Raw genomic sequence first — 115,343 nt, 5'->3', positions numbered from 1 at the left:
CAGGTTTCCATGTCCATTCTCACCACCAATAAATCTACCTTGCTCGCCGAAAGTAAAAGGGCAAATAAAAGGCAAATGTTCTAGTTCTTGGTTAATTTGTTCACAAACGCTATTCATGTCTTGCATTAAGTGCAACATGGGACCTGCGCAAAAGATATTTATCACTCCAATTTTTCGAGACTCTTCTAATTTTTGGTTAAAAGCGGCATTGACGACTTTTGCAGCGCGCGCAACGAGATGCTCACGACTTCCTTTCATTAATGTGAGCTCGTCACCCTCTTCTATTCGTGTAAACAACTCGATTCCACCATCTTGCGTCTCACGGATCGGATGGGATAACTTGTAATATGGGCGATCATAGAGGTGACCTGCGATCCGCCCTAATGGATAAGCACTCGAGTTTGTAAACAGCATATTATCTTTACCTACTTGGTTATCCTGGTGATTTGTCCACCTTCTATAAACATTGAGCGCAGGTTCGTTATCAATTTCAAGTAAGCATCTATTGTTGGTCTTGGTTGCAACACCTTTGATATTAGTTGGTGTATGTCCAGCGCTAAAAGCGATATCAACAGGTTGAGAGGAGTAAAAGAGAGTTAAGCTTAAACCTGAAGTTTGAGAGCCTTGGGCGGTTATCACAGACCATTTCCCAGCGATGTTATTATCAGCGGCCGAACCACCAATAATTGGAATTAGAGTTCCAAATCTTTCATCTATAGACGCAATGATTGATTCCTCTAGCCCTGGTGTAGCATGAAGTAGAATTAAGTTTGGTACTTCTCCTACACGGTTTGCGTTCTCAAGGGCCATATTCAAAGCCTTGGTGACGCTGTCACCTGAGTTGTGATTAGAAATACCAGTACCATAAGCATGAGGACCTGTATCATAAACAGCAAGTGCCGCAATTACTGGGCCTGTATGAAAGCCCTGATCTGTCATTACGGCTTGACATGAACTGGCGCCATGAAAAGGCACACCAGGAAAATGCGCAAGAAACGCTCCTCGAATCAACTCAAAATTGTATTCTTCCGTGTAGTAACACATCACGTAAGACAAGCTCTGTTGTGTCAATTCGGACCTGAGCGTTCTTATCGCTGAGTCTTCATCTTTAATATGAGTAAAAACTGATTGGCAATGCATACGATTTTATAATTGGATATCACTCTGCTGTTATACCATTCCAACCAATTTTCTCTAGGTAAGAAGGTGTTAATTTCATTAATAAGTTACGATTATCTCGTGATAGATCGTATTTATAATTGAACTACAACAATGTTTTCACCTTTTTTAAAGGTGATTTTTTTCGATTCAGGCATGATGTCCCATTCTACTGACTTATGCTTCTCGTTGAGATTGATAAAATTACCAGATTGATTTAGATCAATTTTTAGAGTGCTACTTTCTGTCGTTTCGAGCGAAATTCCCATTGAGTCACGATTAATCGTGATTATTTCTCCTTCAATTGTTACATCGCATCGTTCTTTTTGTGAACAGTCAACGCTATTAACACTCTCGTGTGTAAAGGTACGCCAGAAAAATGCGCCTATTAAAACACTGAGCATGATTAAGATTTGTGCAAGTCGCGCCTTTGTTAACTTTTGTGCAGGCATAATTACTAATATCCTTGTTACAAACTTCAAACTTTTTAAATAAAAAATGATTTCCAGAGGTCCAGTAAGGTTACTACCCTGTCATTGAATTGTTAATTCAAGTATAGTGTCACGCTGAAAATGCCACTTTTTATTAAAGTCAGCAATGGAAATAAGGTGATGATAACACTTGAATTCTAGAGTTTACTTGGGTGGTGTTACGACGCAAGTCGTGTTGGAAGTAAAAGTGTAGTTAATTAGAAATTGGAAGCATGCAAATGAGCCAAGTAAAGCAGCTTGAACAAAACTACAACTATACAGTCGTTCGCCAATTTACCCTTGTGACCATTTTATGGGGCATAGTTGGTATGGCTGTTGGTGTTTTGATTGCCGCTCAATTAGTTTGGCCACAGCTAAACTTTGATACGCCGTGGTTGACGTACAGTCGCTTACGTCCACTGCATACTAATGCGGTAATTTTTGCGTTTGGTACCAGTGCTCTGTTCGCAACGTCTTATTATGTTGTACAGCGCACATGTCAAACACGTCTTTTTGGTGGCCCACTCGTTGCCTTCACCTTTTGGGGTTGGCAAGCAATCATCCTGGCAGCAGCCATTACTTTGCCTCTCGGTTTAACATCGGGTAAAGAGTATGCTGAGCTAGAATGGCCTATTGATATCGCAATTGCGCTAGTATGGGTATCATATGCGGTGGTGTTCTTCGGCACACTAGTGAAGCGAAACACGTCACATATTTATGTGGCAAACTGGTTCTTCGGTGCCTTTATTATCACAGTAGCAGTACTTCACATCGTGAACAGCATGGCTATTCCTGTGTCACTTGGTAAATCTTACTCGATTTACTCGGGCGCAGTGGATGCGATGGTTCAGTGGTGGTATGGACACAATGCGGTAGGTTTCCTACTGACCGCTGGTTTCCTAGGTATGATGTACTACTTCGTTCCTAAACAAGCTGAACGTCCTGTTTATTCTTACCGTCTATCTATCGTTCACTTCTGGGCACTTATTTCTCTATATATTTGGGCAGGCCCTCACCACCTTCATTATACAGCGCTGCCAGACTGGACTCAGTCTCTAGGTATGGTTATGTCGCTGGTTCTATTTGCTCCTTCTTGGGGTGGTATGATCAACGGTATTATGACGTTATCTGGTGCATGGCATAAGCTTCGTTATGACCCTATCCTACGTTTCCTAATCGTTTCACTGTCGTTCTACGGTATGTCTACCTTTGAAGGCCCGATGATGTCGATTAAGACGGTTAACGCACTTTCTCACTACACAGACTGGACCATTGGTCACGTTCACTCTGGTGCGTTAGGTTGGGTTGCGATGGTCTCTATCGGCTCTGTATATCACTTGGTACCTCGCCTATTTGGCCAAGAGCGTATGTACTCTGTTGGTCTAGTTAATGTGCATTTCTGGCTAGCAACAATCGGTACCGTTCTTTACATCGTTGCGATGTGGATCTCTGGTGTAATGCAAGGTCTTATGTGGCGCGCGGTTAACTCTGACGGTACGCTAACTTACAGTTTTGTTGAATCTGTAGAAGCGTCTTATCCGTTCTACTTTGTACGTTTCCTAGGCGGATTTATCTTCCTATCTGGTATGTTCCTAATGGCATACAACACGTACAAAACGGTAAGTGCACCTAAAGAAAGCCTAAAAGCTATCCCACATCCGGCATAAGGAGATTTAAGAATGAGTAATAATTCTAATAATCGCCATGAAATCTTAGAACGTAATGTCGGTTTGTTGGCTATTTTTATCGTGTTTGCTATCAGTTGGGGTGCTCTTGTAGAGATCACTCCTCTGATTTTCCAAAAGCAAACGACTGAACCTGTAGAAAATCTGCGCGCTTACACTCCTTTGGAGATGGAAGGCCGTGATATCTACATCCGTGAAGGTTGTAACGTCTGTCACAGCCAGATGGTTCGTCCTTTCCGCTCAGAGACTGAACGTTACGGTCACTACTCTGTTGCTGGTGAGAGTGTTTGGGAACACCCATTCCTTTGGGGCTCTAAGCGTACAGGCCCGGATTTAGCTCGTGTTGGTGGTCGTTATTCTGACGAATGGCACCGTGTTCACCTGTTAGATCCTCGTGAGCTTGTACCTGAGTCAAACATGCCAGGTTTCCCGTGGCTAGCTGAAAACGTTTTAGACGGTAAGCTAACTCAGAAGAAACTTGAGCTATTTCGTGATCAGTTCGGCGTTCCATACACTGATGAAGAGATCGCGAATTCGGCTAAAGAAGTAGAAGGTAAAACAGAGATGGATGCAATCATCGCTTACCTTCAGTCTCTTGGTCATGCAATGAAGTAAGGGGATCATATGGATTTCGGTACAATTCATAGTATTTATACCGTTGTACTCTTCGCTAGTTTTATTGGCATCGTATGGTGGGCATTTAGTAAAAAGCGTAAAGCACGCTTTGAAGAAGATGCCAACTTGGTGTTTGCTGACGAAGAACAAAAGACCCCTAATAACCAAGGAGTGAAGAAGTAATGACTACATTCTGGAGTCTCTGGATTATCGTGATTACTGTCGGCACGCTAGTAGGCTGTGCGATTCTCCTGACTTGGTGCGCTAAAGATAAAATGGGCGTCGAGGAAGGGGAAGACATGGGCCACGAGTACGATGGTATTCGCGAGCTAAACAACCCTCTACCAAAGTGGTGGACTTACCTGTTTGTAAGCACATTTGTGTTCGCAGCAGTTTACCTTGCCCTATTCCCAGGTCTAGGTAGCTTCAAGGGCTTTTTAAACTGGCAGAGTTCGGCTCAAACCGTTCGCTCACTAGAAGAGTCAAAAGAAGCCATCGCTGCAGCACAAGAGAACAAGCAACTAAACCAATATGCAAAAGAACTGGATGATGCCGACGCTTACTTCGGCGAAGCATTCCGTAAACTTGCGCACAATGACAGTGGTCTACGCCCAATTCCTGAAATTGCGCAAGATCCTGAAGCATTAAAAGTTGGTCAGCGTTTGTTTTTGCAAAACTGTTCTCAATGCCATGGCTCTGATGCACGTGGTCAGAAAGGCTTCCCTAACCTGACTGATGATGCATGGCTATATGGTGGCGAGCCAGCAGCGATCGTTACAACCATCATGCACGGCCGTATTGGTCAAATGCCAGCATGGAAAGATGCCCTTGGTGAGCAAGGTGTTCAAGAAGTTGTAAGTTACACACTTAGTTTATCTGGTCGTAAAGTAAATGCTCGTGAAGCCGCGGCAGGTAAAGCACGCTTCGTAGTGTGTGCTGCTTGTCATGGTACCGATGGTAAGGGTAACCCTGCAGTCGGTGCGCCTGACCTTACAGACCAAGACTGGTTATTTGGTGACTCTCGTGCAGCTGTAACAGAAACCGTAATGAACGGACGCTCAGGCGTAATGCCTGCGTGGAAAGACATTTTGGGTGAAGATAAAGTTCAGCTCGTTGCCTCATATGTCTGGAGTTTAAGTAACTCAGAGAGTAAGTAACTGAGATATTACGTAACATAGCAATAACAGCCCCTTTCATAGGGGCTGTCTTTCCTTTAAATTTAACGCCTTACATTTTTTCATTTAGCTGTTGAGAACTTTTTTATGGTAAAGCCTTGGTATAAACAATTTTGGCCGTGGTTCCTAATCATCCTTCCTCTTACTGTCGTAGTTTGGACTGTGATTACTGTGGTCGTTTTCTCGAACAACTCTGTTTCTTTAGTCGCCGAGGATTACTATAAAAAAGGCAAAGGCATTAATATCGACATTAGTAAAATGAATGTCGCTCGTGACCTAGGTCTTAACGCTGAGATTTCCTCTGAAAATAACAATGTTGTGATTGTTTTCGCTAAAGGGAAGCTACCTCATTACCCTGCTCTAACGGCCACTTTCACTCATCGTACTCTTCCTGATCGTGACTTCACAAAGCTTGTAACAGCGGATGCATCTGGTAATTACCGACTAAAAGCTGAGGAATCTATTCAAGGACCATGGTTTGTTGAACTACAACCACACGACAAGCAATGGATGATCCAAGGTAAAGTTGAGTTTCCTGCCTCTTCAACACCGTTAATGAAGTAAGCATATGTGTAAATCCTGTTATCACTGCGGTGAAGATGTACCAGCCAACACGGATTTCAAAGTAGAAATATTGGGTGAAATTCGCGACATGTGTTGTCCGGGCTGCGAAACTGTGGCGCAGACTATTGTCGATAGTGGTCTTGTCTCATATTACCAATACCGCACTGCGCCTGCAGAAAAGGCAGATCTAGTACCAGAGCAACTCCAAGCTTTAATTCATTATGATAATCCGGATGTACAATCTGAATTCGTACGAAATCGCGAAAATGTTTCTGAAGTAACCCTTTCTTTGGAAGGCGTTTCATGTGCCGCTTGTGCGTGGTTAATCGAAAAGCAAGTTTCTAATACGGCCGGGTTGGTATCTATCCGTGTTAATACAACCACCAATCGAGCGTTACTAGCCTGGGATAAAACTCAGGTACGGTTAAGCGAGCTCCTTTCCGTTATACATAAACTTGGTTACAAAGCTGCACCTTTTGAAGCAGATAAGCAAGAAGCCTCTTACCATCGAATGATGAAGCAATATCTATATCGGCTAGGTATTGCAGGCTTAGCAACCATGCAGGTCATGATGCTCGCCGTTGCACTGTATCTCGAAGTCTTTGGTGATTTAGAGCCAGAGTTTAAAAGTTACTTTCGTTGGGTAAGTTTGATTTTTGCTACTCCTGTTTTGCTTTATTCCGCTCTTCCATTTTACTTAAACGCATGGCGCAGTATCAAAGGCCGAACCCTTGGTATGGATGTCCCGGTTTCTATCGCGTTGATCTTTGCCTATGTTGCAAGTTTAGTTGCAACAGTAACTGAACAAGGCGAAGTCTTCTTTGAATCTATCTCGATGTTTACCTTCTTTTTGTTAGTAGGTCGATTCTTAGAGATGCGCGCTCGTCGCAAAGCTGCTGCAGCGAGTGGTAACCTTCTTAAGTTGATTCCGGCAATTGCTACAACGCTGGACGGTGATCAGATACCCGTGAAGACGCTAAAAGTTGGCGATCGTATTCGCGTTCTACCTGGTGAACATATCCCCGCTGACGGTAAAGTTATTTCAGGCCGTATTCATATTGATGAATCCATGCTAACGGGTGAGTCAGTGCACGTTGTGAAACGAGAAGGTGATGTCGTCTATGCGGGAACGCTAAACGGAGACGAATCATTTGAACTCGAGGTAGTAAGCTCAAAGGCCGATTCAATGATTTCTAACATCGTGCGTTTACAAGATGAAGCTCAACACTCCAAACCTAAAATTGCGGAAATTGCAGACATTGTCGCCCGTTACTTTGTTGGTGTGATTCTTATTATCTCTGCTGGTACTTGGTTTTACTGGCATCAAACAAAACCAGATGATGCGTTTTGGATCATGCTGTCTGTGTTAGTCGCTACATGCCCATGTGCGCTATCTCTGGCTACTCCGACCGCTCTCACTTGTGCTACCTCTAGAATGGGTAATTTTGGCATTTTGCTTCGTAAAGGCCATGTGTTTGAGACACTATGTAAGATCAACCACTTAGTTGTAGATAAAACAGGCACTCTAACGAAAGGTGATATTGAGATCTGTGAAACAAAGGTACTTAGTGATCTCCCACAGAAAGATTGTCTATCACTAGCTGCAGCTTTAGAGGCTCATGCAAACCACCCTATCGCTCGTTCTTTTGCAACTTTCACCAATGATGACTTTATCGTGTCTGATGTGCAAAACGTGATTGGGTCAGGGATTGAAGGGATATGGAATGGCAAAATCGTTAAGATAGGTAGTGCTGCTTTTGTTCAAGGCAAAGAAAGTGATGAAAGCCAGGCGGTCTATCTGTCGGTTGATGGCAAGCATGTCGCTAGCTTTTACTACCGCGACCCTATCCGAAAAGAAAGCAAAGCCTTTATTCAACGTTTTGCTGACGCTGGAATTAAGACAACCCTGCTAACTGGTGATTCTCTCTCAAACGCCCAACCAGTGGCGAATGAAATTGGTATCGATCACATCGTCGCGTCAGCAAAGCCAGAAGATAAGCTTGCATACCTTAAGAGCTTGGACGAAAACAGTATCACTATGATGGTTGGTGATGGAATCAATGACGCGCCGACTCTCGCCGGAGCTCACCTTTCTGTCGCAATGGGCGGTGGTACAGATGTCGCTAAAGCTTCTGCAGATATGACGTTACTTGGGGATAATCTCGAAAAGCTACTAGAGGCACGTTTGCTTGCACTGCGTACAAGAAAGATTATTCGAGAAAACTTGGCTTGGTCTTTGGGTTACAACCTGTTAATTTTGCCTTTGGCGGTCGCAGGTTTAGTGGCTCCCTACATTGCAGTAGTTGGCATGTCTGCAAGCTCAATTATCGTTGTATCTAACTCTTTGCGCCTGCTCAAAGAGAAATAAGTAGAGAAAGCAAACATGGAAAGTCTTTATATATTGATTCCCATCGCTATCGTTCTCGTTTGTGTTGCTGTCGCCGTTTTTCTTTGGGCGGTAAGAAGCGATCAGTTTGAAGATCTTGAACGGCAAGGGCATAACATTCTTCTCGACGAAGAAGACCAATCTAATAGTGATAAAAAGTAGCGACCTTTATGACTCCTGATTTTATCGGTGCGTTGATGATCGGCTTAGTAGGAGCCGGTCATTGTATGGGTATGTGTGGTGGTATCGCGTCTCTGCTTACCATGGGCTCTTCTGCTAAAAATAAAACCACCCCTCTTATCCCCCTCTTCTACAACCTCGGACGATTGATCAGTTATACCTTAATAGGAGCATTAGTGGGTGGTGCTATATCAGGTTTATCTGAGCTTAGTGGGTTAACGCATTCTCTTGCTTGGTTAAGGCTGATTGCGGCGTTATTCATGATCCTGGTCGCGCTGTATATTGCTAAATGGTGGCAAGGCTTACTTTTAATAGAAAAGCTAGGGCAGTATATCTGGCGCTTTATCTCGCCGGCAGGGAAGAATCTGTTGCCACTAAAGCATCCTCTTCACGCGTTGCCATTTGGCTTTATTTGGGGTTGGTTACCATGTGGTTTAGTTTATTCAGCGCTTACTTGGTCGGCGGTTTCTGGTAGTGCGATGAACGGCGGCCTAATTATGCTTGCGTTTGGGCTCGGAACGCTACCTGCGATGCTTATTATTGGATACGGTGCCAATCATTTTCAGAAATTACAAAAATCATTAATATTTAGAAATATTTCAGCATTAATCCTTATTGGCTATGGTACGTATACCGCTGTAGGAGCCTTAGCGTTACTCGGTTTCAGATAACGTTAAACTCTATTGAGGTGACATTTTTGCTACCCTTTAGGATTAAGCGATGCTAAAATATTGATGTATATCAAATAGTGAAAGGTTGTTATGATTTCTGAAAAACCTGCAACAAAGCGTATCCAATCAGGCGGTTGCGCCATTCATTGCCAAGATTGTAGCATTAGTCAACTGTGTATCCCGTTCACTCTAAATGAGGCAGAACTTGACCAGCTTGACCAAATCATCGAACGTAAGAAGCCTATTCAAAAAGGACAAGAGCTTTTTAAGGCCGGTGATGAGCTAAAATCGCTATACGCTATCCGCTCTGGTACCATCAAGAGCTATACGATCACAGAGCAAGGTGATGAGCAAATCACAGCGTTTCACTTAGCTGGAGACTTAGTCGGTTTCGATGCTATCACTGGTGACTCCCACCCTAGCTTTGCTCAAGCACTCGAAACGTCGATGGTATGTGAAATCCCATACGAAATTTTAGACGATCTATCGGGTAAGATGCCTAAGCTTCGCCAGCAAATCATGCGTTTGATGAGTAACGAAATTAAAGGTGATCAGGAAATGATTTTGCTTCTTTCTAAAAAGAATGCAGAAGAGCGACTAGCTGCTTTCCTTTACAACCTATCAACGCGTTTTTCTCAGCGTGGCTTCAGCCCTAGAGAGTTTCGTTTAACTATGACTCGTGGTGATATTGGCAACTACCTTGGTCTTACAGTCGAAACGATTAGTCGTTTGTTAGGTCGTTTCCAGAAATCTGAGATCCTAAGCGTAAAAGGTAAATATATCACTATCTTAGACCACGATGCATTGATGGAACTTGCTGGTGTAACTAAAGAATAATACACCCTAATTATTGATGTAGCTCGAAAATGAGCTACATCATATTTCTCATAAATTCCTTTCGAAAGTCCTCAAAAAGTTCTCCAAACTAAGCTACAGTAAAAATGTACGGTGAGTATTCCAAAATACTGATTTAATTTACATTCAGTATCTGGTTTTGCAATAGAAGTGGGCTTAGTTATGAGTATATACAGTAAGATCCTTGTTGTAGCTGACATCAATAATGATGAGCAGCCCGCACTTGCAAGAGCTGTTCAATTAGCTCAGAAAAGTGTATCTAGAAGCCGAATCACTTTCTTTTTATCCATTTACGATTTCTCGTATGACATGACGTCAATGCTATCGGTGGATGAAAGAGATGCTATGCGTCGAGGTGTCATTCATCAGCGTGAGCAGTGGATGCGTAAAATTGCTCAACCATACCTAAACGATGGCTTCGACTTTGATGTTTGTGTTGTCTGGCACAACCGCCCTTATGAGGCGATTATTGCTGAAGTCTATGCAGGCAATCATGACCTAGTCATCAAAGGCACACGTAAGCATGATGTTTTAGAGTCTGTCATTTTCACACCGACAGATTGGCACTTGTTGCGAAAATGCCCTATTCCAGTGCTTCTTATTAAGAATGCTGCTTGGCCGGAACAAGCAAGTATCCTTGCCTCAGTACATGTGGGCTCAGAAACCCCGACTCATATTGATCTCAACGATACGATGGTCGAGCGATTAAAAGAAATCACCACTCGGCTTGAGGCCAAGCCATATCTTGTTAACGCCTACCCCGTTACACCGGCGAATATTACGATTGAACTTCCTGAATTTGACCCAACGACTTATACCGATGCAGTGCGAGGTCATCATTTAACGGCTATGAAAGCACTACGCCAAAAACATGGTCTTGATGAAGAACAAACGATAGTTGAGCAAGGTTTACCTGAAGATGTCATTCCGGCAGCTGCAGAGCGCTTGAACGCAGCAATGGTTATTTTAGGTACCACAGGGCGAACAGGGCTTTCGGCTGTCTTTATTGGTAATACAGCGGAGCACGTAATTGATAAAATAAATTGCGACGTGTTGGCTCTAAAACCAAAAGGCTATATTAGCCCTCTCGACCCAAATACAGCAACCTAATCTCTCCTTAGTATCGCTATGTATTGAGCACTTTCAAATAAGCGCTAATAAATCCCCCCAATACAGGGGGATTTTTGTTTGGGAACAGTTAAAGCGTTGGGTACAAAAAAGGAGGTCTAATTGACCTCCTTTTTTACGAGTTAGATGTTCGTAACATCGATGAACATCGATTCATCAATATTCGTCGAAGAAACGACAGCCTCATTAAATTCATACTCTTCGCGGTTACCTTCACGATCTAGCGGTAAGTTAACAAAGTCGAACAATTCGCGGTCTGCTAGTTGGCTTGGGCTTACGTTTTGAATTGATTTAAAAATTGCTTCCACACGCCCTGGCGTCTTCTTATCCCATTCAATCAACATTGCTTTTATAGATTGACGCTGAAGGTTCTCTTGAGAGCCACAAAGGTTACACGGAATTATTGGGAAATCCTTGTGCTCAGCGTATTTGATCAAATCTTTTTCACGACAGTAAGTCAATGGACGAATGACCACGTTACGACCATCATCAGAGCGTAGCTTTGGTGGCATCGCTTTAAGGCGAGAGCCGTGGAACATATTCAAGAACATTGTTTCGACGATGTCATCCATGTGATGACCTAGCGCAAGCTTAGTTGCACCAATCTTCTCTGCAAATGAATACAGCGTACCACGTCGCAGGCGTGAACACAGACCACAAGTGGTTTTGCCTTCTGGTACCTTCTCTTTTACGACGGAATACGTGTCCTTATCGACGATATAGTAAGGGATGTTCAGTGTTTCGAAATACTCTGGCAGAATGTGCTCAGGGAAGCCCGGTTGTTTTTGGTCTAGGTTTACCGCAACCACTTCAAATTTGATCGGTGCGGCTTTTTGAAGATTCAGCAGGATATCAAGCATCGCGAATGAATCTTTACCACCGCTAATACATGCCATTACAACATCGCCTTCTTCGATCATGTTGTAATCAGTAATGGCATTTCCAACATGTCTTCTTAGGCGTTTCTGAAGCTTGTTGAATTCTAGGGTTTCTTTTCTTGTATCTATTTGGTTCATTGCGGGCTCTCACATCGCCGATAAATCGACTAGGACTTCCTAACATGGGTTTCTTTGGGGCGTGGATTATACGAGCTTTTTACGCAGGATTAAATGCTTGTCTTATTGAGTCTTTAAGAAAAGAGTGTGAAAGATACTTTAGTTACGGTCAAAATTAAAAAAGAGCTGCGATTGCAGCCCTTTCTAAACGTTCAGTGTTCATTTCTTTGCGTTAGGTAGATAAGGTAACACTCGCATCGTCGGTTCTGGTAGTGTCATTGTGCCACCTTGCCCTATTTCACTTAGTGCGACTTGTATCTTGCCATTGACAATTGGCTTTTCGGTTCCGTTTGAGAAAATCACTTTATCATTCAGTTGATTTGCAAACTCCATCGTCACACCTTGAACTTCCGGTGTAAACCAACCCGCAAACATACCGCCTAAATCTTCCAGCATCGTCTGCATTTGAGGTAGAAGAGGCTTAAGTTGGTCGTAAGAAACGTTACCCTGTAATGGTTCTTTGGTCATCACGACAAGTGAGTAATCGCAACGTGTATCTTTTGGGGTATCGACAAAAACCAACGGATTTGCTGACTTTAAGTTTTTATCAACTGGTAAAGGCAACTCTTGTGAAGCAGGGATAACAAACTCTTCATAGTGCTCTTCTTTTTCCATCCAAGCTTTTTCTATCGTACAAATTTGCTTAGTTTTTGCGTCCACAAAAAAGACACCAACTTTCACATCGTCATGCCCTTCTTTATTGTTGTTTTTTAGTTGAGTGTATAACTTTGAGTACGTGAACATGTACTCTTGAGCTTGGGTTATCGGCGATGCAAGAATTAGCGCCGCACTTCCCAATAGACTTAGGCTTAACTTTTTCATTTTATCCGTTATTTTATTGCGTCCAGTAGGCGTTGTTATGACGAATCATAGCGCGAAGATCGTGTACATAGGCGATGCCACGTTCAGAATAGGCTAGTAACCCATGCGTTAACTCTGACGCCGTTGCGACCGTTAACAAGCCCTTGTTCTTTTCAGCCAGAGATGTTCTGATTTCACGCAGGTCTGCATACGCTGGGTTTCGATTAACGTTCATAAAGTAGCCATGAACAGACTGTTGTACAGAATCGAATTTTTCAACTTCATGAACTTTGTTAGCGCCACGTTGCGCTGGAACAATTCCACAGCCCTTTTTATAACACCATTGGCCGAACAAGTTGTTTGCTTGAGTAGCAAAACGAGAAGTGCCCCACGCAGATTCATTTGCCGCTTGAGTTAGAACCAAGGCTTCAGGTAAGACGTTCACTCGCACAAGCATCTCATCTAGCCACGTTTGATCAATCTTATCGTTACTCAAGGGCAACGAATACAGAGATGATAACCGCTGAGCATACTCTTGTTGTTCTTGCGTCACTTGTCCCACCTTTAAAGAGGTAAGAAAGGCCCGCTCATGACGAATTCGTTGATTCTCAAGAGCAATTTTAGGCCTTAAAAAATCAAAAAAAGCAGCTTTTTTCTCTTTCGTATCTTTTATTGAATTGAAGTCTGGGATATCACCGATGTATGGCAAGTGTGATAAATCGACATGCTTAATCTTGCCAGAGAGTACGTCAGGATTTTCCACATATTTAAACTGTTTCTCGTAGTGTAAATATGGGCCTATAGAAATGAAAGTGGCGGCTATACAGGTTGCCGCCACTCGTAAACTTATTGATTTCAAAGAATTAGGCATCAAACACCTGTGAGTTACCATCGTGATCATTATCGTTTTTCTGTGTTGTAACGATCTTAAGCTTAATTCCAAACATTTCGCGGTAGAGTATGCCTTTCAAATGGAAGAAGAATGGCAGCACAAAAATCAAGCCAATACCGTAGAACATTGCTGCAATAATAAACATTAACATCACGCCTAAGTAAAGCCCCGCGACCACAAAAATCTTCTTGTTGATTGCGCGAAGTGATAACAGCAACGCTTGCATTGGTGGCACCCTTTTCTCACAAATCAACAAAATAGAGTGACTAAATGCCAAGGAAAGATACAGCGACAGTAAAGGAAAAATCATACCAACCACACCTTGTAGCATTAAGCTCATGAGCGTTGCTAGAATAACAGGAATGGTGAACTGCAACCCCTTTCCAACATGGCGCAACTTAGTCTTCAGGCCAGCGACATGGCTCATAGCCATCAAGCTGATCCCCGCATAAATTGGTGCGCTAATCACCTCATAACTGAAATTCGCGACATAAATAGAAGACACAATATCGTTTGTGAACGACTCTGGGTTCTCAAATGCATCAAGAATAACGCTCAAATCGCCCAACTGCAGTTTTAATGCAATATAGAAAATACCTAACTGGACAAAAAGCAATACAATAATGGCAGGAGAAAATGATAAAAAGTGCTGGATGGTTGCTCGCCAAGCTTCGTTAAAAACCGCGCCAGCTTTAAGCTCGTAGTTGCCAGACAAAGCTCGCTCTACACTCCCCCCAAGATTGAAATCTTTCTCAAAATCGTCGTTCATAGTTTATCCAAGACTAACTTGTAAAATTTTGACTGGAATTCCAGTCAATTAATGTAATCGTCATTATAAAGAAATCTTTCCACATCTAACATCACAACTCACCTACAATCCTTGCAATCTCAACTGTATGGTTGATAATTAACCACTTTCAAGGTCATGAAATTGAAACAATTGTTGAACAAAGTTTAGTGCTATCAAACTGTGTCTAGATGCCAATTAATCTCATAAAAACAGTATGGTAAGGAATGATGGCTTTTTCCTGCAAAATTATTTCTGTTTCAAGATAAGAAAATGCTTTAATTTCACACTTTTGGTGATTATGATGCGCGCCTCAAAAGTGAATGGTTAGTGTCACATCAGCTGGGATAATCCCGGCTTGAACGTGGGGGAAATACAGACGTTGAACGCAAAACCGCAAGCAGGAAAGCCAGTTATTCGTTTATCTGGTATTAGTAAAAGTTTCGATGGTAAGGAAATCATCGGTAATTTAAATCTGGATGTTAATCATGGTGAATTTCTGACGATTCTCGGGCCTTCTGGTTGTGGTAAGACAACAGTTTTACGCATGATTGCAGGTTTTGAAACGGCAGATAACGGTCAAATTATTTTGGATGACCAGGATGTAACACAGGTTCCTGCAGAGCAAAGGCACGTCAACACGGTATTTCAAAGTTACGCATTGTTTCCACACATGACCGTATATGAGAATGTCGCTTTTGGTCTTCGTATGCAGAAAACGCCTACTGCGGACATTGAACCACGAGTAATGGAAGCGCTACGCATGGTGCGCCTAGAAAAAATGGCACAGCGTAAGCCTCATCAGCTTTCTGGTGGTCAGCAACAACGTATCGCCATTGCGCGTGCGGTTGTTAACAAACCAAAAGTACTGCTGCTAGATGAATCTCTATCTGCACTTGATTACAAACTGCGTAAGCAAATGCAAATCGAGCTTAAACAGCTTCAGCGTCAACTTGGTATTACCTTTATCTTCGTTACGCACGATCAGGAAGAAGCCCTATCGATGTCTGACCGCATTATTGTTATGCGCGACGGTGTTATCGAGCAGGATGGTTCTCCACGTGAGATTTACGAAGAGCCGAAGAACCTATTTGTTGCTCGCTTTATCGGTGAGATCAACGTATTCAACGCAACCATGCTAGAGCGTATCGACGAGAAACGTATCCGTGCAGAAATCGAAGGTGTCGAGTCTGTTGTTTACTACGATCAGGAAGCGCAAGCAGGTGAAAAACTGCAAGTACTACTTCGCCCAGAAGACTTACGTATCGAAGAGATCAAAGAGTCTGAAGAAAAAGGCATCGTAGGTCACGTAACAGAGCGTACCTATAAAGGTATGACGCTTGATTCCGTTATCCAATTGGATTCAGGCATGCGTGTAATGGTTAGCGAATTCTTTAACGAAGATGATCCTGATGTGGACCACTCACTTGGCCAGAAAGTCGCTATCACTTGGGTTGAGAGTTGGGAGGTAGTCCTCAATGATAAGCAAGAAGATTAATCTTCAAAACGCGATCATTACCTTAATCGTCGGTTGGTTAACACTTTTCGTGTTGGTACCAAATGTGATGATTATCGGTACGAGTTTCTTAACGCGTGATGAAGCAAACTTAATCGAAATGACATTTACTTTCGACAACTACTTACGTCTACTCGACCCCTTGTATGCGAAAGTGCTGATGCACTCGTTCTACATGGCGATTGTGGCGACGTTGTTGTGTTTAGTAATTGGTTACCCATTTGCTTACATCATAGCGAAAATGCCAGAGAAATGGCGCCCATTCATGTTGTTCTTAGTTATCGTACCTTTTTGGACAAACTCTCTTATCCGTACTTACGGCCTGAAGATTGTTCTGGGTACACAAGGTATTTTGAACAAATCATTAATGGCGATGGAAATCATCGATAAGCCATTACGTATTATGTACACCGAAACAGCAGTAATGATTGGTCTTGTGTACATCCTGCTTCCATTTATGATTCTGCCGCTTTACTCGGCAATCGAGAAGTTGGACAACACTTATATCGAGGCGGCGAAAGATCTTGGTGCGAACAAGTTCCAAACCATTACGAAAGTGATTCTACCTCTTACAATGCCTGGCATTATCGGTGGTTGTTTGTTGGTTCTGCTACCAGCACTAGGTATGTTCTACATCTCTGACCTTCTTGGTGGTGCGAAGAACCTACTGATTGGTAACGTTATTAAGAGCCAAGTATTGAACGCTCGTGACTGGCCATTTGGTGCTGCGACCAGTATCGCCCTCACCTTCGCAATGGCTGTGATGCTTTACGCTTACTACAGAGCAGGCAAACTATTGAATAAGAAAGTGGAGCTAGACTAATGGGACGCACAGTTAGATTTAGCTTTATGGCGCTGGTGTATGCATTTTTGTATCTGCCAATCATCGTCTTAATTGTTAACTCATTTAATGCCAACAAATTTGGTATGAAATGGGGTGGTTTCACCACGAAATGGTACGAAACCTTAGTAAATAACGACAGCCTAATGCAAGCTGCATGGCATTCATTGAACGTAGCGGTATTCTCAGCGACAGCAGCAACCATCATTGGTAGCTTAACGGCCGTTGCCCTATTCCGTTACTCGTTCAAAGGTAAAGGTGCGGTAAACGGCATGCTGTTTGTCGTGATGATGTCTCCAGATATTGTTATGGCGATTTCATTGCTTGCTCTGTTCCTAGTATTAGGCGCGCAGCTTGGCTTCTTTACTCTATTGATTGCTCACATCACCTTCTGTCTACCATTCGTTGTGGTAACAGTGTACAGCCGCTTAAATGGCTTTGATGTGAAAATGTTGGAAGCTGCAAAAGACCTTGGTGCAAGCGAATGGGTAATCTTGAAACAGATCATCCTTCCTCTTGCTAAACCAGCGGTTGCTGCAGGTTGGCTACTGAGCTTTACCCTGTCTTTGGACGATGTGATCATCAGCTCGTTTGTAACGGGTCCAACATACGAAATCTTACCATTGAAGATTTACTCCATGGTTAAGGTGGGCATTTCACCGGAAGTGAACGCCCTAGCAACGGTGATGTTGATTGTTTCTTTGGTCTTGGTAGTAATTTCTCAGTTGCTAGCAAGAGAAAAAGTGAAGTAGAATCCGCACCTGTTAACATCACGAAACAGAATGGTTACATGCCATTCTGTTTTTCTATCTATCGTCCAAAATTGGACAACGTTTGGTTTGGAGCTAACGTCAATGAAAAAATGGGCTACTCTATTAGCTGGTAGTGCATGTGCGCTTTCTCTGTTCTCTGGTACAGCGACAGCGGATGATAAAGAACTAGTATTTATGAACTGGGGTCCTTACATCAACAGTAATATCCTAGAGCAATTTACTAAAGAAACTGGCATCAAAGTGATCTACTCGACTTACGAGTCGAACGAAACTTTGTATGCAAAGCTAAAAACCCATAACCAAGGTTATGACCTAGTAGTACCTTCAACGTACTTCGTGGCGAAGATGCGTGACGAAGGCATGCTACAAAAGATCGATAAGACTAAGCTGAAAAACTTCGGCAACCTAGATAAAAACTACCTAGACAAGCCTTACGATCCAAGTAACGACTACTCTATCCCACACGTTGTTGCGATTACAGGCCTAGCGGTTAACGCAGATATGTACGATCCAAACGACTTCCAAAGCTGGGCTGACCTATGGAAGCCTGAGCTTGAAGGTCAAGTAATGTTGATGGACGACACTCGTGAAGTGTTCCATATCGCTCTGCGTAAACTTGGCTACTCAGGTAACTCAAAAGACCCTAAGCAAATCGATGAAGCGTACGCTGAGCTACAAAAGTTGATGCCTAACGTTTTAGTTTTCAACTCTGACAACCCTGGCGCACCTTACATGTCTGGTGAAGTGGGCGTTGGTATGCTTTGGAACGGTAGCGCCGCAGCGGCACAAAGTGAAGGCCTGAACCTTAAACTCGTTTTTCCTAAAGAAGGCGGTATCGGCTGGGTTGATAACTTCGCTATCTCTTCCGGTGCGAAGAACGTAGAAGCCGCTCACAAGATGATTGACTTCCTACTGCGCCCAGAAATCGCAGAGCAAATCTCTCGTGATACTGGCTACCTAACGGCGGTGGAAGAATCGAATGCTAAGTTTAAAGACGTTGCCCCACTGTTCCCTTCTCAAGAAGACCTTGACCGCGTTGAATGGCAAGATGCGGTTGGTGATCTAACCGTTAAGTACGAAGATTATTTCCTCAAGCTGAAAGCGGGACAATAATCTAGCTTGTGTAACAAGTCATCAACCATAGGAAAATAGGCAGCAATACGCTGCCTATTTTTGTCTTAGGCTGATATAATCGCGCGTTGCTAGGTTTATTTGTCTTGGTATCATAGATTTATCGTCTCATAACAAGGAGACAACGATATTCAAGCTAAATGAACATATTTGTGCTTACTGCGATTTGGCTCAACTCGATAACTCCAGCTAGTATTGACTTGTCCAATCGCGAAACAAAACGGAAAACAAATGAAAAGTAAATTCTACGCAAGCGCTCTATGTGCAGCGACGCTCATCGCTACCCCTGCAATGGCTGCTGATCAAGAACTGTATTTCTACAACTGGTCGGAATACATTCCAAACGAAGTTCTTGAAGACTTTACAAAAGAAACCGGAATCAAAGTTATTTACTCTACATACGAATCTAACGAGAGTATGTACGCAAAACTAAAAACTCAAGGTTCTGGTTACGACTTGGTAGTACCGTCTACCTATTTCGTCTCTAAAATGCGTAAAGAAGGCATGCTACAACAGATCGACAAAGAGAAATTATCTCATTTTGCCGATCTTGATACTAACTTCCTAAACAAACCGTTCGATCCGAACAACAACTACTCTATCCCATACATTTGGGGTGCGACCGGTATTGGTATCAATGCTGACATGCTAGACAAATCATCGGTTACTAAGTGGGATGATTTTTGGGATAGTAAGTGGGAAGGTCAACTAATGCTGATGGATGATTCTCGCGAAGTATTCCACATTGCATTGACTAAGCTTGGTTACTCACCAAACACGACTAACCCAGAAGAAATCAAAGCCGCTTACGAAGAACTGAAAAAGCTAATGCCAAACGTATTAGTATTTAACTCAGACTTTCCTGCAAACCCTTACCTTGCGGGTGAAGTTTCACTAGGCATGCTTTGGAACGGTTCTGCATACATGGCTCGTCAAGAAGGTGCGAACATCGACATCATCTGGCCAGAAAAAGGCACTATCTTCTGGATGGACAGCCTAGCAATTCCAGCTGGTGCGAAGAACGTTGACGCAGCTCATAAGATGATCGATTTCCTACTACGTCCTGAGAACGCAGCTAAGATTGCACTAGAGATTGGTTATCCTACGCCAGTTAAAACGGCACACGATCTGCTACCGAAAGAATTTGCTAATGATCCAAGCATCTTCCCACCACAAGAAGTGATGGACAGCGGTACTTGGCAAGATGAAGTTGGCGAAGCGAGCGTAATGTACGATGAGTACTTCCAAAAGCTAAAAGTGAACAACTAATTCGTTAGTTTTAAAGATATGAAAAAGCGGCTCATGAGCCGCTTTTTTGTTCTTAATGACAAGACAAAAACTCTTCCTGTTGAAGTTATTACGCTCTTTCTTTTCCTTCTAGAGCCAGTATCTCGTCAACTAATTTTGGAACCTCAACGCTTGCTTTTCCGTAGCGTTTTTCCTCAAATTCACTTTCTACCGCACTAGGTTCTAGGTTAATTTCAATGGTATGTGCGCCGTGCATTTTTGCATCATGAACAAAACCTGCTGCGGGATACACAACGCCAGAAGTCCCAATAGAAATAAACAAATCTGCTTCTTCTAATGACGCGTAGATATCACCCATTCGCAGTGGCATTTCACCAAACCAAACAATATGTGGTCGCATTTGTGAAGGGATCTGACAACAGTGACAAAGTTCGCCTGTCTTAATGTCCTCATTGTGCTCTACTACTTGGTTAGATTCACTACAGCGCGCCTTGAGCAACTCACCATGCATGTGAATCACATTCTGACTGCCGCCTCTTTCGTGAAGGTTGTCTATATTTTGAGTGATGACCGTCACTTTACCTTCTAACTCAGCCTCTAAACGACCTAATGCTTCATGCGCTGCATTAGGCTTTATCGCATTATCTTGAAGTTTCTTGCGGCGTTGGTTGTAAAAGTCTTGAACAAGGTCCGGATCGCGAGCAAACCCTTCAGGCGTTGCTACATCTTCGATACGGTGATTCTCCCATAGGCCATCTTGCGCACGAAATGTTTGAATACCAGATTCGGCCGAGATACCTGCACCAGTAAGTACTACAATATTTCTATAAGGGAAATTCATAACTCATCCTTGCTGTTTTTTCATTAGCTTAACACTGAAAGAATAGCAACAGTAGTAATATGGATTAGACCATAGTCGTAATGGTCACTATTAGAATTACAATTTAAGAGGAACAGCAATGAGACAAGTATCTCTAACGTTTACATTGCTTCTGACTTTGGCAGGCTGTCAACTTACCAATGTTGAAGGCGAAGTCGATGATGTAAAGGTAAGAGTCAGCACCAATGATGATGACCATCGAGGTAATGGTAATTTCTGTCCTCCGGGCCAAGCCAAGAAAGACAATTGCTAAAAGAGCGGCTTTATGCCGCTCCCATATTGGCCTCAATCCTCGTTGGTCGAAGATATTTTATGAATGGCTAGGTCAGCGCCATTGAATTCGTCTTCTTCTGAAAGCCTCAGTCCCATACTGGTATTAATCGCACCGTAGACTACAAGTGCACCAAGCGCTGCGATGGAAAGGCCCAAAAGCGTTCCTAGAAGCTGAACGATAATGCTCACGCCACCTAGCCCACCCAATGCGCTTTGACCAAAAATCCCAGCGGCAATACCACCCCAAGCGCCACATACACCGTGTAAAGGCCAGACACCTAGCACATCATCAATCTTGGTTTTGTTTTGTAGGTGGGTAAAAAGATAAACAAATAGCACGCCAGCAATCGCACCTGTCACTAAAGCACCGATAGGATGCATTAAGTCTGAGCCCGCACATACAGCAACCAAGCCAGCTAGTGGGCCGTTATGAATAAAGCCAGGGTCATTCTTACCAGCCAACAGTGACGCGACAATGCCCCCGACCATTGCCATCAATGAGTTCATAGCCACCAAGCCACTTATGCCTGACACAGTTTGAGCTGACATGACGTTGAAGCCAAACCACCCCACACATAAGACCCAAGCTCCCAAAGCCAAAAACGGAATATTCGAAGGTGCAAAGTTGGTGTGCTTTCCTGCTCGAACTCTGCCTTTTCTCATGCCCAAAAACACGACAGCAACAAGCGCTATCCAGCCGCCAACACCATGCACAACGACTGAACCTGCAAAATCGTGGAAGCCATAACCAAAGGTATTTTCAAACCAAGCTTGAACACCAAAGTTTCCGTTCCAGATCATTCCCTCAAATAACGGGTATACGATGCCGACAGTGAAAAATGTTGCGATAAGAATCGGATAAAAACGAGCTCGCTCTGCGATACCACCAGAAACAATAGCAGGAATCGCTGCAGCGAAGGTCAGCAAGAAAAAGAACTTCACCAACTCGTAACCATTACCTTGAGATAATGTCTCTGCATCAGCAAAGAAGGTGCCGCCATAAGCGACCCAGTATCCAATGAAAAAATACGCAATGGCGGAAATACCGAAATCGGCCAAGATTTTAACTAAAGCATTAACTTGGTTCTTTTGGCGCACGGTTCCTACTTCAAGAAAAGCAAAACCAGCATGCATCAAAAAGACCATGATTGCGCCAAGTAGTAAGAAAAGTGTGTCGGAACTTTGCGTGAGAGTTTGTACAGCGCCGTGTACCTGATTGGCAGTTACACTCATTATGATTGTCTCCGTTGATCTGTAGCGCACTTATCCTGTGCATCAAAGTTAGGCTCATCACCAATTTGGTGAACTTGATTTATAGAGCGTCTAACAGAGCAATTCTCATTCCATAATTTACATTTCTAACACTTACGATTTAATTTATTGTTTTGCATGAACTTTAATAAAATTACGTATTCTTAAAATGGCGCTTAACACGCTAATAAGTGCACCAATATGGTTTTAGTGCACCAACATAAAGCGCACCATATAACTCAACAAACAGCAAACTTTCTACGATAAACGTAAAAGCCACCTCATGAGAGGTGGCTTATATACTGAATGGCTAACTAAAGGAGTTTATCGAGTGATCTTCCCTGCTTTTACTTCTTCTAGCCAACGCCCCTCGACGAGATATAGCGGAAGCTAACTAAGCAGCAAGGTTTAAAATCTCTCTATAGGATATAGTACGTTATATTTAGGACTAGTACTTGCAATTCTGCAGCTCCCATACAACATCGCTTTAAAACTCTTCTATATCTGCCTCGTCGATCCTACCTTTTTTGAGTGTCTTTAAAGCTTTTTCTGAAACTACAAGTCTATAGTCTTCAGCTATCCAAAAATCATCCTTTTCCACACTACCTACTACCTTCAACCAATAGAATTTAGGCAATTGTATTCCTGGATATAGTTCGCCAAATTGCTCAGATGTTGATATCTCCACATCACTCAGTTTGTAACCTGTTAAATTTGCTGATCCAATTTCTTTTGCTAATGACTCGGTAACAATGTAGCACGGAAACGTCGCCAGTAAATCATCTCCCAACCAACCATCAAATTGATAGTGTAACTTAAACACTTTAGGTGGATGAGTTGATGTATCAAGTAAAGAATGCCTTCCCAATCCACCACTAACCTCAGGTTCAATATAAAAATACATGTGCTCCTCCGGACTAATTATCTAATAGGTGGGTTGAATTGTGCACCAAACATATCATCAATTTCTGTCGCCTTATCAAGTAACTGTTGCTTATTCGGGTTAGGGTTCTGCCGATAAAACTTGTCCCACTCTTTCCTGATCTTACTCAAATGAAGTTTAGAGTTTACTTCTTTTGGTATCCCACGCAAATTTTCAAGAGAGTGCATTTCGGATTCCTTTATTATCCCTGGGTATCGCTCACGAACTTGTTGCTCGACTGCATGATGAACAACCACTTTTCCTTCCGTTAAAGGGTTGGCTTCAAAGAACGTTTTTCTATAATTTATAGTTGTAGACTCACCAAATTTAGCTGATTCGTATTGGCCAAAAACATAAGTCACTCTAGATTCTTTGCGCGGGTGTAAAAGAACAAACTCCTCAATCCCAACAACATACTGCACTTCGTGTCTGCTGCCATCTGAGTGATTAATATGACGATAAAAAGTAATCTCGTTCTTCTCGCAATCAATATGGTCTAAATCGTATTCATATCGAATATTGTTTTTACCATTGGGTTTTCGGATTTTGACTTGCGAGCGAACGCCACCTTCTCCGACAGATGACTCTTTTGCTGCTTCTAAAATCTGATCGCAAACCTCTTGGGGAACATCGCTTTGCGCCTGATACTCAGTCAGCATTTGCTGTAAGCGTTTTAGCCCTTCTTCACAAAGGAAACCTGTTGGGTCAATCCACTGGATAGGATTGACTGCATATTGGTAATGGTTAATGCCACCAGCAATAGATATCGGGTCTTGTTGGATAAAACGTCCTAGCTTAGGGTCGTAATACCGAGCGAGGTTGTAGTGTAAGTTGGTTTCTTGATCGAAATACTGTCCTTGAAAACGCAATGGATTTACTACTTTTTCAATATGTACATGAGCAAAGCCGTGAGCATCGTAGCTGGCACTCCATACAACATTCCCCTCGTAATCGATCAGTCGCTCTGGTTTACCAACTTGATCGCACTGGTACCAATAAATAACGTCATTTTCTAGGAGTGCCACTGGCGTGTAGGTTTCGGGTTGATATAGGTACCAGCGGAAAGCACCTGAAGAGCGTTCACCAATTAAACGTTCCCCTTCCCACAAGAACTCCGTAACGCCTTGTTGTGTAATTTTCTTCGTCCTGCGCCCTAATGCATCATATTCATATTGACTGATGCCATCGTCGGTGTGAACTTCACTGAGCTGATTTAACGCATCAAATACGCGAGTCTGAACATGTCCTTGCCCCTCACGTTTTGTCTGGTTTCCTTGCGCGTCATATTTGAACCGGACATCATCGTGCACTTCAATACGATCAGCGAATACCTCTGAAGATGGCAAAGTAGGATTGCCAAAACTATCGTATTCAAATTTAGTCACATCTCCGGAAGCATTGACTCGTTTCAGTTGCCCTAAGGCATCGTACTGATAGTGTGTTGCTCCTGCCGTATTATCAATGATTGATGAAATACGGTTTTGCGCATTGTAAACGTACTTTTTCTCTCTATCAGGCCAATGTTGTTCGACCAAACGACCAACACCATCATAAATGATGCGCTCATTAAAATGTGCCGTTTCAATTTGGGAAACTCGTCCCATTTCATCGTAATGAAATTTGATTTGAGGTAAATCTAGGTTTCCAAACCGAATCGCTGAAAAACGCCCATATCGATCGTAAGAGAAGTTCAGCTCCGTATTATCTGGCAGTACCTGAGATACGCGTTGGCCAACTCTGTTAAACTCCTGCGCTATCTCAAACTGGCCTTGAATGCGCTTTGTTAAATGCCCAAATGAAGAGTATTGGTATTGCAATGTTTGATGGCGATTGGATGCGAAAGTAAGTCGACCACCAAGCGTATAATTGAAGTGGTTCTCTACAATACTGCTACCATTTCCTGCTTTGACGTGCTTGAGATAACCCGCAGCGTCATAGCGATACAGCACAGTCCTATCGGCGACTTGCTTACGATGGATCCGCCCCATATCGTCATAATCAAATTGGCTTTGTAGATTATCAAACCCAACAGTTCCTGACAGCTGGCCTTCATCGTCATACAGGAATTCGAACTCTAAGCCGTCACTCCGAACTAATTTAGTCAGGTTACGTTGTTGATCGTATTCGTAAGAAATATGGCTGCCATCGGGAAAGATGACTGCTTCTTGTTGCGCGAGTGCTCCCCATTGATACGAGGTAATGCCTGCTGGCGTTCGAATCTGAGCAACACGGCTGTGCTCATCGTAAGAATATTCTTCGCTATAACCGACTTTGTCTTCGTCGTTAAAATAACGAACTGATGTACGCCTGCCAAATTGATCATAAGCGAGTTGAGCAATACACCCATCGGGATAAGCAACGCCATTCACTAAATCTTCTTCATTGTAGCTATAACGAAGTAATGTACCGTCTATTTCATTCGCGATAAGTCTTTGTTGTTCATCCCACCACCATTGACTTTTCTTACCATCTTCAGACTCTTTTTTGACGACTTGCCCGTGTTTATCGTAATCATATTCCGTGACACAGCCAAACTGGTCGGTATCCCAAACTCTTTGACCGAGGCTATTGTAGTAAGCCTTCTCGATATCCCCATCTGGCGAAACCGTTTTAACTAACTTACCTAAGCCGTCATAGCCATATTGAATTTCTTTGCCAGAGGAATGAAACTTAGAAACCAATTGACCATGCTGATTATATTGATAATTGACCGTTGACTGATCAGGATAGATAGCTTGTGCTTTTCTTCCTAATTCATCATATTGCCATCGCCAAGTTTTACCTGTGGGGCTTATTTTCTCGAGTAAGTTACCCTGCTCGTCATGCAAGAAAGACCATTGATGATCTAACGAGTCAGAATAAGAAGAGTGATTTCCCTGATAATGGAAGCGATAGTCATAAATTCCTGCGTCCCCAACGTTCCTGATGCATTTCGCGTTAGCACCTTCGCCATCCCATTCAAAATAATGAGTAAAGCCAGTTGGTCGTACACGCTTAACAATTAAATGGCCGCGGTATTGATACTGTTCCTTTAAGCCTAAATGATTAGTTGCACTGACCAAATCATCGTGCTCATCATAGGTATAAGTTGTCAGAACTTTTTGGGACTTTGCATTAAGCAGTTCTACAAGGCGTCCTTGCTTATCATATTGACATTCAAGAACCGGACGCTTGTTATATGCGATCTCGATCAATCGATGGTTTCGAGAATACTGCAATTGAAACGTTGAAAACGTGCCATTTCTAACTTGTTTAACAAGCCAGCGATCATCTTTTTGCTCAAACCGATATTGATGCCCATTAGCGAGCGTTACAATCCGAGTTGTTGAGCTCAGGAAATAACAGCTCGCACCAGCGTATATTTGATAACTTGTTGCTCCAATATCTACTGGCTCAAATTCTGTGATATCGGCCTTATCGTCAACAAACTCCCAAGCGATAACATTGTCTTTCTCGTTCGTCTTTTCGCGTAATTCAAACTGAAATGCATGTCGCCAACCAAAGCCCATTCCATGATTTACATCCGACTGCGAAGAGCGGTAAGTACGCTGCCAAGTAGTACCTTGTTGTAGCTCGATATCATAGAGTTCGAGAATTTCTTCACCCGTCACAAGTGATACAGGATCACCGGCTTTCTCATGTTTTTCGCTGCTTTGTTGCTGAGGCTTGGCGGATGCGGCACTTCTGCCACTCTTTTTATTCGACTTCCCCTTTCCCTTCGATGGTTTTGCATTGACGGTATTTTGAGTCGGTGGAGGCGTAACCGCCGACGAGAGTGCGTAGTTTTCGCCGGTAGGTACAATTCGAGCGACATGCAAGTCACCGTTCACCAAAGCATTGGCAAACGTTGAATTATAGTGTTGGGAAGTAAGCTCACCGTCAGGTATGTTTGGCTTGAATTGACCAATCGCATAGAACAAATCCTCGACATAGCGAAGGTCAAGCTCACCAAAGCTCTCAAGAAACTCTATTGCCTCTTGTTTGGTCACGAATGTTTTAGGTTCGCCGCTAGTAAGTAACTGACCAGAGAAGTGATAACTTTCGCCAAAGCGATTCGTGATAGGAATGACGAATTGAGGGATCATAGCCGTAACGTGTTTGTCCTTTTCTTACCTTGCCGCATCATTTAATGCTCGTTTCGCTCTTTTTATTTGTGAGAGCAAGATGCCTTAATCAAACATCCTCCGATAGAGATTCCTCTGTATGCGTAGACTGAATGTATTGATGGCAATTTTCACGTATGCAACTCTTTGAATTTCTGAGCGCAGCGTACTTTAACGGGACGATGAATCCTGAGTAAATGAACAATAGCGTGAGTGAGACTAATGTCTCATCGTGACGCGATTTTTTTACATGTTTCTTACTTAACTATGATTTTCTGCCCAGTTACGTAAATTCACTCAATAAGTTGCATCAAGTATCACCACTGCGACTCAACGCTTCATATTTGAGACAAAACAGCAACAAAAAAACCGCCTATTACGGCGGTTTTGCTTAAAGAATACTGATTAAAGGTTTGGACCTGTCGATGGTCTGTGTGGTTGGTTATTGAGCAGTTGCTGCATCCCTTGAAACATTCGCATAAACCACACCAAGATGGCTAATGCAGCAAACACCATCCCTACCCAAGGAATAAAGTAAGCGATGGTTTCAAGCAAAGTACTATGCAACCAATAATCACTCACGCCAACGAGTACACCGTTAGAAGTCGCGACGGTGACGATCAACACAACAAAAAACGTCAGGTAGAGAAAGAAGGTGCGAATTAAACCGTAGTAATGAGAAATCACTACGTCGCTGTCTTCTCCCTTATCTAATCGGTAACCCGCATAGATAATTGCGATAACGCCTGAGATCAGAAACGTAAACGGGGTCAGACAGCTCAGGATGTACGCAACCCAAATCCCGTTATGAGGTTTGTTCATTCGCTTTCGCTCCTTTTACTTCCGTTTGTGCCGTATCTGTTTCACCCATCGCTTCTTTGGACTTCACTTCCTCATACCAAAGATCGTGATGCTCTTTCGCCCATGTTTCATCAACTTCACCTGTCACCATGCCTTCTAGCGCACCTTCCATTCCGAATAGACCAATATAGATGTGGAAGATAAAGCCACAGATTAGAATCAGCGCCGAAATCGCATGAACTAAGTTAGAAAGCTCCATGTCACGGCGAGTTTGGCCAAAGATAGGAAAGTCCAGAACTAAGCCACTCACTGCCGCGATAGCACCAAAGAAGATTAACAACCAATAGATTGCCTTCTCACCACCGTTTGAGAAACCAGCTGACGGATGTGTGCCTTTGTGTTTACCAACCATGCCGCCCATTTTCATAAACCAACGAACATCTGTCATGTTTGGAATCGACTTGCGCCACCATTTAAAGAGCACGAGCATCAGTAAAATGAAGAACAATGGTCCCATGTAATTGTGGTACTGCTTCGCCAACATGACGATAAAGCCCCAGAACTCAGTAGGAACGTACGGTTTTAAGAAGTGCTTACCGTAAACCAGCATCAAACCACTGAATGCCAGCGTTAAGAATGTAAACGCCATACTCCAGTGAAGCGCGCGGTCTAAACGAGACCAACGCTTCATTTTTTTACCAGTACGCGGCTTGCTAAGCATCAAAGGACCAACGAATACGTAAGCCATGATTACCATTGCAATACTGCCGAAAATCGCGACAGCACCAGCAGGAGACATCCATTTTTCTTTTAGAATGTACCAAGTCTCACCAGGTTTACTGATCAATACGCCATGTTCTGGCGATTGAGACGTGGTGTAGCCTTCTTGCCCCTCTCTGACTTCGCGCCAATAGTCTGCCCCGGCGAGTTGCGTGATCTCCTGTTGAATAACTTTAGAAGATTGTCCCTCTGCTGAAGCAGGCATTGCAAAAGTCAGCAGCAATGCCGTCATCATTGACAACATTGCTAGAGATGCACGTTTAAGCGTGTTTAACATGTGCCTCTCCTTACTTAGCTTTTCGTCGCATCGTAAGAAAGATCGTTTCCGTCTGTCCAACCTGCGTTTTTCGCGCCGCGTTCTACCACACGTTGACGGAAAATGTCAGAGACTTTCTCTGCGTCACCCGCAAGCAGCGCTTTGGTTGAACAAAGCGATGCACACATCGGTAACTTGCCTTCTGCGATACGGTTCGCACCGTACTTTTGGCGTTCTTCCTCAGAGCCAGGCTCTGTTTCTGGGCCGCCCGCGCAGAAAGTACATTTATCCATTTTGCCACGTTCACCAAACGCCTCTTGTTTAGGAAATTGAGGTGCGCCAAACGGACAAGCAAACAAACAGTAACCACAACCGATACACAGATCTTTATTGTGAAGAACGATGCCGTCTTCAGTATGTTCGAAACAATCAGCTGGACAAACTGCCATACAAGGCGCATCGGTACAGTGCATACAAGCAACAGAGATAGAGTTTTCACCAGCTTCACCGTCGTTTAGTGTTACCACGCGGCGACGCTGAATGCCCCATTCAAGCGCATCGTCGTTTTCGTTCTTACATGCAGTAACACAGCCGTTACACTCGATACAGCGCTTGGTGTCACATAGAAATTTCATTCGTGCCATTGTCAGACTCCTTACGCTTTACGAATGTTACATAGGGTTACTTTGGTTTCCTGCATCAAGGTAACCGGGTCGTAACCGTAAGTGGTTGCCGTGTTGGCCGATTCGCCAACAACGTAAGGCTGTGTACCTTCTGGGTATTTAGGACGTAGGTCTTCACCTTCGAACTTACCGCCAAAGTGGAACGGAATGAACGCCAAACCAGGTTTCACACGACGTGTTACCATCGCTTTCACCTTGATTCGTCCCTTCTCTGCACCTTCTACCCAAACATCATCACCATCTCTGAAACCAAGGTCGTTCGCGTCTTTCGGATTTACTTCGACAAACATTTCTTGTTGAAGCTCGGCAAGCCATGGGTTTGAACGCGTTTCTTCACCACCACCTTCGTATTCAACCAGACGACCAGAAGTCAGAACGATTGGGTACTCGCCCGATTTGTCTTGCTCTTGAATGGATTTATACAACGTAGGTACACGGAAGATTGCATCTTTGTCTTCCCAAGTTGGGTAGTCCGTTACAAGGTCACGACGTGGTGTGTAAAGTGGTTCACGATGCAGTGGCACACGGTCTGGGAACGTCCAAACAATCGCACGCGCTTTCGCGTTACCAAATGGAATACAACCGTGCTTGATCGCGACACGCTGAATACCGCCAGAAAGGTCAGTCTTCCAGTTTTTACCCTCTGCTGCCACTTTCTCTTCAGCAGTTAGGTCGTCCCACCAACCAAGTTGTTTCAATAACTTGTCAGTGAACTCTGGGTAACCATCTTTGATTTCACAGCCTTTCGAGTAGCTGTCTTCTGCAAGAAGGCTCTTGCCTTCAAATTCCACACCAAAGCGCGTACGGAAATTACCGCCACCTTCTGCAACCGTCTTAGACGTATCGTACAGAATGTGTGTACCTGGGTGTTTCATTTCTGGTGTGCCCCAGCATGGCCAAGGTAGACCATAGGTTTCACCGTTGACAGGGCCACCTTCCGCTTCCAATGTGGTTTTGTGGAACGTATGCCAGTTTTGTTGGTGCGCTTTCAAACGCTCTGGGCTTTGGCCTGTGTAACCAATCGTCCACATGCCTTTGTTGAATTCACGCGTTAGGTCTTCAATCACCGGCTGGTTGTTTTCAACACGGATGTTTTTGAACAGAAGATCGGAATAGCCCAGTTTCTTCGAAAGCAGGTACATGATTTCGTGGTCTGGTTTTGATTCAAACAAAGGTTCAATCACCTGATCACGCCATTGTAGAGAGCGGTTAGAAGCGGTAACGCTGCCGTGTGTTTCAAACTGTGTTGTTGCAGGAAGCAGGTAAACGCCGTCGGTACGGTCGTTCATTACCGCAGCAACCGTTGGGTATGGGTCCACAATCACCATCATGTCCAACTTCTGCATCGCTTTTTTCATCTCAACACCACGTGTTTGAGAGTTCACTGCGTGTCCCCAGTAGAACATTGCACGGATGTTTTCGCGTTGACGAATGTTGTCTTTGTTTTCCAGTACACCATCAACCCAACGAGATACAGGAATACCTGCACTGTGCATTGGTTTCTGACCGCTATAAGCGTTGTCATCGAAACGACCTTTGATCCATTCGTAATCGATTTCCCACACCTTTGACCAATGACGCCAAGCGCCTTCAGAAAGGCCGTAGTAGCCCGGTAGCGTGTCAGAGAGCACGCCAAGGTCGGTTGCGCCTTGTACGTTATCGTGACCACGGAAGATGTTTGCACCGCCGCCTGATTTACCAATGTTTCCAAGCGCTAGCTCAAGCACACAGTAAGCACGTGTGTTGTTGTTACCAGTAGTATGCTGAGTACCACCCATACACCAAACAATACAGCCCGGGCGATTTTCAGAAAGCAGTTTTGCTGTTTGGTAAACGTCTTCTTCGCTTACGCCTGTTACGCGCTCAACTTCTGCTGGCGTCCATTTCGCCACTTCAGCACGGATCTCATCCATACCGAATACACGTTGACGGATGAACTCTTTATCTTCCCATTGGTTTTCGAAGATGTGCCACAACACACCCCAAATGAATGCTACGTCAGAACCAGGACGAAGTGATACATAGTGATCCGATTTTGCTGCCGTACGTGTACGACGAGGATCCGCTACGACGATCTTACAGTTGTTCTTCTCTTTCGCGATCAGAATGTGCTGCATCGCTACTGGGTGTGCTTCAGCTGGATTTGAACCAATGAATAGCATCGACTTACAGTTGTGCATGTCATTGAAAGAGTTGGTCATCGCACCGTACCCCCAAGTGTTCGCTACACCCGCCACGGTTGTTGAGTGACAAATACGCGCTTGGTGGTCAACGTTGTTCGTACCCCAAAGTGATGCCATTTTGCGGAACAAGTACGCTTGTTCGTTGCTGTGCTTTGCGCTTCCCAAGAAGTAAACCGAATCAGGCCCAGACTCTTTGCGGATGTCCATCACCTTGTTACCGATTTCTTCGATCGCTTGATCCCAAGAAAGCTTTTTCCACTTACCGTTTTCAAGCTTCATTGGGTATTTAAGACGGCGCTCACCGTGGCCATGTTCACGCAGTGCTGCGCCTTTTGCACAGTGACCACCGGCGTTAAATGGGTGGTCGAATGCAGGCTCTTGACCCGTCCAAACACCATTTTGAACTTCTGCGTAAATACCACAACCCACTGAACAGTGAGAACAGATAGTACGTTTTACTTCTGTTTTCGCTTCTGGATCGACTGATTTTGCTTGCGCTTTTTTCATCATTCCCGGTGCGAATAGACTAGCACCAACCACTGCACCACCAGCGGCAAGCGAAGTGTTTTTCATGAATGCACGACGAGATACGCCAAGCTGGTTCGTTTCTTTGCTCACACTGTCGGAGCGTTTGACAAGTTTCATCCGTTATCTCCTAAAGTGTGTCGTAGTAATCGCGAATGTGTTGTGTTTCACGATACCCTTTCTTCTTCACGTCTTTTTCAGAAGGCTCAACCGTTTCTGAAGCAACGGCCACTTTCGTGGTTCCCGCAACAACAGCACCGGCAACGGCAGCGGTTGTGAAGCCTTTTAGGAGATCCCTACGGCTCGTGTTTATTTCTTTATTATCTTTCATCATTGCTTCCTTACCTTACGGTAGATCTTTGGAGACTCATGCCTCTCTATCGATATGACCAAGTACTGCTCGATTACTCGTAATCAGTGACGTTTTTCACATCAATTTTTAATTTGTTCTTACTGCTTTTGGTGTTCACGCTAAAGCGCACTTGCTCTAACGTTAAAAACGCGTCGCAAAGCTGTGCAGCTGGCTTGTAGAAGTTCACGCTTTCTGCGCTCTCTAGTTGGCGCGTAAAAGATTGGAACCAAGGGGCGATGTGTTTGTTAAACACCGCTTGTTGAAGTTCTTCCTCTTCACCTGTCAGCATTGCCATCACTTCGCACAGTGCAGAAATATGGTCTTCAGGCTCTTTCACGTTCTCTTCTCGTTCGATGCCTAAAAGATCCAAATCGCGACGAATTTCCGCTAACGGTTTTTCCATCATCGAGCCAGTGCGATGCCAAGATCCGAATGGCACAACTTCACCACGTCCAATGCCAATAAACAGATCTTGATATTCTTCTTCTAACGCTTCTCGCTGCGCTTCGTTCGCGGCTTGTTGCAGTGCGAGCCAAGCTTTTTGCATCGCGCTCTCAGACGGTTCAATTTCTAGCGATTTCAGGAACGCCAGCATTTCATCACTAGGCGCACTACGAAAAAGTGCAGATAGAACGAGATAAATGTCTGTTCTCAGTGTTTGTTCTTGTTGTGTGTCCACTGCGAGCTCCTAGTATTTTAATTGTTTCATTGGGTCTTCTGCCATCGACTCAAACATGTCGATCACACGGCAGTCTTCACACATCGCGATACGATTGATCGCCGCTTCATCAGAGAAATGAGAGTGACCGCGCAACTTGTTTTGTAGCATGTCGATCATCGATTGCGGAGCAAAGGGCTTGTGACAACGAATGCACTCGGCTGCCTTTTCTTCATGAATCACAACCGCTTTCTGGCGTTCTTCTTTCACCCAGTTCATACGAGGAGTAAGCGTCAGCACTTTCTCTGGACACGCTTTCTCGCACAGCCCACATTGAATGCAGTCTTGCTCGACGAATTTAAGCGACGGAGATCGACCGTCCGTATGCAATGCACGTGTTGGACACACCGCCACACAGCTCATACACAACGTACAACCTTTACTTTCACAAGAGACTGTGCCGTAAGGTGCGTTCGCTGGAAGTTCAACAATGTTCTCAACTGGAATACGTGATGCGGACAACGCATCCAACGCCGTAAATAGACGCTGACGTTTGTTGCCTTGCAAGTCTCCTAATGCCAAATCAAAAGACTCGGTACAAAGTGTCGGAGCACCTTCACGTAGTGACTCTAGATACAGAATGTCGATGGTTTCTTTGGCGATACCAAGCTGACCGAGCAGCTCTTGAGCAATACCTACTTCGCTATTAAGCACACGAATAATGGTTTGAGGCATAAAACGTGAAGCCGCAAACAGCACCTGAGTAGCACCATTCACAAGCGCGGCGAACCAAGTATCAATACCAACCGAAGGCAGTTCTTCCACCACAATTGGAATCACATTATCTGGCAGTGCTTTTAGTGCCATCACGTTGTAGCTCTCGTGGCGAGAACTGCAAATCAATACGATAGGATCTAAACCACCCGCTTGCTCATAGTTGGCGAGCGTACGTTCAATAAACTTTTGCGTATCTTCAGGGTTTGGCAGTGCGTAATGAATCGCTTCTGTCGGACACGCTGTAGCACAAGTACCCACGCCTTGACATAGGTATGGGTTGATCTCGATGCGATGGCCCGTTTTGTCGCTGCCTTCACTCGATAGTGCCCCTGCCGGACAAGCATCCACACACCGTTCGCAACCTTTTACGCCACGAGAGCTGTGTGCACATAAATCGGTATCTAAACGGAAAAATTTCGGTTTATCGAACGTCCCCATTAAGGTTGGAATCTCTTCCAACGCTTCAGCCAGTTTCGGATAGCCACGACCTACTGGGTAGTAGCCCGGTACTGGGACTTCTTCCGACATGCAGCTGTTAAGGCAAAGATCGAGTACGATATCGAAACAATCGCTATTGATCGCGACCTTGGCAAGATTGTTGGTCGAACCATGATTTTCAATCAGAACTTCAAACGTACCTAAGAACCCTGAAACCTGAACCGAATTGGCGTAATAAAGCTCGGGATTTGTGCCCTTTTCGCCATCGGTAGAAAGCAGCGTTAGGCTGTTCATTTGCGACAATTGCGCTGCCGCACTTTCGATGATTGCTGTTGGGCCCACAATCAAAGTATTACCGCCGCTTTCATAGCTTACGGTTGGTGGAATAAGATTGGTCAACTCTACGGTATTTTCGAAAGCGTACAGCCTCGCTTTACCGTTATTGGAAGTTGCTTGTTCTAATAATTGTTTCAGCATTGCTCAATTCCATTTATGAACATGGATAGTCTTTTCCATCTCTTAGTGTAGTTAGCGCCGGAGATTCTGCTGATTAACTTATCAATGAGCATTCTTATTCCGCCATCTATAGGCGATGAATACTACGCAGTGCGTCCGTACTAACTTCAACCAGATTGGTATTGAGCAACAGATAGCAAGCGTCATGCCAATAAAATATCAACTAAAAATCAATAGGTTATCAATTTTACTGGCAAATAGTAGGGATAAAAAAACCGGTTGAGACATTTTGTCTCAGCCGGCTCATTGAGTGTTTAGTCAAAATGTACCTATTCTTTGTGTGGTATATTTTGTCTCACCTCGTTAGGCTGTGATTCTTCAGCAAAAGTATCACTTTCGCCAGGAACTGTATTTATATACAGTTCATTTTCATATTGAGTAATTTGGCCACTTTTGTCGGTGTTTGACTCTGCGTCTTCAACTACCCCAGATGCGATATCGTTAACGTTAAGCTCAGACCCTTGCGCAGTTTCAGCGTCTGGTTCGTCTTCCACTTTGTCTTTAACCCAATCACGCAGCGTCTCAGCGACGTCTTGAGAAAGTGACTTTAAGTTACTGTAATCATCATCGTAATCGTCTAGGCCGTCACGCACGTTAAATTCTTCGGACAAGAACATTTTGCGCAGCGCAGCTTTCTTGACGCTTTCTGAGGCTTCAGAAACCAGCAGTTGCGCCACAGACATTTCTTCGGTTTTTTCAGTCTCTACACTCGCGGTAATGTCTGGAGCCTGACTATCCTCATTGACGTTCAAAGCATCTGAGCTTTCGTCAGCGTTTGAAAGCGCTGTGACACTATCTTCGGATTGCGCCGTCTCTGCTATCGGCGTGATCTCTTCATCATGTTGGGAAGATTCTTCTAACTTACGTTTCGACCAACGGCTTAAAAAACTAGTTGCCATTTGCTCTGCCCGCTCCTTTGCGTTTCTTACGTCTTACTTCTAACAACTCACCGTGGCGACCGATAAAGGCTTCCATCCAAGCCTGAACGGCTAACGGCATATCGTTAGATAGTACAAGGTTATCACCATCCATATATTGCGCCGCAACAGATTGTGAAGCCGTCAGTAACTGTATCGCTGGTTTTTCACCAGACTCGACGTTATCCATCACTAAAAAGAGTTTAGGTTGCAGAGAGCTTAAGTTAAAGCGGTAGTCTGTACGTTCATCTTTATGTAATTGCAACGGACAAACATCTGGAGTCTCTTCCGTCGGATTCAGCGCAAATCCTGTCAACTGCCATTGGGTTGTCACCCAAATCCCTGTACTGATCTCATGCTCAACAAGCTCTACGCCGATTGGCCATGTATCCTCAGTCTTTTCGTAATTTTTTTCGAAATCTTTCTTATCCGACATAACTCACCCAGTCTTTCTATTTTTGGTCTGAAAACACACAGGACATTTTGCCCCCGTTTTCGACCATTTTTATTGTCTTCGAAGCAATAAACGCGCCAAGCTGATATAACTTAGTCTATATACTCCCTCAGGCTATAAGTACCAAACTAGACGAAACTCAAATGTATTGATGTGTCATTACTGCGAACTCGCAGTTTTAATGCATTGTTGACATAAAACCTCGCAATTTCTGTGGGAACCGCTATTTTGGAATGAGATTTGCTAGCCACTTAACAAGCTAAAATGCGTAGCAACCTAACGCTCTTAATCACTAGGACACGACTGTGCTGAAACCAAACATTATTAAAACCAGTGAAAATCCCCTGCAAACCATTGAAGTCGATGTGTTCGACGAGTACGGCGAAAAACTGACAAAGCAAATCGCGTGCGAGCGTCCTCTTACGGTCATGCTGAACTGGAAAGAAGTGGTCACGCTCATGACGCTAGGTTCGCGTCCAGAAGCACTAGTACTGGGTTATTTAAAAAACCAAAGCTTCCTGTCCGACCCAGCCGCGATTGAATCCGTTATTATTGACTGGGAAACGCATTCCGCAGCGGTGATTACTAAAGAAAACACTGAACACTTAGAAGGCGCCCTGAAAAAGAAAACCGTCACCTCAGGTTGTGGCCAAGGCACTATGTATGGCAACGTGATGAAGCAGCTTGAAAATTATCAAGTGCCTCAAGTTCCTCTTAAGCAGTCAGAAATTTATTCTGCGCTGGAAGCGTTAACTCATTACAACGACACCTACAAAAAAGCGGGCGCAGTACACGGCTGTGCGGTTTGCAAAGGTAATGAAGTGTTGTCATTTGTGGAAGATGTCGGCCGTCACAACGCAGTGGATACACTTGCAGGTGAGATGTGGCTCAAAGAAGAAACAGGTGAAGATAAAATTTTCTACACAACTGGTCGCCTTACATCAGAGATGGTGATTAAAGTGGCTCAAATGGGCATTCCTGTTCTGCTTTCTCGCTCTGGCGTTACTCAAATGGGGTTAGATCTAGCGAAGCAATTTGGTATTACAACCATTGCGCGTGCGAAAGGTTTGCGCTTCCAAGTGTTTACAGGAGCCGACAAGGTTGAATTTGATGTAAAAGGCAACCAATAACACCTTTTCAGTGTAAACTAAAACCAATAATGCGGATTCACAGAGGATGTGGACTATGAATAATGACCAATTGTGGAATTTTCTGCTTACGCCCAGCGGTATCATGCTTTCTATGATTATTACCTTTGGCGTGGTCGGGCTCTATGCGTATATAACCGGTCAGTTTAAGGATTAAGGCCAAATATCAAAAAAGCCTCGCTAAATAGCGAGGCTTTTGCTTTTTAAACGCTTTGCGAGTAATTACGCGTCAACACCACGAGATTTTAGGAACTCAGAGTAAGTGCCTTTAAAGTCTGTGATTTTACCATCGCGGATTTCGATAATACGCGTTGCTAGTGAGTCTACGAATACACGGTCGTGAGATACGAAGAACAACGTGCCTTTGTATTGCTCAAGCGCAGTGTTCAAAGATTCGATCGATTCCATATCCATGTGGTTGGTTGGTTCGTCCATTAGCAACATGTTTGGCTTGTGCATCATCAGCTTGCCAAGCAGCATACGACCTTGCTCACCACCAGACAGTACTTTTACTGACTTTTTAATGTCGTCTTGACCAAACAGCATACGACCAAGGAAACCACGAACGACTTGCTCGTCATCACCTTCTTGACGCCATTGACCCATCCAATCCGTTAGGTTCATGTCTTCTGCAAAGTCATGCGCGTGGTCTTGCGCGTAGTAACCGATGTTTGAGTTTTCAGACCATTTGTACTCACCCGCACGCGGTTCAAGCACACCAGCAAGCGTGTTTAGAAGTGTTGTTTTACCCACACCGTTCTCACCGATGATCGCAACGCGCTCACCCACTTCAAAAATTGCATTGAAGTCTGAGAACAAGTCCTCTTCGAATCCTTGGCTTAGGTTTTCAACAATCAGAGCGTTACGGAACAGCTCTTTCGACTGTTCGAAACGAATGAATGGGTTTTGACGGCTAGACGCTTTAACTTCATCCAGTTTGATCTTGTCGATTTGCTTAGCACGAGATGTCGCTTGTTTTGCTTTCGATGCGTTTGCAGAGAAACGAGCAACGAACGTTTGTAGCTCAGCGATTTGTGCTTTCTTCTTCGCGTTGTCGTTTAGTAGACGTTCGCGAGCTTGAGAAGCCGCCGTCATGTACTCGTCGTAGTTACCAGGGTAAACGCGTAGTTCACCGTAGTCCAAGTCAGCCATGTGTGTACATACTGAGTTTAGGAAGTGACGGTCGTGCGAAATGATGATCATTGTGCAGTTACGCGCGTTTAGCGTATCTTCCAACCAACGAATTGTGTCCATGTCCAAGTTGTTGGTAGGTTCGTCAAGAAGCATCACATCTGGGTCTGCGAATAGAACCTGCGCTAGAAGCACACGAAGTTTCCAGCCTGGTGCTACTTCACTCATTAGACCGAAGTGTTGCTCCATTGGGATACCTACAGCAAGAAGAAGCTCGCCCGCTTTGGCTTCTGCCATGTAGCCGTCCATTTCAGCAAACTGAACTTCTAAGTCAGCCACTTTCATGCCGTCTTCTTCGCTCATCTCAGCAAGTGAGTAGATACGGTCACGCTCTTTCTTCACTTCCCATAGCTCTTTATGACCCATGATGACGGTATCGATTACCGTAAATTCTTCGTAAGCGAACTGGTCCTGGTTCAGTTTTGCAACGCGCTCGTTTGGATCGTAGCTTACGTTACCACTGGTTTGCTCAAGCTCGCCGCTGAGGATCTTCATAAAGGTTGATTTACCACAACCGTTAGCTCCAATTAAGCCGTAGCGATTGCCTTCGCCGAACTTAACTGAAATGTTTTCGAATAGCGGCTTAGCGCCGAATTGTTGAGTAATATTCGCTGTGGAGATCAAAACCTTTACCTTAGCAATTGGGGTGTATTTAGAAAAACCGGGCAACGGTACTTGTTCATGCTACATACTGCAAGTGTTGTTTTTATTAATTCACTCCAAGTGAAATCATTGTAAGGTTTCTAAGAAGCAAAAGCGCAAACATAAATGCGTCATTAAATACAAAAAAGAGCCACTATCGTCAGTGGCTCTTTTCCATTAATACTTCAAAAAAGTGACTATGCGATGTTCGTCACCTCTAGGATCAGTTCGGCTTTTTTAGGTAAATAAATACTGAATTTACTGCCTTTTCCCCATTCAGACTCTGCTTTTAACTCACCACCCGTTTGGCTGAGAATACTTTGAGAGACCGATAGCCCTAACCCTGTGCCTTCTCGTTTCGTTGTGTAAAATGGCGAGAAGATTCGACTCAAGTTTTCTGGTTTAATACCGCAGCCCTCATCGATAACATGAATCGCGGCTCCTTTCACTTCGCCCTCTTCAATCCAGTCTTCACTGACTACTGTTAAAGTTCCTTTACCGCTCATTGCGTGAATGGCGTTCATTTGCAAATTAACTAAGATTTGTAGCAAGTGGTGACGGTTTATCTCAACGGACGTATGCGCTTGTAGGTCAGTCACAAATTCAACGTCGCGTTTCTTGGTGCCAGTTTTAACCAAGGTGATGCTTTCATCAATGATAGGATTGACATGTTGCCAAGTGATTTCATCTTGAACACCGCCTTGGCGACTGTATTGCAATAAACTGCGTGTGATATTGCGGATACGATCAATTTGCGCGTGAATCGCATCAATTTCTTCTTGTACTCGACTTGCATCGTCACCCAATTCAAAATGGATCAATTCTACGTTGCCAAGAATCACGGCGGTTGGGTTATTAATTTCGTGAGCAATCCCCGCGGTGAGCTCTCCCAGCGCTGCCAGTTTTTCATGAACAACGAGTTTGTCGCGGGTTTGGTTGAGCAATTGAATATGCAGTTCAAGATCTTGGGTTTTTTCTCTCAGGCTTGCCGTACGCTCTTGAACTTTGCATTCAAGTTGAGCTGCGGAGTTTTTCAGTTCAATTTTGCGCTCTTCTAGCGCGTCTAACATATCATCAAACTGTCTGGCTAACTGCGCAAGTTCATGATCGGCATCTAATCCTAACGGGCCAATCCGTTTTTCTTTACCTTGTTGGACCTGCTTCACCACTTTATGAATGCGTTCGATCGGTCGAAGCAGATCATAAGAACCGCGATATACCATCACGCCGGAAACCAGCAATAACATAACCGTAATCAAGCTGATTTCGGCAATGTTCGTCATGTAGGCTTTAACGAATGGCCACATGAGGTAACCGGTATAAAGCATACCAATAACATTGTCGTATTGGTCTTTGATTGGTTGATACGCCGTAATATACCAAGCGTCATACACATAAGCGCGATCAACCCACTGTTCACCCTTCGAAAGTACTTGGTTATACACTTCTGCACTCACGCGAGTGCCTATGGCGCGCCCTAGCCTATGATCGCTGTCTAGAGGAACGTTGGTGCTCACACGCAAATCATCGAGAAACACAGTCAACGTACCCACAGGGCGAAGGCGGTCATTATCACTTAAGTAAATGAGATCGCGGATTTGATCCACCAACACTGTACTGTTGTTAAGGAGCAAACCACCATCAAGAAAGCCGATCAAATCGTTCGCTTGGCTGTATACCGGAATCACGGTTCGACTGACTAACCCACGCGCCTCCCTGTCACCATCAGCAAGAATAGGCACTTCTGCTCGTTTGGCGAGTTCAGGATCGAGGCGTTCGAGTTCTTCTTTATTGAGTACATCAAAAAACGATTCGCGCTTGGTGAGATCCATAAAGCGGAATTTGTTTTCCATGGAATTAACGCGTTGGAAAGAGAGAAAATCTAAAGCATATCTTTTCTTCTGCTCTGTGACCCACTTTTGCAGGTCACCTTGTGGCGTTCCTTGATTAATGCGAATACGGAAATCGTACGAATCGGCAAACGCCCGCACGTAATTGGCTTGCTTTTGCTGTAACAACGTTACGCTGTTATTTGCAACACCAAGACGCTCCGAGACATCAAGCAGCGCATTTTGCCACGTGTAATGAATAGACCAATAAATGGTAATGCCGATCAGAGCTAACAACGTGAGGAAAATCGGCGCAGAGGTTAAGAATAACAAACGATAACGCACCATGGTTTTAAAACGGTGCGTCCATTTTGACAATCCTTTGTGCTGTGGGCCGTTAGTCGGCATATTCCTCATCCTCAGAATCCCATTCTTTGTATTTACGTTCTAAGGTCTTGCGAGCTACGCCCAAGTCGCGAGCAGCGGCTGATTTGTTGCCTTCGTGCAAGTTAACGACTTGTTTAATATGTGCTTTCTCGACTTCTTTTAACGTCCAGCTGTTTGGATAGCCCTCGCCAGTAAATTCTTTGCCTTCTTTAAAGGTTGGTAACTCAGCTGAGTGAGAAACAGTAATCGATACATTAGGCAGTGAATGCCCGCCATTCAGCTCTCGCCAATAGTGTGCAGGTGGTTTGCCAAGCAAGATACAACGCTCAATCAAGTTTTTCAGCTCACGAATGTTTCCCGGCCAATCGTACTCACTCATGGCTTCCATGTCCTCGTGCGCCCATTTGGGCGCGGGCATACCTAGCTCGCGCGTCAGCATGTTGCTGAAAAATGGCACCAACTCAAATAAGTCGGTTTTGCGCTCTCGCAGCGGACACACTTCAATTTTCAGAACGTTTAAACGGTAATAGAGGTCACTGCGGAAATTACCTTGATTGACCTCTTCTTGCAGGTTTCGGTTGGTTGCCGCTACGATACGGACATCAATACTGATCTCTCTTTCTGAACCGACAGGGCGAATCGTACGCTGCTCTAACACACGTAATAATGATGCCTGCATTGCAAGTGGCATCTCCCCGATTTCGTCAAGAAATAAGGTGCCACCGTTAGCAACACGGAACAAACCTTCACGCGATTTTTTTGCACCGGTAAACGCGCCCGATGTATGACCAAACAACTCACTTTCTAAAAGCTCTGGTGCAATCGCACCGCAGTTGATTGGCACAAACGGGCCCGTTCTCCCACTCGCCTGGTGGATACCTCGTGCAACTAGTTCTTTACCCGTACCCGACTCACCTTCCACCAAAACAGAAGCGCGTGATGGTGCAAATTGGTTAATAAGTTGCTTAAGCAGACGCGTTTTTTCTGAGCCGCCGATGATCTCTGAGGTATTGTGACGTTGGTAATCGCGTGTCATGGCGTACTGCATGCGTTCGTTCAAACGGCGATCCATACAGCGACTGACCGCTTTTAACATCTGCTCAAGGTTGAATGGTTTGAGGATAAAGTCGGAAGCACCGAGCTGTAGCGCTCGAATGGCAATTTCTAAATCCGCATAACCCGTCATAAAAATCACATCGGCACGTTTGTCATCATCTTCAAACGCTTCTTCCCACTCAATTCCAGAACGCCCTGGCAGATTAATATCCAGTAAGATCAGATCATAATGTCGAGAATTACGCAGTAGTTCTGCTTCTTCGATGCTACCAGCTGTATCGACATGTGAAAAAAGCTTACCCAATGCCTTTTTCAAGATGGCTTGCATGCCTAATTCATCATCGACGACCAGTACGGAAAAGGCGCTATATTGTTGGTTTGTACTAAGATGGGATTGAGTAGACATATTTACCCCAGATGGATTTCGATGGGACAGAGTGTACCAAGTTTAAACAGAGATACCCTACAAAAAGTGCGACATTTTGTACCAACGCAAACTTTTATGCAAATAACCCCATGATTTAGTGCATAAACCAAGCACTTTAAGCTTGTAAAAGGTTGGCATCTTGTTTGCTATAAGGTGGATACGGAGCGCATTTAAGTGATCTCAGGATGTTGATGTTTGCTTATTCCAACACCCTAAGACAACTTGCGTATTACGCTAATCGCTCTCGTCCAAAAAGGCTTCTCCCTAAAACCTGGAGAGATTCCAAAGAATCATTGGAAAGGAACACATAAAAATGAAAAAAATTGCGCTAACTCTGGCTGCAACGTCTATCACGCTTGTAAGTTACTCTGCGTTTTCTGCTCAAGACGGAGAACATGTTCGCCTTGCAACCACAACCAGTACTTACCATTCAGGTTTACTTGATTACCTGCTTCCACAATTTGAAAAAGACACGGGCTACAAAGTCGATGTTATTGCTGCAGGTACGGGTAAAGCCTTAAAAATGGGCGAAAACGGTGACGTAGATTTGGTGATGACACATGCACCAAAAGCTGAAGGCGCATTTGTTGAGAAAGGCTACGGCGTTTTACCTCGCAAGCTAATGTACAACGACTTTGTGATTGTAGGCCCGAAAGCTGACCCAGCAACAATCAAAAATGACGAAGGCGTGTTAGATGTATTCAAAGAGATCGCAAACAAAAACGCAACGTTCATCTCTCGCGGCGATGATTCTGGTACGCACAAAAAAGAAATGGGCTTCTGGGCTCAAACTAAAATCGAACCGAACTTTGGTGGCTACCGTAGCGTAGGTCAAGGTATGGGCCCAACTCTAAACATGGCGTCTGAAATGCAAGGCTACACCATGACGGACCGCGGCACATGGCTGGCTTACCAAAACAAATTGGATCTAGAAATTCTGTTCCAAGGCGATGAAAAACTGTTTAACCCGTACCAAGTTATTCTTGTTAACCCTGAGCGTTACCCAACGATCAACTACCAAGGTGCGAAGGCATTCAGTGATTGGTTGGTAAACCCTCGCGGACAGGAACTTATCAATGGTTTCCGCCTAAACGGTAAACAACTGTTTGTTGCGAATGCTGAGAGCAAATAACGCAATATGAATCTTGCTGATACAACACTGGAAGCGCTTCGCTTACTGGTGAATTTTGATGCAGACCTATGGGAGATCGTTGCGGTCTCCTTTAGTGTTTCTATTAAGGCAATATCCCTAGTGGTATTGCCGGCTATTTTGATGTCCTTTGTACTGGCGTATACCGACTTTCGCGGTAAATGGTTTTTGTTGTCGATCGTAAATACGCTGCAAGCGGTCCCTACCGTGGTGATTGGCCTGTTGCTGTACATGTTGCTGTCGCGTGCTGGCCCTTGGGGAGACTGGCAAATGCTGTTCACTCAGAAGGCAATGATCTTCGGCCAAATGGTGATCTGCTTCCCTGTTTTGGTATCGATGATGCATGGTGCATTACAATCTAGCGACCGTCGTGCAGTGGAAACTGCCATCACGCTGGGCGTCTCCATTCCGCGCTTGGCAGCTACGATGATTTGGGAAACCCGCTTTCCTCTACTTGCGGCTATCATTGCAGGGTTTTCACGTATCGTGACCGAGGTGGGCTGCTCAATGATGGTTGGTGGGAACATTATGGGCGTGACGCGAAATATTCCCACGGCTATCGCAATGGAAAGCAGTAAAGGTGCTTTTGCGCAAGGAGTTGCATTAGGAATTGTATTACTATCTTTAGCGTTGGCTCTAAACTTCTTCTTATCAAGCATGAGAGGCAAAGGCTACCTCAGAACATAGAACATGAAGCAAACAAACGACTCACCATTAACCCCATGTCGAGGCGAATTATGACTATAAAAATCACCGCCGAACAGTTATCCATGCGCTTTAAAGAGCGTGTGCTTTTCCACATCCCTGAGTTAGCCATCGGCCCAAATGATGCCATTTATCTCAAGGGTGACAATGGTGTGGGCAAAACTACCCTACTCAAAATCCTTGCTGGCTTGCTCAAACCCTCTACTGGCGATGTTGTTGCGCCAAAAGATACGTGGCTGAAAAGACTGACGTGTCGCAATGGTCGTGTCGATGTGATTTATCTCCATCAATCCCCTTACCTTTTTGACGGCACTGTATATGAAAACGTAGTCTATGGAGTGAAATATCAACAAGACACGCAAAAAGATAAGCGAGCTCAAGTTATTCACGCGCTGCGCATGGTAGGTTTAGAAACCTTAGCGGACGAACATATTTCCGTGTTGTCCGGCGGTGAAAAACAGCGCGTTGCCATGGCAAGGGCTTGGATTTTAAAACCGTCGATTTTATTGATGGATGAGCCAAGTGCGTCTTTAGACCAAGAATCCATTGAACGATTGGTAATGATGGCGAAAGATCTTTTGGATCGTGGTTCCAGTATCGTGGTGACAAGCCATCAGGCCAACGCACTGACCGACTTATGTAAAAAACAGTGGTGGATTAAAGACAAGACTTTGATAGAGTCTCCTCTGTTGTATGTCATACCAAAAGAAACATCCCAAGAGAATGCATATGCTTCAACCAACACAAACTAGTTGGGTCATTTTGGCTGGTGGCCAAGCCAGCCGTATGGGTGGAAAAGATAAAGGTCTGATTGAGTTAAATCAGAAGCCACTCATCGAACACGTTATTGAGCGTTTATCTCCACAAACTCCACGCATTTTAATTAATGCCAACCGAAACCAAGATGCGTACAGCAAATTTGGTTTCGTATTTAGTGATCAATTCAAAGATTTCCCTGGGCCTATGGGCGGTATTCACGCGGGTTTGATGCATGCTGAAACTGACTGGGTCGGATTTGTACCTTGCGATAGCCCACAAATCAACACCGACCTTGTCGAGCGTTTCTGCCAGTTCGTCAAAGAAGACAGCGATATTTTGGTCGCTCATGATGGTGACCATCAGCAACCTGTTTTCACGCTCTACCACAAACGCGTACTGCCAAAACTCACCGCATTTTTAGAACGTGGCGACCGCAAAATCATTCTACTCTACAAAGAGTGCAATACCAGTTACGTTGACTTTAGCGACTCACCAAACTGTTTCGTCAACTTGAACACTCCGGAAGAACTGGCGCAATTTGGACAATTAGAATCATGAAACACACGCTAAACATTCCTATTCTTGGTTTTGCAGCTTATTCAGGCACAGGCAAAACCACGCTACTTGAAGCCCTATTGCCAAAGCTGACCGAAGCAGGTTTACGCATTGGCATGCTAAAACATGCGCACCACAACTTCGATGTCGATAAGCCGGGTAAAGACAGCTACCGTTTACGCAAAGCTGGCGCATCTCAAATGCTGATTGCTTCTCGCAACCGTTTTGCGTTAATGACAGAAACGCCAGAAGCCGAAGCGGAGTTTGAATTCCTATTAACACGTTTTGATGAAGACATGCTTGATGTGGTTTTGGTCGAAGGCTGCAAAAACATCGCGTTTCCTAAAATCGAATTGCACCGTGAAGAAGTCGGCAAGCCTTGGCTTTATCCAAACGATGAAAACATCATCGCTATCGCTTCAGACGGCGGCGAGTTGGACTCTGAACTGCCACAAATGAACATCAATGATCTTGAAGCGATTGCTCAGTTCGTTATTCAGTATGTTCAAGAAGCGAAAGCACCAAAAAACAAAGAGAAAGAAGCCGCATGTTGCGACACACTTTCTCCTGCTTTCCTTTCTGTGGTTCAAGGCCAAGAGAAAATCCTTTCTTTGGTGAACACGGTTTCGGAAATAGAAGCATGCAAGATTGAAAACGCCTATGGCCGCGTTCTTGCGGAACATATCGTTTCACCAGTAAATGTGCCGCAATACACCAACTCCGCGATGGACGGTTATGCCATCCGCAGTGATGATGTTGACCGTGATAGCTACCAAGTGGTTGTTGAAGTGATGGCGGGCCATGCTTACGATCAACCTCTGGACGTTGGTCAAGCGGTGAAGATCATGACTGGCGCACCAACACCACGTAACGGCGACACAGTGGTCATGCGTGAGCAAGCCTCTCAAGAAGGTGACAAGGTCACCTTTAACGGTGCGAATATCAAAGCAGGCCAAAACGTTCGTCAAGCAGGTGAAGATCTCGCTATCGGCAGTGACGTCTTTACCGCAGGCACTCGCCTAGCCTCTCCAGAAATGGGCATGATCGCTTCGCTTGGTTTTGGTGAAGCGAATGTGTTCCGCAAAGTGAAAGTTGCCGTGTTCTCCACCGGTGACGAAGTACAAGCGCCGGGAACAGAGCAAAAAGCGAATTCTATCTACGATTCCAACCGTTTTACCATCATGGGCATGCTTGAAAAGCTCGGCTGCGAGATCTTGGACTTCGGTATTCTGGAAGACAACGAAAAGTTAATGATTGAAGCGTTGGAAAACGCATCGGCGCAAGCGGACGTGGTTATGACTTCTGGTGGCGTATCTGTTGGTGATGCGGATTACATCAAACTTGCCTTGGATAAACTTGGTCAAATAGATTTTTGGCGAATCAACATGCGTCCGGGACGTCCATTAGCGTTTGGTCAAATCAACAACAAGCCGTTCTTTGGTCTGCCGGGCAACCCTGTGGCAGTGATGGTTTCATTCATCAACTTTGTTGAGCCTGCACTGCGTAAGATGCAAGGCGAACAAGGCTGGAAGCCTCTGAAAGTGAATGCCATCGCGACTGAGAATCTTCGCTCTCGCCAAGGTCGTACCGAGTTTAGCCGTGGCGTCTATGAGCTGGATGAAACTGGCCGTTTAACCGTTCGTACAACAGGCAAGCAAGGCTCTGGTATTTTACGCTCAATGAGTGAGGCGAACTGTTTGATCGAAATCTCCCCAGCTATTGATACAGTAAAAGCGGGAGAAAGCGTGACAATTATCCCACTTCAAGGCAGAATCTAGCTCAAACTAGAAATTCAAAGGTCAGCGAGTCTGGCCTTTTTGTTTAATACAGAAACCTTTTCAGAGAGACAGCTATGGCTCGCACCATTCTTTACACTTACAAAGACCAAGACAAAGAACTGACGTTCTCATACCAGCAGCACCGCAACATTCAAGAAGCAGTTGCAGAAGCCGAAGGTATCGATATCACTGAGTTCCTAAAGATGGAGCAACAAATCGAAGCAGTGTCTGACACTAAAGCGGTGCGAAACTACCGCGACAACTACTTCAGAAAATTAGGCTTTAGCAAAATCACCCTAGCTCAAAAAGAAAACCTGGGCGTAGGCAAAAAGAACAAATAAGCTTAGCTGCAAACAGAAAACTCACGATTCGTCGTGAGTTTTTTATGCATGCGACTTTTGTTCATGATCCATACCCGAGCATACCGAAATTACTTAGGTATATGAGTTACTTGGGTATACAAGTTACTTCGGTATATAAGTAAAAGCCCCGTTTAACCTTGAAAGTCTAAACGGGGCTTTAAATTTCTTCTTACTTTATATCGAGTAAGGTTTAAGTCATTACTTGATGTTTAAGAACGCAGCGCCGCGTACACCACCTGAATCACCGTGTTTTGCTTTGATGATCTTAGGACACTTAGCCACAGACAATAAGTGTTTAGGGATGCGTTTTGGCATCTCTTCGTAAATCAATTCGAAGTTAGATAAGCCGCCACCAAGTACAACGGTGTGTGGGTCTGTTGCAGTAAACAGGTTTGCAAAGCAGATCGCTAGCAGCTCCATAAAGCGCTCGACGTGCTCTACTGCTTTCTCTTCACCCTCTGCGTGCGCTTTAATAATGTCGATCGCTTTCTTCTCTTCGCCGTAGTAATGCGCGTAAAGAAGCTCGAAACCACGACCAGATAGGTAACTATCTAAACAGCCTTTGTTGCCACAGCCACAGCCAAGTAATGGTGCGTTTTCGCCCAGGTGGAACCATGCGTCGATAGGAAGACGTGTGTGACCCACCTCACCCGCTACGTGGTTGCGGCCAGAGAATACTTTGCCTTCGTAGATAAAGCCGCCACCAAAACCAGTACCAAGGATCAAACCTAGTACAGATGGTTCATCTTGAAGATCTTCATCCCAGGCTTCAGAAAGCGCGAAACAGTTTGCATCGTTTTCAATTTTTACGCTGCGACCGATTTTAGCTTCTAGATCAGCACGAAGTGGTTTGCCTTTTGCCGCAGGAACGTTAACTGTTAGTACCGTTGCATCATCGGCGTCTTCCATACCTGGTAGGCCAAGACCAATCGTACCTTCGCAGCCAAACTCTGTATCGTATTTATTCACCAATTCCGCAATGGTATCAACCAGCAGCTCGTAGTTGTCTGTTGGTGTAGGTACACGTTCCGTCGCTACACGCTCAAGCTTCTCGTTAAATGCACCAAATTCAATTTTAGTGCCACCGACATCAAAGCCGTAATACATGTATTTCTCTCCTAAAAAATGCTTCAAACGACTCTCAAAAATGGCTAGAGTCAAAAGTATAAACTGATGGCATTATCCATATCTGTACGCCTGCAAACCGTGACCGAATGCAGATTTATCCCCTCACCGAAGCCAGTTGAACAACATACCATCAACAAAAGCTCATTCCTTAGAGTCAGCTCTCGGTTTTCATCCACTCTTTGAAACGTTTCAAGTGTGGCTGGTTAGGGTCGCTTTTGACTCGAGTCTTGCTCAGCATGTAAGTTTCTCTGAAGGCTTCAAACCACAATTGAAGGCATTCCGCAGCTTTAGGCTCACCAGCTTGTTTTAAAACTAATGTCGCGACTTCGGCGGTTGAAAGATGCTGATCATTCTCGGAGCGGCGCATGATGTATTCAGACAGAGATTCCGGCTCAATGGAAAGCACAGGCAAAGATTTAAGAAAATCAGAACGACGGAATATCTTTCGCGCCTCACGCCAGCTACCATCAATAAAGATCAGCAACCATTTTTTGTTCTCGACATCTTCTTTTACCAATCGCCCTGGCTCTAGATCTTCAATTAAACGAGAGGGATCATCCACATAGTCTGCAGGAAATACAATCACCGGTTGGTAACTGTCATCCTGTAGTAGCGCTAGCATCTCTTCAGACGGTTCTGTTCGGTTCCATTGATACACGTAAGTCTCTTGAATCGTATCAGCGATTAGACGACCGGTATTACTTGGCTTAAACACTTCGTTTTCAGAAACAATCAACATACATGCAATATTGGCCTTGATGTTTGGCTGAAGGTCGCACAAACAGTGTTGCTCAGAAACCTGGCAATATTGGCAACGAACCACTTTACATCCACGCGCGTTGAAAGGCTTGGTTGAGATAGATTGTCGGTACTGATATAAACGGTGGAAAGCGTGAATTCTCATGGTAAGTAATGCCAAGTAAAAAGTAGAGCGCGATTCTACTGATATTATGGTTTCGCCTCAAGATAAGCCCATCAGCAGTGTGTTGAAATAATTTCACTCTTATCTCGGTCATAGATAAAGAAATAAATAAGGGAATGACAGTGACAGAAACGACATTTCAAGAACCCTCATGGCTCAGATTAGGCTTTTTCCTTGGCGTATTATTGCTTTGTGCCATTTGGGAAAACAAATTGCCTAGAAAAACACTGACCGCTTCGCGCAGGTTTCGCTGGGTCAATAACTTGTCATTGGTCGCTTTTAACAGCCTAGTTATTGCTTTAATCATGCCTATCGCCGCCTTTCAAGCTGCGGTCATAGCTCAGGAGCAACAGTGGGGGCTGCTCAATATTCTGTCCCTCCCCGCTTGGTTAAATATTTTTCTAACCGTCATTTTGCTTGATTTCGTCATTTACGCTCAGCATGTTGTCTTTCATCATGTAAAGCCGCTGTGGAAGATTCACCGAATGCATCACGCCGATCTCGACATAGACGTCACTACAGGCGCACGCTTTCATCCCTTCGAAATAATCATTTCAATGGGAGTAAAAATTGCAGCCGTGCTTATCTTAGGTGTTTCACCTATCGGAATTGTGGTATTTGAAATTGTGCTTAATGCGAGCGCGATGTTTAATCACAGTAATGCAAAACTGGCTTTATCCATAGACCAAAAACTGCGAAACGTCATCGTTACACCAGACATGCATCGCGTGCACCATTCAGTGATAGTAAAAGAGACCCACTCAAACTTTGGTTTTTTCCTTTCAGTTTGGGACCGCTTTTTTGGGACATACCGAGCTCAGCCTAAGTTGGGTCATGATGATGTTGTTATTGGTGTGCCGGAAATTAGAGACGAAGAAGAGCAAAGATTAGATAAGCTTTTAACGCAGCCCTTTCGCTACAATAAAGAGAAGAAGTAATGGTTGAAAAAATATTGTTGGATGAAGTATGTCAACAAAACGAATAGACCAAGCCTAAACCCCTGTTAAACACTACTTCATCCTCATGATGTGTAAGAACAGATTAGTTTTCTGCTAGCTGACGCTTTTTGTTTAACTGAGTAATACCAACAAATAAACCAACAACACCAAGCACTGCACATGCCAAAGCATTGGTGTTCATTACTTGCTGTGCCTCTATTGAGCTGTATAGAAAAGCAAGGCTGAAGAAAGTGGTGACAAAGCTCAAACCTGTCAGTACGCTGAAACCAGCAAAACTGGCCAAGTCTTTAAAATCGTTCATAACGAGTCCCTGTTTACAATCCTTAATCGAGTGTTGTGAAAATAATAATTAACGAAATATTTGGCGCGATTGACTATGTTTTCGCGCATTCCATAACCAGATAGATACCCCAAATGAGAACCCTAAAAACAGTGTCTTCATTTGTAGGGCGACGTTGTTATCTAATATTTCTAATGTATAGTGAGCGTGGGAACTAAAGATAACATTGGTTATAAGAATCAATAACATAACGACTAGGCCAGAGCGGCGATGCTTGACCAATAGATACGCTGCTAATAAGTCCAATAGTCCCAAAGCGCTCCAATACATATTCAACCAGCGTGGCGCAAAATCGTAAGGTAAAAAGCCACCAACAATGTTGTCATAAAGATGAACCACTCCGCCAACTGTCATAAAAAGGCATAAGAGAAACACGACGAATTTATCCATTACCGTTTCCTTATCTGAATGAATGAGCAAAGCATATAGAAGTCACTTAAACATTTGTAATCCCATCGCCATTTTTGAGATCGACAGTGCCATTATCAACACGATGAGAACAGTAACGGCTGCTCTACCTTCTTTATTTAGCATAGTGTTTGCTTTGTCATTGTCCCAAATCCGCCAATGCAACGACAGAATCCTCCTTTAAATCACGCCTTGGTTTATCAACTCTCGTACCTTTTCCAGCCCGCGCTGAAACACAGTATGTGCATTCGCGGGAAGGCCGCTCTCGACATCGTGCCAGAAGAACGCGAAATCATGTCCACCATCGTCTTGCGTATGAAACAGCCATGAATTAGCGAGGTCAGTACACTCACACAAAACAAAATGCCATACTTGATTTTGAAAGCCACTGTCCCATGAGCATAAATATCGTGCGGAACGAACATGTGTGATACCAGACTCCTCAGCGAGCTCCCGCTTGGCCGCTATGATGTAACTTTCATCAAACACTTCAACAGTGCCCTTGACGAGCTGAACACCCGCCAACGGATGTTTAAAAAGTAGGATCTCTTGATTTTGATTACGTAGAACGACGGGGCAAACTTTATCGATCACAAAACCACTCCTTATGGTTCAAGCAAAAGGCTTTAGCTTTCTCTGGATATAAAGAAATCGCATGAAGCTGCATGATTCATTCCTTTGAATTCTGGCGACATTCTAGTCAACGAGTCCCTCGAACAAAGCATTAACATCACGTTGTGATAACTAAACCCTTTAGAAATGAACGAGATGAGATGTAACTCACTTTTGCAATGCAAATAGGAGCCATTAAATGAGTAGCCGTAATAAAAAAGCAGAACCGAGGTTCTGCTTTTAGTCGGTGGAAACATCTCATTTACTTAGTCTGATGAAGCTCATACTTGTGCAGCATTGCCTGCTGGTGCCCAGCAATTTCCGCCACTTGCTCAGAACTCTCAACCATAGACTCAAGCTGCAGCTTTGTGCGTTCGCCAAGATCAGAAATATGTGTGATGGATTGAGATACATCTGCCGTCGCTCGTTCTTGTTCTTCTGTAGCAACTGAGATTTGCTCAACACGTTCTTGAATGTACTTAACCGCGAGGTTGATATCAGAGAATGTCGATTTCACTTCATTGCTGGACTTTAGCGCGTGGGTCATTTCTTCTCTTGAATCATTGACTGCTTGGCGCGAACGCTCTGCGGCAGTAATAAGCTCGCTCATCATTTCTCGGATGTTCGTAGTTTGTTGAGAGGTATCACTTGCAAGTTTGCGAACTTCATCAGCGACAACAGCAAATCCACGCCCTTGCTCACCAGCACGGGCAGCCTCTATTGCCGCGTTGAGAGCAAGCAAGTTGGTGTTGTCCGCGATCCCACTGATCATATCCACCATTTCACGAATCTGTTTAACACGCTGGTCTAGCTCTAACATTGACTGTTCATTTACATCCAAAGAGCTTTCTAATGACTCCAAACGTTCGCGGTTTTGTTCCACGACTTGAACCCCTTTTTCAGTGTGTTGGGTTGCAAGGAGCGAGTCCTGTGAAGATGCATTTGTCACCATTGCTATTTCACGAATAGAGGCTTCAAGCTGCGTTATGGTCGTGATCATACTCGACAACGCTTCATTTTGTGTTGCCAACCCATCACTTGTTTGTTCGGCTGCACTGTGACTTACTTCTGCCGTCTGATAAAGCGTTTCACAATTGCGCGTCACCGTTTGAATGGAGTCATGTGTGGAATCGATTACTTGATTCAACTTTCGTGCTACTTCTTTCAGCTCATAGGGGCCGACTTCTTCTGCCTTGTCACGAAAATCATGTTCGGTAAGTGCTGAAAGACGCGTTAGTACATTCCTTAACCCTCGGTTTGTCCATGACTTGAGACTAAACCAAGTAACCAGAATAATAAAAGAAATCACACACGCCGCAAACACGAGCACAACGCTCACCGATTCAATGGTCTCGTTGACCACCCGCTCTTTTTCATCGATCAACTGACCAGCGGTTTGGGAGATTTGATCAAGTAACCGCATGGTTTCATCCGCAAGCATCGAAGCCTGTTTAAACTCTGAACGTTGCAATTCCCCTTGTTCTAGTTTGGCGAGGATCAAACGCAGCACGCCCTTTTCACTAAAGCCTTGTTTCACCATCTCATATGGTGCGGTTAAGCTTGCATATTCACTTACTTCAGGATGGAAAGATTGGAAGTCTTCATAGGCGAGTTTAATACCTGCTATGCGATTTCGCATTTCTCGGTATTCTTTTTCGGCTTTGTTTAATTCTGAGTGCATCATCATGACTAAGAACGTACTTTCCATTGAGCTTGCAGAAGCAATGAAACGGTTAGCGGCATCGCTCGACTCAGGATTATCAGCACTAAGAAACGAACTGATTCGATTCATTTCCGGACCGATAGAGCTAAGCCCATAGCGAAACCCACCAACAGCGGCATCAATATCCATTTGAATTTGTATCACCGAAGATTGCTTCAACAAAATGGACTGCGTGATGTTATGTAAACGCGCTAGTTTGGTGTCTAACTCCTCCGAGAGTTGCTGAGCTACACCAGACGCTTTCACAACCAAAGTTGTGCTTTGAGTTGCAAGAGAGTCGATTTGCTCTTTTATGAGAGGCAACTCTTTCGGCTCAGTAATCTGCATACCATGGTTGAGTAGCTTAACCATCTCCAATACATTCCTGGTTAACTTTGCGTTTGCCATCGCGATTGGTAATGCTTTTTGCGACAAGTCTTCAAATTGTTCCCCTACCTGTTCCATTCCTTTGAAACTTGAGACAGAAAGGGCTATAACAAGAGCAATGATAGTTAAAAATGTTGCACTGACAGCCTGAATCAGTGAAAGTGATGTGCGTGAGCGTTTTCGCTTTGCCATAATCAATTTTTATTCTTTCTTAAGGTTGAATCGGTTCTGCAGTGATTCCGTCACATTTGTGAGACAAAACCGTGATTTGCAGCCCATACTATGGATTGGTTATGACACTAATATTTCAGTTGTGAGTCATAGAGATGACAGGTGGTGATTTGCGTCGAGTATATTTTCCTTTGATAATCAGTGTGCTACTAAGCGCCTGCTCTTCTGGGCCTGAGCCTAGTGAGCAAGCACAGGTGACAACACCTACAAATCAGCTATTGTCGGACAACCCTGACTTGTTCGACTTTTACACAGAGTGGCACGGCACGCCTTATCGCTTAGGCGGGACACAGAAATCTGGAATTGATTGCTCAGCATTTGTACAAAAAGCGTTTATTGAGGCTTATCAGCTCTCGTTACCAAGGACAACGAAGCAGCAATCAAAGCAAGGTGTGGAGTTAAGTTGGACGGATGCCAAGCAAGGGGATCTAGTGTTTTTTAAAACAAGACGTACAACTTATCATGTCGGAATTTACTTGGGTAACAAGCAGTTCATGCATGCATCGACGTCTAGAGGTGTGATTATTTCAAGAATCGACAACCCATACTGGGCATCTAAGTTTTGGCAAATAAGAAGAGTTACAATGTAACTCCTCTCACTCTTTAACCGGACATTGCTGTAAGTTAAAACAATATCAGTCGTAAGTCGCAACAGCATTATCGAACAGATTTTTGACCAGAGCGATGTATTCATCAAGGAACGTGATCTGTTCATTGGTCGCTTTTTTATGCCATACCCCAGCCAATATCTCACCAAGATCTTCAACAACTGCATCAGCCTCTTTCAACAATTTGAAGCGTACGCTCGAGTGAAGTTCTGGATTTTGCTCAAAAATCGCCATGATGTTTGAAGCCACCATATCGGTGACAACATCTTCGATGCTTTCGGATCCAGTGTCGCCAATTTCGGTCGTAAAAATATCTAGATTTAGAGACAAGTGCTCGATAAGAGCGAGATATCCATCGGTTTCTAAAACCACTGTTTTTCTCCGTTTATTGCAAGCCTTCGAAGCTGAAAGCAGAATAGTTTCAATAGTAAGACATGCCGAGAAAATTTCATTAACTTATTTCATATTAACAAACATTCACGAACCAACTGGATGATTTTCAAACAATTGAGCTTTGCTTCACTGAATTTGGATACAGGGTTTCTTCAAACCTTTTTATATTTCAGTCATTTTCATGCAAACAGGTTTGGTTACGACCATTTTCTTTTGCACGATACAGCGCAGCATCGGCACTCTTTAACCATTGAGTGTGAGTTTCAAAATAAGGCTTATACTCGCAAACACCAATACTTATCGTGTAATTAATCAAAAAATCTTCCACTTTCACGATCTCTTGCTCAATTCTTTTGCGCAAACGCTCTGCGAAATAGCAAGCTTGCTCCTGGTTTGTGTGAGGAAGTAGTACCGTAAACTCTTCACCACCAAAACGACCGCAGATGTCACTGCTTCTTGCTGTTTTTCTCAACAAGGCAGAGGTTCGACGAATGACTTCGTCCCCTGTCGGGTGACCATAAGTATCATTCACCTTCTTAAAGTGGTCGATATCGAATATTACTAATGAGCATGGTCCGTCGATAACTTTTAAGTGAGCAAACTCATCTTTCAATGATTGCTCCCAATAAGCGCGATTAAATAAACCTGTTAAACCATCTTTGCGACTGATTTCCGACAAATGTTGATTTGTTTCTTTCAAATGAATGCGATTTCTCGCAGTTTCAGAAACATCATTGACTTGAATCGCTATGTGGCTGACCTCTCCTGAAAGCCCAATTAACGGCGTGATCACGATATCTTGATACATAAAATCACTGCTGTTTGAAACCGGAGAAAAATTGTTGAACTTAAAAAGGTACGGTCGGTTTTCCCAGCTAGAAAAAGAACGAGTTTCCAGATCGGCGGCAGCTTTTATCTTGGTTTCTAGCCAAGTTCTTGGCAGCTCTTCAAAATGCTCAAATAAACATTCACCAAGAATTTCTTGTGATAGAACGCCACTGTATGACTGCATAAAACTGTTCCACACACACACTTTATACTCTTGATCCAAAACAATAAGCCCTGAATCCATCGTATCGAGAATTTGTGTGACCCAATGAAAGTCTGCTATGTCCAGCGTGATATCGGACATTAGATTAGCTCCATGATTTCATAGATTATTTCTACGGATGGCTTATCAATTAAAAACAGTACCTCGCACTCGAAATCGAGCGCTTCTGCCATGTAGGTGTATTCGATAGTAAAGAGCTCGCCCAACTCGCCTTGCTCTTCACAATAAGGTGTTAAGGTATCCACAATGCCTGGCTGACGAAGTGAGAACTGCTTGTCGAGTTGATCGCCCAATGATGTGAGAAATGACGAAACCAGTAGGTTAGAGATATTCAAGATGATTTCATTATGAGGCGTAAACTCAAGGAGGTAACCTAATTTTTCCCCAATCTGATTGATATCCCTACCACGTAAACACACCAGTGCCTCTCCGTGAATACCACCACCGACAAACCTCTGCGCTACCGCAACGGAACTGTCACGCCCAACCACATCAACCAGTGTCATATGAAGCTCGCCGTAGGACAAAGGTCCAACATGAGGAACAGGAAGTTGGATGAACTCATGTAAATGGTCGGCCATAATCGCAGCCCCTTTACCAAGGGCAATGTTCGCAATTTCACGGAATTTGGCTAGTAAGGAAAGCTCTTCGCACCCCTGGTTTTTAGAATCAACCGAATGACTAGGTTTGAACGCATAATGCAGCCCTAATTGTTCGTATAGTGGGAGCACCTGCTCTTCTGTCAGAGGCTTAGCGATAAAAGCTTGAGCACCAAGATCGAGACAGCGCTGTTTTGCCTCTTGTTGAACATCTCCAGAAATAATGACGATGCTGGTCGGGTACTGACTAACAGGTAATGATTCGAGGACCTCAAAACCATCCATTATGGGCATCGTTAAATCGAGAAACAAAATATCGATATTTTGCTCAGCAAGAATATTAAGCGCCTCATAACCATCTTGCGCTTCAATAAGATGCAATGATGTATCTTGTACGATAGAACGCGCAATAAGCTTTCTTGCAACAGCTGAGTCATCACATATCAGTATTTTCATGCCACCAATGGAACTAACGTCAAAAAAATCATAATACCTGTTGTAAACGTTCATCTCCATATGCTAAGCCAACAAATCAGAGGCTTATAAGCGATTTGATTCACATTTATACAAATTGACTACACTAAGAGGAAGGTTTCTTTACTAAGTATGCTCAACATAGCGCCAACTCCCTGCTATTTATCCTAAACTATTGGTGGTCAAATAGATTCGCGAGGTTTTGTATGTGGCAAGCAATATCGCAACAGCTTTCTGATACTTTATTGTTCGATTACCAGATCACGGAAAAAGTAAGGCTGTCTGGTGGGGATATCAGTGAAAGCTACATGATCAATGATGGCGAGCAACGTTATTTTGTGAAAATTAACGATCGCGAGTTTTTGTCTAAATTTGAGGTAGAAGCTGAAAGCCTGCATCTTTTGCGTGAAACATCCACCCTATTTGTACCTGAGGTGGTATTGGTTGGTAAAACCAAAAATGCCTCATTCCTAATTCTTAACTACCTTCCAACGAAACCATTAGAAGATGGTCCCAACAGCTTTAAATTTGGGCAGCAATTAGCTCACCTACACCAGTGGGGCGAGCAAAAAGAGTTTGGTTTTGATACCGACAACTATCTCGGTTCGACTCTACAGCCCAACAAATGGCACAAGAAATGGTGTGTATTCTTTGCTGAGCAACGCATAGGTTGGCAATTACAGCTCCTTAAAGAAAAAGGCGTCACCTTGGTTGATATCGATGACTTTATCGACGTCGTAAAACAGCGGCTAGCAAACCATGCTCCGAAACCTTCTTTGTTGCATGGCGATTTATGGAATGGAAATGCGGCACTCACTGCATTCGGTCCTATCTGTTACGATCCTGCGTGCTATTGGGGGGACAGGGAGTGTGATATTGCGATGACAGAGCTTTTTGGTGGATTTCAGCCAGAATTTTATCAAGGCTACGAATCGGTTATGCCACTTTCTTCAAGCTATGAGGAACGTAAAGATATCTATAACCTTTACCATGTTCTCAACCATTGTAATTTGTTTGGCGGCCATTACTTGGAACAGGCTCAACTGGTTATTAATAAAATCATTTCTTATTAATTTGGAAGCCACTGCATATTTCAAGATGTAAAATCTCGAGGCACATCACTACAGAAAATCACCCTAAGCTCAAGGTTGAGTTTGGGGTCAAGTTTTGTACTTATTTCGACTCAATTAGCAACAACTCTGCCTAATATCAAAGGAGACTTAACTTTGGATTGTGCCTATTTTCCTTGTAGGCAAAGTAAGTAAAGGGCTGTACTTCATTGATGAATAGTGTGTTTAAAAGCCCTGCGAGATTAGGAGTTGTTGTATGAAAAATTATACCGAAAGGTATGTAAAGTGCCCGCATTGCGGACACTCTATCGGCATTACATTAGATGCAAGTAATGGTGACCAAGAGTTTTATGATGATTGCCCAGCTTGTTGCCACGCTATCCACCTAAATATGCGAGTGGATGAGTTACAAGATAAGGTCGAACTATTTATCGATGACAATTACGAATAACAGCTCGAGCATGTGAACATCAGAAATATAAAAACGCTTAAATGAAAAAGGAGCACTAGGCTCCTTTTTCTCATTCTAAAGCTGTTTTGCTGCAAGAACGCGCTCAACAGTATCAACAATTGCTTGAGTCTGAGGATCAAACTCAATATTAACACGCTCCCCTACTTGTCTCACTCCGAAAAGCGTTCGCTGCAAGGTTTCTGGAATTAGGTGTACCGAAAAACGACACGCTTCAACTTCACCAATAGTTAGCGAGCAGCCATCTAAACCAATGTAACCTTTCGCTAATACATATTTCATTGATTCTTGCGGCAGTTGGAACCAAATCGTGCGGTTATTGGGCGTATCGATGATATCGACAATATCTGCCGTTAAACTAATATGACCAGACATGCTATGCCCGCCTATTTCGTCACCAAACTTAGCCGCGCGCTCAATGTTTACGCTATCCCCTTCCACCAGCCGACCTAAATTAGTAAGAGCCAATGTCGCTTGCATTAAATCAAAACTGATAAGGTTGCCTTCGATCTTAGTCACAGTTAGACAACATCCGTTGTGTGCAACGGATGCACCAATTTCTAACCCTTTACAAAGTTCATCGCTTAACTCGACAACGTGCGTTTGAAAGCGTTCTTTTTTATCAATTTTAACGACCTTCGCCGTACCCTGAACTATTCCTGTAAACATTTCTTTTTACCTATTGATTTAATACCAACTGTAGTCGAAGACTAAGCCCTAAACATTGCGCTACAGGTCGGAAATAAAGACCGCAGACGATAAAGCCATGGCTTAATGAACACTGGTTTGTTCTCATGCATGCTTCAACATTACCGTGATTCGCTGCTGTTCTCAGTAAAAGCGTATCCTTAGCGTGGAGAGCGTCCAGTCAGTGTTATCGACTATTCGCTACCTAGCTATGGAATATAAACATACAATTGTTTATCATTTGCGCGGAGTTTCTCCGAGGCATTTTTTCACCTTATCGTGACTAAAATCAACCATCAGATCCGTTCACCACATCTTTTGCCCTCGAGTACTCTCATTCTTTCAACTTATTGTTCCGCTCTGGAGTATTTTTCGTGCATCGCTATAAAGAAGAAGCATCAAGTCTTATCAAATTGGCGACCCCGGTATTGATCGCATCTGTCGCTCAAACTGGTATGGGGTTTGTTGATACCGTAATGGCTGGCGGCGTTAGCGCCACCGACATGGCTGCGGTTTCTGTCGCTTCAAGTATTTGGCTACCATCCATTTTGTTTGGGGTGGGTTTATTAATGGCATTGGTCCCTGTTGTCGCACAGTTAAATGGCTCTGGTCGTCGAGTGAAAATCCCGTTTGAAATTCAGCAAGGCGTCGTTTTGGCATTGCTGATCAGTGTGCCGATAATTGCAGTCCTGCTTCAAACCCAGTTTATTCTCGGGCTGATGGATGTTGAAGCACTGATGGCAGAAAAAACGGTGGGATACATTCATGCCGTTATATTAGCAGTACCCGCTTTTTTACTTTTCCAAACGCTTAGAAGCTTTACGGATGGTATGTCATTGACGAAGCCGGCAATGGTGATTGGCTTTATCGGTTTGCTGCTCAACATTCCTCTAAACTGGATTTTCGTGTACGGCAAGTTTGGTGCACCTGAATTAGGCGGTGTTGGCTGTGGTGTAGCAACCACGATTGTTTACTGGGTCATGTTTGCCATGCTATTGCTGTATGTGATGACATCAGAGCGATTGAAAAGCATCAACCTATTTGGAGAATGGCATCGCCCACAATGGAAAGCGCAAGTTCGTCTATTCAAGCTCGGCTTTCCTGTTGCAGCAGCACTGTTTTTTGAAGTGACACTGTTTGCTGTCGTTGCGCTGCTCGTTTCACCACTGGGTCCTATCATTGTGGCAGCGCATCAAGTCGCGATTAACTTCTCCTCGTTGGTATTTATGCTACCAATGAGTATTGGTGCAGCAGTAAGCATTCGTGTCGGCCATCGACTTGGTGAAGAAAACGTAGATGGCGCGCGCGTAGCGTCACGAGTCGGCATTATGGTTGGTCTAGCTTTGTCCGTTCTCACAGCGATTTTAACCGTCTTGTCTCGCGAGTGGATCGCCGAGCTTTATACTAGCAACCCAGAGGTCATCACTCTGGCGATGCACCTGCTCGTGTTTGCCGCTGTTTATCAATGTACGGATGCGGTTCAAGTGATCGCAGCTGGTGCATTACGCGGCTATAAAGACATGCGAGCCATCTTCAACCGTACTTTTATTGCTTATTGGATTCTTGGGCTGCCAATTGGTTACGTCCTTGGCCGTACAGACTGGATTGTCGAGCCAATGGGAGCACAAGGCTTCTGGCTTGGTTTTATCATCGGCCTATCTTCTGCGGCCTTTATGTTAGGCGTCAGAATGCGTTGGATGCATCGCCAAGAGCCAGAAGTGCAATTGAACTTTTCAGTTCAATAAAAAGTAAAAAAGCCAGCATCCGCTGGCTTTTTTGATCGAATAATCACACGGTTGAGTATACTTATAACAAGATTACAAAACGGTTGATTTTGCTCTCTAGACAACGGATACGAAGTTAGAAAAAAGGATATTTGTGCGGTCTATTTTATTGTTCTTAATCTTGATTCTTAATGGTTGTGATAACTGGTTTAATCCAGAGAACGCCATGTTTGATAAGTATCATCAACGTGTAGCCAATGTATTGGAAGCTCCTGCTATTCCAATAGAATTACAGTCTACGGTAACGATTCCTGCGAAACGCGTTTTGTTCGAGCCATTGCCAAGGCTATCTATTGGCCTGCTAGAGAGCTATCAATTACGACAGTGCGGACTCTTCAATTTACTTGCTGAGAAAAACTCGCAACTTGGAAAGGTGCAGGATGCCTTTCATGATTTTGATTATCAAACTGCCCTTTTAAGAGTCATGCATCGATGTTTATCCGAGTTTCCACTTAGCGATGAAGAACGCGCGACATTGACAGAGCTTTACTCAACCAAGTGGCAACACTTAGACATTCATCTCGACAACTTACTACTCGTAAGTGATGCCATGCAGAAGCAACTAACTGCCTCTGATTGGCTATCTCAAGACACGACGAATGATATTGCACGCATTAACGATGTCTATCGTATTTTCAGCGAAATGTATGATTTACCCCACCGCGCGGTCTCACGTCTACCCGATGTGGAAGTTACGCAATATCAAGAAGAGTTAGAGAAATCTCGTTTACTCGGACGACTTTACTATTCAATGGTAAACACATCCCTTTGGTTAAAAGCGACAACTCAGCTACTTGAGCAGAACCAGAGCAATGTATTGTGCGGGCCGAACAGAGACACCACCCAGTTCCGCTACTTAAGAAATGTCTTTCAATCCATTTACGTTGAAGAAGTGCAACCTTATTTGGCTTATTTAGACAGCACCTATCAACAACTTAATGATGGTGCCACTTTGGTGGAGAACCGTATGCAACTCCATGGTCACCAGTATGGCATCATTGAGGCACATAGGACATTTAGGCAAGAAACCCTAAACCACGTTCAGTTTTGGCAGGGTCTCTTCAAACGATGTGGCGTAACCGTTGGCAACTAGTAAGTGCAGAGCGTTCTATTCCTTCAACCTTTCACGCAAGAATCGAGCAAAACGTGGTTTACCAGTATGTGTAAAACCGTTATATCTAAATGTAATGGTTGAACCAATTTTCGGAGGCTGGCGACGCACTTCATCGGTAAATCCGCTACCGATGTAAAACTCAATGCCATTTGGTAAGCGAACTAACATTGCTCCCATCATACCTAATAAGCGCCCTGTTCCTGGCTTATAACCCACAACTAACGCTTCATCATCTGCGTATCGTTTTAGTTTAAGCAAATCACTACCGCGTCCAGCCTGATAGCGGCTTGATACCTTCCGCAACATCACCCCTTCACCGTCGGATATTGAAATTTTATCCAACAGTGTAAACAGATGAGCTTCATTTTGAATGGCTCGGTGCTCGACATATTTGATATGAGGCTGGTCGACTTCAAGCACTAAGGCTTTGATGTTGTAATAACGCTTCCGATAATCACCAGCGGAATATGGCATATCAAAGATCATAAAGTCGATATGTCGCCAAGCAGACTCTACAGGAGTTTTATCTAATACCGTTTGCTGAACAAGATGGAAGTTACCTCTCCCAGCCCAAAGTTCACCGTCCAACGGATAATCAGGCAAAGGTCCTGTAAACCAGTCTGGGGCGTAGATTCGATTACCATTTCTCGTCACGAGATGTTGCCCAGTCCAATAAGCGCGAACACCATCAAGTTTTTCGCTATACCAATATTCAGACACATCAATGCCATCCTGATAGCTTTGTGCAAGAGAAACTGGTGGTGCGAGAGACGCATCCGCTTGAGGCTGTGAAGACGCTGCCATAACAGCCAGCGCAATTAATGTCATTTTTAATGGCATAAGAAGACCTTGTACAAAAAATCGCCTTTATTGAAACGTAAGTCCTCTCGATGACCTATTTATTACTAGTTATTCTTCGACTCATAACAATCAACATTAGTAATAATTTGCAAAGATAATCATAAACTTTAGACAGGTTTTGCATTTAGTCGTTACACATTATTCTCGTAAGGCGGATGGTTCGTCAATCGAGTTGGAATCTAATCATGACGTGCCTCCCCCGGTCTAACGACTTCTTTCGGCTCAAAACCTCTTATAAGCAAACCATTTCTCTGTGCGTTTTTGATTCTCAATTTGAGAATCAGTCCTTTCTCAAATTGAACAATATCATTAACAATATTTAACTGTTTGATTTTTCATTAATTTCAAATTGGCACGTTACCTGCTCTATATCCAATTAGAAAAACAAACGGAGACAGAGTCATGGAATTACGCAAACTAGAAATCAATCAAGACAAGTTAGCCATTGAGTTTTTTGGTGACTTAGACGCAAGCGGCTGTCGACAAGCACAACATCACATTGATGAAGTAATTCACAACAATCATCACAAAGAAGTCGAAATTAACCTACAGCACGTCCAATTTCTTGATTCTTCAGGGATTGGTGCCATTGTTTACTTATATAAGCGTCTAGTTGAACGTGAAAGAAGCATGAGTATTGAAAACGTATCAGGCCAACCTTTAGAAATCATGAGCTTGCTTCGTATCAACCATGCCATTCCCGTTAACTCAAAAGGACACTAAAAATACCGGTTTAAACGGAGGTTGGCATGGTAAATCTTTTACGACGATATGCAGTAAGCGGTCTTGTTGTCGGCATGTTTGGTTGTTCGTCGTTTGACTACCCAGAACACGGGAAAGGTGGCTTGGCGGAAAGCTATCAAGATATCTCGATCGAGAATTATCAGTTTTCCCCAGTAATGCCTGACGAGCCTTTAGGTCCAGAACATGGGTTAAGGTTTGATTGGCAATTGACCAAGTTACATCTAGACGCACTAATCCAAGAGGGCGCGCGCTGGTGTTTTCCTGCGGCAGTTGTTCAGGCCCTTGAAAAACAAAATAGAATTGCGCGCGAGTTAGAAGGTGGGCTTTTACTCGACGCTGCCAACGACCTTGTGATTCAGCGTCGACGCTTAAACCAGCTCGAACAACAACTCGACTACGTACTGAGCCAAACAACTTGCACACCGCCCGATGATATTGAAGCACTACGTAGCGACCTAAACATAGTCTCGGATATCTATGCACTACTTAATATCGACAACCAGTTTGCTGTCGATTCAGCAGAAATCAACCCGAAGTACATGGGACATTTGGCAGAAGCAGCCTACATTTTACGTGACCACCCCAACCTATCTCTTGTAGTAACGGGGCATGCGGATGCAACTGGAACACCCGATTACAACCAGAAACTTGCTCAAGCGCGTGCGGAACAAGTAAAGCGTTACCTAACCGTATTTGGTATCACTTCAGAGAGAGTCACTACCAAATCTGTCGGAGACAACCTGCCACTCTATGAAGGTGAAACATCCGCCGTGCGTTTAACTAATCGTCGAGTAAGCATCGAGGTTATTAGCCCTAATTCAGATAGCGATACCTCAATAAACCGCAACCCAACGGCAGGAGGCGCGCTATGAACACGATGAAACCATTTATCCTCTTAATGTTGTTGTGTCTGGTCGCGTGGGTACCTTCTTCCATAGCGGATGAGAGCAATACTGTTAAGGTCGGTGATTTAATACAGATTAACTTACCTGGAGAGGCGTCGTTAAACCAAGGGTTTCAGGTTGATCGTCGTGGACGAATTAATTTACCAGAAGTCGGCCCTGTGTTAGTGGCCGGCTACAATGAACAACAACTCCAAGACGTGATTATCGACAGGCTAAAGACCGTGTATCGTGACGTTAACAACGCTCGAGTTTTTATTAAACAGCAACAGTTGTTAGTGTCCGTTCAAGGCTACGTGGTCAAACCCGGTGAATATACCTTACCTTCTGGGTCCAACATTCAAATGTTTGTGTACGAAGCTGGCGGCCTGCGCGCTGGGGCTCAGCTTGATAAAATGATCGTGAAACGTGGAAATAAAAACATTGAATTTGACTACAAACGCTTCCTTGATACGGGTGACAATAGCCAACTGCCAAAACTAGAATCACTGGATGTCTTATTTGTCCCCGCTTCCCCACTCGTAGGGAATATTGAGCAAGAGTTTGATGCAGCAAAACTCGCGAATTCAGGTGACAGCGCAGATTCCGCTCGTGCAATCAAAGTCTTTGGTGAAGTCAACGCACCTGGCTCGTTCTCATACAAGCCAAACACCACGCTAGTTGATGTCGTAATGCGAGCTGGCGGCGTGACACGATATGCCAGTGTTGAGCAAATTCGCGTGATAACAAACAATAACCCAACCATGTTTAACCTGAAAAAGTACCTTGATACTGGAGACCAAAGCCTACTGCCGGAGATCCTGCCAGGTGCCACCATCTTTGTCCCAAAACAGGAAGAAGAAATCAAAGCAGGTGCAAATGTGGTTTACGTGATGGGTGAAGTCGCCCATCCTGGGGCATACGAAGGCAAGCAAGGCGCTAGCTTCATGGATATCCTCGCCAACGCTGGCGGGCCCACTCGCTACGCAGAATCTCGCCAAATTCGCGTTATAAAAGCCGATGGCAAAGTCATCAAATTCGATCTTACCGCGCATACAGAAGGACTATCTTCAGCCAGACCACCAAATGTTGGATCAGGAGACGCGATTTTCGTACCGGAGAAAACCGATTTCAATGAGAAGTCTTGGTTAAAAGTAGCACCTAGTCGAGCGGTCGCAGTGATGGGAGAAGTTGTTCGCCCTGGACGCATCGAGTGGTCAGACGAAATGGATTTGATTGATCTGCTTGCACACGTTGGAGGCCCAACTCGACGAGCTGATACCACCAAAATTGAAGTCGCCAATAACGGTCAAATGACACAATTTGACTTAGACCAATACATTCTGGATGGCTCACCAACATCAAGCCTACCTCAAGTTTCCGCTGGTACAGTAGTAAGGGTACATGCATTGCCTGACGACCCATCCGATAATAAATCGCAATGGGTAAGCCAAAGCTCTGACGCATCGATATACGTTTTCGGGCAAATCAATGCACCTGGGCGCTATCGTTTCACTGAAGATATGCATTTTCTGGATATTTTGTCTGCCGCCGATGGACCGACAATGGATGCAGATATTCACAACATCCGTGTCACACACCGAGGCCTAGGTTATGCCAAAGTGAGTAAATTGAATTTATCGATGTACTTTGAAACAGGTGATGAATCAATTCTGCCCCACGTTCGTCCTGGTGATACCATTTACATTCCAGAAAAAAACAAAAACTGGTTAGATCGTTCAAAAGAGTCCACGGTACGCGTATTAGGTGAAGTAAGAGACCCAGGGCGATACGTATTCAATGACAACATGACTGTGCTTGATCTGTTAGCGGAAGCAGGAGGACCAACTGACAATGCCTACCTTGAAAAGATCAGTGTGGTCAATATGTCTTGCTGCCAGGGCCAAGCCCGAACATTTGATTTGGTGAACTTTAGTAAAACAGCCAACATTTATGAGCTGCCAGTCATTCGCGCAGGCGACACGATTTACATTCCCCATAAAGACGAAAGCTTTGTTGAAAAAGCGAGGGCCGGATTAAGAGATATTTTACAAATCACCACAACCATCGTGTTAATAGGAGCGTTGTAATGACTATTCCTGCAACTCACGCTGAGATTGAACAAATTTATCTTCAGAGTGAACAGAAAGGCCACAAAACGATTTGTGTTGTGGGTTGTAAATCTGAAGATGGTGTCACTTCCGTGGCTTCATCTCTTGCAGAGCGCTTGGTTTTAGCAGGCCACAATACTTTGTATGTAGACCTTAACTTATTCAAACCCGCTTATCACACTGTTCACGAATTTGATGATGACGAGAAGGTTGGCCATTTGATCACACGAGAGAATACACATCAAACTTTAGTCGGCCTCCCTGCTCCATCTCTCGCCAGCACTCAGTTAGCGTACCGAGACCCAACAACGCTGAAACAAAACATTGCACAATGGTTAACGCAGTACGAGCGCGTCGTGATAGATACATCACCTCTTCTCAGTGTCAACCGAAGCAATATTGCGCCTCAAGTGATTGCTGGCGTATGTGATGCTACTTTGTTAGTAGCGCATTATGGCTCTACGACTGCAATCCAGCTCGAGCAAGCCAAAAAGCTACTCGATGCTAGCGATGCGAACTTGATTGGTTCTGTACTGAACATGAAGCACACTCCAAGCCTGAAAGATGAGTTAATCCGCCAAGTTTCCAAGCTGCGTTTCTTACCAAAAAAGTGGAAAGAAAAACTGTCCCAGCAAATTAAAAAAAGCGAACTGTTTATGTTATAGGGAGCGCTATTATGACGATAAATAACACATTGACTATCGAGCAAGAATTAGTGGATGAGCATATTCTTCAGCAAATGATCAAAGATACGTGCGCCGAAATCATCCCTACCTTGATTGATCACTATGTCGAAGAGTCACGCGATCGCATGGAGAAAATAGAGCAAGCATTAAGCACAAAAGACCTTCAAACATTAGAGTTCGAGGTTCACACACTGGGCAGTTCTGCTCTCGCTCTAGGCAATCGAACGCTTTCAAGACAAGCAAGAATGATTGAGAAGTACTGTGTCGAAGGAAAAATACCAAAAGCATTGGAGCTTTGTGAAACACTTCCTCAACTCGCCAATGAATCGTTTGATGCGTTAGAAAAGCGAAAAGCTCAAGGGTTTGAGTAGTATCAGTGTCTTACTCCCTAGCGAAGCATCGCGTTTGATAAAGCGCGATGCCGACATCATCTCAGAAATTTAGGCTCCAAATTCAGTCACCCTCGCCAAGCTACACACCTTGAAATTATTTGGGTATAACTTAATCAATTAAAAAGTATGGATTTTTCGCAAATTTCCTACCTTGTGCTAATACTTAAATAACGCTTTTCTCAAATTGAGAATTTTCAGCACTAGAGAGCTATAAACCACTCATAATGCCAAATAGTAGTGCTGACAAAAATCATAAAAAATGAAACAAACTACGTTGGGATGGGACTATGAGACCAAGGGTGTTACTGGTAGAGGACTCTACTTCACTAGCCATACTTTATAAGCAGTATGTGAAAGACGAACCTTATGACATTTTTCATGTCGAGACAGGTCGCGACGCGATTCAATTTATTGAAAGAAGCAAACCTCAGCTCATCATTCTCGATTTGAAACTGCCCGACATGTCTGGCGAAGACGTGTTGGATTGGATCAACCAGAATGACATTCCTACGTCCGTTATTATTGCTACGGCACACGGCAGCGTCGACTTAGCCGTTAATCTAATTCAAAAAGGTGCGGAAGATTTCTTAGAAAAGCCCATAAACGCTGATCGCCTAAAAACATCAGTCGCATTGCACCTCAAACGCGCCAAATTGGAAGATTTGGTGGAAAATATTCAGTCCAAGTTTGATCGCCACAACTATCACGGATTCATCGGTTCAAGCCTCCCGATGCAGGCGGTATACAAGACCATTGATGCTGTTGCGCCAACTTCTGCCAGTGTGTTTATTGTGGGAGAAAGCGGCACAGGTAAAGAAGTTTGTGCTGAAGCCGTCCACCGCCAGAGCGACCGTAAAGACAAGCCTTTTATTGCAATTAACTGTGGGGCTATTCCACGAGATTTGATGGAAAGTGAGATTTTTGGTCACGTTAAAGGGGCCTTTACTGGAGCAACAACAGATCGAAAAGGTGCGGCGACGCTGGCACATGGTGGCACGCTTTTTCTTGATGAGCTGTGTGAAATGGAACTAGAGATGCAAAAGAAGTTGCTCCGCTTTCTACAAACGGGCACTTACACCCCTCTTGGTGGCACTCGAGAAATGAAAGTGGATGTGAGAATCATTTGTGCCACTAACCGAGATCCATTAACAGAGGTAGAAGAAGGTCGTTTTCGTGAAGACTTATACTACCGTGTGCACGTTATACCTATCGATATGCCCCCATTACGTGAACGAGGAAGTGACATTGTCACGCTTGCCAAGTACTTCTTGACCACTTACGCCAAACAGGACAAAAAGAAATTCTCAACAATCGACAGCGAAGCTCAACATATCATCAAGCATTACGAATGGCCGGGTAATGTAAGGCAACTACAAAACATCATACGTAACATTGTGGTGCTTAATAACGACGAAAAAGTCACGGTGAACCACCTACCCGCTCAACTTACTAAAAAGTCTAAAGTGACGAAAACAACGACGCCTGCGCATGTTGCTCAAGAGTCAGCAAACATTGCACCAATCACACCACCACCTGGTTATACTGAGGAACCTTCACCTTCTGCGGTCGAACCGTCGATTACCGCAGCGGAGCAGCCTGGTACACCGTCCTCTGCTGCTACCTCACCGTACTTTAACTCTGATGGAACCATTCGCCCTATGTGGCAAGTAGAGCGTGAAGCAATTCAAAACGCAATTGCGTACTGTGATGGCAACGTTCTCAACGCCGCTGTCATGCTGGAGTTAAGCCCATCTACGGTTTACCGAAAAAAACAAGCGTGGGAAGCGGATGAAATTAATCTCGAACAATCTTGATAAACCTGCCATTGGTGAAATTTGGATCTTGCTTGATAGCCGTCTATTCGGCGGCATTGAAAGTCACGTTATCGAGCTAGCTCGGGGATTAATCGCCTTTGGAAACAAAGCTCGAGTTGTGCTAACCACTGAGTATTCGCCAGCCGCTCAGATTGTACAGAAGGCAAAAGAAGTCGCGATCCCTGTGAGTTACTTAAACTATTTGTCTGGCGAGCCCAATAAAGCTTTAAAAATTAAACACCTAACAAGCGCCGTCGCCAATCACCAACCCTCAGTGGTTCACTCCCATGGTTATAAAGCGTCGATTTTGTCGCGCTGCGCCAAACTGCTCACCCGTACGTTTCCTCGTTTGATTTCAACTTATCATGCTGGTGAATCGTCCTCAGGGAAACTATGGCTATACGATTGGCTTGATAGAAGCTCAGGCTGCCTATCCAACCATTGCTTTGCTGTTAGTCCAAGTATTCAGCGCAAAGTTTTTTGTTCTTCAGAACTGCTGAATAACTTTGTTTCGATTCCCAACAGTCAACTCAACTATCAGGAGATCGCTTTTGTCGGCCGATTGAGTCAGGAAAAAGGCGCCGATCAATTTATTGAGGTAGCGAGGCTCTGTCCAACATTACAGTTTAGTGTGTACGGTGATGGCCCGGAAAAAGAGTCGCTTAATCAAGCTGCCCCTCCAAATGTGGCTTTCTTCGGCCATCAAACCGATATGGAAGGTGTTTGGGAAAATATCAGCGTACTTATTATCTCTTCTCGTTATGAGGGTCTTCCAATGGCGGCGCTTGAAGCCATGTCGAGAGGCATTGCCGTGATGAGCTTACGTGTAGGTCGTCTTCCAGATATTATCCAAACGGGTAAAAATGGTTTTATCGTCGAAGACATTCCCTCTCTTGCTAAATGTCTTCATGACTGGATGTCGATTGGTGAAGCGCAACAATCACTCATTCGCCAGAATGCTCGACAAACCATCATTGATGATTTCTCAGCGCAAAGTGTGATTCCCGTATTGCTACAAAAATATCAAATTGAAACGGATCACTAATCCATATTGGTTCTCAATATGAGAATGATGAGTTCCAAACATAAATATCATATAAGATTCAGTCACATAAACTAATGGCATATTTTGGCATCTCTATTGCAGCTCAGCAGTTAACGCAGATTAATGATGAGACAGAGGTGACTTATGACTACGCCAAAACGCATTCTATATGTTCATTATGGTGATAATTGGATTCGCGGCAGTGAAGTGGTGCTTCTGGATCTCATTTCAGGAATCGACCGCAATAAGTTTGAGCCATTCGTATGGTCAAACTGCCAACCATTAATCGATAAGTGCCAATCGCTCGGAATTGAAGCGGAACATTCATCCTTCAATTTGGTGGGTGGTTGGAGCGCTCCACGCTGGGATATTAGCGGGTGGAATAGCCTTATCAAACAAGGCTCAGCTTTGATCGAAAAGCACAGCATCGACTTGGTACACGTCAATAGCGGCGGCCCTTGTCAATGGATGTGTTTGGCTGCTCGCATGAATCATATACCACTTGTCACGCAACTTCATTGCCATTATACATTGCGCGATCGCTTCTCTCTCGGACTTCACCTCTCTCCAAAATTGATTTGCGTTAGCAAAGATGTTGGACGCGAAATTCTTCAGGACGGCTACCCGCAAAACCAACTTCATGTCGTACACAACGGCGTGTCACTTCAAGGCGTGGATACACCCATCGACATTAAAGATCGACTCGGAATCCCATCACAGGCCTTTACCTTTCTGTCGGTGGGTTCGCTGATTAAGCGCAAAGGGTTCGACCGCCTTATTCGCGCAATGCGCATGCACAACTACCACCACCACAACCCTCACCTTGTTATTGTTGGTGACGGCGAAGAAAGAGAAGCATTGCAACAGCTTGCCGCGGATCTTGGTATCCAAGAGCGAGTGCACTTTGTCGGGGAGCAACACAATGCCGGAGAGTGGATGTGTGGTAATGCAGACGCTTTTATTAGCGGCGCCTATGAAGAGGCCTTTGGTCTCGTGCTCGGGGAAGCGGCTTTAGCTCAACTGCCTATCGTGGCTCCTAAAACGGGAGGCATTCCTGAGTTGTTCGAGCATAATCACTCTGCATTGCTGTACCAGAACAGTGGAATGGCGAGCCTGTTAAACGCGATTCAACAAGTCATGCAAGACGCAGCATTAAGAAACAAGCTGGCGGAAAACGCTTACCTACATGCTAGCCAGAACTTAACGACGACTGCATCTATCAACGCTATTGAACGTATTTACGAAGGTGAACTTAATAACAACGCCATTACACCAATGCCAATGACTCACTGCATGAAGCCTCTTTCACGCTGGTTGAGCATCAATTGAGGAGCCCGGTCATGAAACGTGTATTGATGTTCGACGCCATCCCAATGCAAGGTGGATCCAAAATCGCGAATGCAGAGCTCCTTAAGCAGTGCGATAAGCTGAACGTGATTGGTTATCTACTCACTACAAATCCAGAGCATTGGGCGTCACTGCTTAGTGATACACCGCGTGTGCAAGTTATAAAAATAAAACCATCACCATTTAACTCGACTCATGGACTGACCTACTGGTTGATGAACGCTTACTACTTTCTCCAACTTCTCTACGCGTGCATGAAGCTGCCAAAAATAGATAGCTTTTTGGGCCTATCTTGCCCAAGTAATGATATGCCTTTGTACTTACTACGATTAATTAGCAAAAAGCCTGTGGTACAGATGGTTCATGGCCCTATTGGACGATCGAGATCTGCTGGCTACTGCTTAGTAAAAGCATCGGCAATTTACTACTTGGCAAACACCCGCGAATCAATGGTAGAAGCATTACAGGCCTACCTCAAAACAGAGAAGCCAGCCACCGAACGCTATTGGTGTGGTTTGAATACATCTACGTTTGTTAATGGATTATCGAAAGATCGCTGGCCAAAACAATCGAATCCGATTTCAAGCCGCGTTTTCTGGGCAGCTAGCTTACTAAAATGGAAGAACATCGATCTTTTGCTTGATGCTTTAACACTTGATGAGTCGAAAAAGATCAAATCCACCGTGTGTTACATCAAACCTAACGTGGCAGGTGTGGAATATTCAACACCGGACTTCAACACACAAGGTGTTGAATGGCATGAGTGCCCAAACAACTTAGATGAATTGCGTTCACAGTGTGGTGTGTTTGTTTCCACCAGTATCAACGAACCTTTTGGGTTATCTATTTTGGAGGCTCTCGCTGCAGGTATGTGTGTCGTCATTCCACATGATGATAGTTATTGGGACCGCGTGTTAACTCACGGCCGAAATTGTATTAAATACACGCCTAACAATGTGGCTTCGCTACACAACGCAATTCGCCTTTTGAATGAATCGCCGTGGATGAAAGTAACGATGGGTATCGAAGCACTTAATGTTTCTCAACTATACACAGCCGAACGTTGTTATTTGCCAATCGCCCAGCACCTTGCTGCCGAAATTGCTACCAACAATGATTGCACACTCAAGACACCGCGAGACATCAAAGGATATGATCATGTCTAAAGCAATGACCAACATGACGCTATTTGCTATCGCCTTAGTGATCAATAAAAGCATCAGCCTAATCATGCTGCCTGTATTGCCCCACTTTCTCTCACCAGAACAAATGGGCAAGCTTGAGCTTCTAACAACCTTTGGTGTTGTTACGACCTTGTTTGTCAGTTTCGCTTTGCATGAAGCGCTTTATCGATTCGTCGGCGTTGAAAAGGATCAAAATACGCGCACAAGCCTACTAAACCAGCTGTACTCACTTGCTTTACTCATCGCTGGCGTCGTCGCTCTTAGCTTGCTCACTATCATTTTAATCGCCCCCATTCCCGCGCCTTTTACGCGAGTCGAATTTGCTATTGTTATGTTTGCCATCGTTCTAGAAGGCAGTATTGCAATCGGCACTGCCTGGTTAAGAACACAAGACGACAAAGCAAGAACACTGCTTAACGTCATGGTCACTACCACCATTTTTCAGGTCATTTTTATCGTCGCGGCGCTGTCTGTTCATCCCCATGTTATTTCTGTTTTGTGGGGGGGCTTGTTGGCTGCTATTACTCAATTTGTTTGGCTGCACATCGTTAACCGTTACAATGTCACCCTTCCTAAGCTGACATTGGCAAAACAATACCTAAACTACTGCCTACCAATGATGATGGCCGGTTTAGTAGCATTTTGTCTCAATGGCGCTGAACGCTGGTTCATTGGTGCCAACACTTCTCTTGCGACGTTAGGGATTTACGCGATAGCGGTAAAATTTGCAGTGGGCATGTGTATTTTAGTGCAGCCGTTTGGCATGTGGTGGATGCCACGTCGATTTAACTACTTAGAAGGGCGCAAGAGCACTGAAGCAGTGCGCATCACACACTTAGGTATGATTTACATTACAGGTTTGAGTGTAGTGGTCGGCACATTAGCAATGGTGATGATCACCTACTTACTGCCAGAAACCTATCATGAGGCGGTACTATTCAGCTTATTCTTGCTACCTATCGCCATGTTAAAAGAATGGAGTGAGTTGATTAACATCTCCATTTTGTACAAGCGTCGTACTCGCTGGCTACTGGGTATAAATGTCGTCTCTGCGTGCGTTGCGATTGCTTTGCTGTTTGGCTTATCTTCTCTGGGTATTTATGGGGTGTTCATTGCGCTTTATTACGCACAACTGTGTAAGTTGGGCCTGACTTATGTAGTAGGCCAACAATGTATGACGTTGCCTTTTCACCTCAGTCTGATGGTTTTATTACAGATTATATCCGGTGTGGCACTGTTCCTGCTTCACTCTTCACAATCAATAGGAATCGCCATCGCAATTTGCATTTTGACATGCAGTTTGCTGGCAGGGATAGCCACTCGCTACATGAGTAAAGAGACGCTCAATGCTCTCACTCGATACATAGTGAAACGGCGTGGACAGGTGAAGAGATACTCGTTATGAATGAAACCAAGGTGAGAACAAAACAGTCCATCGCAGCACTGACGATTACAGTCTGTATCGGCCTGCTTTGGATTGTTATGCCTCATCCCATTTTGATTGTTGCGTTGTGTTTCGCACCACTCGCGTTACTGTTTGTTCTCAATCAAACGTTTTGGCTTGTCACACTGTTCGTTATTTTTTCATTCTTTCGTATTCACGAAGCCTTTCCTGTTATCTATAACTTCAAGATCCCATTACTGTTATCATTGGGGGCACTCGCCGCACTCGCTTTTCACCTTCTTATAAGCCGCCAGATTACAGCTTTTTGGCACCCTTCATTAAAGTGGCTGTGTATATTTTGGGGTCTGGTGATCATCGGAATCATATTCGCTTCCAGTCGTGATATCGCAATAACGGTGTTCAAAAACACCTATTGGAAAATCATCATTATGACGTTGGCCATCACCTGGCTTATTACTAAACCTTCACAGCTCGCACAGATGTCAAAAGCAATTATTTTCGCCGGATTATTGATTGGCTTAGTGGCATTACAAAACGCTGCGAATGGCATTGATTTGGTTGAAGGGACGCGCGTGTCGATAGGACGATCCATAGGTTCAGTACTTGGCGATCCTAACGATTTGGCACTAGTGCTGATGTTTCCCCTTGCCTTTACCGTTAGTCAATTGATGGAGAAGCATTCCCCCAAGCATCTCAGGCTCTTTGCCCTTATCACCTGTTTGGTTTTGTTCTTTGCGATCATTGAGACGCAGAGCCGCGGGGGGTTACTAGGTTCGCTGTCTGTATTTGCCTACTTTGCTTTTAAACACATCAAAAGCAAAACATTAGTCTTGGTATTAGGCGCTATCGCAGCGATCGTACTCTACGCATTCGCTGGTATTTCAGGACGAGAATCGGGGGGAGCCGCTGAGGATGGTATAGATGCCTCTGCGATGGGGCGACTTTATGCGTGGGAAGCGGCATTTAAAATGGCGCTGCATCACCCGTTGACTGGCGTAGGTCTAGATAACTTCTACTTTAATTACTATTTCTACAGCCCACACTGGGATGGTATCAACCACGCCGTCCATAGCACTTGGTTTGGCGTGTTAGCAGAAACGGGTTTTGTCGGGCTCGCGGTGTTCATTACTTTAATTGTGTCATTGATCCGCACCTCTTTGCATTCCATCTCATTGTTGACACCAAAATCAGATTACACCCTCTCTGTTGGTGCAAACGCCGTGTTAAGTGGGCTTATCGGTACCATCGTATCAGGTACGTTTCTGACTCAAGGTTTCACTTGGCCAATTTACATTCTAGCGGCATTAACAGTTGTCGTTAGCCGAATTGTTCAAAGTGACTGTCAAAATGAGAAATCCTAGTTTCAAACATAAACAAAACCCATAACTCACTGTTTTAAAATGGCTAATTCCTTGGCACGCATTGTGATTACTCACTTAATTAGTAATCAAATAACCAAGACTCAAGGAGAGCCACATGACGGACATCGTAGTATTTGGAGAAGATTTTGGTGGGTTACCCTCTTCCACTCAGCATATTGTCAAGCAACTAGCAGCGAACCATCGAATCCTTTGGGTTAACTCCATTGGCCTTCGTCAACCTAAGCTGGATTCTAAAGACATACAGCGTGCGTTAAACAAACTCACTCGTGTATTTCATAACGTAGGCTCACACAAGCCAACATTGGACTCTGAAACAAACCCAAACATTCACATCATCAACTTGCTCACCATTCCTGCCCCTAGTTCTGCATTAGCAAGAAAAGTGGCCGCTAAGATGATGAAACACCAACTCAATAAACAATTACAAGCTCTTGGTTTTGATAAGCCTGTATTTTGGACGTCGCTCCCGACTGCTGCCGATCTTTGTGCAGAAATGAACCCACGTGGACTGATTTACTATTGTGGCGATGACTTTAGCGCTTTAGCTGGTGTTGACCACGACACGGTGGCCAAGCACGAACGTACTCTTGTTAATGCGGCCAGCGTTATCTTTACGGCAAGCGAAACACTCTCCACCAAATTTCCATCTGGTAAAACCGTCACTTTGCCTCACGGTGTCGACTTTAGTCTGTTTTCTGAGCCAGCACCTAAGGCTGAAGATTTTCCTAATAATGGTCGCAAAGTGCTGGGCTTTTATGGCAGTTTGTCTGAATGGTTAGACTACGACTTAATTGCCCAAGTCGCAGACCAAGCGCCTGACTGGGATCTCGTGTTCATCGGCCCTAACGAGTTCAGTGATAATCCACTTCCACAAAGATGCAACGTATACTACCTGGGCCCGAGAGCGCATCACACTCTGCCACGTTACTCCCAACACTGGGATGCCAGTTGGTTGCCCTTTGTTGATAACGCTCAAGTCAAGGCATGTAATCCGCTTAAACTTCTTGAGTACTTGGCAACAGGAACCCCTGTTATCAGCACACCGTTTCCTGCATTAATGCCCTACAAGCATATGCTACATGTAGTTCAAAATTTAGAAGACGTATGTGCCAGTCTCGATCACTTGATCCCACCCCCAGCAAACTCAAAGCAATATGTTCAACAGCAAAGCTGGGAAGCAAGAGCCAACCAAGTTGAGAAATTAGTGAGGGCGCTATGAACGATTTAAGAGAAAACCTCAGCGTACTGTTACATGGAGCTTGGAGACGTCGCTACATGATCGTTATTCCTATGCTTGTATTGCCTGTGCTGGGTTTCATCGTAAGTAAACTGGTTCCGACGACTTATGTTGCTCATACCAGCATGCTTATTCAAGAGACAGCGAAAATGAACCCGTTCCTTCAAGACCTTGCCGTCTCAACAATGCTTAAAGACCGATTGAGCGCACTCAGTACTCTGCTAAAAAGCCGACACGTTTTGTATTCTGTCGCAAAAGAACAATCGCTGATCAATGACGAGATGAGTGCAAAAGAGCAAGAGTTCATCATAAAAGATCTTGCGTCGCGCCTGTCTGTTCAGCCACTCGGTAAAGACTTCATTCAAATTCAATTGCAAAGTGGTAAATCAGAAGGAATGGAGTCGATGCTGCTGTCTGTCAGAGAGCATTTTGTCGAACAGCTTTTGGCTCCTGAGCGTTCTTCGATTAAAGATTCGAGCCATTTTTTGACTATCCATATCAACAAACGCAGGGAAGAACTAGACAAGGCAGAGCAAGCCTTTGCAGAGTATAAAAATACTTACTCAGACGCGACGCCCGAAATGCAAGCTCAAAGCCTTACTCGCCTTGCTAGCCTCAAACAAACGCTAGCCGAAAAGGAGGCGGAGCTTGCTGGTGTTTCACGAAGTCTAGGCAGTTTGGATCAACAACTATCCAAAACGAACCCGGTTATCGGTAAACTGGAAGAGCAAATCATCGACATTCGTAGTGAACTTACCCTGCTTCGCGCTAAATACACAGAGGCGCATAGTTTAGTGCAAGGTAAGTTGCGAGAATTAAACCGGTTGGAGCAGGAACGCTCGGTACTCTTGAACTCTAAACAACCAGAACTAAACAGTGCTCAACTATGGGATATCGCGAGCAATACCACAGTAAACAGTCTTGGCGAAGCACAGCCTCTACTTGTCTCCCAACTACATCAATTACAAATGATGCGCGGACGTTTTGAAGCACTTACGGAAGAAACCAACAGCTTGCGAGACATGATCCAAGAATTAGAGCGAAATGCGCACCAATTTGGGAGCACGGCAACAGAAATCAACCGCTTAGCTCGTGACGTCGCAGTGAAGAGAGAAATGTATGACGAACTCGTCGAACGCTATGAGATGGCCCAACTAACAGGCTCTTTGGGAGAGTTTGAAGAGAATAAGCGCGTAAAAATCATTGATGAACCGTTCACGCCAACGATTCCAACTAACTTACCTAGTTTTGTATTTGTCATTTTAGGATTTATTGGTGGCGCTGGTTTAGGCATTGGATTAGCGACGATACTTGAGTTAGCCGATAACTCTATCCGCTCTAAAAGAGCATTAGAAAAACACCTTGGTGTTCCTGTCATCACCACTTTACCTAACGTAGTGTACGGAAACTAACCGCCATAAGAACTCATTTACAAGCACTCGGTCTGCGAGTGCTTTTCTTTTACTACTGCCTTATACAGCCTCATAGCATGTCCACTAATATGAATCTCAAATTGAGAATAAACATAAAGTCTCACAAGCATCAATATTAACTTATTGTTTTTAAATGATTAATTTTTTGGCACGCAGTCTGCAACTCCTAAATAAACAAAGAACTCAACGAGGGTTTGAAAATGGAATTCAGACAAAAACACAATAACACTAAGCACAGCAAAAAAGTGATATTACACGTCGTGCAACACTTAGCTCCTGGTGGTTTAGAAACGCTCGTACTAGAAATGCTTCGTTTTGCGCAGCCAAACCATTCCGTTTTTGTCGTGAGCTTAGAAGGAAGCAAAGAACATGCACTACAAGGCTGGCAAAAACTATTGCCCTACCAAGGCCAACTGCACTTTCTTAATAAGAAACCTGGATTCAGCGGAAAAACCATCAGTACGCTGACTTCCATGCTCAAAGGACTTAAGCCTGACGTGGTCCACACCCATCATATCGGCCCACTTCTGTATGGTGGTATTGCTGCACGTTTAGCGCACGTACCTGTAGTGATTCATACCGAGCACGACGCATGGCACCTTAATAACAAAAAATCAGCTCGACTACAGTCCCTTTTGCTAACGATGATTCGCCCGCAAGTAGTTGCCGATGCTAACTTTGTCGCCCATCAAATACAGACTAAGTTAAAGTATCGCAAAATTTGTACTATCCATAACGGGATTGACTGTCAGAAGTTTAAAAGCGGTGACCAAACGGCAACAAGACACTTGTTTGAACTTCCAACCGACAAAATCGTGATTGGCGTTGCCGGGCGTCTAGAAGCAGTTAAAGGCCATAAAGTGCTTATCGAAGCATTCTCTCATCTTACGCCAAACACACACCTAGCCATTGCTGGAGATGGTTCTCAGCGAGCTCAATTGGAAGCACAAGTTAGAACGTTAAAACTTGAAGATCGAGTAACCTTTTTAGGCTTGGTCGACGATATGCCCAGCTTTTACCAAAGCCTAGACTTGTTTTGCTTACCATCACTTCAAGAGGGATTTCCTCTCTCAACCCTCGAGGCTCAAGCATGTGACATTCCTTGCGTCGCGACGGATGTTGGCGGCGTGAAAGAGACGCTCTGTCCGAACAACAGCACACTGGTTGAAGCAAATCGCGTGTTTTCGTTGGCCGAAGCGTTATCACAGCAACTGGAATCATCACACCATTCTCCTCGAACTTTTATTCTCAAACACTTTGATATCAGAGACATGGTGAGTCGCTACTCACGTTTGGCCAAGGAGGCTAGCTATGAATGATTTACTTTGGATTATAGGGTTTGGTTTATCCGCGTTTTTGATTGTCTATCATCACGTTGGGTACCCACTGCTCCTTAAGTGGCTTCCTTTAAAACAGCAAGACGAAACCAAAGCACCATTTGTAGAGCGAGCTTACAAAGCCTCCAAAACAGACAGCCAGCTACCCTCTATTACTGTCATCGTGCCCGCCTACAATGAAGAACAATGGATAGCAGAGAAGATCCGTAACCTTGCGAGCCTAGACTACCCGAGGGATAAATTAAGAGTAGTGATCGCATGTGATGGCTGCACAGATAACACAGCCGAGATTGCTCAAGCGACAATTCAAGAAGCAATCTGCTCTGATACTCTGTTCATTATTAATGATCACCAAGTCAATCGCGGTAAAGTTGCCCTACTCAACGAAGAAATGCGTCATGTTAGCTCGGACATTACCGCACTGAGTGACACGTCGGCATTGATTTCTTGCGATTCTCTATTGCTAGCTAGTCAGCATTATCAAAATGAGAACGTTGGAGTGGTTAACGCAACATATCAAATAATGAGCACTGATAACCAAGGTGAAGCGGCGTATTGGCAATACCAGTCTCGAGTAAAGCACCAAGAATCTTTGTTAGGTTCAACGATTGGTTCCCACGGTGCGTTTTACACTTTCAGAACTCACTTATTTGAACCACTGGAAGTTAGCACCATTAATGACGACTTTATTCTCCCTATGAGAATCGTTTTGCGAGGCTATAGCGCTATTTACGAGCCAAACATGCTGGCTCTTGAACTAGAACAGAGCTCAGACAACGCAGATTTCAAGCGGCGCCTAAGAATTTCAGCGGGTAACATGCAGCAGCTCATGCAATTAAAGAAATTACTGCTACCTCGTTATCGTGGCACTGCCTTTGCATTTCTATCGGGAAAGGTTCTGCGCTTAGCAACACCCTATTTGATGATTGTTTGCTTTATTTGCTCACTACTACTGGCACACAATCCGCTGTTTCAAGTAATGCTGTCCGCACAAGTTGGTATTTATAGCATCGCGCTTATCACTTACTTGATGCCAGCACTTAACACAATTAAACCTTTTAAGCTGATTAGCTACATCGTCATTGGTCATCTCGCCAACTTTATCGGCGGTATGAAGTATTTACTCGGAATGGAAAATGGACGTTGGAAACGCGTCAACCAATAAGGAAAGCATCATGAAAAACTCACGCTACGATTCAAATGTATGCCACGCGAAAAGAACGTTTGATGTACTGGTTGCAATGTTTATTTTGCTCGTCACTGCACCGCTATTCCCATTTATCGCGCTAGCTATAAAAATCACATCGAAAGGCCCAGTGATCTATCGTCAACTGCGTGTTGGGCGCTGTACACCAGAAAAAATGGATCTTTTTCAAATCATGAAGTTTCGCACCATGTATATTGATGCAGAGCAACGCTCTGGCGCAGTATGGGCAACTGAAAATGATCCCCGCATCACGCCAGTAGGACGCTTTTTACGCAAAACGCGTTTAGATGAACTACCTCAACTGTTTAATGTGTTGAGAGGTGAAATGTCGATGATTGGACCGCGCCCAGAACGCCCAGCTTTCTACCAGAAATTGGAAGATGAAATCCCCTATTTTGTAGAGCGCACATATGGCGTGTTACCAGGTATCACAGGCTTAGCTCAGGTTAACCAAGGCTATGATGCATGCATTGAAGATGTAAGACGCAAAGTTGGGTTTGACCACAGTTACGCACTAAGCTTAGGTTCGTTTTACTCTTGGATTTCAATGGACCTTTCAATCATGAGCAAAACATTCGTTGTGATGATTGACGGACGAGGTCAATAGCTTCCGGTTCTGGTAACAGTCACTCTTGCCACTGGCGGCGCATCTTTTCTATCGTCGCTGGTGGCACGTCATGAATGCTTTGATACGCTCCGTGACACACTTTAATTTCCACCTCGATGCGCTTCTTCATGCAGTAGTCCATGTAACGCTTCATCTCCCAATGTCGAACAAACGTATTGCTCACAATCACGACTTTCCCTTTGTTCAACCACTTTCTAGTTTGCTGAAAACACCACTCATGCGCTTGAGGTAATTGAACCGGTTCAAAGTGATAATCACCTTCATCATTTTCAAAATACATGTCAGCTTCAAAATGCTTAGCACCAAGCTCTATTGCCAGTTGTTTTGCTAAGGTTGTTTTACCTGAACCCGGAAGTCCACGAATAAGAATGAGTTTAGCCAGTGACATAATGCAGTTTAATGAGGTGGAAATAAGCCTAAACTGTAACGAAATTATTGGAAAAGAAAAGTAGAAATAAAAAATGCCGAGCACATAAGGCTCGGCATTTAAACTCAATCATGGATCGCGTTGTATTTATTTGTAAGCTGGCAGTTCAGTTCTTAACCCTTTAACCAAACTGACACACATCAACAGCAGAACAAAAGTAAACGGTAATCCTGTTGCAACAACGCCTGATTGCAATGCTTGCAGGGCTTCTTTACCACCAACCCAAAGCATTACGGCTGCAATTGCACCTTCAATACACGCCCAGAAAATGCGTTGCGGTACTGGTGCATCAATCTTACCACCGGCGGTAATACTATCGATAACCAGCGAGCCAGAGTCTGACGATGTAATAAAGAATACCAGAATCAGCACGATAGAAAGCATTGAAATCACTGAGCTGTACGGAAGCGCATCGTAAACATGGAACAGAGTCAATGAAATATCAGTTAGGCCATTTGCACCTAGCTCACCAACTTTATTCACCACTTGGTCAAGCGCGATACCACCAAACACAGACATCCAAATCAAAGTAACAACTGTAGGAATAACGATGACTGCGAATAAGAATTCTCGAACCGTACGACCTTTAGACACACGCGCGATAAACATACCAACAAACGGTGACCAAGATACCCACCAAGCCCAGTAGAATACCGTCCAGCCGTGCATCCAAGTTTCATCTTCACGACCGTGAGGGTTACTCAATGGAATAATATTTTCAATGTAAGCCATTGTTGTGTCGCGTAGCGAGCTCCACGCCGTATCAAACGTGATGAAGGTAATGAAAATAAGCAGCGCAAACGCAACCACCATATTGACGTTACTCAGTAGCTTAACACCACCATCAATGCCACGAATCACTGATAACACCGCGATAAAGGTAACGAAGGTGATCACAATCATTTGTGTACCAATGCCGCCTTCTAGACCAAAGACATGGTTAATACCACTGGTCGCCTGCTGAGCACCTAGACCTAGCGACGTTGCAAGACCAAATAGCGTCGACAAAACGGCAAGGATATCAATAACGTGACCTAACCAACCCCATGCACGGTCACCAAAAATTGGATAGAACGCCGCGCGCAATGAAAGTGGTAAACCTTTGTTAAAGGCAAAAAACGCTAATGCTAGTGCAACGAGTGCGTAAATACTCCAACCATGCACACCCCAGTGGAACATAGTGGCACCCATCGCAAGGGATTTTGCTTCTTCGGTGTATGGTACTGCGTTAAGTGGCATTCCCCACCAATCAGTGAAATACGCGGTCGGCTCAGCCACACTCCAGAACAGAAGACCAATACCCATACCCGCGGCGAAAAGCATCGACAACCAAGAAACGGTTGAGTGATCCGGCGTTGCTTCTTTGCCACCTAAGCGGATTTTACCTAGCGGAGAAAAAAGAAGAGCAACGGCGAACAATAAGAAGAAGTTTGTCGACCACATAAAAAACGCATCAAACTGTTCGATAATTCCGTTTTTTAGACCGTTTAATACGTCACGAGCAGTGGTTGGCTCAACAAGAAGAAGTGAAATCAGACAGAAAACAACGAGCCCCGCACTAATGCCAAAAACCGGGTTATGTATATCGAATCCCCACTTTTGAACGTTATCCTGTCCAACCTGATAATCGGTTGTATCAATACTATATTTTTTAAATGCATTATCCATAAATACAAATTTAACGTGAATTTGAAACGCCCCTCAGGTGAGAAGAACTCCAATACCGCCCTCCATTAATTTGAACTCTAAAGTTTTAAAGCGGGACAAATTTTAGCAGCAATCACATATTTTTGCAAAAAGTCGTGATTTATTGCATTTTAAGCTCAATTCGAGACAGATGAAGGGGGAATAATATCAACACAAAAATTATGAGGTCTAACGATTGATTTTGTCGTAGGTTGTAGACTAGAAAAGACACAAGAAAGACTTAAGTTCATAGCCAGTCACAGCGCAAATAGAGAAGACCTGCGCTGATTTGGTTTCACAATTAACGACGAAACCAAATCAGCAAACCTTTCATCCAGCGAGCGTTATAAGAAATGGAAGGTGATGTTCCCTGTTACGCTGCTAACGGTATCGCTATCGCCTTCAATATCCACGCCAAACGCTTGATAACTCGCGCCCACAGACACATTGTCAAGCAAGAAGTATTCGGCACCAACACCATACATGTAAGAGACGCCATCATCTTTGTCTAAGTTTCTCAGTCCGCCGTCATAATCAACGTTGAATGCATTGATGCCGCCTTTTGCGTAAACGTGTAACGGGCCGAAGTCGATACTAGGTTTCGCCGCTAAATAGAATGAATCAAAATCAGCACTACCCCTGCTGCCACTCAAAGATAAATCCACTTTGCCGTGGTTAAAGTAGCCTGCTTCAATGCCAATGAATGGCAAAATACCAGTACCGACATGAATACCATAAGTTGTATCATTTTCGCTGTCGATATCGGACTGACCAATTTGACCACCAGCGTAAATCCAAGAGTCAGCCATTGCTGACGTTGAGCACAACGTTAGAGCGAATAACGAGAGTGTTTTTTTCATACTATCCCTTCCTGATCGATTCCTAAGCGAAACATTACGCAAATATGCGCATTTAATCGCCACTATATATTGGAAAGCATAGGCATTTTAAGACTCTAAAAGTGAATAATTTATGTTCAACTTTTGTTTTGTGACTTCCAGACAAAAAAACACCGACATAAAGCCGGTGTGTTTCATATGGTGTTAGAAAGCTTGACGCTTATAGGAAATGTAGTGTTGCGTTAACAGAGAACGTGCTGATATCGTCTTTACCAGCAGTGTAGTTCATGTAGCTAGCACCAACAGACATTGGGCCAAAAATGAAGTACTCAGCACCCACACCGTACATTAGGTCCAAATCGTCATCGTCTTTGCCGCCTTTCACTTTTTTGTCCCACTGATGGAAACCACCTTTTGCGTACACGTGTAGCGGACCGAAGTCGATGCTTGGCTTAAGTGCTGCGTAGTAAGAAGTTAGCTTAGTGTCTTGACCATTTACGTTGAACTCACCGTGTTGTGTTACACCAGCTTCAACACCAATGATAGGTAGAATGCCTGTACCAACGTGAACAGAGTATGATGTGTCCGTTTCACCTTTGTAGTCAGACTGACCTACTGTTGCACCACCGTAAATCCAAGAATCCGCCATTGCCGCAGAAGATGCGCCAAGTAGCGCCACTGCTAATAGAGTTTTTTTCATCATCTACCTTTACTCTTTATTATTCCCACGTCTGCATAACTCAGTCGTTGGTACTACAAATAAAGGGAGGCGAACTATTGCCTCCCAGAACTAAAAAATAATGCTTATTGAGTTACTAGCAATTAGTGTACCAGCAACTTCTTAAGCGATAATTACAAATCTGACACTATTTTACTGGTTGATTAGCAAGCATCAATCGCGTTTTTGACTCGTTTATCAGAAACAGGATAAGGAGTGCCTAATTGTTGAGCAAAGTAACTCACGCGAAGTTCTTCAATCATCCAACGCACTTCTTTTACATTTTCAGGAATGGCCACACCTTTCGGGATCTTGTTCAGCAACTCTTTATAGTCTTGAGTCACAGATTCAATCTTCAGCATATGTAAACGATCTTTGTTTGGATCGATTGGCAACTTCTCCATACGACGCTCTATCGCGCGCATGTAGCGAAGAATATCCGGCAAGCGCTTCCAGCCACATTCCGTTGCAAAGCCTTTGAAGATCAAGCCTTCAATTTGTGCTTTGATATCGGACAGAGCAAACGCCATTGTGAAGTCGATCTTGCCTTTTAGCTTCTTATTGATGCTAAACGCCGTGGTCAGAATAGTCTCAACCTGTTGAGCGATCTCTACAACGGTGTCACCCAATTCAGCACGAACGTGTTCTTTCAATGCTTCGAACTTCTCTGGCTCCCAAACTAAACCACCCTGCTCTTCAATAAGCTTATCGACACCGCAGGCAATGCAGTCATCTATCAGATCAAGCACTTTGCCGTAAGGGTTAAAATACAACCCCAACTTCGATTTGTTCGGTAAGTTAGCGTGCAAATATTTAATTGGAGACGGTACATTCAACAAAATCAAACGACGCTGGCCAGCGCGCATTGCGGTGATCTGCTCGTACTCCGTTTCGTAGAGTTTGATTTCAACGCTGTCTTTGGTATCAACAAGCGCCGGATACGCTTTTACATCGTAGCCGCCACGTTTTTGTTGATACACTTTCGGCAATTCTCCAAAACTCCACGTATGCAGACCTTGCTGTTCGATATCGTCATCCGCAACTTTGGAAAGCGTTTCTTGAACTTTGTCTTTCAAACTTTCTTTCAGTTCATGAAGGTCTTTGTTTTCCTTCAGTTTACGATTTCGGTGATCAACCGCACGAAACGTGACTTTCAAGTGCTCAGGTACTTGTTCCAAGTTCCAGTCTTCACGCAGCACTTCTACGCCCGTCATGCGTCGCAACTCTTTCTCCAATGAATCTAACAGCGGAGCTTCCATTGGCGTAACGCGCGCTAAGAATGCATCGGCATAGTTCGGCGCAGGCACAAAGTTCTTACGAATTGTCTTTGGCAACGATTTAATCAAGCTAACCACAAGCTCATGGCGTAAACCTGGGATCTGCCAGTCAAAGCCCGCTGGTTCAACTTGGTTTAAAATCGGCAACGGCAAATGCACTGTGACACCGTCACTATCATCGCCTGGTTCAAATTGGTAACTCAATTTGAGCTTCAAACCATTTTGATGCCAGAAGTTCGGGTAATCCAAATCGGTCACATGGCTAGCATCACCCTTGAATAGCATCTCTTTTTCAAAGTTCAGCAGTTCCGGATTTTCTTTAGATGCCTTTTTCCACCACGTATCGAAATGCTTACCAGACACCACTTCGGTGCCAACGCGTTGGTCATAGAAATCAAACAGCTCATCATCATCCACTAAGATGTCTCGACGACGAGATTTATGCTCAAGCTCTTCCACTTCTTGCAGAAGCTTACGGTTTTGCTTAAAGAACGCGTGTTTGGTTTCCCATTCACCCTCAACCAATGCACTACGAATGAAGATTTCGCGACTTATGGTCGAATCGATACTGCCGTAGTTGACCAAGCGTTTCGGTACGATTGGTACGCCGTAAAGCATGACTTTTTCGTGCGCCATCACCGCAGCGCGTTTCTTCGACCAATGTGGTTCGCTGTAACTGCGTTTAATAAGGTGTTTAGCTAACGGCTCAATCCATTCTGGCTGAATCTTTGCGATGATACGACCCCAAAGTTTTGAGGTTTCCACCAACTCAGCAGACATGATCCACTTAGGCTGTTTCTTGAATAGACCTGATGCAGGGAAGATATGGAAACGAGCATTACGCGCGCCTTGATATTCATTCTTTTCTTGGTCTTTCATGCCGATGTGCGACAGCAAACCAACCAAAATGGCACTGTGTACGCCATGGTAAGAAGCGGGCTCGTCGTTAAGCTTGAACTCCATCTCACGCATCGACTGATGAATTTGGAAGTACACGTCTTGCCACTCGCGAACGCGCAAGTAGTTCAAATAGTCTTGCTTACACTGTTTGCGGAACTGATTGCTAGACAAGGCTTTTTGCTGCTTTTGGATGTATTCCCACAAATTCACAAATGTCAGGAAGTCCGACTCTTCATGGAAGAAGCGACGATGTTTATCGTCTGAAGATTGTTGTTTGTCGGAAGGACGCTCGCGTGGATCTTGAATCGACAAGGCAGCTGCGATGATCATCACTTCTTTAAGCGCACCATATTTTGGCGCTTCCAATACCATACGCGCCAAGCGCGGATCGATTGGCAAACGCGCTAATTGGCGACCAATGGAAGTCAGGCGCTTTTTCGGGTCTTTTACCTCAGAGTTAATCGCACCAAGCTCTTCCAGCAAACGCACGCCGTCTTGGATGTTACGTTTATCCGGTGCTTCCACAAACGGAAACGCTTGAATATCACCCAAACCAAGTGCCGTCATTTGCAAGATAACCGACGCTAGATTGGTACGTAGGATTTCAGGATCAGTAAACTCTGGGCGTGACTCAAAATCTTCCTCTGAGTACAGACGAATACAAATACCCTCTTCCACACGACCACAACGACCTTTTCGCTGGTTCGCACTCGCCTGAGAAACTGGCTCAATTGGAAGACGCTGAACCTTAGTACGGTAACTGTATCGACTGATACGCGCCGTACCCGGGTCGATAACGTACTTAATGCCCGGAACAGTTAGCGAGGTTTCTGCCACGTTGGTTGCCAGTACAATTCGGCGACCAGTATGAGGTTGGAAAATCTTATTCTGCTCACCTGCCGACAAACGCGCGTAAAGCGGCACAATTTCCGTGCTCTTCAGATTACGTTTGGACAATGCATCTGCGGTATCACGGATTTCACGTTCACCGTTCATGAAAATCAGGATGTCACCTAAACCTTCATCGCACAGTTCGTCTACCGCTTCGAAGATGCCTTCAAGCTGGTCACGATCATTGTCGTCATCACCGCTTAGTGGGCGGTAACGTGTTTCTACTGGGTAAGTACGACCCGATACTTCAATGATTGGTGCATTGTTGAAGTGTTTTGAGAAGCGTTCTGGGTCGATGGTTGCCGACGTGATGATCACTTTCAAATCAGGACGACGTGGCAGCAACTCTTTCAAGTAACCCAAGATGAAATCGATGTTAAGGCTGCGCTCGTGCGCTTCATCGATAATGATGGTGTCGTATTGATTCAAGAAACGGTCATGCTGAATTTCAGCCAACAAGATACCGTCCGTCATCAATTTGATTTGGGTATTTTCAGAGATCTGATCGTTGAATCGAACCTTGTAACCAACAAACTCACCAAGCTTGGTTTCCATCTCTTCGGCAATACGGTTAGCAACCGAACGCGCTGCAAGACGACGAGGCTGAGTATGACCAATCAGGCCAAATTTACCGCGACCAAGCTCAGCACAGATTTTTGGTAGCTGAGTGGTTTTACCAGAACCGGTTTCACCCGCGACGATAACCACTTGGTTTTCTTCGATCGCTTTCGCAATATCGTCGCGTTTTTGGCTTACAGGCAGGATTTCTGGGTATTCAATCGTTGGTTTGTAGTTGCTGCGCTGCTCTGCAACCATCATGGATTTTGCGATGTCTAATGCGATTTCGTCGAACACAGCATTACGCGCTGCGTCCTTCTTAATTTTGCTTGCACCAGAAATACGTTTACTCAAGCGGAAACGGTCGCGCATCATGCACTGATTCAGCGCTTTACGCAGAGATGCCGCGCTATTAACTTGAGCCTGAGGTGTTTGAGCTTGTTTCGCTGTCGCTTTTTGCGCACCATTTGACGGTGTCGCTTGCTCTTCAGATAGATTCTTTTTTGGGGGCTGTGACGAAGTCAAAGCGTTTCCTATTCTTTTCATTACAAAAACTGCGCGGATTGTATCACACAAGATCTGTAACAAGATAACCGAAAGCTCATTCAATTTTTTCGAACATGTTCAGCGAATCGCTAGGCTTTTGAACTCACTTACGTTGCTTATAATGGCTCCCATAGTCGAAAGCACTTATTTAAGGAATAACCATTATGTCTCGTGTACTAGCTCTAAAATCAAGCATCCTTGGCGATTACTCTCAATCAAACAAATTGGTTGAAGACTTCATCAAAAATGTAGACCAAGACAAGCTTACTGTTCGTGATTTGGCTGCAAACCCGCTACCTGTTTTGGACTTCGCCGTTGCGACTGCACTGCGCGCTACGGAAGATCTTTCACAAGAACAGCAAGCGGTGGTCGACTTGTCTGACACCCTTATTGAAGAAGTAAAGGCCGCAGACACTTTGGTTATTGCCGCTCCAATGTACAACTTTACCATCCCGACTCAGCTTAAAAACTGGATTGATTTGATTGCTCGTGCAGGCGTGACATTCAAATACACAGAAAACGGCGTTCAAGGTTTGATTGAAGGTAAAAAGGCGATTGTAATAACGACTCGTGGTGGTATTCATAAAGATTCACCAACTGACAACGTTACGCCATACCTACGCACTGTACTGGGTTTTGTAGGAATCACTGATGTAGAATTTGTTTACGCAGAAGCGCTAAACATGGGTGAAGATGCAGCTGCAAAAGGCATTTCAGAAGCGCAAAGCCAACTTGCAACAATGGCGTAAGTTAGAATAAACCAGAATACAAAAGGGATTGGTTCGCGCCAATCCCTTTTTAGATCAAGATGCCTTGATCGTATTTATAGGGTCGCTTACATCGTCAAAGACGATTCATTTTCTCCAAGTTACGTATTGCATCGAGGTAGACTTTTTCTAAAGACCGCTCAGCTTCGCATATCATGTTCTCGATCATCGCATTAAACGCGACATCGCTACGCACTTCTATATTGTCTCCCGCCTTAACGTCAAGAGAGTTGACGTACAACACCAACCATTCATCGCCCTCCAAGTGCCCTTCTCCGTGAATGGCAAAAAAGCGTTTGGCAAATTCAGCGTTGGTACAATTTATCGCTTCAATTTGAAGATTGAATGAGGAGTCGATACTCATGGTGCTTATGCCATCCGATTCATCAGATGCATCACAAACAGCCTTAACTCTGGCACGATATACGAAATTTCTCGTTGAAAGCAGCATAGTATTATTCATCATTACTCATAATGGGCGATAAATAAGTCAGTTGCAAATCCGACCTATATACATCTCGCGATGCGCTAAAACTCGAACTGGAAATAAATAGTATTGTAGTTGCTCCCACCTTTAATTCGCCCAAACTGGGAAGCGCTTTCAAAAATCGCCGAGCGGTGATGCAATGAATAGCCCACCCACATATTGTTCCAGCTCTTTTGGTTGAAGAGATCGCCTACATTGACATCAAACGAGAAATCTAGGTAGTTGAGCAACTTGCTTGGTGTATAACCCTTGTCTTCCATTTCTGTGCCTTCAATATAGGTAATGCTATCAATGTATGACACACCTTCCGCTACACCAAATCGCCAAGTTGTAGGCCAATTAACCGTATAATAAGCCTTAATCGCCATGACGTATTCTGTGCTCGCAGACTGAACATTGGACGACCAGTGATGAACCAACCCTGGCGTTAAATAAATATCAAGAGGAAAACCAAACAGCTCATCCGTTAATGGATGCCCATAAAACAATGAAGTAAGTTGATTGTCGTATGGGTCTTTTTCTCTCTCAAAGCTAAATATTTCACCGATGTTCGAAGGCGTCGCCCAACCATGCGCAATACGTAGATATGCTTTATTGCTCAGTGTCGGTTTCGGAACTTTGCTTTGATCGTTGAAAAAGCCAAAACCGACAAACACTTCTCCCTGATATCGATCTTCTACAAGCTGACTGTTGTAGGCGTTATCATCTAAGCGAGTAACACTCGTCTCACCCAGTAAATACAAATTTGAAGTTACATGGTAACGCGCTTTAATACCAAGATTGGTGTCAAGTCCAGCTCCAATTCTCTCGCCAGTAATATCCTTAAAGGAATAATATTCACTATTGAAATCAGCGTCTTTGTATCGAATCGTAATCGATGGCTCTAATTCCCAATCCCCAAATACATAATTGGCAGCAAGGCGGTAATTAGAGTGAAACTGGAGTTCGTCGTCCGTCATCAGCTCTACTTCTGCGCGCCAATTGTCGTTAATGCTATAACGCACTTGCCCACCGAAATCGACTCTGTCTCCTTCATTAGCATTTTGTAGCGACATGGGAATATCGACAAATCTCAATCGCATGAGTGCGCTCGCGCGCCAGTCGGAATCACTCTCGTTATGCAAAAAAGCGCCACCTTCAATGCCATTGATATACACATGTTCGTTTTCAAAGAACATCATTGGTACAAATGTACTCACCGTAGAGTCATTATCGGCGGTATAAAACGGAATCGATGCTGTGCGATACATCGCAGCAATCCCCCACGTTTGTTCTTCTGCACCATGCGCAGAAGAAACTGCCGCAGCTAAAGGTAAAGCGAGTGTTGTTAGAATTAATCTCTTCATGAGTTCGAAAAATGTTGGTTGAGAAGCAGGCAAACATCAATGATTTGCCATTAAAAGCTTATGTTCTGCTGATGATAGCCGTTACAATGGAAAATGTTGTCATCCTCGTGACAGTTTGAGTCCCAAGATCATATTAATATTGCACGACTAGGTGAGCTTGTTTGCGAATATTTTACCATTACAACAAGCGCTTAAACTCTAGCTTAGTTCTAAATCAAACATAATGAAGTAAAAAGTGAAAGCATCAGAACTCATCTCTACCTTGAATCATTTACCCGCAGACACAGACATTGTGATGGGAGAAGCATGGCTGCCAGAGAGGTTGATAGGGACTCAACTCGATGGTGACATGTTGTTTTTGCACTTTGATAATGCACCAGAAGATGGTCAAGGTGACGAAGAAGGGCGTGGCTTCGTCGAACACGAAATCGACCTAATTAGAACTCGGCTTCAGCAAATTTTGGATGAAGACAGTAATAACGCGTCAAAAGCCGATGCGATGCTTGGTTTGTTCCTTATGGGACATGAACTTAGTAGCTCGCAAGTTATCGAAATATTAGAAGAAGAAGCTGACACATAAGGAGCCGTTTTGCCAGCATTGATGAACACGACTGAAATTTCTTCACTTCCTCTTGTCGTTGCAGGTCCGATCCTACGTAAAGTGACCGCAACTGAAATCAATATTTGGCTAGTCACCACCCAACGCTTGGAGGGTATGGTGCAAATTACGGATGAAAATGCCTCCATCCTTTATCAAGCCCCTTTAAGTGAACAAAAAGAACAGCTTCAAATCGGCCTCAATGCGTGGTGTTGCTTACTTAAATTAGAAGGCGAGTTTCCAACCCATCAAGCGTTACGCTATCAAATAAAAACGCAATATGGATTAGTGACGGAACTGCTCCCTCACCTGACTTATGAGCGAGATAATACGCCAAACTTGGGTATTGAGTTCCTCGTTAGTGAAAAAGCGGATTATCTCCTACATGGCTCTTGCCGTAATCCCCATCACTTCAGTGATGATACATTGGTCGCTGCGGATCATAAAATCGCGTCTCAATCCATTGAAGAAAGACCGGATATGCTCATCATGAGTGGTGATCAAATCTATGCAGACCATGTTGCAGGCCCCACTCTCGATGCCATTGAGCAAGTCATAGCTTTATTGGGTTTGCCAGGCGAAGAATTCGATCAAGCTCCGATAAAAAATACCAATGAGCTCTACCAACACCCTGCTTGCTATTATGGTCGAGATAAATTGTTGCCTCATTATGTGAGTGATGACAGTTTACTAAGTAAGTTTTTTCCACACCGAGGGACACCAATATTCAGCGCCAAAGAGTGTGAGAATCACCTAATAAGCTTTGCTGAGTGCTTTGCAATGTACTTATTGGTTTGGTCTCCGACCTTGTGGAAGCTTGTTCGAACGGATCGTTTGTTAGAAAACGAATTTACTGTCGGCGGAGAAGTTCTTGAACCCAAATGGCAGCAGCAATGGCGCGAAGAAAAAAAGCAAATTGATAAATTCGTCGCAGGTCTGGACAAGGTTCAACGCTTACTCGCTCACATTCCAACCTATATGATTTTTGATGATCACGATGTCACCGACGATTGGAATCTCACCATAGGCTGGGAACAAGCCGCATACAGCAACACGTTTGCAAAACGCATTATCGGTAATAGCTTGATTGCTTACTGGCTTTGCCAAGGTTGGGGAAATGCGCCAGAAAAATTCAATGATGAATTTATGAGCCTCGCTCAACGCTTTATCGATGAGCGAACCTCGCAAACCCAAGATGCATTTATTCAATATTTGTATCGCTTTGAGAATTGGCACTACACTATTCCTACGACACCAAAAGTTGTCGTGCTAGATACACGAACCAGACGCTGGCGTTCTGAGTCTAAAATGAACAAACCTTCTGGCTTAATGGACTGGGAAGCGATGATTGAGTTCCATCAGGAGCTCGTGCATCAAGACAAGGTTGTTATTGTTTCTGCCGCGCCAATGTTTGGTGTGAAATTTATCGAAGCACTACAACGTGTGGTGACCATGCTTGGTAAACCATTGATGGTTGATGCTGAAAACTGGATGGCTCACCCCGGAAGTGCGAATACTCTTATTAGTATTTTCACACACACAAAGACACCAACTAACTTTGTTATTCTCTCTGGCGACGTGCACTACTCTTTTGCATACGATATTAAGCTCCGCTATCGAAAAAACAGTCCGAATATCTATCAAATCACCTGTAGTGGAATTAAAAATCAGTTCCCTACACAACTGCTCAATATGTGTGATGGCCTAGATAGACTGCTATACAGCCCTCGCTCACCTTTAAACTGGTTCACAAAACGTAAACGACTCAAGATTTACAAACGCGCACCAAGTACGCACAACTTTTATCGCTTGGTTAACCATAGTGCCATTGGTGAGCTACGCCTTGATGATGAAGGCAAACCAAGTCAAATTAGTATTCTGACGAGTGATGGTGACGAAGTTCATTTTCCACCGACACGTGCTGAAAGCTGAGTATCAATCCCAAAATGACTTGCCCTTTGTAAGAGGCAAGTCACCTTGAACTAACTCAGGAGTTTAGGTTTTTTTGGGGAGAAAGTGGCCGTTCTTAAATGTCAACGGCGTGCTAAATTTGGTATCGCACCTTGAGATCTTCCGTATTTATTACCATGTTAACCAAATAAACAATAGCTCGGTGTTCATTATGTTTAATTCTCTCACATCATTATTTAAACAACTCATTGATGGCTCTGATTTAAGCCAAACCAACACACTTTCCCCTAACATGGCTATCGCGTGTTTGCTTTGTGAAGTTTCTGGCGCAGACCATAGTGTCGATGATAGAGAACAAGAAACAAAGCGCTCTTTATTGATGAAACTGCTTTCGTTAAATGAAGAGGAATCAAATACTTTGTTAGAGCAAGCGCAACAGAAAATAAAAGATTCCGCTTCGCTGTACGACTTTACCTCTCAACTAAGAGAACTGACTCAAGAAACTCGTTACAACTTAATCAAAAGCATGTGGGAAGTCGCTTACGCAGACGGCGAAATTGACCCGCTAGAAGACGCGGTGATCCGTAAAACAGCAGAGCTACTCTATGTTGATCACAGCGAGTTCATTCGAGCGAAGTTACAGTCTCAGTAAAGTGACGAGATGAGTATATAAGTCGCTGGCTAACTCTAAGCTACCCCTAGAATGACAACAGATATCGCTTCTGTAGCCATAAAAAAACGCGCACTCTGCGCGTTTTTCAATAAGCCAACGACATTGTTATTAAAATACTGGTCAAGGTATGTGTTTAGCTCTTTCCACACTAAACAGACTGCATGACAAAACAACAATGGTTGGATGATTATTTAATTACAAGCTAGCTAGGTTCGAATAACTAAAACATGGTCAAAGCAAGCTTAGCTAAGTTATATGCATCTACATAGCCAGAGTGTTGACGCCCTTCCCAGTCTATTCCTTTTGCTTCTTGAGCGGCTCGATGGCCTATACGTTTATCTTTAAGACGATTTTGAATACGGTAGAGTGTCGCTAAGTTGATGAACTCTGTGAACGGTGCTTCAATACCTTTTTGCTTACACTCTTCTAGAAGAATGAGGTCATCTCGCCCCCAAGATGCAAAGATTTTGTTGCGACCACCGAAGTTCTTAACCATGGATTTAAGCACTTCTTCTAGTGGGCGTCCTTGTTTTTCAATCTTACGTGGTGTGATGCCCGTTAACTCAGCGCAAAATAGAGAGACTTCATCGTGTTCTGGTTTCACGTAGTATTGAGCACGCTTGACTATCTCACCTTTAGACAAATCTATTTCAGCTAACCCCACTTCGATAATTTCACCCGTGCTGCCGACGCCATTTTCGTTCCAGCAACACATTTCTAAATCGAAGCATACAATACGGTTATGGTTCATAGTTTGCCTTGGTTCCTAACATAAAAATTTAAAGCGTGCGATTCTATCGTAACACGGCGTAAAACTCGAATTTGTGCGCCCATTTAATCGCCGATCGACACATTATTACGGCCGTTTTTTTTACTCAAATAGAGTTGACTATCCATTTTGTGATACAAGCTCTCAGGATCTTCTTCTTTATGGATAACCGCACCGATACTCAACGTACAGATGATTGACGCATCACCATAATCAAAAGCCGTACTTGCCACAACACTCCGTAATTTTTCTAGGTAAGCTTCTAGCACTGCTCTATCAATGACTTTAGAAATAATACAAAACTCGTCACCACCAGCTCGGTAAAACTTATCTCCCGGTTTTAAATTAGCACTGACCAGCTTAGTGACATGTTGTAACGCTTCATCTCCACCTAAATGGCCGTGTTTGTCATTAATCACTTTGAAGTGGTCGATATCAAAACCAACCAAGGCGAAGTTAACACCTTTGTTTATCTGATTAAGCAAATGATCGTTGAATGCTCGGCGATTCAGTAGTTGAGTTAGAGGGTCTCGCTCTGCCATTCTTTTTAATTCAACAGTTTTGAGCTCCAACATGACCGCTAAGCGCTCTTTTTCTCGAGACTGTAAATTCACAATCCAACTGATCAAAAAGGCGATTACCAATCCGGCTAGCGTCGTGCCCGCTAAAATAGAACGCTCCCAAGCTGAGACTGCGTCAGAAAGCTTAAAGTCAATACGCCATTCACGGTTAGGCAGTTGAATGGTCCGGCTTATAACCGTTCCTCGAATGTTGTCCCAGCTCGCACTTTGAAAGAGAACAGGGTCATCTGCTGCGTCGAATCCCAAGTCTTCTACGCGCACCGACATATCGAGCTCCGTCGCGGTTTTCGTAATCAAATCCTCAAAGTAAACCGTACTTCGGATAACGCCGGTCACTACTCCTAATAAATATTTGTTCTCGAAGTCGAACACTGGATGGAACACCAGCAACCCAGTCTTAGGTATGGACTTGTCATAACCATCTTGCAGTAAGCGAACTTTATCCGAGACATTCGCTCGCCCATTTTCGGAAATATCATCCAAGATTAAATCGAAGCGTTTACGCGAAAAATAGAAACCCAATAGAGAAAGGTTTTCCGGTGTTCTTGGGTAGATATCCGACGCGATAAAAATTGGCTCATTGTGTTCAAAAATGTACCCGTAGGTTTTGGGACCATCTTTAGGAACGGTAAACGGTTGGAAGTTTGGAAATTTTTGACGGGTCTTTAAAATATGTTCATCAAGATCTTCGAATTCGACCTTTTGCATCCATTGAAGCCCAATGAGACTTCGTGAGCTATTAATCACTTGTTCCGCATACATGGGAAACGATGGCCAATAGCTTCGCTCAATCGAATGGAAAAAGTTTGCGCCCGCACCAATGAACTTTAGATCATTCTCGACGTTTGCTTTAAGTGATTCTGCTTGTCGGTCGGCTAAAGTATCAAACGTAGTCTGTGTATACCGTTGCTGCATTGTATAAGCAGCACCAACTACACCAGCAGTGACACATAAAGTCGCCAAAAAAGCTAAAATAGAGTCTGAATGTCGTTTTATAAAGCTCTTATGAGCGGTGCTTTGTGTCATATCGTAATTTTTGATACTTCCGTAAGTTAAACTTCGGGATCTATTGAAATACTGCGTTAGCAATGCACAAACATCAAGCAACAACCTATATTGGGGAGTCTGATCGTCGATTTTTCACGCTGTTCGTACGGTATAGTCACGAATTATTACAGCCTTAAGCCTTGAATATGCTACCATCCGTCATCATTTTAATGTCTAAACTTGGTGCAAGATCGCAAAGACGATCGTTTTAGTGAACAAATATGAGCCAATACTGAGCACCAATAAATCAATAGAAAGAGAAAAAACGTCATGAACATTGATTTGAACCTAATTCCTCAAACGTTCGATATGCTTCACGCTGGCCTAACCGCATCGAGCGTTTTGCTTCTTCTAGTTGCAGTGTCGCGCAAATCAAAAGTGGTCGAGAAAGTGGTAGAAAAACCGGTCGAGAAAATCGTCGAGGTTGAGAAACCAGTTGAGAAGATCGTTGAAGTAGAAAAAGTAGTGGAAGTAGAGAAAGTCGTAGAGCGTGTTGTAGAAGTTGAATCAAAACTTGCAACAGCATCAACGGACTCTGCAATGCAGCTGCTTTCTATCATGCAACAAGAAGCTCGTCTGATTGACTTCCTAAAAGAAGACCTAACGTCATTCTCTGATGAAGAAGTAGGCGCAGCCGCTCGCGTAATCCACACTGGCGGTCAGAAAGTACTGAACGACTACGTGACGCTAGCGCACGTTCGTAACGAAGACGAAGAAACTCGCATTACGGTTGAAGAAGGCTTCAACCCACAAGAAATCCGCCTAACTGGCAACGTAACAGGCAGCGCGCCATTCAACGGCACGCTAGTTCACAAAGGTTGGAAAGCAACATCAATGACGTTGCCTAAACTTGCTGAGAACTACGATGCATCTGTGATCGCTCCAGCTGAGGTTGAGCTGTAATGGAACACATGAACCAAGAAAACCATTCTCAAGAAGCGTCTGTTGAAACTCAACAGACGCCTAAATTCAGTGTTGGTATCGACTTAGGTACAACACACTGTGTGATGTCTTTTGTTGATACACACAACGAGGACGCTCGCGTTGAAGTGATGCCTATCCCGCAGTTGACTGCGCCGGGCACGGTAGAGACTCGCAGCCAATTAGGATCTTTCCTATACCAGCCGCACGAGCACGAAATGAACCCGCAATCACGCGTTCTTCCGTGGTCGAGCGAGCCAAAAGCTCTGGTTGGTGCAATTGCACGTAACCTAGGTTCGAAAACGCCAATTCGCCTTGTTGCAAGTGCGAAATCTTGGCTTTGCCACGCTGGTGTGAATCGTCGTGATGCCTTCCTACCAGCAGGTAGCCCAGAAGAAGTGGAAAAAGTATCCCCTCTTCGTGCGACAGAGCTTTACCTAGAGCACCTAAAAGATGCTTGGAATCACACCAATCCAAATCACAACCTTGCCGATCAAGACGTAACTATTACAGTTCCTGCTTCTTTTGATCCTGCTGCTCGCGATCTAACTGCAGAAGCAGCACGCAACGTTGGCTTTGTGCACCTAACGCTTCTAGAAGAGCCACAAGCTGCGCTTTACAACTGGATCGACAACAGTAACGACAAATGGCGTGATGAAGTTGAAGTTGGCGACATCGTGCTTGTGGTCGATATCGGTGGTGGTACAACCGACCTTTCTTTGGTTGAAGTAACAGAAGACGAAGGCAACCTAACTCTGAACCGTATCGCGGTAGGTGAACATATCCTACTTGGCGGTGACAACATGGACCTTGCACTTGCGTACCGCTTGAAGATGAAGCTAGCGCAAGAAGGCAAAGAGCTACAGCCATGGCAAGTTCAGGCGATGACGCACGCATGTCGTGACGCTAAAGAAGCGCTATTGAACGACAGCGAGCTTCAGTCAGTGCCAATCGTTGTACCAAGTCGCGGTTCTAAACTGCTTGGTGCAACGCTGAAAACTGAACTGACTCAAGAAGAAGTACAACAAACATTAGTTGACGGTTTCTTCCCTCAAGTTGCGATTACCGATCACCCTGTTCAACGTAACCGTGGTGCACTAACGCAAATGGGTCTGCCTTACGCACAAGATGCAGGCATTACTCGTCACATTGCAGCGTTCTTGTCTAAGCAAGCCAATGCTCTTTCTGCTTCAGGAAATGGCGCAGAAGCAGCAGCTCAAGATTTCAACCCATTCGCTAACATGCCTGGTATGCCAGGTTCGGATGCAGCCCAATCAGCTGACTTCATCAAGCCAACAGCAATCCTATTCAACGGTGGTGTTCTGAAATCGAAACTTCTAGCAACTCGTCTAGAAGACACGATCAACGAATGGCTAATTGAAGCAGATGCTGAAATGGCAAAACGCCTAACAGGTGTGGATCTAGACCTTGCAGTTGCTAGCGGAGCGGCTTACTACGGCTCTGTGCGTCGTGGTCAAGGCGTTCGTATCCGCGGTGGTATTGCTTCGGCGTACTACGTGGGTATCGAAAGTGCGATGCCAGCGATTCCGGGCATGGCGCCTCCAATGGAAGCACTTTGTGTTGCACCATTTGGTATGGAAGAAGGTTCAAGCGTTGACGTACCAAGCCAAGAGTTTGGTTTGATCATCGGTCAGCCGGTTAACTTCCAATTCTTCGGCTCAACCGTTCGTCGTGATGACCTAGCGGGTACTCACCTAGACTACTGGGCACCAGAAGAGCTCGAAGAGCTACCAGAAATTCAAGTAACGCTGCCTGTATCTGAAGGTCGTCGTGAAGGTGAAGTGGTTCCGGTAACCCTAGCCTCTCGCGTCACAGAGCTTGGTACGCTTTACTTAGAAGCCATTGCCGCTGATAACGGTCAAAAATGGCATGTTGAGTTCGATGTGCGCGAAGACGCGAAAAGCAACTCAAACGAAGAAGAATAAATAGAAAATCAAACGGCATCCAATCGGGTGCCGTTTTTAAATACACGAAGGTTTGTATGGCATCTCCTCGTTTTCTTGTTGGTATTGACCTTGGCACCACAAACACTGTGGTGGCGTACTGTGAAATCACCGACAACCTTGAACAATCCGAAGTATCCCTATTCGACATCGACCAATTGATTGGCCCGGGTGAAGTGGTTCGTAAGCCATTGTTGCCCTCTTTCCGCTATCACCCAGCGGTTGGTCAAATCTCCCCTTCTGACCTAACACTTCCTTGGGAAAACGAACCTGTATCTGGCGACATTAGTAATGTGATCGTGGGTGAATGGGCTCGTGAATTAGGCGCTAAGGTGGAAGGACGTCAAGTATCCAGTGCTAAAAGCTGGCTATCGCACCAAGCAGTGGATCGTAGTTCAGACATTCTTCCTTGGGCTGGTGCGCAAGACGTAGATAAAGTCTCTCCCGTCATTGCCAGCGCAAGCTACCTCAACCACATTCGCCAAGCATGGAACTACCGTCATCCTAGCAATAAGTTAGAAGACCAAGATGTGGTTGTGACCGTTCCAGCGTCGTTCGATGAAACCGCTCGTAAACTCACGCTTGAAGCGGCACAGCTAGCTGGTTTAAAGAAAATCGTCCTGCTCGAAGAACCACAAGCCGTATGTTACGACTGGTACGCACGCCACCAGCAAACCGCAGCTGATAAACTCAAAGAGTTACCGCTGATTCTGGTGTGTGATGTGGGCGGTGGTACTACCGACTTGAGCTTGATTGAAGCCAGTTTCTCTTCTCAAGATGAGCTAGCCCTTGACCGCATTGGCGTTGGCGAACACTTGATGCTTGGTGGTGATAACCTCGATTTAGCATTAGCACACCTTGCAGAAAGCCGCTTCAACCAAAGTAAGAAGCTCACTGCCGCAAGCCTGACTAAGTTGATTCAGCAAACGCGTAAAGCGAAAGAAAACCTGCTTTCAGCGAATGCACCTGAAGAAGTGAAAATCACCATGCTGGGCAGCGGCTCGAAACTTCTTGGCGGAACAAAGAGTATTGGGCTGAGCAAACAAGAAGTGCACCAAATCGCTTTAGATGGCTTCTTCCCGCTTTCTGATTTCAGTGAAGTACCAGATAAACGCCGCAGCGCGGTTGTCGAGTTTGGTCTTCCATACGTTGCCGACCCAGCAGTGAGCAAACACGTTGCCGAGTTCTTAACGACGCATCAGCAAGTCTCTCGTGCCGCACTTGGCATTGAAGACGACAAACAAAATGCCATTCCAGTCGGTTTGCTACTCAATGGTGGTGTGTTCAACAGTGAGCTTGTGACTGAGCGTGTCACTACCCTACTTTCCGATTGGCGCGGTGCACCAGTTACGGTATTAGACAACCCACATCCAGATTGGTCGGTTGCACTGGGTGCTGTTGCATTTGGTAAAGCGCGTCGTGGCGCACAACTTAAAATTGGTGGTGGCGCAGCGCGTTCTTACTTCTTGCATCTTCAAGAAAAGAACAAGATGGGCAAAGCGCTCTGTTTGCTTGCAAAAGGCACAGAAGAAGGACACGAGATCCGATTAAGTGGTCGCCGCTTCTCGCTTACCCTAGGTGAGCCCGTTCGCTTTAACCTGCTGACTTCTACCCACGACACCTTAACCAATAACACCGCCATTCAAAACGGTGTAATGGTTGACGTTGATCCGGACTTGTTTGCTCCCCTGCCGCCTTATATCACCACCCTTGAAGGTGAAGGTGCCGAACTGCAAGCCAACCAGAAAGAGCGCGTAGAAGTGCAACTGGCGTGTCAGTTGACTGAAGTCGGCACGCTTAAGATGGAATGTGTCAGCGCAGAAGACGATAGCAAACGTTGGGAGCTGGAGTTCGAAGTTCGTAACAAGCAAACCGATGACAGCGAGCAAGTTAAACTTCACCCTAAGTTGAACGAATGTAAGGAGCTGATCGCTCGCCTTTACAGCGGTAATAAGAAAAGCGCGGAAAGCAAAGAGATCAAAACCTTAGCCAAAGATCTTGAGAAGAAACTTGGCAAACGCGATGAATGGGATTTCACGACCCTACGTCAACTGTTCGATACCTTTGCACAAGGTCGTAAGCGTCGCCGCCGTTCAGAACAACACGAGAAAAACTGGCTTCGTTTGGCTGGCTTTGCACTGCGTCCGGGCTTTGGCGATCCAACCGACTCATGGCGTATTGAGCAAGTTTGGGGTCTCTACCAACAAAACATTCAGTTTAAGAACCATCAAGGTTGGACCGACTGGTGGGTGTTCTGGCGTCGTATTGCCGGTGGTTTAAGCCAAGAGCAACAAGAGACCATCTTGGCGGACATCGCGAAATACCTACATCCTGGTGCGATGAAAAACCCACAATCCGCCAAAGCGGCACAAGATATGGGTTACGAGTCGATGGTGCGCTTGTCTGCCTCTCTGGAGCATTTAGAAGTCGAAGACAAAGTTCTATTGGCAACGTGGTTCTTGAGCAAAGCCATCAACCATAACCAGTTCGAACAAGCACACTGGTGGGCAATGGGTCGCTTGGCATCACGTACGCCTTTATATGGCAGTCAGCATAACGTCGTTCCTCGTGAACAAGCGGAACAGTGGTTGCCTAAGCTGCTAGAGCAGAACTGGCAGAAAGAGCCAATGATCGCTTTCGCAGCCGTAATGATTTGTCGTAAGACGGGCGACCGACTATTCGATATCTCTGACGACTACCGTGAGCAAGTGCTGGCTAAGTTGAAGCAAACCAAGGTACCTGAATCTTGGGTATCATTGGTTGAAGAAGTCAAAGAGCTATCTGAGAGCGAATCGAAGCGTATCTTCGGTGATGCACTGCCAAGCGGTCTGACGCTGGTAAATAACTAGGCTCTCACGCTTATAAACGCAACAAAGCCCTTCTCGTGAAGGGCTTTGTTTTATCTAATTCTAATAGCTGACGAAAGAAGACTCGTTAGTTCATTTCCGTATTGATCACCACATCACGCGTTTCGTTATCCATATCGCTGATGCCGACAACTGAGATTTCACGGTCAGATAAATTCTCAATCATGCTGTCTTCTAACCCACCGTCCGTCATCCACGCATAGAATTTTTCTGCAATACGATCCGAACCTTCCCCGACAAACGTTAATGTGACCTTCTTCATTTGTGACACTCCATCAATTTACGATTCAGCCACTTAAGCGTAGTATGTTTCGCAAATATCGACATAAACTAGGACTAACTTCTTTTATGAGTATCGAAAAATTTGACGCGATTTATCAGCGCGCTGCCGAGCGTAAAGGTGGTGAAGATCAACTTGAAGCGCTTTTGTCTCATCCACTAAGCAAAGAGGAACTGGCTGCGATTCCAGATGACCGTTGGCTGGCCGCTTTTTCGATGAAGGTATTCCAAAGTGGGATTTCATGGAGCGTGGTTCGCAACAAATGGCCGAACTTCGAAGAAGTGTTCTTCGGATTTAAGATTGAGCCGCTGTTGATGCTGTCAGACGAGCAATGGGAAACCAAAGCAACCGACAAACGCATCATTCGCCATCTCACTAAAGTCATGTCGATTCCTGCCAACGCTCGTATGATCCACGAAGCAAAAATCGAATACGGCTCGTTTGGCAAAATGGTTGCCGATTGGCCGCAAGAGAAAATCACCGACCTATGGGCATATTTAAAGAAACGCGGTAATCGCCTAGGTGGGAATACCGGTCCTTACACACTTCGCCAAATGGGCGTTGATACCTTTATCTTGTCTAGTGACGTCGAGGCTTACCTGCGCAATTGCAAAATCATTGAAGGTGGCAAAGATACGAAAAAATCGCTCGATGCAACCAACAAAGCGTTTGTTCAATGGCAACAAGAAAGTGGTCGAAGCCTGACTGAGATCAGCCAAATCATTGCGTTCAGCACCGGCGATAATCGCATTTAATCCAGACTGAACACAAAATAAAAAACGGCGCACCAAATATTGTATTTAGTGCGCCGTTTTTATTTTCATTGGTTCAATTACACACTTACTTTGAAGCTAGTGATTCCCACTCAGTCAGTAGCTGCATAATACGGTGAGAGTCTTCCCATGTTGCACAAGGGTTTTCTAACGAGGTACGCCCTGCTTCAACCGCTTGGCGAATATTGTGCACTTGATAGAAGAAAGCGCCCCCTGCAGCCGGTACAGACACTTCACGCTTCGACGTCTCGTAAATTTCCACACTAAACTGGTTTTCTTGCGTTGGTAGCCATGGGTTTGAATCTAACGTAATACAGCCTTTGCTACCCAGAATGGTGAATTGGTGTTTCAATCCATGATCTTCGGCGGTGTGTACGCTCGCCGTTTGTTGCTCACCGAATTGCATCATCAAACTCGATTCACAGATATTCCCATCGTTACCTCGTCGACCAATCGCCGTCATAGAGCGGTTTCCAAAGGCTTGTTCACCCAACATGGTTTTCACCACCAAATGCACCAATGACATTGGGTAGCAACCTAAGTTATACAAAGCACCTTTACTGTCTGGATTAACAAACTGCGCAATCGACGCAATATAAGACGTGTGAATGGAGCGAAGTTCACCAATCTCTCCCGATTTAAGCACAGAAACCAACTCGCTAATCAACGGGTGATGTAAGTACATCAAACCCTCAGTAAAGAATACCTTGTGCGTTTCGACTGCTTTTAGTGCCAACTCGGTTTTTTCCATATCTACCGACAGTGACTTTTCACACAGGATCGCTTTTCCCTGCTCTGCCGCTTTAACGATAAAGTCATGATGAAGGTGATTTGGCAATGCGATGTAAATAATGTCGACTTGCTCATCGGCAATCAACGCATCGTAATCGTTGAACGTATTCTCGATGCCATATTGCTCAGCGAATGTCTTTAAGTTCTGCTCCGAACGCCCAGCAACCGCGTACAGTTCACTCTTGTCATCGCCTTGGATTGCCTCAGCCATGACACCTGAGATAAAGCTTGTGCCTAAAATACCCCATTTCATGTTCGCCTCTCCTATTGAGCTTGGGTTTCGAATGCTTGAACTAACTCTGCCATTTCAGCCGCAATAAACGCTTGTGTATGCGGCATAGCAAAATGCGCTTCAATCGCGGTGCGGTTTTCATATCGCTCCCAAAGAATCACACGTTTTGGATCTTTAGAATCGTAGGTCGCATTCGCTTGCAAGCACCCCGCTTCGCTTTGCATATCAAGGCAAAATTGTTCAATGGCTTCAACCACTTGTTGTCTTGGCTTATCGGCATTCATTTTCAGTTCGGCGGTAACAAAAATCGTCTCGCTCATGATGGATCTCTTTCTCCATTCTTAATCATACGCCCACTGTAATTAACCTCATTTGATTGATAAACTCTGCTTTAGTTATTTCTTTATCAACTCTGGGTGTGCAATGGATAAATTAACAAGCATGAAAGTTTTCGCTTACGTGGTCGAACACGGCAGCTTTCGTAATGCAGCACACCACTTTGATATTTCACCGACCATGGTTGGCAAGCACGTGAACTTTCTTGAGCAAAGCTTAGGTACACAGCTGATTCATCGCACCACGCGCAAACAGTCCCTGACCGAAGCTGGCAGACTCTACTACCAAGAGTGCCACCGCATTATTGAAGACATCACCAACGCAGAGAACCTGATCCAGACGCTGATCAACCGTCCAACCGGAACTGTAAAAGTTAACTGCCCTGTCACGTATGGTAAAAAGGTGATTGCGCCCATCGTGGCTGACTTCTTAGCAGAATTTCCCGAACTGAACGTTGAGTTAATGTTGGATAACAGTTTGATTGACCCATATCGAAGCGAAGCAGACGTGATTATTCGTATTGGTGAGTTGGTCGATTCATCGTTAGTTGCAAGAAAACTCGGGCAATACGACATGACTTACTGCGCCTCACCCTCTTATCTTAAGCTGCATGCCCCTATCCAATCGCTTGATGACCTTGAACATCATCATTGTTTGGGATTTCAGTACCACCAAGGGGAAAGCCAACAGGTGGTGAACATGCCATCTAATACCTTTGGAAACAGCAACACCCGATTAACGTCTAATAATGGTGATGTGCTTAAGTTTGCCGCGTTAAAAGGCTCTGGTGTTCTTCTTCAACCAAAGATCTTAGTTGAACAGGAAATTCAATCTGGTGCCTTGGTAGAAATTCTCCAGCAACATACTCCCAAGCCAAAACCGATCCACCTGCTTTACCGTTCAAAACAGCTTTCCCTTAAAAACCGCACCTTGGTTGATTTTGTTCTTTCGCATGTGAATCCGTAACACCACCTCATAAAGCGGCGACAATTTAACCACTCAATCAACTTTTATTGTCGATATGACAAATATTATTGCTTGTTAATTGTCTTTATTTTTCAGGCCGTTAGTATAGAACGCTCACTTAGTGAACACTATTTGTTGATTCCCATCAATTGCATTGCTCTGACAAAGTGACTAGGATTGCCGCCTTTCCTGAGTGAACTATCAAAAAATATCGAGAAATTTAATCTAATTTCTCTTCCTGTTCGTGTGCAATCACAACATTTACACTCATTTCAAATTGCATAAGCACATTCCTTTGCTTATGAAAACGACATTGATTTCTCAACGCTTTTAGTCACGTATGTGGCTTTTTGGCTTGAGAGAGATTTTTATTCAAGGTAGGTCACAAGGACGCTACCCCTTGACTGCATTTACTGGAGGATAAGATGCCTAAAGGTCTAATGCTGACTGACTTAGCCATCGCTGGCTTACTATTGATTTTGGCAAAAGTCATTCGCGTTCACGCGCCATTACTACAGCGTATGTACATTCCATCGGCGGTTCTCGCAGGATTATTCGGTCTAATTTTTGGACCAGCCCTGTTAGACGTACTGCCTTGGACCGATACGTTTACCGCTAACGCAAGCCTATTAACTGCTGCACTTTTTTCTGCGTTAGGTCTGGCAACGGATGTTCCATCACCTAAAACCGTCGCACAGCGTGCTGGCTCATTGTGGGCGTTTAACCAAATCGCTTCTGTTTCTCAGTGGTTGTTTGCGGCAATGTTTGGTCTAGTTCTCACAACCTTCTTCTGGCCAGAGATTAATCCCGGCTTTGGTGTGACAATGTCTGCGGGCTTTATGGGTGGTCACGGGTCTGCCTCTGTTGTTGGTGAAATCTTCACGGGGCTTGGCTGGGAAGATGGCTTCACACTTGGCTTAACGTTCGCAACCGTGGGTATTTTCATTTCAATTTCTGTCGGCATGCTCATGCTGCAATTCGCATTGAAGATGGGTTGGATTCGTAGCTTTACGACCTTCGATAGCATGGATGAACACGAACGCAAGGGGCTCGTTAAGCCTGATGATCAAGCGCCGGTAATGAAAGACACCATGTCTTCCCTGTCGGTTGATTCTTTTGCGATTCACGCGGCGTTGGTTGTAGTGGTAACGGCTTTCTCGTATGTAGCGGCTAACTACTTATCTTCTTTCCACGATAAGGTACAAATTCCTACGTTCGTAACCGGCTTCCTTGGCGGCATGCTTGTGCGAATCATCGCGAAACAAACGAAGGCTTCACGCTATCTTTGTGACGGTGCATTCAAACACGCTGCGGGCATCAGTACCGATTATTTGATTATCTTTGGTATCTCAGCCATCAAGATTACCGTCTTAGCCCAGTATTTAATGCCGATGGTAGTGCTTGCAATCGGCGGTATCGCCTTCACACTATGGCTAATCTTCTGGGTTGCCCCACGTATCATGGGCGAAGATTGGTTCGAGAAAGGCATTTTCTCTTGGGGTTGGTTAACCGGTACGGTTGCCATGGGTATTGCGTTGCTTCGTATTGTTGATCCAAAAATGCGTAGCAAGGTGCTTGATGATTACGCCATCGCTTATGTCCCTGGCTCAATCACTGACATCTTCATCATCTCTTTGATGCCAATCGCGATGTATAACGGCATGCACTGGCAAGCGCTTGGGGTAGGATTAGGTTACATCGCAATTGTCTTATTTATTTGGCGATTCATTTTTAAACGTAACCGCAGTGCTCTGACACACGAATCTTAGTCGCTTTACTCGGGAGGATTTTATCCTCTCGAGTTCATTCCTTGGTTTTTATCAAAATCACTCCTCATTCCGAAAATAAGCAACTTGTTTTATATTTGAGATTTGCAATCCCGATCTCTTACTATCATTCTTTTTTAATACTTGACCTGAAAGTTTCTATATCAGAATAGCCGCCTATTCGTTTCTAAAACATGGAGAAAAGCTGTGCGTCGCTCTCAAGGATTTACTCTTATTGAACTCATTGTGTGCATCATCATTCTTGGTATTGTAAGCGTCGTTGCATTTCCTAAATTTCTTGGCTTACAAAAAGATGCCAGAGTGGCGGTTCTATATGGAGCCAGAGAAGCACTCATGACCGCCAACAACTTTGTCTACACCAAAGCAGTGATTCAATCTCAAGAGACAGTAGATGGCGGCATACAATATAACATTGATCTAGATAATGACGGCCATAACGACCTAATTGGTTACTTTGGATTTATCAAAAATGTTATTCCAGCAAAAGAGCTAGCAGGCTTTGATCCGCAACTCACTATCAACACTTGGTATGGGGTAGACAGCCCAGACGAGCCCTACTTCCTTATTGGTTTTGCAAACAAGCCTGTTGGTCCAGAACATATGTGTTATGTCGAAGTTTACTACCCAGAAACTCCAGGTGGCCAAGTGAAATACAAAATACAAACTGACGATTGCTAATTCCCATATAGAGTGGCAGTAACACTTTTACTTTTGGTGTCTTCATCGTTATTGCAAGGTAATGGCTCCAAAACAACCATTAACAACTATTTCACATAATGTCGTCGCACAGTTAGCTCATAGAGATAAAACCAGTAATTTGCGCCGACACATGGCTATAATTGAAACAATCTATCGTTTTTAAACCCGCCTATAACTTGTGCTTGTAAACTCATCATTTCGCTCAATAATAGTTCTATAACAAATTCAATAATTTAAAGCGGGAGGCGTAATGAGAATATTCTGGCAGCTACGTTGGTATTTCCAACAAAAGTGGAGGCACTATGTCGGATCCATTCTGCTTTTCGCTGTGATATCAGCACTACAGCTTGTTCCGCCCAAAGCAGTTGGCATCATAGTTGACGGCGTCGTAGACAACACTTTAGATACAAATACGCTGATTCTATGGCTCTCAGGGTTAACTGTACTGATCTTTACCATTTATGGGTGTCGCATCTTATGGCGAATTTGGCTTTTCGGCGCAAGCTGGGAGCTCGGGACCATTCTACGTAACCGTCTATATAGGCATTTATCGACACAGCCACCTCGTTTTTTTGAACGTTACAAGACGGGGGATCTGATGGCTCGTGGCACTAATGATGTGCGTAATATCGTTATGACAGCCGGCGAAGGGGTTTTAACCGCCGCAGACTCTTTGATCACTGGTATTGCGGTTTTAATCATTATGGTAACGCAAGTAAGCTGGAAGCTCACCGTAATGGCGCTTCTTCCAATGCCATTTCTTGCCATCATCATCTTCTTTATTGTGCGCATCCTACATCAACGCTTTCGTGTCGCTCAGGAAGCCTTTTCTACCATGTCAGACATGACACAAGAGTCACTTAATGGCGTGCGAATGCTGCGTGCTTTCGGATTAGAAAACCAAGAGCAGCAACGTTTTGAAGAGGTTGTGGATGATACTGGCGAAAAGAACATCGCTGTTGCAAGAGTCGATGCTAGATTTGACCCGGCAATTCAGTTAACCATCGGTCTTTCTTTCCTTCTTAGTGTCGCTGCTGGTGCTTACCTTGTTGATAAAGGTGAGATCACGCTTGGTGATCTGACCGCATTTACGATGTATTTAGGGTTGATGATATGGCCGATGCTGGCATTCGCATTCTTATTTAACATTTTAGAAAGAGGCTCTGCTGCATGGAACCGATTACAAGAGATCTTTGATGAAAAGCCAGCAATTATCAGTGGCAATAAGCCAATAGAAAATAAACCACTTCCGTTGAAAATTGATATCGACGATTTCCATTGGTCTAGTGATTTACCGCCCGCTTTGACGGAAGTAAACATCGAACTGGAACCCGGAAAAATGTTGGGAGTTGCAGGGCCGGTAGGAAGCGGAAAATCGACCCTGTTAACACTACTTTTGCGTCAACATGATTTAGAAAACGGCTCAATTAAATTCGGTGATGTCGAGATCAAGGATGCCCTACTTCCACAGTGGCGCAACCGTTTTGCTGTCGTTAACCAAAGTCCGTTTCTATTCTCCAAATCTATCTTCGACAATATTGCCTTAGGCAACCCTAATGCAGAGAAAGAAGAAGTCTATAGAGCAGCAAAGTTAGCCTGTATACATGACGATATTGAGAAGTTTCCTGAAGGCTACCAAACAGAAGTTGGTGAAAAAGGCATTACACTCTCCGGCGGGCAAAAACAACGTATTGCGATAGCACGCGCTATGCTGCTGAATGCCCAAGTGTTGGTTTTGGACGATGCACTTTCCGCTGTTGATGGACGGACCGAACATCAAATCCTTAAGAATTTGGAAACACACTACCGTGATCAAGCCCTAATCGTTATTGCACACCGCCTCACCGCATTGGAAGCAGCAGACGAGATCATTGTCTTGAATCACGGCCACATTACTGAACGTGGGCAACATAGCGCTTTATTAGCGCATCAGGGATGGTACGCCGAAATGTTAGAGTACCAAAAACTAGAGCAGGCGATGGAGGAATAATGAATGAACCAGACCAGCACGTTTAAACGGTTAATGTCTTACCCATTATCTCAACCAAAGCCAATGATTAAAGGACTCGCCTTGCTGTTTATTGCAGCGTTAGCTAGCGCCGGCGGCCCTTGGTTGATTCAATATTTCATTGATGAGCACATCGCTAAAGGTGACTATTCACAAAGTGTTCTGATTTCGCTAGCAGTAGGTTATATCGCTCTTCAGATCGTATCGGCAACATTCCAGTATTTTCAGTCATTGCAATTTAGCATTGTCGCGGCTAACACGATCAAAGCGATTCGTAAGCAAGTATTTTCTGGCGTGATTAAGCAGCCGTTATCTGCGTTTGATTACACTCCTGCTGGAAAATTGGTGTCGCGAATCACCAACGATACGGAATCTTTACAGCAATTTTATGAGCTTTTGATCGCGACCGTGGTGAAAAACGTGGTCATGATTGTCGTAATGCTTGGCGTTATGTTTTTCATGAGCTGGAAGCTCACACTCGTTGTGCTTGTATTGCTGCCGATCGTCATCGGCTTTATGTACTTGTTTAAGCAGCTAAGTACAGAAAGCTACCGAAAGATGCGTGACCTATTGACCGATATAAATGCGAATCTGAGTGAATCCATTCAAGGGATGAGTGTCATTCAATTAATGCAACAAGAAGAGCGTTTTAATAAACAGTTCAACGAGCTAACCGCAGAGCATCTGGTGGCATCTAAACGAGTGATTCGGCTAAACGGCTATCTGCTAAGACCATTAATGGACTTACTCGCTGGTCTTGCGTTGCTTTGCTTGGTTGCGATCTTTGGTTTTAATGGTATTGAGTTGATTGGTGTGGGGGTACTGTATGCATTTATCAGTTATCTTGCGCGAGTTACTGAACCACTAATTGAGATGACTCAGCAACTTGCTCTACTTCAGCAGGCGTTAGTATCAAGCGAACGTGTTTTTGAATTGATTGATGCGAAAGAACAAACTTACGGGGGCGATCATCAACCATTAAGGTCAGGTGCTATCGAACTTAAAGACCTCACATTTAGCTACGATGGTAAACAGGACGTCCTAAAAGACATTTCGTTGAAGGCCAACCACCAAGACTTTATCGCGCTTGTCGGGCATACAGGAAGCGGTAAAAGCACATTAGCGTCACTGTTAATGGGCTTTTATCCAACGCAATGTGGTGAACTGCTCATAGATGGTCGTCCACTTAAAACATTAGGGAAAGACGTACTTCGCAAAGATGTGGCAATGGTTCAACAAGATCCACATATTCTCCCTGCTTCAGTCAGAGAAAACATCTCTCTCAGTCGGGCGGTTGATGACAATCAAATATGGGATGCGTTAGACAAGGTAGGTTTGGCAGAACAAATTCATCGTTACCCTAACGGGCTAGACACGCAGTTAGGTCAAGGCGAAACTAATTTATCTGCAGGTCAGAAACAGCTTTTGGCGTTAGCACGTGTGCTTGTGGTAAAACCTAAGATATTGATATTGGATGAAGCAACCGCAAATATTGACTCAGGAACAGAGGCTTTAATCCAAAAGAGCTTGGCGGTACTCAGACAAGACATGACGCTCGTTGTTATTGCTCATCGGCTTTCAACTATCCTAGATGCAGACCAAATCATTGTTCTTCATCATGGGGAGTTAGTCGAGAAAGGCACACACAAAGCACTCTTAACGCAAAATGGTCGCTATGCCCAAATGTATCAGTTACAGCAAGCAAACCGACATCTACAACAGATTGAAGAAGACACCAAGCAACTCGAAGAAGCGGTGTGATTTTATGCCCGTGCCTTCTTTTTATTTAGTCGGCATGGGCATAATTGGTGTAACTTCAAAATTTAACCTGTTAGCTTCCAATTTCTTCATAATGTGAACTAATTTTCTATTTCTTACCTATTATTGACATAACCCCTCGCTATATCGCGCAAGGTCGTTGTAAAATCGTACGGTACTTAAGTCTACTGCCTGTGGCATTGGACTGAATTCCGCTTTCTAATTATGCACATTAATCTCATGACACAAGTCCATGGACAAAGATAAGTTTACTAACATCTATCGCTTGCCTGGTTCGATTCAAATTCGTATCGGTAAATGGCAAAAGACGTTCCGCGGCACCTCTGATTTAGTTTTACATCAGGCGCTAATGGAACGTAATAAGCAATTTAAGAAGCCAGACTTTTTACCTAAAGGCTGGTGTGTCACTCCTATTGATGAAAACGACATTACCATTACGCATCACGGTAAATATATCCAAACCGTTATGCGCACAATGCTGGACAGAAAGGTCTCATACAAGCGACTGTTCCTATCTCGAATGGCTCTCGAAGAAGGTGAAAAAGTGCTCCACAATTACAAGCTGGAGTGGGTAAGAAAACATAACCAGATCGCCAA

General features: G+C 44.3%; 104 protein-coding genes (2 of these 104 cut by a window edge). 59 read left to right on the top strand and 45 right to left on the bottom strand.

The window, feature by feature from the left end; all coding sequences use genetic code 11:
- Together R7Z50_RS06515 and R7Z50_RS06510 are read right to left on the bottom strand one after the other, a co-directional pair.
- Positions 1 to 1,140, bottom strand: the 5' portion of a protein-coding gene (locus tag R7Z50_RS06515) for an FIST signal transduction protein (RefSeq protein ID WP_206970821.1). It extends 42 nt beyond the left edge of the window; the window shows 1,140 of its 1,182 coding nt (coding positions 1-1,140); its start codon is at positions 1,138 to 1,140; its stop codon lies off the left edge, out of view.
- 113 nt (positions 1,141 to 1,253) lie between these two features.
- Positions 1,254 to 1,610 carry a hypothetical protein gene (locus tag R7Z50_RS06510; protein WP_005377473.1) on the bottom strand — a complete coding sequence of 119 codons (357 nt, stop codon included), beginning with the start codon at positions 1,608 to 1,610 and terminating at the stop codon, positions 1,254 to 1,256.
- A 257-nt stretch (positions 1,611 to 1,867) separates the two neighbouring features.
- Here R7Z50_RS06510 and ccoN point away from each other — a divergent pair, with 257 nt between their 5' ends.
- The 10 genes from ccoN to uspE all read left to right on the top strand — a co-directional run bounded on the left by ccoN (position 1,868) and on the right by uspE (position 10,869).
- Positions 1,868 to 3,295, top strand: coding sequence for a cytochrome-c oxidase, cbb3-type subunit I (gene ccoN / locus R7Z50_RS06505; protein WP_005396488.1), 1,428 nt, complete (start codon positions 1,868 to 1,870; stop codon positions 3,293 to 3,295).
- A 12-nt stretch (positions 3,296 to 3,307) separates the two neighbouring features.
- Positions 3,308 to 3,928, top strand: coding sequence for a cytochrome-c oxidase, cbb3-type subunit II (gene ccoO, locus R7Z50_RS06500; RefSeq protein ID WP_005377475.1), 621 nt, complete (start codon positions 3,308 to 3,310; stop codon positions 3,926 to 3,928).
- 9 nt (positions 3,929 to 3,937) lie between these two features.
- Complete coding sequence (locus R7Z50_RS06495) at positions 3,938 to 4,111, top strand: cbb3-type cytochrome oxidase subunit 3 (RefSeq protein WP_005377485.1); 174 nt, start codon at positions 3,938 to 3,940, stop codon at positions 4,109 to 4,111.
- Positions 4,111 to 5,085 carry a cytochrome-c oxidase, cbb3-type subunit III gene (gene ccoP, locus R7Z50_RS06490; protein ID WP_005377487.1) on the top strand — a complete coding sequence of 325 codons (975 nt, stop codon included), beginning with the start codon at positions 4,111 to 4,113 and terminating at the stop codon, positions 5,083 to 5,085. Before R7Z50_RS06495 ends, ccoP begins: the two co-directional genes overlap by 1 nt.
- 105 nt (positions 5,086 to 5,190) lie before the next feature.
- On the top strand, positions 5,191 to 5,667 hold the full coding sequence (locus R7Z50_RS06485; RefSeq protein ID WP_005377489.1) for a FixH family protein: 477 nt from the start codon (positions 5,191 to 5,193) through the stop codon (positions 5,665 to 5,667).
- Positions 5,668 to 5,671: 4 nt separating this feature from the next.
- Positions 5,672 to 8,035: a heavy metal translocating P-type ATPase gene (locus R7Z50_RS06480; RefSeq protein WP_206970822.1), complete on the top strand. Its 2,364-nt coding sequence runs from the start codon at positions 5,672 to 5,674 to the stop codon at positions 8,033 to 8,035.
- Between the two features lie 15 nt (positions 8,036 to 8,050).
- Entirely contained in the window at positions 8,051 to 8,215 is a 165-nt protein-coding gene (gene ccoS / locus R7Z50_RS06475; protein WP_005377493.1) for a cbb3-type cytochrome oxidase assembly protein CcoS, read from the top strand.
- Between the two features lie 8 nt (positions 8,216 to 8,223).
- Positions 8,224 to 8,904 (top strand): sulfite exporter TauE/SafE family protein, encoded by a 681-nt coding sequence (locus R7Z50_RS06470; protein WP_172563260.1) that lies wholly within the window; start codon positions 8,224 to 8,226, stop codon positions 8,902 to 8,904.
- A 90-nt stretch (positions 8,905 to 8,994) separates the two neighbouring features.
- Positions 8,995 to 9,741 (top strand): FNR family transcription factor, encoded by a 747-nt coding sequence (locus R7Z50_RS06465; RefSeq protein WP_005377497.1) that lies wholly within the window; start codon positions 8,995 to 8,997, stop codon positions 9,739 to 9,741.
- 180 nt (positions 9,742 to 9,921) lie between these two features.
- Positions 9,922 to 10,869 carry a universal stress protein UspE gene (gene uspE, locus R7Z50_RS06460; RefSeq protein WP_318148957.1) on the top strand — a complete coding sequence of 316 codons (948 nt, stop codon included), beginning with the start codon at positions 9,922 to 9,924 and terminating at the stop codon, positions 10,867 to 10,869.
- Positions 10,870 to 11,009: 140 nt separating this feature from the next.
- On the opposite strand, the gene ttcA is transcribed toward uspE, so the two are convergent.
- The 4 genes from ttcA to R7Z50_RS06440 form a co-directional block, all read right to left on the bottom strand.
- Positions 11,010 to 11,903 carry a tRNA 2-thiocytidine(32) synthetase TtcA gene (gene ttcA / locus R7Z50_RS06455; protein ID WP_005377502.1) on the bottom strand — a complete coding sequence of 298 codons (894 nt, stop codon included), beginning with the start codon at positions 11,901 to 11,903 and terminating at the stop codon, positions 11,010 to 11,012.
- A gap of 198 nt (positions 11,904 to 12,101) precedes the next feature.
- Positions 12,102 to 12,764 carry a DUF2987 domain-containing protein gene (locus R7Z50_RS06450; RefSeq protein WP_149191782.1) on the bottom strand — a complete coding sequence of 221 codons (663 nt, stop codon included), beginning with the start codon at positions 12,762 to 12,764 and terminating at the stop codon, positions 12,102 to 12,104.
- A 13-nt stretch (positions 12,765 to 12,777) separates the two neighbouring features.
- A complete protein-coding gene (locus R7Z50_RS06445; RefSeq protein WP_025766642.1) occupies positions 12,778 to 13,614 on the bottom strand; it encodes a glucosaminidase domain-containing protein in 837 nt (278 codons plus the stop codon).
- Entirely contained in the window at positions 13,607 to 14,404 is a 798-nt protein-coding gene (locus tag R7Z50_RS06440; RefSeq protein ID WP_005389175.1) for a hypothetical protein, read from the bottom strand. Before R7Z50_RS06440 ends, R7Z50_RS06445 begins: the two co-directional genes overlap by 8 nt.
- Before the next feature lie 400 nt (positions 14,405 to 14,804).
- On the opposite strand from R7Z50_RS06440, the gene potA reads away from it, so the two are divergent.
- The 5 genes from potA (at position 14,805) to R7Z50_RS06415 (ending at position 19,952) form a co-directional block, all read left to right on the top strand.
- The gene (potA, locus tag R7Z50_RS06435) at positions 14,805 to 15,920 is read left to right on the top strand and encodes a spermidine/putrescine ABC transporter ATP-binding protein PotA (protein ID WP_017634901.1); all 1,116 of its coding nucleotides are present in this window, start codon (positions 14,805 to 14,807) and stop codon (positions 15,918 to 15,920) included.
- Complete coding sequence (potB, locus tag R7Z50_RS06430) at positions 15,901 to 16,761, top strand: spermidine/putrescine ABC transporter permease PotB (protein WP_005377512.1); 861 nt, start codon at positions 15,901 to 15,903, stop codon at positions 16,759 to 16,761. The genes potA and potB overlap by 20 nt, the downstream gene beginning before the upstream one ends.
- A complete protein-coding gene (gene potC, locus R7Z50_RS06425) occupies positions 16,761 to 17,531 on the top strand; it encodes a spermidine/putrescine ABC transporter permease PotC (RefSeq protein WP_005389180.1) in 771 nt (256 codons plus the stop codon). The genes potB and potC overlap by 1 nt, the downstream gene beginning before the upstream one ends.
- A gap of 102 nt (positions 17,532 to 17,633) precedes the next feature.
- Positions 17,634 to 18,665, top strand: a complete 1,032-nt coding sequence (locus R7Z50_RS06420; RefSeq protein WP_017634902.1) for an extracellular solute-binding protein — start codon at positions 17,634 to 17,636, stop codon at positions 18,663 to 18,665.
- A 249-nt stretch (positions 18,666 to 18,914) separates the two neighbouring features.
- Positions 18,915 to 19,952: an extracellular solute-binding protein gene (locus R7Z50_RS06415; RefSeq protein WP_025766646.1), complete on the top strand. Its 1,038-nt coding sequence runs from the start codon at positions 18,915 to 18,917 to the stop codon at positions 19,950 to 19,952.
- Positions 19,953 to 20,040: 88 nt separating this feature from the next.
- Here the strand turns inward: R7Z50_RS06415 and cobB are convergent, their stop codons facing one another.
- Complete coding sequence (cobB, locus tag R7Z50_RS06410) at positions 20,041 to 20,772, bottom strand: Sir2 family NAD+-dependent deacetylase (RefSeq protein WP_005377522.1); 732 nt, start codon at positions 20,770 to 20,772, stop codon at positions 20,041 to 20,043.
- A 118-nt stretch (positions 20,773 to 20,890) separates the two neighbouring features.
- Between cobB and R7Z50_RS06405 the strand changes: the two genes are divergently transcribed.
- Positions 20,891 to 21,064, top strand: a complete 174-nt coding sequence (locus tag R7Z50_RS06405; RefSeq protein ID WP_005377524.1) for a hypothetical protein — start codon at positions 20,891 to 20,893, stop codon at positions 21,062 to 21,064.
- 32 nt (positions 21,065 to 21,096) lie between these two features.
- Here the strand turns inward: R7Z50_RS06405 and R7Z50_RS06400 are convergent, their stop codons facing one another.
- The 12 genes from R7Z50_RS06400 to R7Z50_RS06345 all read right to left on the bottom strand — a co-directional run bounded on the left by R7Z50_RS06400 (position 21,097) and on the right by R7Z50_RS06345 (position 36,682).
- On the bottom strand, positions 21,097 to 22,317 hold the full coding sequence (locus R7Z50_RS06400; protein WP_017634904.1) for an ammonium transporter: 1,221 nt from the start codon (positions 22,315 to 22,317) through the stop codon (positions 21,097 to 21,099).
- Between the two features lie 505 nt (positions 22,318 to 22,822).
- Positions 22,823 to 23,239 (bottom strand): hypothetical protein, encoded by a 417-nt coding sequence (locus R7Z50_RS06395; protein WP_021486723.1) that lies wholly within the window; start codon positions 23,237 to 23,239, stop codon positions 22,823 to 22,825.
- A gap of 17 nt (positions 23,240 to 23,256) precedes the next feature.
- A complete protein-coding gene (locus R7Z50_RS06390; protein WP_318148956.1) occupies positions 23,257 to 27,342 on the bottom strand; it encodes an RHS repeat-associated core domain-containing protein in 4,086 nt (1,361 codons plus the stop codon).
- A 423-nt stretch (positions 27,343 to 27,765) separates the two neighbouring features.
- Positions 27,766 to 28,182: a membrane protein gene (locus R7Z50_RS06385; RefSeq protein WP_005377532.1), complete on the bottom strand. Its 417-nt coding sequence runs from the start codon at positions 28,180 to 28,182 to the stop codon at positions 27,766 to 27,768.
- Positions 28,166 to 29,218 carry a formate dehydrogenase subunit gamma gene (locus R7Z50_RS06380; protein WP_086046761.1) on the bottom strand — a complete coding sequence of 351 codons (1,053 nt, stop codon included), beginning with the start codon at positions 29,216 to 29,218 and terminating at the stop codon, positions 28,166 to 28,168. The genes R7Z50_RS06385 and R7Z50_RS06380 overlap by 17 nt, the downstream gene beginning before the upstream one ends.
- Before the next feature lie 14 nt (positions 29,219 to 29,232).
- Positions 29,233 to 29,841: a formate dehydrogenase FDH3 subunit beta gene (fdh3B, locus tag R7Z50_RS06375; RefSeq protein ID WP_005377536.1), complete on the bottom strand. Its 609-nt coding sequence runs from the start codon at positions 29,839 to 29,841 to the stop codon at positions 29,233 to 29,235.
- A gap of 11 nt (positions 29,842 to 29,852) precedes the next feature.
- On the bottom strand, positions 29,853 to 32,708 hold the full coding sequence (locus R7Z50_RS06370; RefSeq protein WP_005377539.1) for a formate dehydrogenase subunit alpha: 2,856 nt from the start codon (positions 32,706 to 32,708) through the stop codon (positions 29,853 to 29,855).
- Between the two features lie 10 nt (positions 32,709 to 32,718).
- Positions 32,719 to 32,919 carry a twin-arginine translocation signal domain-containing protein gene (locus R7Z50_RS06365; RefSeq protein ID WP_005396171.1) on the bottom strand — a complete coding sequence of 67 codons (201 nt, stop codon included), beginning with the start codon at positions 32,917 to 32,919 and terminating at the stop codon, positions 32,719 to 32,721.
- 73 nt (positions 32,920 to 32,992) lie between these two features.
- The gene (locus R7Z50_RS06360; protein ID WP_017820684.1) at positions 32,993 to 33,619 is read right to left on the bottom strand and encodes a molecular chaperone; all 627 of its coding nucleotides are present in this window, start codon (positions 33,617 to 33,619) and stop codon (positions 32,993 to 32,995) included.
- 9 nt (positions 33,620 to 33,628) lie between these two features.
- Positions 33,629 to 35,290 carry a 4Fe-4S dicluster domain-containing protein gene (locus R7Z50_RS06355; protein WP_017634908.1) on the bottom strand — a complete coding sequence of 554 codons (1,662 nt, stop codon included), beginning with the start codon at positions 35,288 to 35,290 and terminating at the stop codon, positions 33,629 to 33,631.
- A gap of 308 nt (positions 35,291 to 35,598) precedes the next feature.
- Entirely contained in the window at positions 35,599 to 36,228 is a 630-nt protein-coding gene (locus tag R7Z50_RS06350; RefSeq protein ID WP_053307092.1) for a DUF3306 domain-containing protein, read from the bottom strand.
- On the bottom strand, positions 36,218 to 36,682 hold the full coding sequence (locus R7Z50_RS06345; RefSeq protein WP_017634910.1) for a DUF3305 domain-containing protein: 465 nt from the start codon (positions 36,680 to 36,682) through the stop codon (positions 36,218 to 36,220). Before R7Z50_RS06345 ends, R7Z50_RS06350 begins: the two co-directional genes overlap by 11 nt.
- Before the next feature lie 323 nt (positions 36,683 to 37,005).
- On the opposite strand from R7Z50_RS06345, the gene R7Z50_RS06340 reads away from it, so the two are divergent.
- On the top strand, positions 37,006 to 37,830 hold the full coding sequence (locus tag R7Z50_RS06340; protein WP_318148955.1) for a formate dehydrogenase accessory sulfurtransferase FdhD: 825 nt from the start codon (positions 37,006 to 37,008) through the stop codon (positions 37,828 to 37,830).
- Positions 37,831 to 38,070: 240 nt separating this feature from the next.
- Here the strand turns inward: R7Z50_RS06340 and R7Z50_RS06335 are convergent, their stop codons facing one another.
- The 3 genes from R7Z50_RS06335 to R7Z50_RS06325 all read right to left on the bottom strand — a co-directional run bounded on the left by R7Z50_RS06335 (position 38,071) and on the right by R7Z50_RS06325 (position 43,359).
- Positions 38,071 to 39,663: an ABC-F family ATPase gene (locus R7Z50_RS06335; RefSeq protein ID WP_017634911.1), complete on the bottom strand. Its 1,593-nt coding sequence runs from the start codon at positions 39,661 to 39,663 to the stop codon at positions 38,071 to 38,073.
- A gap of 215 nt (positions 39,664 to 39,878) precedes the next feature.
- A complete protein-coding gene (locus tag R7Z50_RS06330) occupies positions 39,879 to 41,918 on the bottom strand; it encodes a cache domain-containing protein (RefSeq protein ID WP_318148954.1) in 2,040 nt (679 codons plus the stop codon).
- The gene (locus R7Z50_RS06325; protein ID WP_031778964.1) at positions 41,908 to 43,359 is read right to left on the bottom strand and encodes a sigma-54-dependent transcriptional regulator; all 1,452 of its coding nucleotides are present in this window, start codon (positions 43,357 to 43,359) and stop codon (positions 41,908 to 41,910) included. Before R7Z50_RS06325 ends, R7Z50_RS06330 begins: the two co-directional genes overlap by 11 nt.
- A gap of 334 nt (positions 43,360 to 43,693) precedes the next feature.
- On the opposite strand from R7Z50_RS06325, the gene R7Z50_RS06320 reads away from it, so the two are divergent.
- From R7Z50_RS06320 to R7Z50_RS06295, 6 genes are all read left to right on the top strand, one after another.
- Positions 43,694 to 44,512 carry a substrate-binding domain-containing protein gene (locus tag R7Z50_RS06320; protein ID WP_005389522.1) on the top strand — a complete coding sequence of 273 codons (819 nt, stop codon included), beginning with the start codon at positions 43,694 to 43,696 and terminating at the stop codon, positions 44,510 to 44,512.
- A 6-nt stretch (positions 44,513 to 44,518) separates the two neighbouring features.
- The gene (locus tag R7Z50_RS06315; protein ID WP_005377569.1) at positions 44,519 to 45,217 is read left to right on the top strand and encodes an ABC transporter permease; all 699 of its coding nucleotides are present in this window, start codon (positions 44,519 to 44,521) and stop codon (positions 45,215 to 45,217) included.
- Between the two features lie 50 nt (positions 45,218 to 45,267).
- On the top strand, positions 45,268 to 45,987 hold the full coding sequence (locus tag R7Z50_RS06310; protein ID WP_005377570.1) for an energy-coupling factor ABC transporter ATP-binding protein: 720 nt from the start codon (positions 45,268 to 45,270) through the stop codon (positions 45,985 to 45,987).
- Positions 45,965 to 46,552, top strand: coding sequence for a molybdenum cofactor guanylyltransferase MobA (gene mobA / locus R7Z50_RS06305; protein WP_005377572.1), 588 nt, complete (start codon positions 45,965 to 45,967; stop codon positions 46,550 to 46,552). Before R7Z50_RS06310 ends, mobA begins: the two co-directional genes overlap by 23 nt.
- Entirely contained in the window at positions 46,549 to 48,327 is a 1,779-nt protein-coding gene (locus R7Z50_RS06300) for a bifunctional molybdopterin-guanine dinucleotide biosynthesis adaptor protein MobB/molybdopterin molybdotransferase MoeA (protein WP_005377573.1), read from the top strand. The genes mobA and R7Z50_RS06300 overlap by 4 nt, the downstream gene beginning before the upstream one ends.
- A gap of 74 nt (positions 48,328 to 48,401) precedes the next feature.
- Positions 48,402 to 48,668, top strand: a complete 267-nt coding sequence (locus R7Z50_RS06295) for a DUF2960 domain-containing protein (protein ID WP_005377584.1) — start codon at positions 48,402 to 48,404, stop codon at positions 48,666 to 48,668.
- Between the two features lie 219 nt (positions 48,669 to 48,887).
- On the opposite strand, the gene nagK is transcribed toward R7Z50_RS06295, so the two are convergent.
- Together nagK and R7Z50_RS06285 are read right to left on the bottom strand one after the other, a co-directional pair.
- Positions 48,888 to 49,796, bottom strand: a complete 909-nt coding sequence (nagK, locus tag R7Z50_RS06290) for an N-acetylglucosamine kinase (protein WP_005377586.1) — start codon at positions 49,794 to 49,796, stop codon at positions 48,888 to 48,890.
- Positions 49,797 to 49,971: 175 nt separating this feature from the next.
- Positions 49,972 to 50,721, bottom strand: a complete 750-nt coding sequence (locus R7Z50_RS06285; protein WP_005389532.1) for a tRNA-uridine aminocarboxypropyltransferase — start codon at positions 50,719 to 50,721, stop codon at positions 49,972 to 49,974.
- Positions 50,722 to 50,861: 140 nt separating this feature from the next.
- Between R7Z50_RS06285 and R7Z50_RS06280 the strand changes: the two genes are divergently transcribed.
- On the top strand, positions 50,862 to 51,677 hold the full coding sequence (locus R7Z50_RS06280) for a sterol desaturase family protein (RefSeq protein ID WP_031778965.1): 816 nt from the start codon (positions 50,862 to 50,864) through the stop codon (positions 51,675 to 51,677).
- A gap of 103 nt (positions 51,678 to 51,780) precedes the next feature.
- Here R7Z50_RS06280 and R7Z50_RS06275 read toward each other — a convergent pair whose 3' ends face one another.
- The 4 genes from R7Z50_RS06275 to R7Z50_RS06260 all read right to left on the bottom strand — a co-directional run bounded on the left by R7Z50_RS06275 (position 51,781) and on the right by R7Z50_RS06260 (position 55,339).
- A complete protein-coding gene (locus tag R7Z50_RS06275; protein ID WP_005377610.1) occupies positions 51,781 to 51,999 on the bottom strand; it encodes a hypothetical protein in 219 nt (72 codons plus the stop codon).
- Between the two features lie 48 nt (positions 52,000 to 52,047).
- A complete protein-coding gene (locus tag R7Z50_RS06270) occupies positions 52,048 to 52,428 on the bottom strand; it encodes a hypothetical protein (protein ID WP_005377611.1) in 381 nt (126 codons plus the stop codon).
- A gap of 198 nt (positions 52,429 to 52,626) precedes the next feature.
- Complete coding sequence (locus R7Z50_RS06265; protein ID WP_005377615.1) at positions 52,627 to 53,040, bottom strand: NUDIX hydrolase; 414 nt, start codon at positions 53,038 to 53,040, stop codon at positions 52,627 to 52,629.
- A gap of 280 nt (positions 53,041 to 53,320) precedes the next feature.
- Positions 53,321 to 55,339 (bottom strand): methyl-accepting chemotaxis protein, encoded by a 2,019-nt coding sequence (locus R7Z50_RS06260; RefSeq protein WP_154204597.1) that lies wholly within the window; start codon positions 55,337 to 55,339, stop codon positions 53,321 to 53,323.
- Between the two features lie 134 nt (positions 55,340 to 55,473).
- Between R7Z50_RS06260 and R7Z50_RS06255 the strand changes: the two genes are divergently transcribed.
- Positions 55,474 to 55,968, top strand: coding sequence for an NlpC/P60 family protein (locus R7Z50_RS06255; protein ID WP_025998640.1), 495 nt, complete (start codon positions 55,474 to 55,476; stop codon positions 55,966 to 55,968).
- Between the two features lie 45 nt (positions 55,969 to 56,013).
- Here the strand turns inward: R7Z50_RS06255 and R7Z50_RS06250 are convergent, their stop codons facing one another.
- The 3 genes from R7Z50_RS06250 to R7Z50_RS06240 all read right to left on the bottom strand — a co-directional run bounded on the left by R7Z50_RS06250 (position 56,014) and on the right by R7Z50_RS06240 (position 58,485).
- A complete protein-coding gene (locus R7Z50_RS06250) occupies positions 56,014 to 56,358 on the bottom strand; it encodes a DUF3802 family protein (protein WP_005377620.1) in 345 nt (114 codons plus the stop codon).
- A gap of 190 nt (positions 56,359 to 56,548) precedes the next feature.
- A complete protein-coding gene (locus tag R7Z50_RS06245; protein ID WP_025766666.1) occupies positions 56,549 to 57,511 on the bottom strand; it encodes a GGDEF domain-containing protein in 963 nt (320 codons plus the stop codon).
- The gene (locus R7Z50_RS06240; RefSeq protein WP_158173882.1) at positions 57,511 to 58,485 is read right to left on the bottom strand and encodes a response regulator; all 975 of its coding nucleotides are present in this window, start codon (positions 58,483 to 58,485) and stop codon (positions 57,511 to 57,513) included. Before R7Z50_RS06240 ends, R7Z50_RS06245 begins: the two co-directional genes overlap by 1 nt.
- Before the next feature lie 224 nt (positions 58,486 to 58,709).
- On the opposite strand from R7Z50_RS06240, the gene R7Z50_RS06235 reads away from it, so the two are divergent.
- Both R7Z50_RS06235 and R7Z50_RS06230 read left to right on the top strand, forming a co-directional pair.
- Positions 58,710 to 59,576, top strand: a complete 867-nt coding sequence (locus R7Z50_RS06235; protein WP_042522943.1) for a fructosamine kinase family protein — start codon at positions 58,710 to 58,712, stop codon at positions 59,574 to 59,576.
- 253 nt (positions 59,577 to 59,829) lie between these two features.
- The gene (locus R7Z50_RS06230) at positions 59,830 to 60,024 is read left to right on the top strand and encodes a CPXCG motif-containing cysteine-rich protein (RefSeq protein ID WP_017634925.1); all 195 of its coding nucleotides are present in this window, start codon (positions 59,830 to 59,832) and stop codon (positions 60,022 to 60,024) included.
- Positions 60,025 to 60,099: 75 nt separating this feature from the next.
- Here the strand turns inward: R7Z50_RS06230 and R7Z50_RS06225 are convergent, their stop codons facing one another.
- A complete protein-coding gene (locus R7Z50_RS06225; RefSeq protein ID WP_005377625.1) occupies positions 60,100 to 60,711 on the bottom strand; it encodes a riboflavin synthase in 612 nt (203 codons plus the stop codon).
- A 392-nt stretch (positions 60,712 to 61,103) separates the two neighbouring features.
- On the opposite strand from R7Z50_RS06225, the gene R7Z50_RS06220 reads away from it, so the two are divergent.
- Both R7Z50_RS06220 and R7Z50_RS06215 read left to right on the top strand, forming a co-directional pair.
- Positions 61,104 to 62,474 carry an MATE family efflux transporter gene (locus R7Z50_RS06220; protein ID WP_005377626.1) on the top strand — a complete coding sequence of 457 codons (1,371 nt, stop codon included), beginning with the start codon at positions 61,104 to 61,106 and terminating at the stop codon, positions 62,472 to 62,474.
- 133 nt (positions 62,475 to 62,607) lie between these two features.
- A complete protein-coding gene (locus tag R7Z50_RS06215; RefSeq protein WP_054576897.1) occupies positions 62,608 to 63,606 on the top strand; it encodes a DUF3080 domain-containing protein in 999 nt (332 codons plus the stop codon).
- A gap of 15 nt (positions 63,607 to 63,621) precedes the next feature.
- Here the strand turns inward: R7Z50_RS06215 and R7Z50_RS06210 are convergent, their stop codons facing one another.
- A complete protein-coding gene (locus tag R7Z50_RS06210) occupies positions 63,622 to 64,467 on the bottom strand; it encodes a DNA ligase (RefSeq protein WP_318148953.1) in 846 nt (281 codons plus the stop codon).
- A gap of 423 nt (positions 64,468 to 64,890) precedes the next feature.
- Here R7Z50_RS06210 and R7Z50_RS06205 point away from each other — a divergent pair, with 423 nt between their 5' ends.
- The 16 genes from R7Z50_RS06205 to R7Z50_RS06130 all read left to right on the top strand — a co-directional run bounded on the left by R7Z50_RS06205 (position 64,891) and on the right by R7Z50_RS06130 (position 83,300).
- Positions 64,891 to 65,211, top strand: coding sequence for an STAS domain-containing protein (locus tag R7Z50_RS06205; RefSeq protein WP_017634929.1), 321 nt, complete (start codon positions 64,891 to 64,893; stop codon positions 65,209 to 65,211).
- 26 nt (positions 65,212 to 65,237) lie between these two features.
- Positions 65,238 to 66,104 (top strand): OmpA family protein, encoded by an 867-nt coding sequence (locus R7Z50_RS06200; protein ID WP_017634930.1) that lies wholly within the window; start codon positions 65,238 to 65,240, stop codon positions 66,102 to 66,104.
- Positions 66,101 to 68,203 (top strand): SLBB domain-containing protein, encoded by a 2,103-nt coding sequence (locus R7Z50_RS06195; protein WP_054574139.1) that lies wholly within the window; start codon positions 66,101 to 66,103, stop codon positions 68,201 to 68,203. Before R7Z50_RS06200 ends, R7Z50_RS06195 begins: the two co-directional genes overlap by 4 nt.
- Entirely contained in the window at positions 68,203 to 68,889 is a 687-nt protein-coding gene (locus tag R7Z50_RS06190) for an AAA family ATPase (RefSeq protein WP_054576898.1), read from the top strand. Before R7Z50_RS06195 ends, R7Z50_RS06190 begins: the two co-directional genes overlap by 1 nt.
- Positions 68,890 to 68,900: 11 nt before the next feature.
- On the top strand, positions 68,901 to 69,281 hold the full coding sequence (locus R7Z50_RS06185; RefSeq protein WP_005377636.1) for an Hpt domain-containing protein: 381 nt from the start codon (positions 68,901 to 68,903) through the stop codon (positions 69,279 to 69,281).
- Between the two features lie 308 nt (positions 69,282 to 69,589).
- The gene (locus R7Z50_RS06180) at positions 69,590 to 71,116 is read left to right on the top strand and encodes a sigma-54-dependent transcriptional regulator (RefSeq protein ID WP_158173881.1); all 1,527 of its coding nucleotides are present in this window, start codon (positions 69,590 to 69,592) and stop codon (positions 71,114 to 71,116) included.
- Positions 71,091 to 72,161 carry a glycosyltransferase family 4 protein gene (locus R7Z50_RS06175; RefSeq protein ID WP_053303084.1) on the top strand — a complete coding sequence of 357 codons (1,071 nt, stop codon included), beginning with the start codon at positions 71,091 to 71,093 and terminating at the stop codon, positions 72,159 to 72,161. The genes R7Z50_RS06180 and R7Z50_RS06175 overlap by 26 nt, the downstream gene beginning before the upstream one ends.
- 144 nt (positions 72,162 to 72,305) lie before the next feature.
- Positions 72,306 to 73,490: a glycosyltransferase gene (locus R7Z50_RS06170; protein WP_158173880.1), complete on the top strand. Its 1,185-nt coding sequence runs from the start codon at positions 72,306 to 72,308 to the stop codon at positions 73,488 to 73,490.
- Between the two features lie 11 nt (positions 73,491 to 73,501).
- Entirely contained in the window at positions 73,502 to 74,674 is a 1,173-nt protein-coding gene (locus R7Z50_RS06165) for a glycosyltransferase (RefSeq protein ID WP_318148952.1), read from the top strand.
- On the top strand, positions 74,667 to 76,097 hold the full coding sequence (locus R7Z50_RS06160) for a lipopolysaccharide biosynthesis protein (protein ID WP_017820656.1): 1,431 nt from the start codon (positions 74,667 to 74,669) through the stop codon (positions 76,095 to 76,097). The genes R7Z50_RS06165 and R7Z50_RS06160 overlap by 8 nt, the downstream gene beginning before the upstream one ends.
- A complete protein-coding gene (locus tag R7Z50_RS06155; protein WP_005377645.1) occupies positions 76,094 to 77,458 on the top strand; it encodes an O-antigen ligase family protein in 1,365 nt (454 codons plus the stop codon). The genes R7Z50_RS06160 and R7Z50_RS06155 overlap by 4 nt, the downstream gene beginning before the upstream one ends.
- Positions 77,459 to 77,573: 115 nt before the next feature.
- Positions 77,574 to 78,698: a glycosyltransferase gene (locus tag R7Z50_RS06150; RefSeq protein WP_158173879.1), complete on the top strand. Its 1,125-nt coding sequence runs from the start codon at positions 77,574 to 77,576 to the stop codon at positions 78,696 to 78,698.
- Positions 78,695 to 80,128 (top strand): GumC family protein, encoded by a 1,434-nt coding sequence (locus R7Z50_RS06145; protein WP_005377649.1) that lies wholly within the window; start codon positions 78,695 to 78,697, stop codon positions 80,126 to 80,128. Before R7Z50_RS06150 ends, R7Z50_RS06145 begins: the two co-directional genes overlap by 4 nt.
- A gap of 221 nt (positions 80,129 to 80,349) precedes the next feature.
- Positions 80,350 to 81,468: a glycosyltransferase gene (locus R7Z50_RS06140; protein WP_195723096.1), complete on the top strand. Its 1,119-nt coding sequence runs from the start codon at positions 80,350 to 80,352 to the stop codon at positions 81,466 to 81,468.
- Positions 81,461 to 82,651, top strand: a complete 1,191-nt coding sequence (locus tag R7Z50_RS06135; protein WP_042522924.1) for a glycosyltransferase family 2 protein — start codon at positions 81,461 to 81,463, stop codon at positions 82,649 to 82,651. Before R7Z50_RS06140 ends, R7Z50_RS06135 begins: the two co-directional genes overlap by 8 nt.
- Positions 82,652 to 82,661: 10 nt before the next feature.
- On the top strand, positions 82,662 to 83,300 hold the full coding sequence (locus R7Z50_RS06130; RefSeq protein WP_005394228.1) for a sugar transferase: 639 nt from the start codon (positions 82,662 to 82,664) through the stop codon (positions 83,298 to 83,300).
- A gap of 19 nt (positions 83,301 to 83,319) precedes the next feature.
- On the opposite strand, the gene R7Z50_RS06125 is transcribed toward R7Z50_RS06130, so the two are convergent.
- From R7Z50_RS06125 to hrpA, 5 genes are all read right to left on the bottom strand, one after another.
- Positions 83,320 to 83,709, bottom strand: coding sequence for an AAA family ATPase (locus R7Z50_RS06125; RefSeq protein WP_151514762.1), 390 nt, complete (start codon positions 83,707 to 83,709; stop codon positions 83,320 to 83,322).
- 126 nt (positions 83,710 to 83,835) lie between these two features.
- Positions 83,836 to 85,416 carry a BCCT family transporter gene (locus R7Z50_RS06120; protein ID WP_005377659.1) on the bottom strand — a complete coding sequence of 527 codons (1,581 nt, stop codon included), beginning with the start codon at positions 85,414 to 85,416 and terminating at the stop codon, positions 83,836 to 83,838.
- A gap of 362 nt (positions 85,417 to 85,778) precedes the next feature.
- The gene (locus R7Z50_RS06115; RefSeq protein WP_005377661.1) at positions 85,779 to 86,294 is read right to left on the bottom strand and encodes an outer membrane beta-barrel protein; all 516 of its coding nucleotides are present in this window, start codon (positions 86,292 to 86,294) and stop codon (positions 85,779 to 85,781) included.
- Positions 86,295 to 86,493: 199 nt separating this feature from the next.
- Positions 86,494 to 86,973 (bottom strand): outer membrane beta-barrel protein, encoded by a 480-nt coding sequence (locus R7Z50_RS06110; protein ID WP_021033871.1) that lies wholly within the window; start codon positions 86,971 to 86,973, stop codon positions 86,494 to 86,496.
- 182 nt (positions 86,974 to 87,155) lie between these two features.
- On the bottom strand, positions 87,156 to 91,142 hold the full coding sequence (hrpA, locus tag R7Z50_RS06105; protein WP_395219502.1) for an ATP-dependent RNA helicase HrpA: 3,987 nt from the start codon (positions 91,140 to 91,142) through the stop codon (positions 87,156 to 87,158).
- Positions 91,143 to 91,327: 185 nt separating this feature from the next.
- On the opposite strand from hrpA, the gene R7Z50_RS06100 reads away from it, so the two are divergent.
- Positions 91,328 to 91,912, top strand: a complete 585-nt coding sequence (locus R7Z50_RS06100) for an FMN-dependent NADH-azoreductase (RefSeq protein WP_025766683.1) — start codon at positions 91,328 to 91,330, stop codon at positions 91,910 to 91,912.
- Between the two features lie 94 nt (positions 91,913 to 92,006).
- On the opposite strand, the gene R7Z50_RS06095 is transcribed toward R7Z50_RS06100, so the two are convergent.
- Entirely contained in the window at positions 92,007 to 92,294 is a 288-nt protein-coding gene (locus R7Z50_RS06095; protein WP_225477713.1) for a hypothetical protein, read from the bottom strand.
- 164 nt (positions 92,295 to 92,458) lie between these two features.
- On the bottom strand, positions 92,459 to 93,763 hold the full coding sequence (locus tag R7Z50_RS06090; RefSeq protein ID WP_318148951.1) for a MipA/OmpV family protein: 1,305 nt from the start codon (positions 93,761 to 93,763) through the stop codon (positions 92,459 to 92,461).
- Between the two features lie 235 nt (positions 93,764 to 93,998).
- Here R7Z50_RS06090 and R7Z50_RS06085 point away from each other — a divergent pair, with 235 nt between their 5' ends.
- The 3 genes from R7Z50_RS06085 to R7Z50_RS06075 all read left to right on the top strand — a co-directional run bounded on the left by R7Z50_RS06085 (position 93,999) and on the right by R7Z50_RS06075 (position 96,924).
- Positions 93,999 to 94,343 carry a hypothetical protein gene (locus R7Z50_RS06085; protein WP_158173877.1) on the top strand — a complete coding sequence of 115 codons (345 nt, stop codon included), beginning with the start codon at positions 93,999 to 94,001 and terminating at the stop codon, positions 94,341 to 94,343.
- 9 nt (positions 94,344 to 94,352) lie between these two features.
- Positions 94,353 to 96,293: an alkaline phosphatase D family protein gene (locus R7Z50_RS06080; protein WP_025766686.1), complete on the top strand. Its 1,941-nt coding sequence runs from the start codon at positions 94,353 to 94,355 to the stop codon at positions 96,291 to 96,293.
- A 190-nt stretch (positions 96,294 to 96,483) separates the two neighbouring features.
- Positions 96,484 to 96,924 carry a TerB family tellurite resistance protein gene (locus R7Z50_RS06075; RefSeq protein ID WP_017820644.1) on the top strand — a complete coding sequence of 147 codons (441 nt, stop codon included), beginning with the start codon at positions 96,484 to 96,486 and terminating at the stop codon, positions 96,922 to 96,924.
- A gap of 241 nt (positions 96,925 to 97,165) precedes the next feature.
- Here the strand turns inward: R7Z50_RS06075 and R7Z50_RS06070 are convergent, their stop codons facing one another.
- Both R7Z50_RS06070 and R7Z50_RS06065 read right to left on the bottom strand, forming a co-directional pair.
- Positions 97,166 to 97,696: a 3'-5' exonuclease gene (locus R7Z50_RS06070; protein WP_005377684.1), complete on the bottom strand. Its 531-nt coding sequence runs from the start codon at positions 97,694 to 97,696 to the stop codon at positions 97,166 to 97,168.
- Positions 97,697 to 97,779: 83 nt separating this feature from the next.
- Complete coding sequence (locus R7Z50_RS06065) at positions 97,780 to 99,321, bottom strand: sensor domain-containing diguanylate cyclase (RefSeq protein ID WP_005377686.1); 1,542 nt, start codon at positions 99,319 to 99,321, stop codon at positions 97,780 to 97,782.
- Positions 99,322 to 99,612: 291 nt separating this feature from the next.
- Here R7Z50_RS06065 and R7Z50_RS06060 point away from each other — a divergent pair, with 291 nt between their 5' ends.
- From R7Z50_RS06060 to R7Z50_RS06050, 3 genes are read left to right on the top strand one after another with little or no spacing between them, the layout of a single operon-like run.
- Positions 99,613 to 100,245, top strand: coding sequence for a DUF2760 domain-containing protein (locus tag R7Z50_RS06060; RefSeq protein WP_017634945.1), 633 nt, complete (start codon positions 99,613 to 99,615; stop codon positions 100,243 to 100,245).
- On the top strand, positions 100,245 to 102,209 hold the full coding sequence (locus R7Z50_RS06055) for an Hsp70 family protein (protein ID WP_206970831.1): 1,965 nt from the start codon (positions 100,245 to 100,247) through the stop codon (positions 102,207 to 102,209). Before R7Z50_RS06060 ends, R7Z50_RS06055 begins: the two co-directional genes overlap by 1 nt.
- Positions 102,210 to 102,265: 56 nt before the next feature.
- Entirely contained in the window at positions 102,266 to 105,076 is a 2,811-nt protein-coding gene (locus tag R7Z50_RS06050; protein WP_206970832.1) for an Hsp70 family protein, read from the top strand.
- 85 nt (positions 105,077 to 105,161) lie between these two features.
- On the opposite strand, the gene R7Z50_RS06045 is transcribed toward R7Z50_RS06050, so the two are convergent.
- Positions 105,162 to 105,356 carry a hypothetical protein gene (locus tag R7Z50_RS06045; protein WP_005377692.1) on the bottom strand — a complete coding sequence of 65 codons (195 nt, stop codon included), beginning with the start codon at positions 105,354 to 105,356 and terminating at the stop codon, positions 105,162 to 105,164.
- A gap of 86 nt (positions 105,357 to 105,442) precedes the next feature.
- Here R7Z50_RS06045 and R7Z50_RS06040 point away from each other — a divergent pair, with 86 nt between their 5' ends.
- Positions 105,443 to 106,129: a DNA-3-methyladenine glycosylase I gene (locus R7Z50_RS06040; protein WP_206970833.1), complete on the top strand. Its 687-nt coding sequence runs from the start codon at positions 105,443 to 105,445 to the stop codon at positions 106,127 to 106,129.
- Between the two features lie 85 nt (positions 106,130 to 106,214).
- Here the strand turns inward: R7Z50_RS06040 and R7Z50_RS06035 are convergent, their stop codons facing one another.
- Complete coding sequence (locus R7Z50_RS06035) at positions 106,215 to 107,192, bottom strand: Gfo/Idh/MocA family protein (protein WP_206970834.1); 978 nt, start codon at positions 107,190 to 107,192, stop codon at positions 106,215 to 106,217.
- An 11-nt stretch (positions 107,193 to 107,203) separates the two neighbouring features.
- Complete coding sequence (locus R7Z50_RS06030) at positions 107,204 to 107,491, bottom strand: putative quinol monooxygenase (protein ID WP_318148950.1); 288 nt, start codon at positions 107,489 to 107,491, stop codon at positions 107,204 to 107,206.
- A 103-nt stretch (positions 107,492 to 107,594) separates the two neighbouring features.
- Here R7Z50_RS06030 and R7Z50_RS06025 point away from each other — a divergent pair, with 103 nt between their 5' ends.
- From R7Z50_RS06025 to R7Z50_RS06000, 6 genes are all read left to right on the top strand, one after another.
- Positions 107,595 to 108,473: a LysR family transcriptional regulator gene (locus R7Z50_RS06025; RefSeq protein WP_206970835.1), complete on the top strand. Its 879-nt coding sequence runs from the start codon at positions 107,595 to 107,597 to the stop codon at positions 108,471 to 108,473.
- A 425-nt stretch (positions 108,474 to 108,898) separates the two neighbouring features.
- Positions 108,899 to 110,242, top strand: a complete 1,344-nt coding sequence (locus R7Z50_RS06020) for a sodium/glutamate symporter (protein ID WP_086046743.1) — start codon at positions 108,899 to 108,901, stop codon at positions 110,240 to 110,242.
- A 204-nt stretch (positions 110,243 to 110,446) separates the two neighbouring features.
- A complete protein-coding gene (locus R7Z50_RS06015; RefSeq protein WP_005377704.1) occupies positions 110,447 to 110,938 on the top strand; it encodes a type II secretion system protein in 492 nt (163 codons plus the stop codon).
- Between the two features lie 271 nt (positions 110,939 to 111,209).
- Positions 111,210 to 112,949, top strand: a complete 1,740-nt coding sequence (locus R7Z50_RS06010) for an ABC transporter transmembrane domain-containing protein (protein WP_132936644.1) — start codon at positions 111,210 to 111,212, stop codon at positions 112,947 to 112,949.
- A 3-nt stretch (positions 112,950 to 112,952) separates the two neighbouring features.
- The gene (locus tag R7Z50_RS06005; RefSeq protein WP_047102215.1) at positions 112,953 to 114,728 is read left to right on the top strand and encodes an ABC transporter transmembrane domain-containing protein; all 1,776 of its coding nucleotides are present in this window, start codon (positions 112,953 to 112,955) and stop codon (positions 114,726 to 114,728) included.
- A 250-nt stretch (positions 114,729 to 114,978) separates the two neighbouring features.
- Positions 114,979 to 115,343 carry the 5' portion of a hypothetical protein gene (locus R7Z50_RS06000; protein ID WP_085569861.1) on the top strand. It continues 184 nt past the right edge of the window, so 365 of the gene's 549 nt are visible here — the first part of the coding sequence; the start codon lies at positions 114,979 to 114,981; the stop codon falls past the right edge of the window.

The organism is Vibrio sp. 1249-1 (assembly GCF_033340495.1).
Note: the sequence above shows the minus strand (reverse complement) of the source record. Positions and strands in the feature narration are given on the sequence as shown.

Excerpts from the sequence above, each read along its gene's own strand:
- R7Z50_RS06510 (WP_005377473.1), bottom strand. The coding sequence starts at position 1,610 with ATGCCTGCACAAAAGTTAACAAAGGCGCGACTTGCACAAATCTTAATC.
- ccoN (WP_005396488.1), top strand. The coding sequence starts at position 1,868 with ATGAGCCAAGTAAAGCAGCTTGAACAAAACTACAACTATACAGTCGTT.
- ccoO (WP_005377475.1), top strand. The coding sequence starts at position 3,308 with ATGAGTAATAATTCTAATAATCGCCATGAAATCTTAGAACGTAATGTC.
- R7Z50_RS06495 (WP_005377485.1), top strand. The coding sequence starts at position 3,938 with ATGGATTTCGGTACAATTCATAGTATTTATACCGTTGTACTCTTCGCT.
- ccoP (WP_005377487.1), top strand. The coding sequence starts at position 4,111 with ATGACTACATTCTGGAGTCTCTGGATTATCGTGATTACTGTCGGCACG.
- R7Z50_RS06485 (WP_005377489.1), top strand. The coding sequence starts at position 5,191 with ATGGTAAAGCCTTGGTATAAACAATTTTGGCCGTGGTTCCTAATCATC.
- R7Z50_RS06480 (WP_206970822.1), top strand. The coding sequence starts at position 5,672 with ATGTGTAAATCCTGTTATCACTGCGGTGAAGATGTACCAGCCAACACG.
- ccoS (WP_005377493.1), top strand. The coding sequence starts at position 8,051 with ATGGAAAGTCTTTATATATTGATTCCCATCGCTATCGTTCTCGTTTGT.
- R7Z50_RS06470 (WP_172563260.1), top strand. The coding sequence starts at position 8,224 with ATGACTCCTGATTTTATCGGTGCGTTGATGATCGGCTTAGTAGGAGCC.
- R7Z50_RS06465 (WP_005377497.1), top strand. The coding sequence starts at position 8,995 with ATGATTTCTGAAAAACCTGCAACAAAGCGTATCCAATCAGGCGGTTGC.
- uspE (WP_318148957.1), top strand. The coding sequence starts at position 9,922 with ATGAGTATATACAGTAAGATCCTTGTTGTAGCTGACATCAATAATGAT.
- ttcA (WP_005377502.1), bottom strand. The coding sequence starts at position 11,903 with ATGAACCAAATAGATACAAGAAAAGAAACCCTAGAATTCAACAAGCTT.
- R7Z50_RS06450 (WP_149191782.1), bottom strand. The coding sequence starts at position 12,764 with ATGAAAAAGTTAAGCCTAAGTCTATTGGGAAGTGCGGCGCTAATTCTT.
- R7Z50_RS06445 (WP_025766642.1), bottom strand. The coding sequence starts at position 13,614 with ATGCCTAATTCTTTGAAATCAATAAGTTTACGAGTGGCGGCAACCTGT.
- R7Z50_RS06440 (WP_005389175.1), bottom strand. The coding sequence starts at position 14,404 with ATGAACGACGATTTTGAGAAAGATTTCAATCTTGGGGGGAGTGTAGAG.
- potB (WP_005377512.1), top strand. The coding sequence starts at position 15,901 with ATGATAAGCAAGAAGATTAATCTTCAAAACGCGATCATTACCTTAATC.
- potC (WP_005389180.1), top strand. The coding sequence starts at position 16,761 with ATGGGACGCACAGTTAGATTTAGCTTTATGGCGCTGGTGTATGCATTT.
- R7Z50_RS06420 (WP_017634902.1), top strand. The coding sequence starts at position 17,634 with ATGAAAAAATGGGCTACTCTATTAGCTGGTAGTGCATGTGCGCTTTCT.
- R7Z50_RS06415 (WP_025766646.1), top strand. The coding sequence starts at position 18,915 with ATGAAAAGTAAATTCTACGCAAGCGCTCTATGTGCAGCGACGCTCATC.
- cobB (WP_005377522.1), bottom strand. The coding sequence starts at position 20,772 with ATGAATTTCCCTTATAGAAATATTGTAGTACTTACTGGTGCAGGTATC.
- R7Z50_RS06405 (WP_005377524.1), top strand. The coding sequence starts at position 20,891 with ATGAGACAAGTATCTCTAACGTTTACATTGCTTCTGACTTTGGCAGGC.
- R7Z50_RS06400 (WP_017634904.1), bottom strand. The coding sequence starts at position 22,317 with ATGAGTGTAACTGCCAATCAGGTACACGGCGCTGTACAAACTCTCACG.
- R7Z50_RS06395 (WP_021486723.1), bottom strand. The coding sequence starts at position 23,239 with ATGTATTTTTATATTGAACCTGAGGTTAGTGGTGGATTGGGAAGGCAT.
- R7Z50_RS06390 (WP_318148956.1), bottom strand. The coding sequence starts at position 27,342 with ATGATCCCTCAATTCGTCATTCCTATCACGAATCGCTTTGGCGAAAGT.
- R7Z50_RS06385 (WP_005377532.1), bottom strand. The coding sequence starts at position 28,182 with ATGAACAAACCTCATAACGGGATTTGGGTTGCGTACATCCTGAGCTGT.
- R7Z50_RS06380 (WP_086046761.1), bottom strand. The coding sequence starts at position 29,218 with ATGTTAAACACGCTTAAACGTGCATCTCTAGCAATGTTGTCAATGATG.
- fdh3B (WP_005377536.1), bottom strand. The coding sequence starts at position 29,841 with ATGGCACGAATGAAATTTCTATGTGACACCAAGCGCTGTATCGAGTGT.
- R7Z50_RS06370 (WP_005377539.1), bottom strand. The coding sequence starts at position 32,708 with ATGAAACTTGTCAAACGCTCCGACAGTGTGAGCAAAGAAACGAACCAG.
- R7Z50_RS06365 (WP_005396171.1), bottom strand. The coding sequence starts at position 32,919 with ATGAAAGATAATAAAGAAATAAACACGAGCCGTAGGGATCTCCTAAAA.
- R7Z50_RS06355 (WP_017634908.1), bottom strand. The coding sequence starts at position 35,290 with ATGCTGAAACAATTATTAGAACAAGCAACTTCCAATAACGGTAAAGCG.
- R7Z50_RS06350 (WP_053307092.1), bottom strand. The coding sequence starts at position 36,228 with ATGGCAACTAGTTTTTTAAGCCGTTGGTCGAAACGTAAGTTAGAAGAA.
- R7Z50_RS06345 (WP_017634910.1), bottom strand. The coding sequence starts at position 36,682 with ATGTCGGATAAGAAAGATTTCGAAAAAAATTACGAAAAGACTGAGGAT.
- R7Z50_RS06330 (WP_318148954.1), bottom strand. The coding sequence starts at position 41,918 with ATGCCGACTAACGGCCCACAGCACAAAGGATTGTCAAAATGGACGCAC.
- R7Z50_RS06325 (WP_031778964.1), bottom strand. The coding sequence starts at position 43,359 with ATGTCTACTCAATCCCATCTTAGTACAAACCAACAATATAGCGCCTTT.
- R7Z50_RS06320 (WP_005389522.1), top strand. The coding sequence starts at position 43,694 with ATGAAAAAAATTGCGCTAACTCTGGCTGCAACGTCTATCACGCTTGTA.
- R7Z50_RS06315 (WP_005377569.1), top strand. The coding sequence starts at position 44,519 with ATGAATCTTGCTGATACAACACTGGAAGCGCTTCGCTTACTGGTGAAT.
- R7Z50_RS06310 (WP_005377570.1), top strand. The coding sequence starts at position 45,268 with ATGACTATAAAAATCACCGCCGAACAGTTATCCATGCGCTTTAAAGAG.
- mobA (WP_005377572.1), top strand. The coding sequence starts at position 45,965 with ATGCTTCAACCAACACAAACTAGTTGGGTCATTTTGGCTGGTGGCCAA.
- R7Z50_RS06300 (WP_005377573.1), top strand. The coding sequence starts at position 46,549 with ATGAAACACACGCTAAACATTCCTATTCTTGGTTTTGCAGCTTATTCA.
- R7Z50_RS06295 (WP_005377584.1), top strand. The coding sequence starts at position 48,402 with ATGGCTCGCACCATTCTTTACACTTACAAAGACCAAGACAAAGAACTG.
- nagK (WP_005377586.1), bottom strand. The coding sequence starts at position 49,796 with ATGTATTACGGCTTTGATGTCGGTGGCACTAAAATTGAATTTGGTGCA.
- R7Z50_RS06285 (WP_005389532.1), bottom strand. The coding sequence starts at position 50,721 with ATGAGAATTCACGCTTTCCACCGTTTATATCAGTACCGACAATCTATC.
- R7Z50_RS06275 (WP_005377610.1), bottom strand. The coding sequence starts at position 51,999 with ATGAACGATTTTAAAGACTTGGCCAGTTTTGCTGGTTTCAGCGTACTG.
- R7Z50_RS06270 (WP_005377611.1), bottom strand. The coding sequence starts at position 52,428 with ATGGATAAATTCGTCGTGTTTCTCTTATGCCTTTTTATGACAGTTGGC.
- R7Z50_RS06260 (WP_154204597.1), bottom strand. The coding sequence starts at position 55,339 with ATGGCAAAGCGAAAACGCTCACGCACATCACTTTCACTGATTCAGGCT.
- R7Z50_RS06255 (WP_025998640.1), top strand. The coding sequence starts at position 55,474 with ATGACAGGTGGTGATTTGCGTCGAGTATATTTTCCTTTGATAATCAGT.
- R7Z50_RS06245 (WP_025766666.1), bottom strand. The coding sequence starts at position 57,511 with ATGTCCGATATCACGCTGGACATAGCAGACTTTCATTGGGTCACACAA.
- R7Z50_RS06240 (WP_158173882.1), bottom strand. The coding sequence starts at position 58,485 with ATGAAAATACTGATATGTGATGACTCAGCTGTTGCAAGAAAGCTTATT.
- R7Z50_RS06235 (WP_042522943.1), top strand. The coding sequence starts at position 58,710 with ATGTGGCAAGCAATATCGCAACAGCTTTCTGATACTTTATTGTTCGAT.
- R7Z50_RS06230 (WP_017634925.1), top strand. The coding sequence starts at position 59,830 with ATGAAAAATTATACCGAAAGGTATGTAAAGTGCCCGCATTGCGGACAC.
- R7Z50_RS06225 (WP_005377625.1), bottom strand. The coding sequence starts at position 60,711 with ATGTTTACAGGAATAGTTCAGGGTACGGCGAAGGTCGTTAAAATTGAT.
- R7Z50_RS06210 (WP_318148953.1), bottom strand. The coding sequence starts at position 64,467 with ATGCCATTAAAAATGACATTAATTGCGCTGGCTGTTATGGCAGCGTCT.
- R7Z50_RS06205 (WP_017634929.1), top strand. The coding sequence starts at position 64,891 with ATGGAATTACGCAAACTAGAAATCAATCAAGACAAGTTAGCCATTGAG.
- R7Z50_RS06200 (WP_017634930.1), top strand. The coding sequence starts at position 65,238 with ATGGTAAATCTTTTACGACGATATGCAGTAAGCGGTCTTGTTGTCGGC.
- R7Z50_RS06195 (WP_054574139.1), top strand. The coding sequence starts at position 66,101 with ATGAACACGATGAAACCATTTATCCTCTTAATGTTGTTGTGTCTGGTC.
- R7Z50_RS06190 (WP_054576898.1), top strand. The coding sequence starts at position 68,203 with ATGACTATTCCTGCAACTCACGCTGAGATTGAACAAATTTATCTTCAG.
- R7Z50_RS06185 (WP_005377636.1), top strand. The coding sequence starts at position 68,901 with ATGACGATAAATAACACATTGACTATCGAGCAAGAATTAGTGGATGAG.
- R7Z50_RS06180 (WP_158173881.1), top strand. The coding sequence starts at position 69,590 with ATGAGACCAAGGGTGTTACTGGTAGAGGACTCTACTTCACTAGCCATA.
- R7Z50_RS06175 (WP_053303084.1), top strand. The coding sequence starts at position 71,091 with ATGAAATTAATCTCGAACAATCTTGATAAACCTGCCATTGGTGAAATT.
- R7Z50_RS06170 (WP_158173880.1), top strand. The coding sequence starts at position 72,306 with ATGACTACGCCAAAACGCATTCTATATGTTCATTATGGTGATAATTGG.
- R7Z50_RS06165 (WP_318148952.1), top strand. The coding sequence starts at position 73,502 with ATGAAACGTGTATTGATGTTCGACGCCATCCCAATGCAAGGTGGATCC.
- R7Z50_RS06160 (WP_017820656.1), top strand. The coding sequence starts at position 74,667 with ATGTCTAAAGCAATGACCAACATGACGCTATTTGCTATCGCCTTAGTG.
- R7Z50_RS06155 (WP_005377645.1), top strand. The coding sequence starts at position 76,094 with ATGAATGAAACCAAGGTGAGAACAAAACAGTCCATCGCAGCACTGACG.
- R7Z50_RS06150 (WP_158173879.1), top strand. The coding sequence starts at position 77,574 with ATGACGGACATCGTAGTATTTGGAGAAGATTTTGGTGGGTTACCCTCT.
- R7Z50_RS06145 (WP_005377649.1), top strand. The coding sequence starts at position 78,695 with ATGAACGATTTAAGAGAAAACCTCAGCGTACTGTTACATGGAGCTTGG.
- R7Z50_RS06140 (WP_195723096.1), top strand. The coding sequence starts at position 80,350 with ATGGAATTCAGACAAAAACACAATAACACTAAGCACAGCAAAAAAGTG.
- R7Z50_RS06135 (WP_042522924.1), top strand. The coding sequence starts at position 81,461 with ATGAATGATTTACTTTGGATTATAGGGTTTGGTTTATCCGCGTTTTTG.
- R7Z50_RS06130 (WP_005394228.1), top strand. The coding sequence starts at position 82,662 with ATGAAAAACTCACGCTACGATTCAAATGTATGCCACGCGAAAAGAACG.
- R7Z50_RS06125 (WP_151514762.1), bottom strand. The coding sequence starts at position 83,709 with ATGTCACTGGCTAAACTCATTCTTATTCGTGGACTTCCGGGTTCAGGT.
- R7Z50_RS06120 (WP_005377659.1), bottom strand. The coding sequence starts at position 85,416 with ATGGATAATGCATTTAAAAAATATAGTATTGATACAACCGATTATCAG.
- R7Z50_RS06115 (WP_005377661.1), bottom strand. The coding sequence starts at position 86,294 with ATGAAAAAAACACTCTCGTTATTCGCTCTAACGTTGTGCTCAACGTCA.
- R7Z50_RS06110 (WP_021033871.1), bottom strand. The coding sequence starts at position 86,973 with ATGAAAAAAACTCTATTAGCAGTGGCGCTACTTGGCGCATCTTCTGCG.
- R7Z50_RS06100 (WP_025766683.1), top strand. The coding sequence starts at position 91,328 with ATGTCTCGTGTACTAGCTCTAAAATCAAGCATCCTTGGCGATTACTCT.
- R7Z50_RS06095 (WP_225477713.1), bottom strand. The coding sequence starts at position 92,294 with ATGAGTATCGACTCCTCATTCAATCTTCAAATTGAAGCGATAAATTGT.
- R7Z50_RS06090 (WP_318148951.1), bottom strand. The coding sequence starts at position 93,763 with ATGAAGAGATTAATTCTAACAACACTCGCTTTACCTTTAGCTGCGGCA.
- R7Z50_RS06075 (WP_017820644.1), top strand. The coding sequence starts at position 96,484 with ATGTTTAATTCTCTCACATCATTATTTAAACAACTCATTGATGGCTCT.
- R7Z50_RS06070 (WP_005377684.1), bottom strand. The coding sequence starts at position 97,696 with ATGAACCATAACCGTATTGTATGCTTCGATTTAGAAATGTGTTGCTGG.
- R7Z50_RS06065 (WP_005377686.1), bottom strand. The coding sequence starts at position 99,321 with ATGACACAAAGCACCGCTCATAAGAGCTTTATAAAACGACATTCAGAC.
- R7Z50_RS06060 (WP_017634945.1), top strand. The coding sequence starts at position 99,613 with ATGAACATTGATTTGAACCTAATTCCTCAAACGTTCGATATGCTTCAC.
- R7Z50_RS06055 (WP_206970831.1), top strand. The coding sequence starts at position 100,245 with ATGGAACACATGAACCAAGAAAACCATTCTCAAGAAGCGTCTGTTGAA.
- R7Z50_RS06050 (WP_206970832.1), top strand. The coding sequence starts at position 102,266 with ATGGCATCTCCTCGTTTTCTTGTTGGTATTGACCTTGGCACCACAAAC.
- R7Z50_RS06045 (WP_005377692.1), bottom strand. The coding sequence starts at position 105,356 with ATGAAGAAGGTCACATTAACGTTTGTCGGGGAAGGTTCGGATCGTATT.
- R7Z50_RS06040 (WP_206970833.1), top strand. The coding sequence starts at position 105,443 with ATGAGTATCGAAAAATTTGACGCGATTTATCAGCGCGCTGCCGAGCGT.
- R7Z50_RS06035 (WP_206970834.1), bottom strand. The coding sequence starts at position 107,192 with ATGAAATGGGGTATTTTAGGCACAAGCTTTATCTCAGGTGTCATGGCT.
- R7Z50_RS06030 (WP_318148950.1), bottom strand. The coding sequence starts at position 107,491 with ATGAGCGAGACGATTTTTGTTACCGCCGAACTGAAAATGAATGCCGAT.
- R7Z50_RS06025 (WP_206970835.1), top strand. The coding sequence starts at position 107,595 with ATGGATAAATTAACAAGCATGAAAGTTTTCGCTTACGTGGTCGAACAC.
- R7Z50_RS06020 (WP_086046743.1), top strand. The coding sequence starts at position 108,899 with ATGCCTAAAGGTCTAATGCTGACTGACTTAGCCATCGCTGGCTTACTA.
- R7Z50_RS06010 (WP_132936644.1), top strand. The coding sequence starts at position 111,210 with ATGAGAATATTCTGGCAGCTACGTTGGTATTTCCAACAAAAGTGGAGG.
- R7Z50_RS06005 (WP_047102215.1), top strand. The coding sequence starts at position 112,953 with ATGAACCAGACCAGCACGTTTAAACGGTTAATGTCTTACCCATTATCT.